Origin of the sequence: Streptomyces humicola, assembly GCF_024436035.1 — a bacterium.
Lineage (GTDB): Bacteria > Actinomycetota > Actinomycetes > Streptomycetales > Streptomycetaceae > Streptantibioticus_B > Streptantibioticus_B humicola.
Map to the genome: position 1 here is coordinate 1 of NZ_JANFNG010000018.1, position 114,430 is coordinate 114,430.

General features: G+C 70.9%; 101 protein-coding genes and 1 pseudogene (1 of these 102 cut by a window edge). 52 read left to right on the top strand and 50 right to left on the bottom strand.

Features of this window, described 5'->3' with window-relative positions; all coding sequences use genetic code 11:
* Nucleotides 1-55 precede the first annotated feature (55 nt).
* The 3 genes from NGB36_RS21190 to NGB36_RS21200 all read right to left on the bottom strand — a co-directional run bounded on the left by NGB36_RS21190 (nt 56) and on the right by NGB36_RS21200 (nt 3,707).
* The gene (locus tag NGB36_RS21190; protein ID WP_255921950.1) at nt 56-733 is read right to left on the bottom strand and encodes a potassium channel family protein; all 678 of its coding nucleotides are present in this window, start codon (nt 731-733) and stop codon (nt 56-58) included.
* On the bottom strand, nt 730-1,398 hold the full coding sequence (locus NGB36_RS21195; RefSeq protein WP_255921951.1) for a potassium channel family protein: 669 nt from the start codon (nt 1,396-1,398) through the stop codon (nt 730-732). Before NGB36_RS21195 ends, NGB36_RS21190 begins: the two co-directional genes overlap by 4 nt.
* A 434-nt stretch (nt 1,399-1,832) precedes the next feature.
* Nucleotides 1,833-3,707 carry an APC family permease gene (locus tag NGB36_RS21200; protein ID WP_269470416.1) on the bottom strand — a complete coding sequence of 625 codons (1,875 nt, stop codon included), beginning with the start codon at nt 3,705-3,707 and terminating at the stop codon, nt 1,833-1,835.
* A gap of 432 nt (nt 3,708-4,139) precedes the next feature.
* Between NGB36_RS21200 and NGB36_RS21205 the strand changes: the two genes are divergently transcribed.
* Nucleotides 4,140-5,498, top strand: coding sequence for a class I SAM-dependent RNA methyltransferase (locus NGB36_RS21205; RefSeq protein ID WP_255921953.1), 1,359 nt, complete (start codon nt 4,140-4,142; stop codon nt 5,496-5,498).
* A 340-nt stretch (nt 5,499-5,838) separates the two neighbouring features.
* Here NGB36_RS21205 and NGB36_RS33200 read toward each other — a convergent pair whose 3' ends face one another.
* Nucleotides 5,839-6,474 (bottom strand): chaplin, encoded by a 636-nt coding sequence (locus NGB36_RS33200; protein WP_269470417.1) that lies wholly within the window; start codon nt 6,472-6,474, stop codon nt 5,839-5,841.
* A gap of 174 nt (nt 6,475-6,648) precedes the next feature.
* On the opposite strand from NGB36_RS33200, the gene NGB36_RS21220 reads away from it, so the two are divergent.
* The 3 genes from NGB36_RS21220 to NGB36_RS21230 all read left to right on the top strand — a co-directional run bounded on the left by NGB36_RS21220 (nt 6,649) and on the right by NGB36_RS21230 (nt 8,967).
* Entirely contained in the window at nt 6,649-7,929 is a 1,281-nt protein-coding gene (locus NGB36_RS21220) for an AAA family ATPase (RefSeq protein ID WP_255921954.1), read from the top strand.
* 10 nt (nt 7,930-7,939) lie between these two features.
* The gene (locus NGB36_RS21225; RefSeq protein WP_255921955.1) at nt 7,940-8,284 is read left to right on the top strand and encodes a nucleotide pyrophosphohydrolase; all 345 of its coding nucleotides are present in this window, start codon (nt 7,940-7,942) and stop codon (nt 8,282-8,284) included.
* 218 nt (nt 8,285-8,502) lie between these two features.
* On the top strand, nt 8,503-8,967 hold the full coding sequence (locus NGB36_RS21230) for a DUF6099 family protein (protein ID WP_255921956.1): 465 nt from the start codon (nt 8,503-8,505) through the stop codon (nt 8,965-8,967).
* A 35-nt stretch (nt 8,968-9,002) separates the two neighbouring features.
* On the opposite strand, the gene NGB36_RS21235 is transcribed toward NGB36_RS21230, so the two are convergent.
* Nucleotides 9,003-9,200 carry a hypothetical protein gene (locus NGB36_RS21235; protein ID WP_255921957.1) on the bottom strand — a complete coding sequence of 66 codons (198 nt, stop codon included), beginning with the start codon at nt 9,198-9,200 and terminating at the stop codon, nt 9,003-9,005.
* Nucleotides 9,201-9,554: 354 nt separating this feature from the next.
* Between NGB36_RS21235 and egtA the strand changes: the two genes are divergently transcribed.
* The 10 genes from egtA (at nt 9,555) to NGB36_RS21285 (ending at nt 21,543) form a co-directional block, all read left to right on the top strand.
* Nucleotides 9,555-10,847 (top strand): ergothioneine biosynthesis glutamate--cysteine ligase EgtA, encoded by a 1,293-nt coding sequence (gene egtA, locus NGB36_RS21240; RefSeq protein WP_255921958.1) that lies wholly within the window; start codon nt 9,555-9,557, stop codon nt 10,845-10,847.
* The gene (gene egtB / locus NGB36_RS21245) at nt 10,844-12,208 is read left to right on the top strand and encodes an ergothioneine biosynthesis protein EgtB (protein ID WP_255921959.1); all 1,365 of its coding nucleotides are present in this window, start codon (nt 10,844-10,846) and stop codon (nt 12,206-12,208) included. The genes egtA and egtB overlap by 4 nt, the downstream gene beginning before the upstream one ends.
* Nucleotides 12,208-12,960 carry an ergothioneine biosynthesis protein EgtC gene (egtC, locus tag NGB36_RS21250; protein WP_255921960.1) on the top strand — a complete coding sequence of 251 codons (753 nt, stop codon included), beginning with the start codon at nt 12,208-12,210 and terminating at the stop codon, nt 12,958-12,960. The genes egtB and egtC overlap by 1 nt, the downstream gene beginning before the upstream one ends.
* Nucleotides 12,957-13,937: an L-histidine N(alpha)-methyltransferase gene (egtD, locus tag NGB36_RS21255; RefSeq protein WP_255921961.1), complete on the top strand. Its 981-nt coding sequence runs from the start codon at nt 12,957-12,959 to the stop codon at nt 13,935-13,937. Before egtC ends, egtD begins: the two co-directional genes overlap by 4 nt.
* Before the next feature lie 80 nt (nt 13,938-14,017).
* Nucleotides 14,018-14,941, top strand: a complete 924-nt coding sequence (locus NGB36_RS21260; protein ID WP_255921962.1) for an LLM class F420-dependent oxidoreductase — start codon at nt 14,018-14,020, stop codon at nt 14,939-14,941.
* A gap of 71 nt (nt 14,942-15,012) precedes the next feature.
* Nucleotides 15,013-15,930 (top strand): homocysteine S-methyltransferase, encoded by a 918-nt coding sequence (mmuM, locus tag NGB36_RS21265; RefSeq protein WP_255921963.1) that lies wholly within the window; start codon nt 15,013-15,015, stop codon nt 15,928-15,930.
* 48 nt (nt 15,931-15,978) lie between these two features.
* Nucleotides 15,979-17,202 carry an arginine deiminase gene (locus NGB36_RS21270; protein ID WP_255921964.1) on the top strand — a complete coding sequence of 408 codons (1,224 nt, stop codon included), beginning with the start codon at nt 15,979-15,981 and terminating at the stop codon, nt 17,200-17,202.
* Between the two features lie 104 nt (nt 17,203-17,306).
* A complete protein-coding gene (argF, locus tag NGB36_RS21275) occupies nt 17,307-18,308 on the top strand; it encodes an ornithine carbamoyltransferase (protein ID WP_255921965.1) in 1,002 nt (333 codons plus the stop codon).
* 110 nt (nt 18,309-18,418) lie between these two features.
* A complete protein-coding gene (locus NGB36_RS21280) occupies nt 18,419-19,246 on the top strand; it encodes an enoyl-CoA hydratase family protein (protein WP_255921966.1) in 828 nt (275 codons plus the stop codon).
* Nucleotides 19,231-21,543 (top strand): bifunctional salicylyl-CoA 5-hydroxylase/oxidoreductase, encoded by a 2,313-nt coding sequence (locus NGB36_RS21285; protein WP_255921967.1) that lies wholly within the window; start codon nt 19,231-19,233, stop codon nt 21,541-21,543. Before NGB36_RS21280 ends, NGB36_RS21285 begins: the two co-directional genes overlap by 16 nt.
* Nucleotides 21,544-21,545: 2 nt before the next feature.
* Here NGB36_RS21285 and NGB36_RS21290 read toward each other — a convergent pair whose 3' ends face one another.
* Entirely contained in the window at nt 21,546-22,364 is an 819-nt protein-coding gene (locus NGB36_RS21290; protein WP_255921968.1) for a PaaX family transcriptional regulator, read from the bottom strand.
* Nucleotides 22,365-22,373: 9 nt separating this feature from the next.
* A complete protein-coding gene (locus NGB36_RS21295) occupies nt 22,374-23,996 on the bottom strand; it encodes an AMP-binding protein (RefSeq protein WP_255921969.1) in 1,623 nt (540 codons plus the stop codon).
* Nucleotides 23,997-24,116: 120 nt separating this feature from the next.
* On the opposite strand from NGB36_RS21295, the gene NGB36_RS21300 reads away from it, so the two are divergent.
* The 3 genes from NGB36_RS21300 to NGB36_RS21310 all read left to right on the top strand — a co-directional run bounded on the left by NGB36_RS21300 (nt 24,117) and on the right by NGB36_RS21310 (nt 26,323).
* On the top strand, nt 24,117-25,232 hold the full coding sequence (locus NGB36_RS21300) for an acyl-CoA dehydrogenase family protein (RefSeq protein WP_255921970.1): 1,116 nt from the start codon (nt 24,117-24,119) through the stop codon (nt 25,230-25,232).
* Complete coding sequence (locus NGB36_RS21305; protein ID WP_255921971.1) at nt 25,229-25,627, top strand: RidA family protein; 399 nt, start codon at nt 25,229-25,231, stop codon at nt 25,625-25,627. The genes NGB36_RS21300 and NGB36_RS21305 overlap by 4 nt, the downstream gene beginning before the upstream one ends.
* 90 nt (nt 25,628-25,717) lie before the next feature.
* The gene (locus NGB36_RS21310) at nt 25,718-26,323 is read left to right on the top strand and encodes a DJ-1/PfpI family protein (protein ID WP_255921972.1); all 606 of its coding nucleotides are present in this window, start codon (nt 25,718-25,720) and stop codon (nt 26,321-26,323) included.
* Nucleotides 26,324-26,751: 428 nt separating this feature from the next.
* On the opposite strand, the gene NGB36_RS21315 is transcribed toward NGB36_RS21310, so the two are convergent.
* Entirely contained in the window at nt 26,752-28,281 is a 1,530-nt protein-coding gene (locus NGB36_RS21315) for a helix-turn-helix domain-containing protein (RefSeq protein ID WP_255921973.1), read from the bottom strand.
* Between the two features lie 163 nt (nt 28,282-28,444).
* On the opposite strand from NGB36_RS21315, the gene acnA reads away from it, so the two are divergent.
* The 11 genes from acnA (at nt 28,445) to NGB36_RS21370 (ending at nt 45,244) form a co-directional block, all read left to right on the top strand.
* Nucleotides 28,445-31,180 (top strand): aconitate hydratase AcnA, encoded by a 2,736-nt coding sequence (gene acnA / locus NGB36_RS21320; protein WP_308288899.1) that lies wholly within the window; start codon nt 28,445-28,447, stop codon nt 31,178-31,180.
* Between the two features lie 275 nt (nt 31,181-31,455).
* Nucleotides 31,456-32,862 carry an N-acetylglucosamine/diacetylchitobiose ABC transporter substrate-binding protein gene (gene ngcE / locus NGB36_RS21325; protein ID WP_255921975.1) on the top strand — a complete coding sequence of 469 codons (1,407 nt, stop codon included), beginning with the start codon at nt 31,456-31,458 and terminating at the stop codon, nt 32,860-32,862.
* A 79-nt stretch (nt 32,863-32,941) separates the two neighbouring features.
* Nucleotides 32,942-33,874, top strand: coding sequence for a carbohydrate ABC transporter permease (locus tag NGB36_RS21330; RefSeq protein ID WP_255921976.1), 933 nt, complete (start codon nt 32,942-32,944; stop codon nt 33,872-33,874).
* Between the two features lie 15 nt (nt 33,875-33,889).
* Entirely contained in the window at nt 33,890-34,837 is a 948-nt protein-coding gene (locus NGB36_RS21335) for a carbohydrate ABC transporter permease (protein ID WP_372509489.1), read from the top strand.
* 169 nt (nt 34,838-35,006) lie between these two features.
* The gene (locus NGB36_RS21340; RefSeq protein ID WP_255921977.1) at nt 35,007-36,212 is read left to right on the top strand and encodes an ROK family transcriptional regulator; all 1,206 of its coding nucleotides are present in this window, start codon (nt 35,007-35,009) and stop codon (nt 36,210-36,212) included.
* 118 nt (nt 36,213-36,330) lie between these two features.
* Entirely contained in the window at nt 36,331-37,431 is a 1,101-nt protein-coding gene (locus NGB36_RS21345; RefSeq protein ID WP_255921978.1) for a sugar ABC transporter substrate-binding protein, read from the top strand.
* Between the two features lie 139 nt (nt 37,432-37,570).
* Nucleotides 37,571-38,359 (top strand): ATP-binding cassette domain-containing protein, encoded by a 789-nt coding sequence (locus tag NGB36_RS21350; protein WP_255922059.1) that lies wholly within the window; start codon nt 37,571-37,573, stop codon nt 38,357-38,359.
* Nucleotides 38,356-39,690, top strand: a complete 1,335-nt coding sequence (locus tag NGB36_RS21355; protein WP_372509490.1) for a sugar ABC transporter permease — start codon at nt 38,356-38,358, stop codon at nt 39,688-39,690. The genes NGB36_RS21350 and NGB36_RS21355 overlap by 4 nt, the downstream gene beginning before the upstream one ends.
* A 315-nt stretch (nt 39,691-40,005) precedes the next feature.
* The gene (gene dxs, locus NGB36_RS21360; protein WP_255921979.1) at nt 40,006-41,925 is read left to right on the top strand and encodes a 1-deoxy-D-xylulose-5-phosphate synthase; all 1,920 of its coding nucleotides are present in this window, start codon (nt 40,006-40,008) and stop codon (nt 41,923-41,925) included.
* Between the two features lie 188 nt (nt 41,926-42,113).
* A complete protein-coding gene (locus NGB36_RS21365; protein WP_255921980.1) occupies nt 42,114-43,634 on the top strand; it encodes an amino acid permease in 1,521 nt (506 codons plus the stop codon).
* Between the two features lie 68 nt (nt 43,635-43,702).
* Nucleotides 43,703-45,244 (top strand): glycosyltransferase, encoded by a 1,542-nt coding sequence (locus NGB36_RS21370; protein ID WP_255921982.1) that lies wholly within the window; start codon nt 43,703-43,705, stop codon nt 45,242-45,244.
* Between the two features lie 8 nt (nt 45,245-45,252).
* Here the strand turns inward: NGB36_RS21370 and NGB36_RS21375 are convergent, their stop codons facing one another.
* Complete coding sequence (locus NGB36_RS21375) at nt 45,253-45,660, bottom strand: PIN domain-containing protein (protein ID WP_255921983.1); 408 nt, start codon at nt 45,658-45,660, stop codon at nt 45,253-45,255.
* Nucleotides 45,661-45,746: 86 nt separating this feature from the next.
* On the opposite strand from NGB36_RS21375, the gene NGB36_RS21380 reads away from it, so the two are divergent.
* Nucleotides 45,747-46,649 carry a DsbA family protein gene (locus NGB36_RS21380; RefSeq protein ID WP_255921984.1) on the top strand — a complete coding sequence of 301 codons (903 nt, stop codon included), beginning with the start codon at nt 45,747-45,749 and terminating at the stop codon, nt 46,647-46,649.
* A gap of 38 nt (nt 46,650-46,687) precedes the next feature.
* Complete coding sequence (locus tag NGB36_RS21385) at nt 46,688-47,104, top strand: pyridoxamine 5'-phosphate oxidase family protein (protein ID WP_255921985.1); 417 nt, start codon at nt 46,688-46,690, stop codon at nt 47,102-47,104.
* A 113-nt stretch (nt 47,105-47,217) separates the two neighbouring features.
* Here the strand turns inward: NGB36_RS21385 and NGB36_RS21390 are convergent, their stop codons facing one another.
* The 5 genes from NGB36_RS21390 to NGB36_RS21410 all read right to left on the bottom strand — a co-directional run bounded on the left by NGB36_RS21390 (nt 47,218) and on the right by NGB36_RS21410 (nt 53,718).
* Nucleotides 47,218-49,347 (bottom strand): 3-hydroxyacyl-CoA dehydrogenase NAD-binding domain-containing protein, encoded by a 2,130-nt coding sequence (locus tag NGB36_RS21390; RefSeq protein WP_255921986.1) that lies wholly within the window; start codon nt 49,345-49,347, stop codon nt 47,218-47,220.
* Nucleotides 49,344-50,564, bottom strand: a complete 1,221-nt coding sequence (locus NGB36_RS21395) for a thiolase family protein (RefSeq protein ID WP_255921987.1) — start codon at nt 50,562-50,564, stop codon at nt 49,344-49,346. The genes NGB36_RS21390 and NGB36_RS21395 overlap by 4 nt, the downstream gene beginning before the upstream one ends.
* 206 nt (nt 50,565-50,770) lie before the next feature.
* Nucleotides 50,771-52,015, bottom strand: a complete 1,245-nt coding sequence (locus NGB36_RS21400; RefSeq protein ID WP_255921988.1) for an HRDC domain-containing protein — start codon at nt 52,013-52,015, stop codon at nt 50,771-50,773.
* Nucleotides 52,016-52,140: 125 nt separating this feature from the next.
* Nucleotides 52,141-52,803, bottom strand: coding sequence for a LuxR C-terminal-related transcriptional regulator (locus NGB36_RS21405; protein WP_222977281.1), 663 nt, complete (start codon nt 52,801-52,803; stop codon nt 52,141-52,143).
* A 291-nt stretch (nt 52,804-53,094) separates the two neighbouring features.
* Nucleotides 53,095-53,718 (bottom strand): DUF3000 domain-containing protein, encoded by a 624-nt coding sequence (locus NGB36_RS21410; RefSeq protein WP_255921989.1) that lies wholly within the window; start codon nt 53,716-53,718, stop codon nt 53,095-53,097.
* 92 nt (nt 53,719-53,810) lie between these two features.
* Here NGB36_RS21410 and hemE point away from each other — a divergent pair, with 92 nt between their 5' ends.
* From hemE to hemQ, 3 genes are read left to right on the top strand one after another with little or no spacing between them, the layout of a single operon-like run.
* Complete coding sequence (gene hemE / locus NGB36_RS21415; protein WP_255921990.1) at nt 53,811-54,896, top strand: uroporphyrinogen decarboxylase; 1,086 nt, start codon at nt 53,811-53,813, stop codon at nt 54,894-54,896.
* A 21-nt stretch (nt 54,897-54,917) separates the two neighbouring features.
* Nucleotides 54,918-56,366 carry a protoporphyrinogen oxidase gene (gene hemG, locus NGB36_RS21420; RefSeq protein ID WP_255921992.1) on the top strand — a complete coding sequence of 483 codons (1,449 nt, stop codon included), beginning with the start codon at nt 54,918-54,920 and terminating at the stop codon, nt 56,364-56,366.
* A 5-nt stretch (nt 56,367-56,371) separates the two neighbouring features.
* Nucleotides 56,372-57,094, top strand: a complete 723-nt coding sequence (gene hemQ / locus NGB36_RS21425; protein WP_255921993.1) for a hydrogen peroxide-dependent heme synthase — start codon at nt 56,372-56,374, stop codon at nt 57,092-57,094.
* A gap of 42 nt (nt 57,095-57,136) precedes the next feature.
* Here hemQ and NGB36_RS21430 read toward each other — a convergent pair whose 3' ends face one another.
* The gene (locus tag NGB36_RS21430; RefSeq protein ID WP_255921994.1) at nt 57,137-58,717 is read right to left on the bottom strand and encodes an alpha/beta hydrolase; all 1,581 of its coding nucleotides are present in this window, start codon (nt 58,715-58,717) and stop codon (nt 57,137-57,139) included.
* 230 nt (nt 58,718-58,947) lie between these two features.
* Here NGB36_RS21430 and NGB36_RS21435 point away from each other — a divergent pair, with 230 nt between their 5' ends.
* On the top strand, nt 58,948-59,532 hold the full coding sequence (locus NGB36_RS21435; protein ID WP_255921995.1) for an ATP-binding protein: 585 nt from the start codon (nt 58,948-58,950) through the stop codon (nt 59,530-59,532).
* Here the strand turns inward: NGB36_RS21435 and NGB36_RS21440 are convergent.
* The 6 genes from NGB36_RS21440 to NGB36_RS21470 all read right to left on the bottom strand — a co-directional run bounded on the left by NGB36_RS21440 (nt 59,529) and on the right by NGB36_RS21470 (nt 64,523).
* On the bottom strand, nt 59,529-60,233 hold the full coding sequence (locus NGB36_RS21440) for a peptidyl-tRNA hydrolase (protein ID WP_255921996.1): 705 nt from the start codon (nt 60,231-60,233) through the stop codon (nt 59,529-59,531). The two genes, NGB36_RS21435 and NGB36_RS21440, sit on opposite strands and share 4 nt — an antisense overlap.
* Nucleotides 60,234-60,468: 235 nt before the next feature.
* The gene (locus tag NGB36_RS21450) at nt 60,469-60,948 is read right to left on the bottom strand and encodes a hypothetical protein (protein ID WP_255921997.1); all 480 of its coding nucleotides are present in this window, start codon (nt 60,946-60,948) and stop codon (nt 60,469-60,471) included.
* A gap of 178 nt (nt 60,949-61,126) precedes the next feature.
* Nucleotides 61,127-61,531: a peptide-methionine (R)-S-oxide reductase MsrB gene (gene msrB, locus NGB36_RS21455; protein ID WP_255921998.1), complete on the bottom strand. Its 405-nt coding sequence runs from the start codon at nt 61,529-61,531 to the stop codon at nt 61,127-61,129.
* A gap of 21 nt (nt 61,532-61,552) precedes the next feature.
* A complete protein-coding gene (gene murC / locus NGB36_RS21460; protein ID WP_255921999.1) occupies nt 61,553-62,965 on the bottom strand; it encodes a UDP-N-acetylmuramate--L-alanine ligase in 1,413 nt (470 codons plus the stop codon).
* 122 nt (nt 62,966-63,087) lie between these two features.
* Nucleotides 63,088-63,546 carry an indole-3-glycerol phosphate synthase gene (locus tag NGB36_RS21465; RefSeq protein WP_255922000.1) on the bottom strand — a complete coding sequence of 153 codons (459 nt, stop codon included), beginning with the start codon at nt 63,544-63,546 and terminating at the stop codon, nt 63,088-63,090.
* 179 nt (nt 63,547-63,725) lie between these two features.
* On the bottom strand, nt 63,726-64,523 hold the full coding sequence (locus tag NGB36_RS21470) for a pyrimidine reductase family protein (protein WP_255922001.1): 798 nt from the start codon (nt 64,521-64,523) through the stop codon (nt 63,726-63,728).
* A 211-nt stretch (nt 64,524-64,734) separates the two neighbouring features.
* Here NGB36_RS21470 and zapE point away from each other — a divergent pair, with 211 nt between their 5' ends.
* A complete protein-coding gene (gene zapE, locus NGB36_RS21475; protein WP_255922061.1) occupies nt 64,735-65,715 on the top strand; it encodes a cell division protein ZapE in 981 nt (326 codons plus the stop codon).
* On the opposite strand, the gene treZ is transcribed toward zapE, so the two are convergent.
* From treZ to glgX, 3 genes are all read right to left on the bottom strand, one after another.
* Entirely contained in the window at nt 65,716-67,464 is a 1,749-nt protein-coding gene (gene treZ, locus NGB36_RS21480) for a malto-oligosyltrehalose trehalohydrolase (protein WP_372509492.1), read from the bottom strand.
* Nucleotides 67,465-67,492: 28 nt separating this feature from the next.
* A complete protein-coding gene (treY, locus tag NGB36_RS21485; RefSeq protein WP_255922002.1) occupies nt 67,493-69,919 on the bottom strand; it encodes a malto-oligosyltrehalose synthase in 2,427 nt (808 codons plus the stop codon).
* A gap of 107 nt (nt 69,920-70,026) precedes the next feature.
* Nucleotides 70,027-72,156: a glycogen debranching protein GlgX gene (gene glgX, locus NGB36_RS21490; protein ID WP_255922003.1), complete on the bottom strand. Its 2,130-nt coding sequence runs from the start codon at nt 72,154-72,156 to the stop codon at nt 70,027-70,029.
* A gap of 321 nt (nt 72,157-72,477) precedes the next feature.
* Between glgX and NGB36_RS21495 the strand changes: the two genes are divergently transcribed.
* Both NGB36_RS21495 and NGB36_RS21500 read left to right on the top strand, forming a co-directional pair.
* A complete protein-coding gene (locus tag NGB36_RS21495; protein ID WP_255922064.1) occupies nt 72,478-73,740 on the top strand; it encodes a DUF5919 domain-containing protein in 1,263 nt (420 codons plus the stop codon).
* 87 nt (nt 73,741-73,827) lie between these two features.
* Nucleotides 73,828-74,562, top strand: coding sequence for a 3'-5' exonuclease (locus tag NGB36_RS21500; protein WP_255922004.1), 735 nt, complete (start codon nt 73,828-73,830; stop codon nt 74,560-74,562).
* Here the strand turns inward: NGB36_RS21500 and NGB36_RS21505 are convergent.
* From NGB36_RS21505 to NGB36_RS21565, 14 genes are all read right to left on the bottom strand, one after another.
* Nucleotides 74,537-75,418: a phosphotransferase enzyme family protein gene (locus NGB36_RS21505; protein WP_255922005.1), complete on the bottom strand. Its 882-nt coding sequence runs from the start codon at nt 75,416-75,418 to the stop codon at nt 74,537-74,539. The two genes, NGB36_RS21500 and NGB36_RS21505, sit on opposite strands and share 26 nt — an antisense overlap.
* 6 nt (nt 75,419-75,424) lie before the next feature.
* On the bottom strand, nt 75,425-76,183 hold the full coding sequence (locus NGB36_RS21510; RefSeq protein WP_255922006.1) for a sirohydrochlorin chelatase: 759 nt from the start codon (nt 76,181-76,183) through the stop codon (nt 75,425-75,427).
* A 1-nt stretch (nt 76,184) separates the two neighbouring features.
* On the bottom strand, nt 76,185-77,108 hold the full coding sequence (locus NGB36_RS21515; protein ID WP_255922007.1) for an ABC transporter permease: 924 nt from the start codon (nt 77,106-77,108) through the stop codon (nt 76,185-76,187).
* Nucleotides 77,095-77,889 (bottom strand): ABC transporter ATP-binding protein, encoded by a 795-nt coding sequence (locus NGB36_RS21520; protein WP_255922008.1) that lies wholly within the window; start codon nt 77,887-77,889, stop codon nt 77,095-77,097. The genes NGB36_RS21515 and NGB36_RS21520 overlap by 14 nt, the downstream gene beginning before the upstream one ends.
* A 39-nt stretch (nt 77,890-77,928) precedes the next feature.
* Nucleotides 77,929-79,077: an aliphatic sulfonate ABC transporter substrate-binding protein gene (locus NGB36_RS21525; RefSeq protein WP_372509494.1), complete on the bottom strand. Its 1,149-nt coding sequence runs from the start codon at nt 79,075-79,077 to the stop codon at nt 77,929-77,931.
* 213 nt (nt 79,078-79,290) lie between these two features.
* On the bottom strand, nt 79,291-80,649 hold the full coding sequence (locus NGB36_RS21530) for a sulfate adenylyltransferase subunit 1 (RefSeq protein WP_255922009.1): 1,359 nt from the start codon (nt 80,647-80,649) through the stop codon (nt 79,291-79,293).
* Nucleotides 80,650-81,585: a sulfate adenylyltransferase subunit CysD gene (gene cysD / locus NGB36_RS21535; protein ID WP_255922010.1), complete on the bottom strand. Its 936-nt coding sequence runs from the start codon at nt 81,583-81,585 to the stop codon at nt 80,650-80,652. It lies immediately after the preceding gene.
* 217 nt (nt 81,586-81,802) lie between these two features.
* Nucleotides 81,803-82,378, bottom strand: coding sequence for an adenylyl-sulfate kinase (cysC, locus tag NGB36_RS21540; RefSeq protein ID WP_255922011.1), 576 nt, complete (start codon nt 82,376-82,378; stop codon nt 81,803-81,805).
* Nucleotides 82,375-83,088 carry a phosphoadenylyl-sulfate reductase gene (locus NGB36_RS21545; RefSeq protein ID WP_255922012.1) on the bottom strand — a complete coding sequence of 238 codons (714 nt, stop codon included), beginning with the start codon at nt 83,086-83,088 and terminating at the stop codon, nt 82,375-82,377. Before NGB36_RS21545 ends, cysC begins: the two co-directional genes overlap by 4 nt.
* Complete coding sequence (locus tag NGB36_RS21550) at nt 83,085-83,264, bottom strand: hypothetical protein (protein WP_255922014.1); 180 nt, start codon at nt 83,262-83,264, stop codon at nt 83,085-83,087. The genes NGB36_RS21545 and NGB36_RS21550 overlap by 4 nt, the downstream gene beginning before the upstream one ends.
* Nucleotides 83,261-84,958: a nitrite/sulfite reductase gene (locus NGB36_RS21555; protein ID WP_255922015.1), complete on the bottom strand. Its 1,698-nt coding sequence runs from the start codon at nt 84,956-84,958 to the stop codon at nt 83,261-83,263. The genes NGB36_RS21550 and NGB36_RS21555 overlap by 4 nt, the downstream gene beginning before the upstream one ends.
* A 129-nt stretch (nt 84,959-85,087) precedes the next feature.
* Nucleotides 85,088-85,171 (bottom strand): putative leader peptide, encoded by an 84-nt coding sequence (locus tag NGB36_RS33850; RefSeq protein ID WP_342673503.1) that lies wholly within the window; start codon nt 85,169-85,171, stop codon nt 85,088-85,090.
* Nucleotides 85,172-85,263: 92 nt separating this feature from the next.
* Nucleotides 85,264-85,809 carry a GNAT family N-acetyltransferase gene (locus NGB36_RS21560; protein ID WP_255922016.1) on the bottom strand — a complete coding sequence of 182 codons (546 nt, stop codon included), beginning with the start codon at nt 85,807-85,809 and terminating at the stop codon, nt 85,264-85,266.
* A 35-nt stretch (nt 85,810-85,844) separates the two neighbouring features.
* Nucleotides 85,845-86,504, bottom strand: a complete 660-nt coding sequence (locus NGB36_RS21565; RefSeq protein ID WP_255922017.1) for a class F sortase — start codon at nt 86,502-86,504, stop codon at nt 85,845-85,847.
* 319 nt (nt 86,505-86,823) lie between these two features.
* Between NGB36_RS21565 and NGB36_RS21570 the strand changes: the two genes are divergently transcribed.
* Complete coding sequence (locus NGB36_RS21570; RefSeq protein ID WP_255922018.1) at nt 86,824-87,462, top strand: hypothetical protein; 639 nt, start codon at nt 86,824-86,826, stop codon at nt 87,460-87,462.
* On the opposite strand, the gene NGB36_RS21575 is transcribed toward NGB36_RS21570, so the two are convergent.
* Complete coding sequence (locus NGB36_RS21575; RefSeq protein WP_255922019.1) at nt 87,426-88,697, bottom strand: GAF domain-containing protein; 1,272 nt, start codon at nt 88,695-88,697, stop codon at nt 87,426-87,428. The genes NGB36_RS21570 and NGB36_RS21575 overlap by 37 nt on opposite strands.
* Nucleotides 88,698-88,895: 198 nt before the next feature.
* Complete coding sequence (locus NGB36_RS21580) at nt 88,896-90,536, bottom strand: acyl-CoA dehydrogenase family protein (protein WP_255922020.1); 1,641 nt, start codon at nt 90,534-90,536, stop codon at nt 88,896-88,898.
* 18 nt (nt 90,537-90,554) lie between these two features.
* On the opposite strand from NGB36_RS21580, the gene NGB36_RS21585 reads away from it, so the two are divergent.
* On the top strand, nt 90,555-91,697 hold the full coding sequence (locus NGB36_RS21585; RefSeq protein ID WP_255922021.1) for a YihY/virulence factor BrkB family protein: 1,143 nt from the start codon (nt 90,555-90,557) through the stop codon (nt 91,695-91,697).
* A gap of 202 nt (nt 91,698-91,899) precedes the next feature.
* Nucleotides 91,900-92,998 (top strand): annotated as a pseudogene (rsgA, locus tag NGB36_RS21590) (ribosome small subunit-dependent GTPase A).
* Between the two features lie 51 nt (nt 92,999-93,049).
* Here the strand turns inward: rsgA and NGB36_RS21595 are convergent.
* The gene (locus tag NGB36_RS21595) at nt 93,050-93,175 is read right to left on the bottom strand and encodes a hypothetical protein (RefSeq protein WP_255922022.1); all 126 of its coding nucleotides are present in this window, start codon (nt 93,173-93,175) and stop codon (nt 93,050-93,052) included.
* A 170-nt stretch (nt 93,176-93,345) separates the two neighbouring features.
* Between NGB36_RS21595 and NGB36_RS21600 the strand changes: the two genes are divergently transcribed.
* Nucleotides 93,346-94,899, top strand: a complete 1,554-nt coding sequence (locus NGB36_RS21600) for an AlkA N-terminal domain-containing protein (protein ID WP_255922066.1) — start codon at nt 93,346-93,348, stop codon at nt 94,897-94,899.
* A complete protein-coding gene (locus NGB36_RS21605; protein WP_255922024.1) occupies nt 94,896-95,417 on the top strand; it encodes a methylated-DNA--[protein]-cysteine S-methyltransferase in 522 nt (173 codons plus the stop codon). Before NGB36_RS21600 ends, NGB36_RS21605 begins: the two co-directional genes overlap by 4 nt.
* Here NGB36_RS21605 and NGB36_RS21610 read toward each other — a convergent pair.
* From NGB36_RS21610 to NGB36_RS21620, 3 genes are all read right to left on the bottom strand, one after another.
* A complete protein-coding gene (locus tag NGB36_RS21610; protein WP_255922025.1) occupies nt 95,398-96,240 on the bottom strand; it encodes a polysaccharide deacetylase family protein in 843 nt (280 codons plus the stop codon). The two genes, NGB36_RS21605 and NGB36_RS21610, sit on opposite strands and share 20 nt — an antisense overlap.
* A gap of 284 nt (nt 96,241-96,524) precedes the next feature.
* The gene (locus NGB36_RS21615; RefSeq protein WP_255922027.1) at nt 96,525-97,331 is read right to left on the bottom strand and encodes a phytanoyl-CoA dioxygenase family protein; all 807 of its coding nucleotides are present in this window, start codon (nt 97,329-97,331) and stop codon (nt 96,525-96,527) included.
* A 68-nt stretch (nt 97,332-97,399) separates the two neighbouring features.
* Nucleotides 97,400-97,702, bottom strand: a complete 303-nt coding sequence (locus tag NGB36_RS21620; RefSeq protein WP_255922028.1) for a hypothetical protein — start codon at nt 97,700-97,702, stop codon at nt 97,400-97,402.
* Nucleotides 97,703-97,709: 7 nt separating this feature from the next.
* Between NGB36_RS21620 and NGB36_RS21625 the strand changes: the two genes are divergently transcribed.
* Nucleotides 97,710-98,048 carry a hypothetical protein gene (locus NGB36_RS21625; protein ID WP_255922030.1) on the top strand — a complete coding sequence of 113 codons (339 nt, stop codon included), beginning with the start codon at nt 97,710-97,712 and terminating at the stop codon, nt 98,046-98,048.
* A 49-nt stretch (nt 98,049-98,097) separates the two neighbouring features.
* Here the strand turns inward: NGB36_RS21625 and NGB36_RS21630 are convergent, their stop codons facing one another.
* Nucleotides 98,098-98,580 (bottom strand): DUF456 domain-containing protein, encoded by a 483-nt coding sequence (locus NGB36_RS21630; protein WP_255922031.1) that lies wholly within the window; start codon nt 98,578-98,580, stop codon nt 98,098-98,100.
* A 112-nt stretch (nt 98,581-98,692) separates the two neighbouring features.
* On the opposite strand from NGB36_RS21630, the gene NGB36_RS21635 reads away from it, so the two are divergent.
* A complete protein-coding gene (locus NGB36_RS21635; RefSeq protein WP_255922033.1) occupies nt 98,693-100,075 on the top strand; it encodes a protein phosphatase 2C domain-containing protein in 1,383 nt (460 codons plus the stop codon).
* A gap of 82 nt (nt 100,076-100,157) precedes the next feature.
* Nucleotides 100,158-100,661, top strand: a complete 504-nt coding sequence (locus tag NGB36_RS21640) for an ATP-binding protein (protein ID WP_255922034.1) — start codon at nt 100,158-100,160, stop codon at nt 100,659-100,661.
* On the opposite strand, the gene NGB36_RS21645 is transcribed toward NGB36_RS21640, so the two are convergent.
* Complete coding sequence (locus NGB36_RS21645; RefSeq protein WP_255922035.1) at nt 100,658-101,701, bottom strand: DUF2637 domain-containing protein; 1,044 nt, start codon at nt 101,699-101,701, stop codon at nt 100,658-100,660. The genes NGB36_RS21640 and NGB36_RS21645 overlap by 4 nt on opposite strands.
* Before the next feature lie 324 nt (nt 101,702-102,025).
* Here NGB36_RS21645 and NGB36_RS21650 point away from each other — a divergent pair, with 324 nt between their 5' ends.
* The gene (locus tag NGB36_RS21650; protein WP_372509493.1) at nt 102,026-102,820 is read left to right on the top strand and encodes a GntR family transcriptional regulator; all 795 of its coding nucleotides are present in this window, start codon (nt 102,026-102,028) and stop codon (nt 102,818-102,820) included.
* A gap of 42 nt (nt 102,821-102,862) precedes the next feature.
* Here NGB36_RS21650 and NGB36_RS21655 read toward each other — a convergent pair whose 3' ends face one another.
* Complete coding sequence (locus tag NGB36_RS21655; protein WP_255922068.1) at nt 102,863-103,648, bottom strand: hypothetical protein; 786 nt, start codon at nt 103,646-103,648, stop codon at nt 102,863-102,865.
* 166 nt (nt 103,649-103,814) lie between these two features.
* Nucleotides 103,815-105,479, bottom strand: a complete 1,665-nt coding sequence (locus NGB36_RS21660) for a PucR family transcriptional regulator (protein ID WP_255922036.1) — start codon at nt 105,477-105,479, stop codon at nt 103,815-103,817.
* A 290-nt stretch (nt 105,480-105,769) separates the two neighbouring features.
* Here NGB36_RS21660 and NGB36_RS21665 point away from each other — a divergent pair, with 290 nt between their 5' ends.
* The 5 genes from NGB36_RS21665 (at nt 105,770) to NGB36_RS21685 (ending at nt 112,514) form a co-directional block, all read left to right on the top strand.
* Entirely contained in the window at nt 105,770-106,657 is an 888-nt protein-coding gene (locus NGB36_RS21665; protein WP_255922037.1) for an FAD binding domain-containing protein, read from the top strand.
* On the top strand, nt 106,648-107,256 hold the full coding sequence (locus NGB36_RS21670; RefSeq protein WP_255922039.1) for a (2Fe-2S)-binding protein: 609 nt from the start codon (nt 106,648-106,650) through the stop codon (nt 107,254-107,256). The genes NGB36_RS21665 and NGB36_RS21670 overlap by 10 nt, the downstream gene beginning before the upstream one ends.
* A gap of 5 nt (nt 107,257-107,261) precedes the next feature.
* Nucleotides 107,262-109,643 carry a xanthine dehydrogenase subunit D gene (gene pucD / locus NGB36_RS21675; protein ID WP_255922040.1) on the top strand — a complete coding sequence of 794 codons (2,382 nt, stop codon included), beginning with the start codon at nt 107,262-107,264 and terminating at the stop codon, nt 109,641-109,643.
* Nucleotides 109,644-109,804: 161 nt separating this feature from the next.
* The gene (locus NGB36_RS21680) at nt 109,805-111,301 is read left to right on the top strand and encodes an NCS2 family permease (protein WP_255922042.1); all 1,497 of its coding nucleotides are present in this window, start codon (nt 109,805-109,807) and stop codon (nt 111,299-111,301) included.
* Nucleotides 111,302-111,326: 25 nt separating this feature from the next.
* Nucleotides 111,327-112,514 carry an XdhC family protein gene (locus NGB36_RS21685; protein ID WP_255922043.1) on the top strand — a complete coding sequence of 396 codons (1,188 nt, stop codon included), beginning with the start codon at nt 111,327-111,329 and terminating at the stop codon, nt 112,512-112,514.
* A gap of 7 nt (nt 112,515-112,521) precedes the next feature.
* Here NGB36_RS21685 and NGB36_RS21690 read toward each other — a convergent pair whose 3' ends face one another.
* Nucleotides 112,522-113,661 carry an FAD-dependent monooxygenase gene (locus tag NGB36_RS21690; protein WP_255922044.1) on the bottom strand — a complete coding sequence of 380 codons (1,140 nt, stop codon included), beginning with the start codon at nt 113,659-113,661 and terminating at the stop codon, nt 112,522-112,524.
* Nucleotides 113,662-113,766: 105 nt separating this feature from the next.
* Between NGB36_RS21690 and NGB36_RS21695 the strand changes: the two genes are divergently transcribed.
* Nucleotides 113,767-114,324, top strand: coding sequence for a TetR/AcrR family transcriptional regulator (locus tag NGB36_RS21695; protein ID WP_255922045.1), 558 nt, complete (start codon nt 113,767-113,769; stop codon nt 114,322-114,324).
* Nucleotides 114,325-114,328: 4 nt separating this feature from the next.
* On the opposite strand, the gene NGB36_RS21700 is transcribed toward NGB36_RS21695, so the two are convergent.
* On the bottom strand, nt 114,329-114,430 hold the final stretch of the coding sequence (locus tag NGB36_RS21700) for a VOC family protein (RefSeq protein ID WP_255922046.1). It continues 411 nt past the right edge of the window; the window shows 102 of its 513 coding nt (coding positions 412-513); its start codon lies off the right edge, out of view — the gene reads right to left on this strand; its stop codon occupies nt 114,329-114,331.

The window sequence follows — 114,430 nt, forward strand, 5'->3', positions numbered from 1 at the left end:
CCGCCCCCCCCCCCCCCCCCACCCCTCCCACGTCACGTCGTCGCCGGTCGGCAGCTCAGCTGCCCGCGGCCTCGCGTGTCACCGACAGCAGCTCCTCGAGCTGCTCCTCGCGGTCCGGAGCCGCGACGAACAGCATCTCGTCGCCCGCCTCCAGCGCGTCGTCCTTGGACGGTGTGAGCACCCGGTGGCCCCGGATGATCGTCACCAGCGAGGTGTCAGTGGGCCAGTCGACATCACCCACCCTCGTGCCGACGAGAGCGGCATCCGGTGGCAGCGTCAGCTCGACCAGGTTGGCGTCGCCCTGGCTGAACCGCATCAGACGCACCAGGTCGCCGACACTGACCGCCTCCTCGACCAGCGCCGACATCAGCCGCGGTGTGGAGACGGCGACGTCCACGCCCCAGGCCTCGTTGAACAGCCACTCGTTCTTGGGATTGTTGACGCGGGCGACGACCCGCGGCACCCCGTACTCGGTCTTGGCGAGCAGCGAGACGACCAGGTTCACCTTGTCGTCGCCGGTCGCCGCGATGACCACGTTGCAGCGCTGCAGCGCCGCCTCGTCGAGCGAGGTGATCTCGCAGGCGTCGGCGAGCAACCACTCCGCCTGCGGAACCCGCTCCACCGAGATGGAGCCCGGGTTCTTGTCGATGAGCAGGACTTCATGCCCGTTCTCCAGGAGCTCACCCGCGATGGACCGGCCCACCGCGCCCGCTCCGGCTATCGCGACCCTCATTTTTGAGCCTCCTCGGGCCCTTCGGCGAACGCCGCCTCGACCTTCTCGACGTCATCGGTGCGCATCATCACATGCACGAGGTCACCCTCCTGCAGCACCGTGTCCGACGTTGGCAGCATCGCTTCGCCCAATCGGGTGATGAACGCCACGCGCACCCCGGTCTCGGCCTGCAGCTTGCTGATTCGCTGGCCGACCCATGCGGTGGAGGTCGCCACTTCCGCCAGCTGCACCGCGCCGCTCGGGTCGCGCCACAGCGGCTCGGCTCCCGAGGGCAGCAGACGGCGCAGCATCTGGTCGGCGGTCCACCGCACCGTTGCCACGGTGGGGATGCCGAGCCGCTGGTAGACCTCGGCGCGACGCGGGTCGTAGATACGGGCCGCCACGTTCTCCACGCCGAACATCTCCCGGGCCACCCGGGCCGCGATGATGTTGGAGTTGTCGCCGCTGCTCACGGCGGCGAACGCGCCCGCTTCCTCGATGCCGGCCTCGCGCAGGGTGTCCTGGTCGAACCCGACTCCCGTCACCCGGCGTCCGGAGAACCCGGCCCCTAGACGGCGGAACGCCGTCGGGTCCTGGTCGACCACGGCGACCGTATGACCCTGCTCTTCCAGGGAGTGCGCGAGAGTCGACCCCACTCTCCCGCAGCCCATGATTACGACGTGCACGCCTCGCCTGTCCTTCCCGCAGATAACCGCAGATCCAGCTGGTCTCAGGCCCTTCAAGAATCTCAGACCGCGGCCAAAGCTACACAGGCATCGAGTCGACCGGGAGCCCGCCCGCACATCCGTGCATGGATTCGATTCGGCTCGCGGTCCGCTCAGAGGCGGTTCACGCCCCGCCACGCCGCGGCGGTCGCGGCGACCAGGCACGCCGCGATCAGCAGCACGCCGAGGCTCAGCCGGGTGGCGTGGCGCCATGCCAAAACTGGGCGCCGTGGTTGATGTGGTTGGTGAGGAAGCCGTCATGGAACAGCCGGCTTTGCCGGCGGAGGCCAGCCCGCACGAGCGGAGCCGCCACGGGGGCGCCGGGCGCCGGGACCTCAGCCCTCCGGATACGCGCGCCAGCAGGTACTCGCGTCAGCCGGTACGCGCGTCAGCCGTCAGCGTGGGACGTCGATGCGGAAGCGCAGCCGGCAGATGACGGCGTCGGTGTAGCGGCGGATGGCCCGGTCGAGCACCGCGCCGCGCTGGTTCTGCAGCAGACGCTGCCACGGCCGCGGCAGCTGCATCTCGGGGATCAGCACCACCAGGCGGTCGTGCTCGTCCTCGGCCCCCACGGCGCGCAGATGGTCGACGATAGGCCGGGTCAGGGACCGCGTGCGGCTCGTCAGCACCGTGAGCGGGACATCCGGGTGCCAGGCGTTCCACGCATTCCGGACCCGGTCGGTGCCCGCCGCGTCCTGGTCGTCCCGGTCGTCCGGATGGACGACGGTGACGGCGCGGACCTCGTCACCGAGCGACAGCGCCGCGCTGATCGCCTCCCGGGTGAGGAGGTTGACCGCACCGACGGGGACGACGACCAGCGAGCGGCGCGGCTGCGGCGGCCCCGGGACCTCGCCCAGGTGCAGCCCGACGCCGATCCGCCGGTAGGTGCGGTGAATCCCCTCGAAGAGCGCGACCAGCACCGCAACCGCGAGGAAGACCAGCCAGCCGCCCTCGCCGAACTTCGCCACCAGCTCGATGACGAGTGCCACGGCCGTCAACGCCGCCCCGAGACCGTTGAGCGCCGCCCGCCCCTGCCAGCCGAGGCCGCGCTCGATCTGCCAGTGCCGGACCATGCCGACCTGGGAGATCGTGAAGCCGATGAAGACGCCGATGGCGAAGAACGGCACCAGCGCTTGCGTATCGCCCTGGGCGCCGATCAGCAGCACAAGCGCGGCTCCGGCGAGCACCAGCACGCCGTGCCGGTAGACCTGCCGGTCGGCGCGGAGCGCAAAGACGTGCGGCAGGTTGTTGTCGCGTGCCAGCAGAGAAGTGAGGACCGGCATGCCGCCGAACGAGGTGTTGGCGGCGAGCGCCAGCAGCACCATCGTGGCGAACTGCACGATGTAGAACCCGGCGTTGTGGCCGAACGAGGCGTCGGTGAGCTGCGCCAGCACGGTCTTGGTGCTGTTCGGCGCGACATGGAACTTGCCGATCAGCAGCGAGAGACCGATCAGCATCGCGCCGAGCAGCGCGCCCAGCGTGAGTTCGGTGCGCTGCGCCCGCTTCACCCTCGGGCTGCGGAAGGTGGGCACGGCATTGGCGATGGCTTCCACACCGGTCAGCGCCGAGCAGCCGGAGGCGAAGGCCCGCAGCAACAGCAGCACGCCGACGGTCGAGGTGGCGGAGGCCGTCGGATGCGTGGGCGCCGTCGCGGGGTGCGTCCGCAGCAGCCCGACCACGATGACGGCGAAGACCGCCACGACGAAGACCACGGTCGGCACGATCATCACCTTCGCCGACTCCGCGACCCCGTAGAGGTTGACGGCCGTGATCAACCCGAGGACCAGCACGCACAGCCACACCCGGTCGCCGTACAGGCCGGGAAAGGCGGAGGTCAAGGCGGCGACGCCGGCGGAGACGGAGACGGCGACGTTCAGCACGTAGTCGATGATCAGCGAGGCCGCCGCCACCAGGCTCACCCGCCGGCCGAGGTGGCGCCCGGCGACCGCGTAGGCGCCGCCGCCGTTGGGGAAGGCGGCGATCACCTGACGGTACGAGAACGTCAGCGCCGCCAGCAGCACTACGATCGCGCAGGTCACCGGCAGCGTGAAGCCGAGGCCGCGGCTGCCCGCCACGGCAAGCACCACCACGATCGCTTCGGGTCCGTACGCGACGGAGGCCAGCGCGTCCAACGACAGCGCGGCGAGCCCCTGCGGGACGGTCAGCCGGTCGCGTTCATGGTCGCTCGCCGGTGCATCGCCGGCCCGGCTCCCCGGCTCCTGGGCGTTCGTAGACTCCACGTCCCACCTCGTGCTCTGTGACCCCTTCATGAGCCCGCGTCACCGCGGAGATCGCCGAACGGAGCTCGGTGCCCCAGTCTGCGTCCGCAGGTCCGTTCCCGCTCGGTCTCCTGGCGCAAGAAAACCGTCAATGTTCAGCGGCCGCCGCGTCGGAACGAAGGAGTGAACGAGGGAGTGAACGAAGGAATGGAACGGCGTGATCGTGCTCCCGCAAGACCAGGCGGTGCGGGCTGCGGCCGGTGATCCCCAGGCGTACGCGGTGCGCCGCAGCGCCCACCGTGCCCGGTCAACGGCGCCGGGGCCGCGCCGCACGGGGCAACAGCGCCAGTCGCAGGCTGGCGTGGACCACGGGTTTTCGGCTGCACCGCGAAACCGTGCACTGCTTCGCCCGCGCGGATGGGGACCGCGCCGCGACGTACACTGGACGGCTGTTGTCCGACCAGTCCAGGAGTCTGTTCCGTCGTGAAGAACCGCACCCGTACGAACCGTACGAAGGACCGGACCGACTCCGCGGCCGCCTCCCTGGTCGGAGAGGCCTACGAGGTCGAGGTCGGCCCGGTGGCGCACGGCGGGCACTGCATCGCACGCCACGAGGGGCGGGTGCTCTTCGTCCGGCACGCGCTCCCCGGCGAACGGGTCGTCGCCAAGGTCACGGAGGGCGACGAGGACTCCCGCTTCCTGCGCGCCGACGCGGTCGAGGTGCTCGATGCCTCCCCGGACCGGGTCGCCGCGCCCTGCCCGTTCTCCGGGCCGGGCAAGTGCGGCGGCTGCGACTGGCAGCACGCCGCACCCGGTGCACAGCGGCGGCTCAAGGTCGCGGTGATCACCGAGCAGCTCGCCCGCCTCGCCGGGCTCACCCCGCAGGAGGCCGGGTGGGACGGCACCGTCGAGCCCGCCCCCGGCGACAAGGTGCCCAGAGGGCAGGTCCCGGCGTGGCGCACGCGGGTGCAGTACGCCGTCGACGCCGAGGGACGGGCAGGGCTGCGCCGCCATCGTTCGCACGAGGTGGAACCGATCGACCGCTGCCTGATCGCCGCCCCCGGGGTGAGCGAGCTGGGCATCGAGAAGCGCACCTGGCCATCGGTCACCGCGATCGAGGCCATCGCCGCCACCGGCTCCTCCGACCGGCAAGTGATCATCACCCCTGCCCCGGATGCCAGACTCCCGCTCGTCGAACTGGACCGTCCGGTCTCGGTGATGCGGATCGACGAGCAGGGCGGAGCACACCGGGTGCACGGCCGCGACTTCGTACGGGAGCGTGCGGCGGGCCGCACCTGGCGGGTCGGCTCGGGCGGCTTCTGGCAGGTCCACCACCAGGCCGCGGATCTACTGGTCGACGCGGTGCTCGCCGGGCTCGCGCCGCGGCCGGGGGAGACCGCGCTCGACCTGTACTGCGGCGTCGGCCTCTTCGCGGGCGCGCTCGCCGACCGGGTGGGGGAGCGCGGCGCCGTGCTGGGCATCGAGTCGGCGAAGCGCGCGGTCGCGGACGCCCGCCACAACCTCGCCGACCTCGACCGGGTCCGCGTCGAACACGGCACGGTGGAACGGGTGTTGCCGCGTACCGGTATCACCGAGACCGACCTGATCGTCCTCGACCCACCCCGCACGGGCGCGGGCAGGCCGGTCGTCGAGCATCTCGCCGCCCTCGGCGCCCGGGCCATCGCCTACGTCGCCTGTGACCCGGCGGCGCTCGCCCGCGACCTGTCCTACTTCGCCACATCGGGCTACCACCCGGTCTCGCTGCGGGCGTTCGACCTGTTCCCGATGACGCATCATGTGGAGTGTGTCGCGATCCTGGAGCCGGTGGAGGAGGCCTCCTGACCTGCGGTGTTGCCGATGCGCACTACGTGCGCTCGGCGCGTTACGCCTGAACTTCGACGCTGGAATGGCGCTCGTCCTGATGGGCCGTCATCGCGGATCTGATGCAGGTCGAGGCGTCCGCGGAGGGAGGGGTTTCTGCCGGGGCTTTAGCGAGGCCATGCCCGGGAGTGTCCGATTTTTGGCTGTGTCGCAGATTCGCCGAATCTGCGACACAGCCCATCATCTGATAGAGCACCCCGTTGGATATCGACTCGAACGAACCTGATTCAGGTGACCGCGCGGCGCCCCGCACTCCCGGGGGGAGGAGTGCGGGGCGCCCCCATTGAACCGCGCAGGTGGTTCAAGACTTCGTGGGCCGGAACCTTCGGTAGAGCAGCGTGCCGCCGAGCAGCATGCCCGCGCTCGCCGGGAGGGCGAAGCCGAGGGAGTCTGTGCCGGTGTGGGCCAGGGTGGCTGCGGACGTACCCGCGGTGAGCGGAACGGCCGCCCGCGGGGCCGGGGCCGGCGGGCAGGGTCGGCGGTGCCTGCCGTGACCGGGGGCGTTGACCGCCGTGTTGCCGACGGCCGCATTCCCGATGCCGACGACGTTGACCGAATTGCCGCTGACGTTGACCGGCAGATCGACCGGCAACTGAATGCCGTTGCCCGAGGCGACGCCGGGGGAGTCCGCCGCGTGCCCGCGAGCGGTGGCACCGCCGCGCAGCGGGTGCATGTGCCTCGGACCACCGCCGTGCGAGGCATTGACGCAGCTGTTGCCGACCGAAGGGTTGAGCACTCCGACCACGTCGACCGTGTTCCCGCACACATTGACGGGGACATCGATCGGGAGCTGCACCAGGTTGCCGGACAGCACGCCCGGTGATCCAACGGCGCTGCCCGCAGCGCCCGAGTCGGCGTGCGCATAGCCTGCGGCTGCGGCCAGCATGCCACCGGTGGCCATCGCGGTGACCAGGCCCTTTCTGGCGACCTGTCTCATAGGTTCCCTGCCTTCCGGAAATCCTCACGGGTAACACGCCCGCACCGGAGAGAACGGCCCATGGGCCAATCAGGTTATGGCTCATATGGATTTCACTTCGTCATTACCCCGTTCGGGGTACGTACGGGTGGACGGAACGGTTCGCCGTGTAAAGCCGTGGCTACGTTCGCGTTCATGAATGCGACCAGCACCCGACCGACCTTGACCGAACTGCGTCTGTCCGCCTTCAAATCGCATCGTGGCGCCGGATTTTCCCTCGGGCCGGTCACGGTGGTCTCCGGGAGGAGCGGCAGCGGAAAGTCGAGCGTGCTGGAGGCGCTGGGCGTGCTGACGCGGCTGGCCTGCGGTGACGGCCTGGGAGAGGTCTTCGCGGCGGTCCGCGGGGGTGCGGCGGCCTGCGTCCCGCAGGGCGCGCGGCCGGACGCCGAGGGGCGTCGCGGCTTGCGGATCGGGTGCACGGTGGACGGGCCGGTCGGCCCGGTGCGTCTCGATCTGGCGGTACAGGCGGAGCCGGAACTCCGCATCGTCGGGGAGCGTTTGACGGGTGCGGGGGAGGTGCTGTTGAGCACGGCGCTGCGTGATCCGGCGCGCCGCACCGTGCAGGCGGCCTGGCACACTGCGGGCCTGGCGCCGGTCACCCGGGCGCCGTTGCCCGACGACCGGCTGGCGACGGCGCTGCTGCCGCTGCGGGTCGCGGGCAAGACGCAGGGGCAGCTGCTCGTGCTCGCCGCCGTCGAGCAGGTGCTCGTTGCGCTGCGGGCGGTCTTCGCCGTCGATCCGCAGCCGCGGCGCATGAGGGGCCCCGTGGGCGTCGGGGACGGGATGCTGCGCGGCGACTGCGAGAACCTGTCGGCGGTGCTGCACCGCACGCAGGGCGAGTGCAGGACGCGGCACGCGGCACTCGTGGCGGCGGCGCGGGCGGTGTGCGACGGGCCCGTCGAGGGGCTGACCGTGATGCGGCGGGTGCTCGCACGGTCGGGCGGCGGCGCGGCGCGGGAGGCGGTGATGGCGGCGGTCGACCACGGGCCGCTGCTGGGGATCACGCCCGTCGACCGGCTCGGCGACGGCGAACTGCGCTTCCTCGCATTGGCGTTGGTGCTGTTGACGGGGCCGGGCGTACTGGAGATGGACCAGAGCGCCGAGGTACTGCCGGCGCAGCGCGCGATGACGGTGCTTGCGGATGGGCTTGATTACGGCCTTGACCTGGCACAGACACGGGAGTTGCTGTCGTTGGCCGTACGGGCGGCGGAGCGCGGGCACGTGCGGCTGGTGGGGACGGTGCACGACGCGTGTCGGGTCGCGCCGGAAGGGTTCGACGGTGTCACCGTGATCGCGCTCGGGCGCCGGAGCTTGACCGGGGCGATGCGGGAACGCGCGGCCGAACGTGATCCGGGGCGCGCGATCGAGCGCGTGCCGGAGCAGGGTGGTCGCAGGGAGCCGGCGCCGATGGGGTAGACCGGGCGTCGTGAGCGAGGATCTGAACGCGCTGCGGCGCAGGCTGGCCGATTTCGCGCGGGAGCGCCGATGGGGGCCGTACCACACACCGAAGAATCTGGCGGCGGCGTTGAGCGTCGAGGCATCGGAGCTGTTGGAGATCTTCCAGTGGCTCACGGCGGAGCAGTCGCAGGCGGTGATGGCGGACGAGGCCACCGCGCACCGAGTGGAGGACGAAGTCGCCGATGTGCTGGCGTATTTGCTCCAGTTCTGCGAGGTGCTGGCGATCGATCCGCTCGCAGCGCTCGCGAAGAAGATCGACCGGAACGAGAAGCGCTTCCCGGCGCCGGGCGAGGGGCTCGTCGACGGCGAGTGAGACGGCGGGTGATCCGTTGCGCGCTCTGCCGTCTGTCCCTTTCGGGTGAGCGAGTTGTCCACAGCGGCGCGGTTGTCCACCGTTGTCCTTCCCGCTCTTTCCTTCCCGGACACGATCCGTCACGCTGAGTAATGGAAGGGTTGGAAGGAAGGGCTGGATCCGCGGGACGCGGAGGGACGGGGGAGGGGGCACCTCCCGCCGTGGGCAGGGGGAGGACCATGGACGCGGCACGACTCATCGTGGCGACCCGGCATGCTCTGGACCGGGCGCGGGATGTGCGGGATCTCATCGCGGAGGCCTGGCAGGCGCAGGCGCTCGCCGAGGCGGTGGGCGGCCACATCGCTCTGCACGGCGATCCGGCGCTTCGTCCGGCCGCATTGTCGCTGTGCGAGGCAGGTGGCCGCGCGTGCGGCATGCTGCAGCGGACGGGTGGTGCCAGGGCTGCGCCCTTGCGCGCGGCGAGACTCAGCGGGGTGCGGGACCCGAGAGCGGTGCTGCGCGGGCTGCTGGGGATATTGGGGGAGGTGGTCGTCGCGCTGGTCGCCGCCGTCTGTGCCACCGAGGACGAAGAGCTGTACTGGCAGTGCATCGACGCGGTGGACGCTGCCGACGACTCCAAGGACCGGGTATGTGCGTTGCTCTGCGTCTGGGAAGGGCTGAGACCTGGCGGTGACAGCGGGTGAGCTGACGATGTGGCATGAGCCCGGCCCGCGAGGTGTCAGTGCGCGGCGGCGTCGTCCTCCGGGAGCGTGCGCCCGGCCGTGGCCTGCAGACGGGCGTCGAGGCCGGCGATATCCGCGTTGACGGCGGCCAGCAGGGCCTCCAACTGTTCCAGCAGCCCGCCGGGTGTTCCGGGTGACGCGTGGGCGGCGCAGTCGCCATCGGCGCCCTGGTGCGGGAAGGTCTCCTGGTCCATCGCGGCCTCCTCGGGCGGCGCGGTCCGGGCGGTCCGGATCCGCCCCGGCCAACGATCACGGCCGGTATGAGTCACTGTCCGTCGGCCCGTGCGGGAGTGAGGTTGACGGCGTCTCGGCCGCGGTGCTCCAGTTCCGGAGGCGAGCAGATCAAGCCGGAAGCGGCCGTGGGGGATTGGCTGCCTCCGCGTCGGGCAGAGGGGTGAGGGAGTTTGGGGTGTCCCACAAAAAATCGAACAAATTTTCACATGTCATGCGGTGGCGTCGTGATCGTGATGCAGTGGAATGGAGTGCGGTCCCAGAGGGTTGTCGTTGCGCGTTCGTGGTCAGCGTCCGTCGAGTGAAGGAGCCCGGCGATGCCGAGTACCCGTCCCATCAGTGAGCCCGAGGCCGAAGCACTGGCACGCGGGATCTGCTTCAAGAACGGCCCGCCGCGTCGTATCGGCGTGGAACTGGAGTGGCTTGTCCACGACGCCTTCGACTCGACACGACCCGTCGCCCCGTCCCGGCTCGCCGCGGCCGTCGCCGAGCTGCGATCGGTGCCACTGCGGTCGTCCCTCACCCAGGAACCCGGTGGCCAGATCGAGCTCAGCTCGCCTCCGGCCGCCTCACTCACCGAGTGCGTCGAGACCATGACGTGCGATCTCGCCGCCGTGAGGGAGCGCCTCGGCCACCACGGTTTGCGTCTCGCCGGGTACGGTCTCGACCCCTGGCATCCGCCCCGCCGCATCCTCGAACTGCCGCGCTACGCCGCCATGGAGGAGTTCTTCGACCGGGGCGGCCCCTTCGGCCGGTCGATGATGTGCAGCTCCGCCTCCGTCCAGGTCTGCCTCGACGCCGGCGTCGAGGGGCCCGGTCCCGGCGGCTACCTCGCACGCTGGCGCCTGGCCCATATGCTGGGCCCGGTCCTGGTGGCGGCGTTCGCCAACTCCCCCCTCAGCCAGGGCCGTCCGACCGGGTTGCGCTCCTCCCGCCAGGGGGTATGGACGGCGATGGACCCGGGCCGCACTCTCGCGCCGCATCAGACCACGGATCCCCGCGACGCCTGGGCGCGCTACGCGCTCGACGCGGACGTGCTGCTGGTGCGCCGCGACGGCGACTGCTGGCACGCGCCGCGCGGACTCACCTTCCGCCGCTGGCTGCGCACCGGTCTGCCACGGCCGGCCACCGCCGACGACCTCGCCTACCACCTGACCACCCTCTTCCCGCCGGTGCGGCCGCGCGGACACATCGAATTCCGCATGATCGACGCGCAGCCGGGCGACGACGGCTGGATCGTGCCGCTCGCCGTCACCGCTGCGCTGCTGGACGATCCAGTGGCGGCGACCGCGGCGCACCGGGCCGTACTCGCCCTCGGCGGGCCGCCGGCGCCGCCTGCGCCCCGTAATCCGCTGTGGCGTCGCGCCGCCCGCCACGGTCTTGCCGACCCGGCAATCCACCAAGCCGCCCTCGCCTGTTTCGCCGCGGCGCAGCAAGCCCTGCCCAGACTCGACGCGTCGCCGGCCATACGCACCGCAGTGGACGAGTTCTACGCCCTGCGCCTCGCCCGCGGCCGATGTCCCGCCGACGACCTACTGGACGCCGTGACCGCGGAACCCGGGGCCGGCGCCCGCAACGCCCACCTCATCGGAAAGGACGGCCGGTCATGACCACCGCACACCGCGACACGGGCCCAGGAACAGAGGCCGATGCCGACCCGGAGACCTTGCGCCGGCGTGCGCTGGACCGGCTCATCACCGCCCGCAGCCGTACCCGGACTCTCACCACCTGCGTCGACGACCACGACCTGACCGCCCAGCACTCGCCGCTGATGTCGCCCCTGGTGTGGGACCTCGCCCACATCGCCAACCAGGAAGAGCTGTGGCTGCTGCGCAACGTCGGCGGCCGGGACCCGATGCACCCCGAGATCGACCCGATCTACGACGCCTTCGAACACCCCAGGGCCGAACGGCCGACCCTGCCGCTGCTCGCCCCCGCCGAAGCACGCGGCTATGCCGCGGAGGTGCGCGGCCGGGTGCTCGACCTCCTCGACTCCACCGAGCTGCGTGGCACTCCCCTGCTCGACGCCGGCTTCGCCTTCGGCATGATCGCCCAGCATGAACAGCAGCACGACGAAACCATGCTGATCACCCATCAGCTCAGAAGGGGGCCCGCCGCACTCGACGCGCCGCCGCCCGCCCCCGCGCCCGCCGACGCACTGAGGCTGCCCGCGGAAGTGCTCGTTCCCGGCGGCCCGTTCACGATGGGCACCTCCACGGAGGCCTGGGCGCTGGACAACGAACGCCCAGCGCACACGGTGGACATCGCGCCCTTCTTCCTCGACACCACCCCCGTCACCTGCGGCGACTACCTCGCCTTCATCGAGGACGGCGGATACCACGAGCCTCGCTGGTGGGCACCCGACGGCTGGGCCATGGTGCGCGAACACACCTTGACCGCACCGCTGTTCTGGAGCCGTGAGGGCGGCCAGTGGCTGCGCCGCCGCTTCGGCCTCATCGAGCCGGTACCCCGCGAGGAGCCGGTGCTCCACGTCAGCTGGTACGAGGCCGACGCCTACGCCCGCTGGGCCGGCCGCAGGCTGCCCACCGAGGCCGAATGGGAGAAGGCCGCACGCCACGACCCGGCCACCGGCCGTTCGCGCCGCTTCCCCTGGGGCGACGCGGACCCCGGCCCGGACCACGCCAACCTCGGCCAGCGCCACCTGCGGCCCGCGGCCGCCGGGAGCTACCCGCAAGGCGCCTCACCGCTCGGCATACGCCAGCTCATCGGCGACGTCTGGGAGTGGACGGCAAGCGACTTCCTGCCCTATCCGGGCTTCCGCGCCTTCCCCTACCGCGAGTACTCGGAAGTGTTCTTCGGCAGCGCGTACAAGGTCCTGCGCGGCGGAGCGTTCGCCGTCGACCCGGTGGCCTGCCGCGGCACCTTCCGCAACTGGGACTACCCGGTCAGGCGACAGATCTTCGCCGGATTCCGCACCGCCCGCGACGCCGCGCCCTCGGAGGCCGTCTGATGTGCCGTCATATCGCCTATCTCGGCGACCGTGTGCCCATAGCCGCGGTGCTCACCGAGCCGCCGCACTCGCTGTACCGGCAGGCCTGGGAGCCACGCAGGCAGCGCTACGGCACGGTCAACGCGGACGGGTTCGGCGTCGGCTGGTACGCGGACGGCGACCCCGTGCCCGCTCGCTACCGCCGCGCCGCCCCGATCTGGGCCGACCCCTCCTTCACCGACCTCGTCCGCGTGGTCCGCACCGGCGCGCTGCTCGCCGCCGTGCGCGACACCACCGACGGCTCCGTCCCCGACGAGTCCGCCGCCGCACCCTACGGCTTCGGCCGCTGGTTGTTCAGCCACAACGGAGCCCTGCCCGGCTGGCCCGGCTCGGCCGCCGACCTCGCTGCGGAACTCGCCCCCGAGGAGTTGCTCGCCCTCGAAGCGCGCTGCGACTCCGCACTCGTCTGGGCCCTCGTCCTGCACCGCCTGCGCGCCGGCCACGCGCCCGCGCAAGCGCTCGCCGACACCGTCTCGGCCATCGCGGTAAGCCTGCCCGCGCGGCTGAACCTGCTGCTCACCGACGGCACCGCGATCGCCGCGACCACCTGGGGGGACACCCTGTGGCACCGGCTGGACCCGGGCCGGAGCGTCGTCGTCGCCTCCGAGCCGTACGACGACGACCCGGCGTGGACCGAACTGCCCGACCACACCCTGCTTCTCGCAACCCGCGAGGAGATCGACGTGACCCCTCTCAAGGAGCCACCCGCATGAGCAGGTTCACCCTCACCAGGCAGCTGCCCGAAGACGCCACCTCCGCCGCCCTGCGCGACGATGTCGTCACCGGCATGACCTCGGAACCCAAGTGGCTGCCGCCCAAGTGGTTCTACGACACCCGGGGCAGCGAGCTCTTCGAGGAGATCACCCGTCTGCCCGAGTACTATCCCACCCGCGCCGAGCGGTCGATACTCGACCGCCGCGCCGCCGACATCGCAGCGGCGACTGGCGCCCGCACCCTCGTGGAGCTCGGTTCGGGCTCGTCGGAGAAGACCCGGCTGCTGATCAACGCCTTGCGTGACCACGGCACCCTGCGCACCTACGTCCCCGTCGACGTCAGCGAGTCCGCCCTCGAACAGGCTGCGGCCGCGCTGCTCGCCGACTACCCGGGCCTCGGCGTGCACGCGCTGATCGCCGACTTCCAGGCGGGCCTGCGCCTGCCCGTGGGCGAAGCCGAGACGGACGGCCCACGGCTGATCGCGTTCCTCGGGGGCACCATCGGCAACCTGCTCCCCGCCGAACGGGCCGAGTTCCTCGCCGCTGTGCGCGCCGCCCTCGCTCCGGACGACGCGTTGCTCCTCGGCACCGATCTGGTCAAGGACGAGCGGGTGTTGGTCGCCGCATACGACGACGCGGCAGGCGTCACCGCGGCCTTCAACAAGAACGTCCTGGCCGTGCTCCGGCGCGAACTCGGCGCGGATCTCGACCCGCGCGACTTCGACCACGTCGCCGTCTGGGACCGTGAGCGCGAGTGGATCGAGATGCGGCTGAGGGCCCGCACGGCGTTCACCGCGAAGTTCCCTGCGCTGGACCTGGCCGTCGATTTCGCCGAGGGCGAGGAGCTGCGCACCGAGGTGTCGGCCAAGTTCCGCGAGGCCGGGGTGCGCAAGGAACTGGCTGCCGCCGGGATGCGGCTCGACCGGTGGTGGACCGATCCGCAGAATCGTTTCGCCCTCTCGCTGGCCAGGCCTTAGCCGTTGCGGCTCGCACCGGACCGGTCCCCCCACAGGGTGCGCTGCGCGCCGCGCAGCGCACCCCGGTGCAGGATGGGTGCATGGATCTGCGAATTTTCACCGAGCCCCAGCAAGGGGCCTCCTATGACACCCTGCTCACCGTTGCCCGGGCCACCGAGGAATGCGGCTTCGACGCCTTCTTCCGCTCCGACCACTATTTGCGGATGGGTACCGCCGACGGTCTGCCCGGTCCCACGGATGCCTGGATCACCCTCGCCGGGCTCGCCCGCGAGACCTCGCGAATCCGCCTCGGCACCCTGATGACCGCCGGGACCTTCCGGCTGCCCGGTGTGCTCGCCATCCAGGTCGCGCAGGTCGACCAGATGTCCGGCGGGCGCGTCGAGCTCGGCATCGGTGCCGGGTGGTACGAGGCGGAGCACACCGCATACGGCATCCCGTTCCCGAAGAACCGATTCGCCCGACTGGAGGAGCAACTCGCCGTCCTCACCGGCCTGTGGAGCACCCCGCTCGGCGAGACCTTCACCCACGACGGCACGTATTACCAACTCAAGGAGTGTCCCGCGCTGCCCAAGCCCGCCCAGCCTCGCGTGCCGGTCATCATCGGCGGTCACGGCGCGGAGCGCACTCCCCGGATCGCGGCCCGCTTCGCCGACGAGTTCAACATCCCCTTCGCCTCGATCGAGGACACCGAGCGCCAGTTCGGCCGGGTGCGTGCGGCCGCCGAAGACATCGGCCGCACGCCGGGCGATCTCGTCTACTCCAACGCACTCGTCGCGTGCGTGGGCGAGAACGACGCCGAGATCGCCCGCCGTGCCGCAGCCATCGGCCGTGAGGTCGACGAGCTCAAGACGAACGGCCTTGCAGGCTCGCCGGACGAGGTGGTCGAGAAGATCAAGCTGTACGAGGCCATCGGCACCTCGCGCATCTATCTGCAGATCCTCGACCTCGGCGATCTCGCCCACCTGGAGCTCATCGCCTCCCGCGTCCTGCCACAGCTCGGCTGACCGCACCGGTCCCATCCGTCCCGTCCGTCCCATCCAGTCCTATTCGCCCCGCACATCAAGGAGCAGCCGCGGTGCCCGCACCGACCGCCCCGCTCGCCGACGCCCTCGCCGCCGGGCCGGTCGTCCTCGACGGCGGCCTGTCCAACCAACTCGCGGACCAGGGTTGCGACCTGACCGACGAGCTCTGGTCGGCCAGGCTGCTCGCCGACGCCCCCGAGCAGATCGAGGCGGCGCATGCGGCTTACGTCAGGGCGGGCGCGCAGGTGTTGATCACCTCCAGCTACCAGGCCGCCTACGAGGGCTTCGCCCGGAGCGGCCTGACTCGCGGCGAGGCGGCCGGCCTGCTGCGCCGCAGCGTCGGCCTCGCCCGGCGGGCGGCGCAGAGCGGGCGGGACGAGGTGTGGGTGGCGGCGTCGGTCGGCCCGTACGGAGCGATGCTCGCCGACGGCAGCGAGTACCGGGGCCGCTACGGGCTGACCGTCGCCGAGCTGGAACGCTTCCACCGCCCCCGCATCGAGACGCTCGCCGAGGCCGCCCCCGATGTGCTGGCCCTGGAGACCGTGCCGGACACCGACGAGGCGGAAGCGCTGCTGCGCGTGGTGGCGGGAAGGGGCCTGCCGGTGTGGCTGTCGTACACCATCGACGGCGGTAGGACCCGTGCGGGACAGCCGCTGGATGAGGCCTTCGCCCTCGCCGCCGGCATTCCCGAGGTGATCGCGGTCGGCGTCAACTGCTGCACCGCGCATGACGCCGGCCCCGCCGTCGAGCTGGCACACAAGACCACCGGCAAGCCGGTGGTGGTCTACCCCAACAGCGGCGAGCGCTGGGACGCGACGGCCCGCGCCTGGCGCGGCCTCACGACCTTCGATCCTTCCGCCGTCCGCGACTGGCAGGCTGCGGGCGCCCGGCTGATCGGCGGCTGCTGCCGCGTCGGCCCCGGCCGCATCGCCGAGCTCGCCGCCCTGCTGGGCCGAAAGCGCTGTGATTGACGGTACGGACGGGTACAGCCGCCGCGCGCCGTGGGAAGGTCTTCCTTCATGGGCTTCCATGTTGATTCCGAGGCCGGGCGGCTGCACCGCGTCATCCTGCACCGCCCCGATCTGGAGCTGAAGCGGCTCACCCCTACCAACAAGGACCAGCTGCTCTTCGACGACGTGCTGTGGGTGAGGAGGGCGCGCGCGGAGCACGACGGGTTCGCCGACATACTGCGTGACCGCGGGGTCGAGGTGTACCTCTTCGGGGATCTGCTGCGCGAGACGCTCGCCGTCACCGAAGCGCGCCGCCTGATCCTGGACCGGGTATTCGACGAGAAGGAGTTCGGCCCGCTCGCCACCGATCACCTGCGCGCCGCCTGTGAGGAGCTGCCGGACGCAGAGTTGGTGGAGGCGCTGGTCGGCGGGCTCACCAAACGCGAGTTCCTCGCCCGGCACCCAGAGCCGACCTCCGTGCGCTTCCATGCCATGGATCTGGACGACTTCCTGCTCAGTCCGCTGCCGAACCACATCTTCACCCGGGACACCTCGTGCTGGGTGTACGACGGGGTGAGCATCAACGCGATGCGCTGGCCCGCACGTTGGCGCGAGACGGTGCACTTCGAGGCGATCTACCGCTACCACCCGCTCTTCCGGGGCGGCGGTTTCCACATCTGGTCCGAGGGGCAGTCGGCGTACCCCTCGACCATCGAGGGCGGGGACGTCCTGGTGATCGGCAATGGCGCGGTGCTGATCGGCATGAGCGAGCGGACGACACCGCAGGCGGTGGAGATGCTCGCGCGGGGCCTGTTCGAGGCGGGCTCGGCGAAGACGATCGTGGCCCTCGACATGCCGAAGACCCGGGCGTTCATGCACCTCGACACGGTGCTGACGATGATCGACGGCGACACCTTCACCAAGTACGCGGGCCTCGGCATGCTCCGCTCCTACACGATCGAGCCGGGAGCGGGAGATCTCGAGCTGAAGGTCACCGATCATCCGCCCGAGCACATGCACCGGGCGATCGCGGCCGCGCTCGGCCTCGACGACATCCGGGTGCTCACCGCGACGCAGGATGTGCACTCCGCCGAACGCGAGCAGTGGGACGACGGGTGCAATGTGCTCGCCGTCGAGCCGGGTGTGGTCGTGGCCTACGAGCGCAACGTGACCACCAATACGTATCTGCGCAAGCGCGGGATCGAGGTGATCACCATTCCCGGGAGCGAGCTGGGACGCGGCCGGGGCGGTCCGAGGTGCATGAGCTGCCCGATCGAAAGGGACCCTGTGTAGTCGGCCACGCGCTCGCATAAGGATGCGGTATATCGTATAGACTTCCAAGCGCCGATGCCGGAGTCGGCCGATGTCACTTGTACCGCTGCGACCGAGGAGCCTCCATGGCCATCGACCTCACGGGCCGCCACTTCCTCAAGGAGCTCGACTTCACGCCCGACGAGTTCCGCCACCTGGTGGAGCTGGCCGCGCAGCTGAAGGCGGCCAAGCGCGCCGGCGCCGAGAAGCAGTGGCTCAAGGGCCGCAACATCGCGTTGATCTTCGAGAAGACCTCGACGCGCACCCGTTGCTCCTTCGAGGTCGCGGCCGCCGACCAGGGCGCCTCGACCACCTACCTTGACTCGCGTGGCTCGCAGATCGGCCACAAGGAGTCGGTGAAGGACACCGCGCGTGTGCTCGGCCGGATGTTCGACGGCATCGAGTACCGGGGCAGCGGCCAGGATGTCGTCGAGGAGCTCGCCGCCTACGCGGGCGTGCCGGTCTGGAACGGCCTGACCGACGAGTGGCATCCGACGCAGATGCTCGCCGACGTGCTCACCATGACCGAGCACACCACCAAGCCGCTCGGCGACATCGCGTACGCCTACCTCGGCGACGCCCGCTCCAACATGGGCAACTCGCTGCTGGTCACCGGTGCCCTGCTCGGCATGGACGTACGCATCGTGGCGCCCGAGCAGCTGTGGCCTGCGCAGCCGGTGATCGCTGAGGCGCGCCGGCTCGCGGCGTCCGGCGGGGCGCGGATCACTCTCACCGAGGACGTGGCCGAGGGCGTGCGCGGTGCCGACTACGTGCACACCGATGTGTGGGTCTCGATGGGCGAGCCGAAGGAGGTGTGGGACGAGCGGATCTCTCTGCTGCACCCCTATGCGGTGACCATGGACGTGATACGGACCACCGGCAACCCCGACGTGAAGTTCATGCACTGCCTGCCCGCCTTCCACGACCTGGGCACGCAGATCGGCCGTGAGATCCACGAGCGCCACGGCCTGACCTCGCTCGAAGTGACCGACGACGTCTTCGAGTCCGAGCACGCGGTCGTCTTCGACCAGGCGGAGAACCGGATGCACACCATCAAGGCGGTCCTCGTCGCCACGCTGGGAGGGTGACGCACGCGGAACCGCCTATCTCGTACTCGTGACGGAAGTCACGAAGCAGTGATAGCTTCGCAGGGCAGGCGTTCGCCGTCCCACTCGTCCCGGCGAAGGAGAGCGTGCCCATGAGTCCGATGCTTGGCTCCGCGACCATCACCGAGGAGTGGCGGCACCTGCTCCTGGAGCGGGCAGGCGGCATCACCACCGTCACGCTCAACCGGCCCGACAAGCTCAACGCGCTCACCTTCGGCGCCTACGCCGACCTGCGGGACCTCCTCGCCGAGCTCGCCCTCGACGGGCAGACGCGCGTCCTGGTCCTCGGCGGGGCGGGCCGGGGCTTCTGCTCCGGCGGCGACGTCGACGAGATCATCGGTGCGACGCTGGCCATGGGCGCCTGCGACCTGTTGGACTTCACCCGGATGACCGGCCAGGTGGTGCGGGCGCTGCGCGAGTGCCCGTTCCCGGTGATCGCCGCCGTGCACGGGGTCGCCGCCGGTGCAGGCGCCGTCCTGGCGCTGGCGTCGGACTTCCGGGTCGTCGAGCGCTCCGCCCGCTTCGCCTTCCTCTTTACCAAGGTCGGGCTCTCCGGCGCCGACATGGGTGCCGCATATCTGCTGCCGCGCGTGGTGGGCCTCGGCCACGCCACACGGCTGCTGATGCTGGGCGACCCGGTCGACGCCGACCAGGCCGAACGTCTCGGCCTGGTGAGCGAGCCGGCCGAGGACGGCCGGGCCGACGCCGTCGCGGCAGCCCTCGCGCAGCGGCTCGCCGAAGGGCCCGCGCTGGCGTACCGGCAGACCAAGGCGCTGCTCACCGCGGAGCTCGACATGCCGCTCGGCGCATCGGTCGAGATGGACGCGGCCACCCAGGCGCTGCTGATGACCAGCGGCGACTACGCGGAATTCCATGCCGCGTTCACGGGCAAACGCCCGCCCAAGTGGGAAGGGCGCTGACCGTGCCGCCCGGACGGCCGGCGGCACGGATCGCGGTGATCGGTGCCGGGCCCGGCGGTCTGTACGCCGCGGCCCTGCTCAAACGGCTCGACCCGCAGCGCGAGATCACCGTCTGGGAGCGCAACCCTCCCGACGACACCTTCGGCTTCGGCGTCGTGCTCTCCGACGAGACGCTCGGCGGGATCGAACACGCCGACCCGGTGGTGTACCGGGCACTGCAGACCGAGTTCACCCGCTGGGACGCGATCGACGTCGCGCATCGGGGCACCGTGGTCCGCTCCGGCGGCCACGGCTTCGCCGCAGTGAGCCGGCGACGCCTCCTCGCCCTGCTGCAGGACCGCTGCCGGGACCTCGGCGTGGCCCTGCGCTTCGGCCTTCCCGCCCCCGACGCCGCCGAACTGGCGCAGCGCCACGACCTGGTGATCGCCGCCGACGGCGTGGGCAGCCCCACCCGCACCGCACACGCACACGCCCTCGCGCCACAGCTCACCACCCACCGCTGCCGCTACATCTGGCTGGCAACCGACCTCGTTCTGGACGCCTTCCGCTTCGAGATCGCCGAAACCCCGGCCGGGGTGATACAGGCGCACGGCTACCCCTACCGGCCGGACGCGAGCACCTTCATCGTCGAGATGCGCGAGGAGGTGTGGCGCCGCGCCGGCCTGGACCTGCTCGACGAGCAGGGGTCGATCGCCGCATGCGAGAAGGTCTTCGCCGAACTGCTGCGCGGCCACCGACTGCACGGCAACCGCTCCCACTGGACCGCCTTCACCACCGTGACCAATGCGATCTGGCACACCGGCCGCATCGTGCTGCTGGGCGACGCCGCCCACACCGCGCACTTCTCCATCGGATCTGGCACCAAGCTCGCCATGGAAGACGCGCTGGCGCTCGCCGCCTGCCTCGAAGAACACGACACGGTCGAGGCGGCGTTGACGGCCTACGAGGACGAGCGGCGGCCGGTGGTGGAGTCCACCCAGCGCGCCGCCGACGCCAGCCGGGAGTGGTTCGAGGAGCTGGCGCAGTACACTGACCAGCCGATGCGCCAGTTCGCCTTCAACCTTCTCACCCGCAGCCGCCGCGTCACCCACGACAACCTCCGGTTGCGCGATCCCGCCTTCACCGCCGCCGTCGAGGCCGACTTCGGCGCCGACGACGGCACGCCGCCGATGTTCACCCCTTTCACGCTGCGCGGACTGACCCTGCACAACCGGGTCGTGGTCTCGCCCATGGACATGTACTCGGCGACCGACGGCACACCCGGCGACTTCCACCTCGTCCACCTCGGGACCCGCGCGCTGGGCGGTGCCGGCCTGGTGATGACCGAGATGGTCTGCGTCAGCCCGCAGGGGCGGATCACTCCCGGCTGCGCGGGGCTGTACACCGACGAGCACGAGGCCGCCTGGCGCCGGATCGTCGACTTCGCGCACGCGCAGTCCGGCGCGGCGATCGGGCTCCAGATCGGGCACAGCGGCCGCAAGGGCTCGACGCGGCTGATGTGGGAGGGCATCGACGAGCCCCTGCCCGACGGCAACTGGCCGCTTGTCGCCGCCTCCCCGCTGCCGTACCGGTCCGGCGTCAACCAGGTGCCTCACGAGCTGGACGAGGACGGACTCGCGCGGATCCGCGAGGAGTTCACCGAGGCTGCGCGGCGCGGGGCACGCGCAGGATTCGACCTGCTCGAACTGCACTGCGCCCACGGCTACCTGCTCTCCGGCTTCCTCTCGCCGCTCACCAACCGCCGGACCGACCGCTACGGCGGCGACCTGGCCGGACGGCTCCGCTTCCCGCTCGACGTCTTCGACGCCGTACGGTCGGTGTGGCCGCAGGAACGGCCCATGACGGTGCGGATCTCCGCAACCGACTGGGTGGACGGCGGCACCACCGCCGCCGACGCGGTCGCCGTCGCCCGTGCGTTCGCCGAGCACGGCGCCGACGCCATCGACGTCTCCACCGGCCAGGTCGTCCCCGACGACCGTCCCGCCTTCGGCCGCTCGTACCAGGCCCCCTATGCCGACCGGATCCGGAACCTCACCGGCATCCCCGTGATCGCGGTGGGCGCCATCTCCTCCTGGGACGACGTCAACTCCCTGATCCTCGCCGGACGCGCCGACCTGTGTGCGCTCGCCCGCCCTCATCTGTACGACCCCAACTGGACGTTGCATGCCGCCGCCGAACAGGGCTACGCCGGTCCGGGGATCAGCTGGCCGCTCCCGTACCAGGCGGGCAGCCGCCGCCCGCCCACCGGCCGTACCGACGGCCCCAAGCCGCGCCTGACACTTGGAGAAATGACGTAACGTCAGGCTGGAGTGTGCACGAATGCGGCCCCGGCGTCCCGCAGCCGCTTGTGCAGCGCCGTGAACACCTCGGCGGCGCGCCCGCCCGGCCAGTGCGCGGGCAGCAGCTGCGCCGGCAGGCCCGGATCCGCGTACGGCAGCCGCCGCCAGGCGTCGAGCGCCCGCAGATAGTCGGGAAACGCCTCCCGCGGCGTCACCGACGACCGGCGTGACCAGCGCTCCAGCACCGGCTCATGAGCGTCGAGGAAGTCACGGTGCAGTGCGGCGATCGCCTCTAGATCCCACCACCGCCGCACTGCGCTCCGCGTCGGCTCGAAACCCAGATGCGTCCCGCGGAACAGGTCGACATATGTGTCGAGTTCCAGCCGCTCCAGCGTGTGCCGCGCCTCCTCGTACAGCCGGGCAGGGGCGAGCCACACCCCCGGCGCCGCTGTGCCGAACGCCAGCCGCGCCAGCCTGGAGCGCAGCAGATGCCGCTTGTGCCGCTCGCTCTCCGGCACCGAGAACACCGCGAGCACCCACCCCTCGTCGGGCGGTGAGGTGAGCGGCCGGTAGATGCGCCGGTCGCCGTCGGCGAGCACCTGCTCCGCATCCGCCGACAGCGCGTACCCGGCGGCTCCGCCGGCCCGCGAGGGCACCAGCAGCCCGCGCCGCTTCAGCCGCGAGACCGCCGACCGCACCGACGGCGGATCGGCCCCGGCCGCACCCATCAGCCGGATGAGTGAGGCCACGTCGATCCGGCCACCGAGCTCGGCACGTCCGTAGGCGCCGAAGAACGTCACGATCAGCGAGCCCGGCGTGCCGGCAGAGTGCCCTTCCACGCGATCACTCTAGGACTGACCGAGACGGTGCACCTCGCGCAGTCTGAAGCGCTGCAGCTTGCCGGTGGGGGTGCGGGGCAGCGCGTCGAGGAAGACGATCTCGCGTGGGCACTTGTACGGGACGATCTCCTCCTTGGTGAAGTCGCGCAGCATGCGGACCGTGCGCTCACCGCGCTCCACGCCGTCGCGCAGCACCACGAACGCCTTGGCGATCTGCCCCCGCTCCTCGTCCGTTACGCCGACGACGGCCGCCTCCCGTACGTCCGGGTGGCGCAGTAGCGCCTCCTCGACCTCCGGGGCGGCGATGTTGTACCCGGCGGAGATGATCATGTCGTCGGCGCGCGCCACGTAGTGGAAGTAGCCGTCGGCGTCCCGCACATACGTATCGCCGGTGAGATTCCAGCCGTCGCGCACGTAGTCGCGCTGGCGTTCGTCGGCGAGATAGCGGCAGCCCGTAGGCCCGCGCACGGCCAGCAGCCCCGGCTCCCCGTCGGGGACGGGACGCCCGCTCGCGTCGACGATGCGCGCCTCGTAGCCGGGCACGGGCAGGCCGGTGGAGCCGGGACGTGCGTCCTCGTCGGCGGCCGAGATGAAGATGTGCAGCATCTCCGTCGCCCCGATGCCGTTGATGAGCTTGATGCCGGTGCTCCGGTGCCAGGCGTCCCAGGTGGCGGCGGGCAGGTTCTCGCCGGCGGAGACGCAGCGCCGCAGGGACGACAGATCGCAGCCGTCCTGTTGCGCGAGCATCGCCCGGTACGCGGTCGGGGCAGTGAACAGCACGCTCACCCGGTGCCGGTCGACCGCCTCCAACAGCTGCTCGGGTCCGGCCTGTTCGAGCAGGAGCGAGGAGGCGCCGGCGCGCAAGGGGAAGATCACCAGTCCGCCGAGGCCGAAGGTGAAACCGAGCGGCGGGCTCCCGGTGAAGACGTCGGACGGCAGCGGCCGCAGCACCCGTGCCGAGAAGGTGTCGGCGATCGCCAGTACATCGCGGTGGAAGTGCATGCAACCCTTCGGCCGTCCGGTGGTGCCGGAGGTGAAGGCGATCAGCGCCACGTCGTCGGCGGAGGTGGCCACCGCCGGGAAGCGGCCGGGCCTGCCGTGCGCCAGCCGCACCAGGTCGTCCGGTCCCTCGCCGCCGTACGCGGTGATGCGCAACCCGGGTACGTCGGCCTTCACCAGGTCGTCAAGCGACCGGATGTCGCACAGCGCATGACCCACCCGCGCGATCCGGCAGATCACCGCCAGCTCACGGGAGCGCTGCGCGGCCAGCACGGTCACCGCCACCGCGCCCGCCTTCATCACCGCGAACCAGCACGCCACAAGCCACGGCGTGGTCGGCCCGCGCAACAGCACCCGGTTGCCGGGCACCACGCCGAGGTCGTCGGTGAGCACGTGGGCAATGCGGTCCGAGGCGGCACGCAGATCCTCGTACGACCAGACCTCACCGCCCGGCATCCGCAGGCATGGCCGGTGCGGGCCGAAGCGCTCCGCGCTCGCGTCCAGCACCTCGCTGCCGCAGTTGAGCCGTTCCGGCACAGCCTGCCCGAGGGGCAGCAGGTCGGGCCACTGATCCCAGGGCGGCAGGCTGTCGCGTGGGAAGGTGTCCAGATGGGCGGATGGCAGCAGGTCCATGGCGGGTGCGCCCCTTTGCGCCGGTCCCGTTGACTTATGGCCGTACGAACCGTGGAATGCCGAATCAGCGTAACGTGATGGTGACGACAGTCAACAGCTCGCGATACGAGGAGACCGTAGGTGCCCGCATTCGCGCTCGACCCGGATCAGCTCACCTGGTGTGCCCAGATCCGCACCCAGGCCGCCACCCGGCTGCGCCCGCTCGCCGAGGCGGGTGAACCCGGCCGCGTCAACCGCCCGCTCCTCGCCGCGCTCGCCGAACTCGGGCTGCTGGAACGGCTCTTCCCGTGGGGCGGGCGCCCCTCCGCCACCGATCTGTGCCTGTTGCGTGAATCGCTCGCCCGCGAGTGCGTCGAGGCCGAGACCGCCCTCGCACTGCAGGGCCTCGGCGCTCACCCGGTCCTCCGTTCGCCGAACCTCGCCGCGCGCTGGATCCCCGAGGTCGTCGCCGGACGGGCGGTGCCCGCCTTCGCCCTCACCGAACCGTCGGCAGGATCCGACGCGGCCGCCCTCGATCTCAAGGCAGCGCCGGACGGGGACGGTTGGCGGCTCAGCGGCGAGAAGTGCTGGATCTCCAATGCCCCCGAAGCCGACTTCTACACCGTCTTCGCGCGCACCACACACGGCGCGGGAGCCCGCGGGGTGACCGCCTTCCTGCTCCCCGCCGACCGGCCGGGCGTGACCGGCGAGCATCTCGACATGCTCTCGCCGCACCCGATCGGCCGGCTGCTCCTCGACGAGGTGCCCGTCGGCCCGCAGGACGTGCTCGGCGAACGGGACCGCGGGTTCCGGGTCGCCATGGAGACGCTCAATCTCTTCCGGCCGAGCGTCGGGGCTTTCGCGGTCGGCATGGCACAGGCCGCCCAGGACGCGGCGATCGCGCATGCGGGCCGGCGCACCGCGTTCGGCGGTCCGCTGAAGGAGCTGCAGTCCGTCGGCCACACCCTCGCCGAGATGGCCACCCGTACCGAGGCGGCACGGCTGCTGGTGTACGCGGCGGCCGCGGCCTACGACACCGGAGCCCCCGACATCGCCAAGCGCTCGGCCATGGCGAAGCTCTTCGCGACCGAGACCGCCCAGTACGTCATCGACTCCGCCGTACAGCTGCACGGCGCCCGCGCCCTGCAACGCGGCCATCTCCTCGAACACCTTTACCGCGAGGTCCGCGCACCCCGCATCTACGAAGGCGCGACCGAGGTCCAGCGCACCATCATCGCCAAGGAGCTGTACCGGTGACGCCCGAAAGGATCAACCCGCCCGACCTCTCCCCGCCCACCGGCTTCAGCCATGCCGTCACCGCGACCGGCGGCCGCTTGGTCTTCCTCGCGGGCCAGACCGCGCTCGACGGCGACGGCAAGGTCGTCGGCGACACCCTGCCCGAACAGTTCGCCCGGGCGCTGGCCAATCTGCTCCATGCGCTGTCGGCCGCCGGGGGCACCGCCGCCGATCTCGTGCGCGTCACCGTGTACACCACCGATGTCCCCGCCTACCGCGCCGCGGCCCGCCGGCTCGGCGCGATCTGGCGCGAGTCGGCGGGCCGTGACTATCCGGCGATGGCGGTGATCGGTGTGGTGCGGCTCTGGGACGAGCAGGCGTTGGTGGAGCTGGACGGCATCGCCGTCATCGACTGACCGTCAGCTTTCACCAGACGCCGTCGGCTGTCACTTGGATGTCGCACCCACCGGCTACCGCGACCGATTCCGATCCACCAGGGAGTACGTATGACCACCTACGGCCTGCTGACCTTCGACGGTGCCGAGGAGTTGGACTTCACCGGGCCGTGGGAGGTGTTCACCGCCTCCTCCATGCTTCGCGACCACGCCGACACCGTGCTGCTCATCGCCGAACACCCGGGCGCCGTCCGCTGCAACAAGGGCATGCGGGTCCTGCCGGACCACACCCTCAACGATCACCCTCCGCTGGACGTTCTGCTGGTCCCGGGGGGCAACGGGACCCGTCGCGAAGTGTCCAACCCCGTACTCATCGACTGGATCCGCAAGACCGCCGCCAACGCCGCCTGGACCACCAGCGTGTGCACCGGAGCCCTGCTCCTGCACGAGGCAGGCCCGGCCCGCGGCCGCAGGGTCGCAACCCACTACCTGTTCGAGGACGCCCTGCAGGCCAGGGGCGACATCACCGTGGTCCGCGATGCCCGCTACATCGTCGACGGGAACCTCGTCACCAGCCAGGGTGTCTCAGCCGGAATTGATATGGCCCTGTGGCTCATCGGCCGCCTCCATGGCCGCGACCACGCTCGCGCCGTCCGCAGGTACATCCAGTACGAGCCCGCGCCGCCCCACCTCGCCGACGAGCCGGTCGCCGGCTGAACCCTGGGATCACTCAGCTCCTCGCCGCTGGTGAGGTGAGGAAGTCATAAGTGTTGTGGTTTGAGAACTGCGTGAGCGAGGGAGCGCGGGTTAGGGCTCGTCGGCCCGCGGCCGAGGCGCCGGCGTGCCTGGTGACGGTCAACCACGGCGCGCCCACGCTCGTACGTCGTTTTTCCGCTCGCGATGGAGCGCAGCGCACGGTCGACCGACCGGGGGAACGGGTGGCCCAGATGCGCTGCGTAAGTATGCTCACTTCCTACCCCGCGAGGGTGCACGAGGCGGCGCGGCCACCGACGCCGTCTTCGGGTAGCCCGCGCCGGACCGGAGCAGCGCGGTTGTGCAAAGTCTCCGAGAAGTCCCACGGGTGCCGCCCCACCCCGTCTGACCCGCATTATTGCAGGTCAGACGGGGTGGGCGGCCTGTGTCGATCAGATGTCCCGGAAGGTCTCGATCTGCGCGCCGATCGAATTGAGCCGTTCCGCCAGCTCCTCGTACCCTCGGTTGATCACATACACGTTCCGCAGCACGGACGTGCCCTCCGCCGCCAGCATCGCCAGCAGCGTCACCACGGCGGGACGCAGCGCCGGCGGGCACATCATCTCCGCCGACCGCCACCGCGTCGGGCCCTCGACCAGCACACGGTGCGGGTCGAGGAGCTTGACGCTCGCGCCCAGCCGGGTGAGCTCGGTGAGGTAGATGGCACGGTTGTCGTAGACCCAGTCGTGGATCAGGGTCGAGCCCTGGGCGGTCGCGGCGATCGCCGCGAAGAACGGCACGTTGTCGATGTTGAGGCCGGGGAACGGCATCGGGTGGATCTTGTCGAGCGGCGCGCGCAGCTTCGACGGATGCACCGTCAGGTCGACCAGGCGGGTGCGGCCGTTGTCCGCCGCGTACTCGGCGCTGCGCTCGTGGTCCAGACCCATCTCGTCGAGCACCGCGAGCTCGATCTCGAGGAACTCGATCGGCACCCGCCGGATGGTCAGCTCCGAGGAGGTCACCACGGCGGCGGCGATCAGGCTCATTGCCTCGACCGGGTCCTCGGACGGCGCATAGTCGACGTCGCAGTCGATGTGCCCCACGCCGTGCACCGTCAGCGTCGTGGTGCCGATGCCCTCGACCTTCACACCCAGCTGCTCCAGGAAGAAACACAAGTCCTGGACCATGTAGTTGGAGCTGGCATTGCGGATCACCGTGACGCCGTCGTGGCGGGCGGCGGCGAGCAGCGCGTTCTCGGTCACCGTGTCGCCGCGTTCGGTCAGCACGATCGGGCGGGACGGCGAGGCCGAGGAGTCGACGGCGGCGTGGTACCAGCCGCCGGTGGCCGTCACGTCGAGCCCGAAGTGGCGCAGTGCCGCCATGTGAGGGTGCACCGTGCGCGTTCCGAGGTCGCAGCCGCCCGCATACGGGATCTTGAATTGTTCGGTGCGGTGCATCAGCGGGCCGAGGAACATGATGACGCTGCGGGTGCGGCGCGCCGCCTCGGTGTCCATCGCGTCCAGGTCGAGCTCGGCGGGCGGCACGATCTCCAGGTCGTTGCCGTCGTTGATCCAGCGGGTGCGCACCCCGATGGAACCGAGCACTTCGAGGATGCGGTACACCTCCTCGATCCGGGCGACCCGGCGCAGGGTCGTGCGCCCCGCGTTGAGCAGCGACGCGCACAGCAGCGCCACGCATGCGTTCTTGCTCGTCTTGACGTCGATGGCGCCGGAGAGCCGCCGTCCGCCGACGACGCGCAGGTGCATGGGACCGGCGTACCCGAGGGAGACGATCTCGCTGTCGAGCGCCTCGCCGATTCGAGCGATCATCTCAAGACTGATGTTCTGGTTGCCTCGCTCGATTCGGTTGACCGCGCTCTGGCTGGTACCGAGGGCCTCCGCCAGTTCCGACTGTGTCCAGCCCCGGTGCTGGCGCGCGTCGCGGATGAGCTTGCCGATACGTACGAGGTAGTCGTCTGCCATGAGGCGATGTTATCTCAGATATGAGATGTGGCGCGCGATGAGGGTGTGTCGCGTGTCCGAACGTGTCATGGGCCGGTGGGTCGCGGCCCGCGGCGATGTACTAGAGTTATCTCGACATCGAGATATCTGCCGGGTCATGCACACATGCACAAAGGAGACTGTCGTGTCGGCGAACAGCTTCGACGCCCGCAACACGCTGCGCGTGGGCGACGAATCGTATGAGATCTTCCGGCTGGACAAGGTCGAGGGCTCCGCCCGACTGCCGTACAGCCTGAAGGTGCTGCTGGAGAACCTTCTCCGCACCGAGGACGGCGCGAACATCACCGCCGACCACATCCGGGCGCTGGGCAACTGGGATGCGAGCGCCCAGCCCAGCCAGGAGATCCAGTTCACTCCGGCACGCGTGATCATGCAGGACTTCACGGGTGTGCCGTGCGTGGTCGACCTCGCCACCATGCGCGAGGCCGTCAAGGAGCTCGGCGGCGACCCGTCCCGGATCAACCCGCTGGCCCCCGCCGAGCTGGTCATCGACCACTCGGTCATCGCCGACCGCTTCGGCACCCCCGACTCCTTCGCGCAGAACGTGGAGCTGGAGTACGGCCGCAACAAGGAGCGCTACCAGTTCCTGCGCTGGGGCCAGACCGCGTTCGACGAGTTCAAGGTCGTCCCGCCGGGCACCGGAATCGTCCACCAGGTCAACATCGAGCACCTTGCGCGTACGGTCATGGTGCGGGGCGGCCAGGCCTACCCGGACACCCTGGTCGGCACCGACTCGCACACCACCATGGTCAACGGTCTCGGCGTGCTCGGCTGGGGCGTCGGCGGCATCGAGGCCGAGGCCGCCATGCTCGGCCAGCCGGTCTCGATGCTCATCCCGCGCGTCGTCGGCTTCAAGCTGACCGGCTCGCTGCCGACCGGCACCACCGCCACCGATCTCGTCCTCACGATCACCGAGATGCTCCGCCGGCACGGCGTCGTCGGCAAGTTCGTCGAGTTCTACGGCGAGGGCGTCTCCTCCATCCCGCTCGCCAACCGGGCCACCATCGGCAACATGTCGCCGGAGTTCGGCTCCACGGCCGCGATCTTCCCGATCGACCGGGAGACCCTGAACTACCTCAAGCTCACCGGCCGTTCGGCCCAGCAGCTCGCGCTCGTCGAGGCCTACGCCAAGGAGCAGGGCCTGTGGCTCGACCCGGCCGCCGAGCCCGACTTCTCCGAGAAGCTCGAACTGGACCTCGCCACCGTCGTCCCGTCGATCGCCGGCCCCAAGCGCCCGCAGGACCGCATCGTCCTCGCCGAAGCGGCCACCAAGTTCGCCGAGGACGTACGCAATTACGTCAGCGACGCCGAGGACGCCGACGAGGCGGGCAAGGAGTCCTTCCCCGCCTCCGACGCCCCGGCGGTCTCCAACGGCGCGCCCAGCAAGCCGACCCCCGTCACGGCCGCCGACGGCACGACGTACACGATCGACCACGGCGCCGTCGCGGTCGCCGCGATCACCTCCTGCACCAACACCTCCAACCCGTACGTCATGGTGGGCGCCGCGCTGCTTGCCAAGAAGGCGGTGGAGAAGGGCCTGACCCGCAAGCCGTGGGTGAAGACCACTCTCGCCCCCGGCTCCAAGGTCGTCATGGACTACTACGACCGCGCCGGTCTCACCCCGTACCTCGACAAGCTGGGCTTCAACCTCGTCGGCTACGGCTGCACCACCTGCATCGGCAACTCCGGCCCGCTGCCGGAGGAGGTCTCCAAGGCGGTCAACGACAATGACCTCGCCGTGGTCTCCGTCCTTTCCGGCAACCGCAACTTCGAGGGCCGGATCAACCCGGACGTCAAGATGAATTACCTGGCGTCCCCGCCGCTGGTAGTCGCGTACGCCATCGCGGGCTCCATGAAGGTGGACATCACCAAGGACCCGCTCGGCACCGACAGCGAGGGCAAGCCGGTCTTCCTGAAGGACATCTGGCCCTCCGAGCAGGAGGTCGAGCAGGTCGTCGCCTCCGCGATCGGCCAGGAGATGTTCACCAAGGACTACGCCGACGTCTTCGCAGGCGACGCGCAGTGGCAGGCGCTGCCGGTCCCGACCGGCAACACCTTCGAGTGGGACCCGCAGTCCACCTACGTCCGCAAGCCCCCGTACTTCGAGGGCATGACGATGGACCCGGCGCCGGTGGAGGACATCGCGGGTGCCCGCGTCCTCGCCAAGCTGGGTGACTCCGTCACCACCGACCACATCTCCCCGGCGGGCGCCATCAAGGCCGACACCCCTGCCGGCCAGTACCTGCTGGAGCACGGCGTCGAGCGCCGCGACTTCAACTCGTACGGCTCGCGCCGCGGCAACCACGAGGTGATGATCCGCGGCACCTTCGCCAACATCCGCCTGCGCAACCAGATCGCGCCGGGGACCGAGGGCGGCTACACCCGTGACTTCACCCAGGCGGGTGGTCCGGTCTCGTTCATCTACGACGCCTCGCAGAACTACCAGGCCGCCGGCACCCCGCTCGTCATCCTGGCGGGCAAGGAGTACGGCTCGGGCTCGTCGCGCGACTGGGCCGCGAAGGGCACCGCGCTGCTCGGCGTCAAGGCCGTCATCGCCGAGAGCTACGAGCGCATCCACCGCTCGAACCTCATCGGCATGGGCGTGCTGCCGCTGCAGTTCCCGGCCGGCGCGTCGGCCGACTCGCTCGGCCTGACCGGCGAGGAGACCTTCTCCATCACCGGCATCACCGCGCTCAACGACGGCGGCATCCCCGAGACTGTGAAGGTCATGGCGACGACTGCCGGCGGCGAAGAGGTGCAGTTCGACGCCACCGTGCGCATCGACACGCCGGGAGAGGCGGACTACTACCGCAACGGCGGCATCATGCAGTACGTTTTGCGGTCATTGATCCGCAAGTAAAGCGTCACCCTTACAGGGCCGCACACCGCTTTGGCGGTGTGCGGCCCTGTTGCTTGTTGCAGTGTTGAACAAACCGGAGCACAGGTCTCAACTCGGGAAAGGTTATGGAGCCATGGCGCTTTCGATCTTGCCCTGTGAACGGAAAGTGGACTATACCTGTCGGCGTCCAGCGGCCCAGAGCCTCGGTCGCCGACTACGACCCAGCTTCAATCGACAGCGGTAGCCGGTCGGTTCCGGTGCACCGCCTGAGTCCTGGAGAAGGCGAGGACTTGAGCATGGGATCCACCTTCGAGCCGAACCGGCTCAACCGCCGTGACCTGATCAAGCGCGCAGCCGCACTCGGCGCCGTCGCCGTTCCTGCGAGCGGGTTGCTCAGCGCGTGCGCCGCCAGCGGGGGAGGGACTGGTCAGCAGGAAACGGGGACGAAGTCCGCGAGTAATCCGCTCGGCGTGGCCGACAGCGCGTCGCTCGACGTCGTCATCTTCGACGGCGGATTCGGCGACGCCTATGCGAAGCAGTTCGAGAAGCTGTACGCGAAGGAATTCCCCAAGTCCAAGGTTTCGCATACCGCTACTCAGAACATCACCGGCCTGTTGCAGCCCCGCCTCAACGGGGGCAATCCGCCGGACATCGTGGACGACTCGGGAAACCAGCAGATCAAGCTGGACGTCCTGCAGAAGAACGGGCAGCTCACCGACCTCACGCCGCTGCTTGACGCGCCATCCATCGACGATCCGAGCAAGAAGGTCCGCGACACCCTGATGCCGGGCACCGTTGAGCTGGGCACCGTCGGCGGGAAGTTCGTCACACTGCAGTACGTCTACACCGTGTTCGGCCTGTGGTATTCGGGCAAGCTGTTCAGCCAGCACGGCTGGAGCGAGCCGAAGACCTGGGCGGATTTCATCTCGCTCGGTGCGGAGATCAAGAAGACGGGTATTGCGCCCTTCGCCCACCAAGGCAAGTACCCGTACTACATCAACGTCGCCATCGTCGACCTGGCCATCAAGAACGGTGGCACGGACTTCCTCAACCGTCTCGACCAGATGGATCCGACGATCTGGGATGAGGACCCGGCGAAGAACGCGATCGAGGCGATCTACGAGATCGTCAGCAACAACTATCTTCTGCCCGGCACCAACGGCATGACGCACATCGAGTCGCAGACCGCCTGGAACGAGTACAAGGCGGCGTTCATCCCTTGCGGTGCCTGGCTGGAGAACGAGCAACTCAAGGCGACGCCGTCCGACTTCCAGATGACGTTCATGCCGATGCCGTCGCTCTCGGGCGACAAGATGCCGTTCGAGGCGATCCGCGGTGGCGCCAACGAGCCGTACATCGTGCCGAAGGCGGCGAAGAACGCCAACGGCGGCATGGAGTTCATGCGCATCATGCTCAGCAAGGCCGCTGCCACGGCGTTCGCCCAGACCGCGAACTCGCTCACCGTGCTCAAGGACGGCATCAGCCCGGGTGTGCAGCTGCGCCCCGGGACGCAGTCCACCGTCACGGCACTCAAGGCCGCCGGAAGCAACGTCTTCAACCCGACCTATCTGACGAACTACAGCTCGCTCGATGTGGACATGGGCAACTCCAGCGCCGACCTGATGGCCAATCGCATCAAGCCTGCCCAATGGCTGAGCCAGGTCAAGGCCGCTGCGGTGAAGGCGCAAAAGGGCGGAGCCTGACGGCGCGTAGGGAAGACTCGGTGGCGGTACGCCAAATCGGCTGCCGCCACCGCCGGCAGCAGGAGCAGGGGCAGGAGCCATGCGACACCGTAAGTATCCGTTCATCATCGGATTTCTCATCGCGCCGGTCGGGCTGTACGCCCTGCTGATGCTGTGGCCGTATCTGCAGACTTTCGGTTACTCGCTCACCGACTGGAGCGGCGAGTCGTCGGTGATGCATTTCGTCGGGCTGAAGAACTACACAACGCTCTTCTCCGACTCGGTCTTCCAGCAGGCGCTGCTGCACAACCTGCTGTTGCTCCTGCTGCTGCCGGTGATCACCATCCTGCTGGCGCTGTTCTTCGCCTTCATGCTCAACGTCGGAGGGCGCGGCGGCACCGGCGGGGTGCAGGGCGTACGCGGCTCGGCGGCATACCGTGTGGTCTTCTTCTTCCCGCAGTTGCTGTCCATCGCGATTCTCACCGTCATGTTCGAGGGGGTCTTCCGCAGCGATGCCAGTGGGCTGCTCAACGGCATCCTGGTGAAACTGGGACTGGAGAACGCGCAGAACCCCATCGAGTGGCTGAACGACCCCAACACGGTGCTGTGGACGGTTCTTGCGGTCACCGTGTGGTGGTGGGTCGGCTTCTATCTCGTCTACTTCTCCGCCGCGATGCAGGCCATCCCCAAGGACATCTACGAGGCGGCGCTCCTCGACGGCGCGGGCCGGGTGCATACGTTCTTCCGGATCACCCTCCCGCTGCTGTGGGACAGCCTGCAGACCGCATGGGTCTATCTGGCCATCGTGGCCATGGACTTCTTCGCCCAGGTCTCCACGCTGACACCCGGCGTGGCGTATGGCGGTGGCCCCGACTACCACAGCGAAGTCCTGTCCACCTATCTGATGAGGAACTTCCTCTACTACGGCAAGAGCGGCTACGCCTGCGCCATGGGCGTCGTGATCCTCTTCCTCACCCTGATCGTGTCACTGGTCGCGCTGCGGTCCACCCGCCGCGGACGCATCGAGTTCTGAGCGGGGATACGCACGATGAGCGCTACACCCATTACGAAGACCTCCGACGAGCCCGAGGAGGGCCGCGGCCCGGCCACACCGCCCGCCGGCGGACGCAGGATGCCCAAGGAGCAGCGGTTCGGTGACGCCGGCGGGGTGCTCAACGTCTTCTCGCACGGGTTCCTCGTGCTGTGGACAGTAATGATCATCCTACCCCTGCTGTGGATCGTGCTCGGCTCCTTCAAGACCGACGCACAGATCGGCGGCAGCGCGTGGGCGTGGCCGGCGAACTGGTCCTTCAGCGTCTTCGGCCGCGCCTGGGACAAGGGGATCGGGGGATTCTTCCTCAACACGGTGATCGTGCTGGGCTTCTCCGTGCCGCTGACGATGCTGTTCGGCTCGATGGCCGCGTACGTGCTGGCGCGATACGAGTTCCCGGGCAACCGGTTCCTGTACTACCTGTTCGTCGCGGGTGCGATGTTCCCGCCCTACCTCGCCCTCGTGCCGCTGTTCTTCATGGTGCGCAACCTGGGGATGCTCAACACGTACCAGGGGCTGATCCTGGTCTATGTCGCGTTCTCGATGCCGTTCACCGTGTTCTTCATGCATTCGTTCTTCCGTACGCTGCCGACGGCGGTGCACGAGGCGGCCATGATCGACGGGTGCTCGCACACCCGTGCGTTCTTCCAGGTCATGCTGCCGATCGCCAAGCCCGGCCTGATCAGCGTTGGCATCTTCAACCTGCTCGGGCAGTGGAACCAGTACATCCTGCCGCTGACCTTGATGCAGAAGCAGAGCGGCACGGACCACGACCGGTCCGTGCTCACCCAGGGTCTGGTCAACCTCTCCCTCCAGCAGGGGTACTCGGGCGACTATCCGGCGCTCTTCGCGGGCATGACGCTCGCCATGCTGCCCGTGCTGGTGGTCTACCTCTCCTTCCAGCGCCAGGTGCAGTCCGGCCTGTCGGCCGGTGTGCTCAAGTAGCGGCGCCCGGGCCGGCGGCCCAGGATCCGGCGGCCCGGCGGCCTGTCCCCGCCGGGCCGTCCCCTGCTTACGATCTGTGATCATCCGGGGTTCTTAGCGTTCAACGTCTTGACGCGGCTGACCCCCTCCGGCTGTGCTTGGAGTTCAAAGGTTGGAGGAGTGGATGATCGTGGAGACTCCGGGATCGCAGTCGTCGCTGCACCGGGCCAATCTGGAGCGCGTGGTCCGGGCGGTACGCCTCGCGGGGTCGCTCACCCAGGCGGAGATCGCCCGCACGACCGGTCTGTCCGCGGCGACGGTCTCCAACATCGTCCGTGAGCTGCGGGACAACGGCACCGTGCAGGTCACGCCGACCTCGTCGGGTGGCCGCAGGGCGCGTAGCGTCTCGCTCTCCGGTGACGCGGGAATCGTTGTCGGCGTCGACTTCGGCCACTCCCACCTGCGTGTCGCCGTGGGCAATCTCGCCCATCAGGTGCTCGCCGAGCAGTCCGAGCCGATCGACGTGGACGCCTCGGCCGCCGAGGGGTTCGATCGGGCGGAGCAGCTGGTCGGGCAGCTGATCGAGGCGACCGGGATCGGACGGGACAAGGTCATCGGTGTTGGGGTCGGCGTGCCGGGCCCGATCGACATCGCCTCCGGGGTGCTCGGCTCGTCCGCGATCCTCCCCGGCTGGGGCGGGGTGAACCCGCGCGAGGAGCTGGCCGTGCGTCTCGGCATGCCGGTGCACGTCGACAACGACGCCAACCTCGGCGCCCTCGGCGAGCTGGTCTGGGGCGGCGGCCGCGGCGTGAAGGACCTCGCGTACATCAAGGTGGCCAGCGGTGTGGGCGCGGGCCTGGTGATCAACGGACGGATCTACCGCGGTCCCGGCGGCACCGCGGGGGAGATCGGGCACATCACGCTGGACGAGTCGGGGCCGGTGTGCCGCTGCGGCAACCGCGGCTGCCTGGAGACCTTTACCGCGGCCCGCTACGTCCTCGAGCTGCTGCGCGCCAGCCACGGCCCCGAGCTGACCGTGCCGAAGATGGTGCAACTCGCCCGTGAGGGCGACCCCGGCTGCCGCCGCGTGATCGCGGACGTCGGACGCCATGTCGGGATGGGCGTGGCCAATCTCTGCAACGTGCTCAACCCGAGCCGGGTGGTGCTCGGCGGCGACCTGGCGGAGGCGGGGGAGCTGGTACTCGGCCCGATCAGGGAGTCGGTGGCGCGCTATGCGATCCCAAGTGCCGCGCGACAGCTGTCCGTTGTCCCCGGCGGGCTCGGTGCCCGTGCCGAAGTGCTCGGCGCGCTCGCCCTCGTGCTGAGTGAAATGGGCGATTCACCGCTTTTGGCGGATTCGGTGGATTCGGTGCCTGCCGCGCCTGCATTCACATAGATAACGAGGCCTTTCGTTGTCATCTCGTTAATGATTTACTTCTTGACGTTAACGCGTCCTCGGAGTTGACTCCTCTCACCTCGGCCGCGACGTCGCGGCCCTGTCAGGGAGGTACTCCGTGAACACCACTCTGCGCCGTACCGCCATAGGGGTCGTGGCCGTGTCCATGGCCTTGTCAGTGGCGGCGTGTGGAAAGGCCGGCGGCTCTTCGTCGAGCGCGGCCAGCGTCAGCAGCGGCTTCAAGATAGGTCTGGCTCTCCCCGAGAACCAGACCGCGCGTTACGAGGCGTACGACCGCCCGATGATCGAGAAGAAGATCAGCGAGCTCTGTCCCAAGTGCACGGTCGAGTACGAGAACGCCACGCAGAACGCCAACACCCAGCAGCAGCAGATCGACACGCTGATCAACGACGGCGTGAAGGTCATCATTCTCGACTCCGTCGACTACAAGGCGATCCAGCCGTCGGTTCAGAAGGCGCACGACAAGGGCATCAAGGTCGTGGCATACGACCGTCTCGCCCAGGGCCCGGTCGACGCCTACACCTCCTTCGACAACTACAAGGTCGGCCAGCAGCAGGCGCAGGGCCTGCTCACGGCACTCGGTTCGAAGGCGACGCCGAACAACAAGATCATCATGGTCAACGGCGACCCGGGTGACCCCAACGCCGCCCAGTTCAAGGCCGGTGCGCTCTCCGTCCTCAAGGGCAAGATTGACATCGCCGCCAGCTACGACACCAACGGCTGGCTCGCCAACAACGCCAACCAAGAGGTCGCCGGCGCCGTCACCCGGCTCGGAAACAACGGTTTCGTCGGCGTCTACTCGGCCAACGACGGCATGGCCGCCGGTGTCATCAGCGCCCTGCAGGCCGCCCATATCAACCCGATCCCGCCGGTCACCGGCCAGGACTCGCAGCTCGACGGTGTCCAGCGGGTCGTCGCGGGCCTCCAGGCGCTGTCCATCTACAAGCCGTACCGCGACGAGGCCAACGCCGCCGCCGAGATGGCGATCGACCTGGCCACCGGAAAGTCGCTCTCCGGCGTCGCCACCGGAACCTCGAACAGCGCGACCAACAAGGGAATCCCGTCAGAGCTCATCCCGACGACGATCCTGACGCAGCAGAACATCCAGCAGACCGTCATCTCGGGCGGCCTCTACACCGTCAGCCAGATCTGCACCCCGCAGTACGCCGCGGCGTGCGCCAAGATCGGGCTGAAGTAACGCCGTAACAGCGACCAGCGGGAGATTCCCCGCAGTCGCCTGCAGAAGAAACGCTCCGGCATCCCGTTGCCCCATGAATACCCCGCTGCCGGACATCGGGGTGCCGGATTCATCCCCCGCCGGAGAGGCGGCGAAGGAGATGGTTCACGTGACCGCTACGCCCGTGCTGGCGTTGCGCGGGATTTCCAAGCGGTTCGGTGCCGTACAGGCGCTCACCGATGTCGAGTTGGAAATCCACGCCGGTGAAGTGCTCGCCCTGGTGGGCGACAACGGCGCCGGAAAATCGACGCTCGTCAAGACGATCGCAGGTGTTGAGGCGATCGACGACGGCGTCATCGAATGGGAGGGCCGGCCCGTCACCATCCACCGCCCGCACGACGCACAGGAGTTGGGGATCGCCACCGTTTACCAGGACCTCGCGCTGTGCGACAACCTGGATGTGGTGCAGAACCTCTTCCTCGGCCGCGAGATACGCAAGGTCGGTGTGCTCGACGAGGTCGAGATGGAGAAGCGCTCCCGCGAACTGCTCAACACACTCTCCATCCGCATTCCCAGCGTCCGGATCCCGATCGCCTCGCTCTCTGGCGGTCAGCGCCAGACCGTGGCGATCGCCCGCTCGCTCATCGGCGACCCCAAGGTCGTCATCCTCGACGAGCCGACGGCCGCACTCGGCGTCGAGCAGACGGCGCAGGTGCTCGACCTCGTGGAGCGGCTGCGCGAACGCGGCCTCGCCGTGATCCTCATCAGCCACAACATGGTCGACGTCAAGGCGGTCGCGGACCGCGTCGCCGTGCTCCGACTCGGCTGCAACAACGGCGTGTTCGGGGTCAAGGAGACCAGCCAGGAACAGATCATCTCCGCCATCACCGGCGCCACGGACAACGCCGTGACCCGCCGTCAGGCGCGCACCGGGGAGGCAGCCAAGTGAGCGACAACCTCACCAAGGGCCCGGCCGAGGCCGGCAGCGAAGGATCCGGCGTACAGCAGGCCGCGGGCGCGGACGGGGCGGTCGCCGCCCCCTCGGCCGCCGCGGACGCGATCGTGGCGGTCGACCCGCGACTGCTGGTGCGCGAGGAGGGCTTCGCCGGATACCTCAGGGAGTTCAAGCGCCGGATGCGCAGCGGTGACCTCGGCTCGATGCCGGTCATCGTCGCGCTGATCCTGATCTGGGGCATCTTCCAGGGCTTGAACAGCTCGTTCCTGTCGGCCAACAACCTGTCGACCGTCGCGTTCAACGTGGTGGGCATCGGCATGATCGCGGTCGGCATCGTCTTCGTCCTGCTGCTCGGCGAGATCGACCTGTCGGTCTCCTACGTCAGCGGCCTGGCCGGTGCCGTCTTCGCCGTCCTCAGCGTGTATCACGGAGTGCCGGACTATCTGGCGCTGGTGCTCGGCCTGGTCACCGGCGCCGCGATCGGCGCGCTGCAGGGCTTCTTCTTCGCCAAGGTCGGCGTGCCCGCGTTCGTCGTCACCCTGGCGGGCTTCCTCGCCTGGAACGGCGCCATGCTGTGGGTGCTCGGCAAGAACGGCACCATCAACCTGCCGACCAACGGGCTCCTCTACAACCTGTACAACTACACGTTCTCCGACGTCGCGGCGGCCTACGGCCTCGCCCTGATCGGGACCGTGGTCTACCTGGCGGCCTCGCTGTGGGAGACCAGGCGGCGCCGTTCGGCAGGCGTGCCGTTCCGTCCGCTCAGCGAGATCGTCGTCAAGACCGTGCTGCTCGCGATCGTCGCCTTCGGCGCGGCCGCGGTGCTCAACCAGGCGTCGGGCCTGCCGTTGTGTGTCTTGATCTTCCTTCTCGTCGTGGTCGGTCTCGACCTGGTGCTGCGGCGCACCGCTTACGGCCGTCAGGTGTTCGCGGTCGGCGGCGGCATCGAGGCGGCGCGACGGGCGGGCATCAACGTCGCATGGGTCCGCATCTCGGTCTTCATGATCTCCGGCACGATGGCGGCGCTCGGCGGCATGTTCCTCGCCGGACAGGTCAACTCCGCCCAGTCGACCCAGGGCGGCGGCAACACCCTGATGGAGGCGATCGCCGCGGCTGTCATCGGCGGGACGAGCCTGTTCGGCGGCCGGGGCAAGACCTGGTCCGCTCTGCTCGGTGCGCTGGTGATCGTCTCCATCCAGCAGGGCATGTACATCCTCAACCTCAACACCGCGATCCAGTACATGATCACCGGTGCGGTGCTGCTGGCCGCGGTGGTGGTGGACTCCGTCTCCCGCAGGACCCAGAAGGCCTCCGGCCGCGCGTAGCGCGCGCTCGTGCCTATACGCAGGCGACCGGCCCGGAACCCTCCGGGCCGGTCGTTGGCCTGACGACGCGCGCGAGGCAGCCGGGCCGTGGATGGGGCGGTGCCCGCGGTGTCGCCTCGCGGGCGGAGAAGTCAGGCAGGGCTGCGCTGTCTGCGTCTTCGTCTTCGTCGGTCTGCGTCCTTGCAGGTACGCCCGGGTGACGTAGCTCGCACGGGCCGACCGGCGACGCCGAGAACGCACTACTAGACTCGGCTGACCGATGTTTTCGTCAGGCCCGACGATCTCGGCCGGCCAACCGCGAACAAGGAGGCACGGGTGGCGTTGCTGACCCGCATCAAGGGACCGCGCGACCTCGACCGGCTCAATCAGGAGCAGCTGGTCGAGTTGGCGGGCGAGATCCGGAGCTTCCTGGTGGACGCGGTCTCCAAGACCGGCGGGCACCTGGGCCCGAACCTCGGTGTGGTCGAGCTCACCATCGCCCTGCACCGCGTCTTCCGTTCGCCCAGGGACAAGGTGCTCTTCGACACCGGCCACCAGTGCTACGTGCACAAGCTGCTCACCGGCCGCCAGGACTTCTCCAAATTGAAGAAGAAGGGCGGTTTGTCCGGTTACCCGTCGCGGGCCGAGTCCGAGCACGATGTGATCGAGAACTCGCATGCCTCGACCGTGCTGGGCTGGGCGGACGGCCTGGCGAAGGCCAACGAGGTGCTGGGCCGGACCGACCACGTCGTCGCCGTGATCGGTGACGGTGCGCTGACCGGGGGCATGGCCTGGGAGGCGCTCAACAACATCGCCGCGGCCAAGGACCGCCCGCTGGTCATCGTCGTCAACGACAACGAGCGCTCCTACGCACCGACCATCGGCGGCCTCGCCAACCACCTGGCGACCCTGCGCACCACCGACGGCTACGAACGCTTCCTCGCCCGCGGCAAGGAGATGCTGGAGCGCACGCCCGTCATCGGCCAGCCGCTCTACGAGACGCTGCACGGCGCCAAGAAGGGGCTGAAGGACTTCATCGCCCCGCAGGGCATGTTCGAGGACCTGGGCCTGAAGTACGTCGGCCCGATCGACGGCCACGACATCGCCGCCGTCGAGTCCGCGCTGCAGCGGGCCAAGCGCTTCGGCGGTCCGGTCATCGTGCACTGCCTCACCCAGAAGGGCCGCGGCTACCAGCCGGCCGAGCAGGACGAGGCCGACCGCTTCCACGGCATCGGCCCCATCCACCCCGACACCGGACTGCCCATCTCCTCCGGCGGCGCCGACTGGACGTCGGTCTTCGGAGAGGAGATGGTCAAGCTCGGCCACGAGCGCGAGGACATCGTCGCGATCACCGCGGCAATGCTGCAGCCCGTCGGCCTCGAAGGGTTCGCCAAGGCGTTCCCCGACCGGGTCTACGACGTCGGCATCGCCGAGCAGCACGCGGCGGTCTCCGCCGCGGGGCTCGCCACCGGCGGCCTGCACCCGGTGGTCGCCGTCTACGCCACCTTCCTCAACCGCGCCTTCGACCAGGTGCTGATGGATGTCGCCCTGCACAAGTGCGGCGTCACCTTCGTCCTCGACCGTTCGGGTGTCACCGGCAGTGACGGCGCCTCGCACAACGGCATGTGGGACATGTCGATCCTGCAGGTGGTCCCGGGCCTCAGGATCGCCGCACCCCGCGACGCCGAACAGGTCCGCCTCCAGCTGCGCGAGGCCATCGAGGTCGACGATGCGCCGACCGTGGTCCGCTACTCCAAGGGCACGGTCGGGCCGTCCGTGGAGGCCGTCGGCCGGATCGGCGGGATGGACGTGCTGCGGCACCCCACCGAGTCCACCGACCGCCCCGATGTGCTGCTGGTCTCGGTCGGCGCACTGGCGCCGATGTGCCTCGAAGCCGCCGAGCTCCTCGACGCCCAGGGCATCTCCAGCACCGTCGTCGACCCGCGCTGGGTCAAGCCCGTCGACGAGGCGCTGCCGGGCCTCGCCGCTCAGCACCGCGTCGTCGTCACCGTCGAGGACAACGGGCGCGCCGGCGGCGTCGGTTCCGCCGTATCGCAGGCGCTGCGGGACGCCGGCGTCGACGTCCCGCTGCGCGACTTCGGGATCCCGCAGCGCTTCCTCGACCACGCCTCCCGCAAGGAGGTGCTCGCCGAGATCGGCCTCACCGCCCCCGCCATCGCGCGTCAGGTGACCGGTCTGGTGGCCAGGCTCGAAGGCCGCTACGAGGACGAGCCGGCCGAGGTCTCCCGGGACTGATCCCGCGCCCCTCCGCACCCTTACGCTCCGACACGCCGATGGGCCGGGCTGACCACTCCTTCGGGTGGTCAGCCCGGCCCATCGGCGTAACCGTCCGAGCGCCCTTTCCGGTGACAGGGCGTCGAGGGTGCTGGGATGGCCGACTGCGGTCCTCACGATGTGAGCAGGCCAACTGCGGAGGTGCGTCGATGCCCACGGAAACACCCCAGCCGGCGGAGGGGAACCACGAACGGAGCGCACGGTTGCGCACATTGCTGCGGACCAAGTCCGTCGAGCAGTCGATCACCGACACCGAGGAACCCGCACACGCGCTCCGCAAGTCGCTCTCCGCCCTCGATCTGACGGTCTTCGGGGTCGGCGTGATCATCGGCACCGGCATCTTCGTCCTCACCGGTCAGGTCGCCAGGAACTACGCCGGGCCCGCCACGGCGCTCGCTTTCGTCGCCGCGGGAGTGGCCTGCGCACTTGCCGCGCTCTGCTACGCCGAGTTCGCCTCCACCCTCCCGGTCGCCGGATCCGCCTACACCTTCTCGTACGCGTCGATCGGTGAACTGCCCGCCTGGATCATCGGCTGGGACCTGGTACTGGAGTTCGCACTCGGCTGTGCCGTCGTCGCCGTCGGCTGGTCCGGCTACATCCGCTCGCTGCTCGGCACCGCGGGATACCCGATGCCCCGGGCCCTGTCCGGGAGCGAGTCGGGTGGCTTCGACCTGCTCGCCTTCGCACTCGTCCTCGTGATCACCGGGGTGCTCGTCGCCGGGATGAAGCTGTCCGCCCGCGTCACCTCCGTGATCGTGGCGATCAAGGTGACCGTCGTCCTGCTCGTGATCATTGCCGGGGCGTTCTACCTCTCGGGCGCCAACTACCGGCCGTTCCTGCCGCCCGCCCGGCCGTCCACCGGGGCCAGGGCCGGTCTGGGCGCGCCGCTGGTGCAGGTGATCTCCGGGTACAAACCGACGATGTTCGGCGTCATGGGCATCTTCACCGCCGCCGCAGTGGTGTTCTTCGCCTTCATCGGCTTCGACATCGTCGCGACCGCCGCAGAGGAGACCAACAACCCGCAACGGGACATGCCGCGCGGCATCCTCGGCTCGCTCGCCATCTGTACCACGCTCTACGTCGCCGTGTCGGTCATCGTCACCGGCATGCAGAAATACACCGCCCTCTCGGTGGACGCCCCGCTCGCCGGTGCCTTCAAGGCGGTCGGCGCACCCGTCTGGGCCGGGGTGATCAGCTTCGGCGCCGCGGTGGGACTCACCTCGGTGTGCATGATCCTCCTGCTCGGGCAGAGCCGCGTCTTCTTCGCGATGAGCCGTGACGGGCTGCTGCCGAGGTTCTTCTCCCAGGTCCACCCGCGGTTCGGCACGCCCTACCGCTCCACGGTGCTGCTCGGCGTCGTCGTCGCGGTCGTCGCCGGGTTCACCAGCATCGCCGAGCTGTCGGAGCTGGTGAATATCGGCACGCTCTTCGCGTTCGTCGTGGTCGCACTCGGCGTCATCGTCCTGCGCCGCACCCGGCCCGATCTGCCGCGCACCTTCCGTACCCCCCTGGTACCGCTCATCCCCGTGCTCTCGGTGCTCGCCTCCCTCTGGCTGATGGTGAACCTGCCGGCGGAGACGTGGGTGCGGTTCGTGATCTGGATGGCGCTCGGGTTCGTCGTGTACTTCCTGTACGGGCAGCGGCACAGCCGGGTCGGCGCGTCCGCCTGACCGGGAGACCTCCTCCGGCCGGTAAACCTCCTTTCGGGCGTTCCGGGGCGGCCGGTACGTTGGAACGCATGCCGTCCGTGCCCCATATCACCGCAGCGAAGCTGCCTTCGCAGCGGGGAGTGGTACGGAGGAGCCCGGTCTCGGTGATCCGGCGGCCGGCGGCCGGCGGCGGTCACCGCTTCTGGGTACGGCTGCTGCCCGTCCTGGCGGCGCTCGCCGTCCTCACCCACCTGCCGTCCTTCCTGCGCACCGTATGGAACCCGGACGAGGGGTTCCTCGCCACGCAGGCGCGCCTGCTGGCCCACGGCGGCGTCCTCTACGAGACGGTCGTCGACCGCAAGCCGCCGATACTGCCGTGGCTGTACGAGGCGCTGCTCGGCGCGTTCGGCTACGGCTCGCTGTGGCCGCTGCGGACGGCGGCGCTCCTCGCCCATATCGCCACGGCCGCACTGCTCGCCTCCACGGCGCGTCGCCGCTGGGGTGGGCGGGCCGGCGTGGCGGCAGGCGCCGGGTACCTGCTCGTCTCGGCGGGCCTCGCTCCGGCGGACACGCAGGCGGCCACCTTCGAGGTCTTCATGCTGCCGTGGACGGCCGCGGCCTTCTGGTGCGCGGACCGCCGCCGGTGGATGTGCGCTGGGCTAGCGGCCGCCGGGGCGGCGCTGACGAAGCAGACGGGCGGCGCGGTGCTGCTGCCGTTGGCCTGGATGGCGTGGCGGGCGGCGCGGGGGAGCGGCGAGCACGGCGAGCGGGGCGCACGCCGGGAGCGCATCCGGGCCAGGACGCGGCTCGCGCTGGGCTTCCTGGTGCCACTGATCGCGGTCGCCGCCGCGCTCGGGCCGGGACGGTTCCTGTTCTGGACGGTCACCGGATCCGGCTCGTACATCTCGGCGAGCGGTGCATGGCTCGTCGTGGCGGGGCGCGCGCTGGGCAACACGGGCATCCTGCTGGTCTCCTGCGCCGGGCTCGCCGTACCGGTGGCGTGGCTGGCCGTCCGCAGGAGCCTGCCCGGCGTCGTCGATCTGTGGATATGGCTGGCCGCCTCCGCCATGGCCGTGATCACCGGCTTCCAGTTCTACGGCCACTACTTTCTGCAGCTGCTGCCGCCGCTGGTGCTGCTCGGCGTCGCGGCCCTGCGCCGGCTGCCGCGCTGGCGCCGCCCCGCTGCGGCATGGACCGCCCTGGCCGCATGCGGCTTCCTGGCGTGGGGCCTTTCGGTGCCGCGCACGGACCTCGACCACTCCGAGGAGGTCGCGGCGGCGATCGGGCACCGCACCACACCCGGCGAGCGGGTTCTGGTGTGGGGCATGCACCCCGAGGAGTACTGGCTCGCCGACCGCATCCCCGCCAGCCGCTATCTGACGGCCGGTTTCCTCACCAACTTCAGCGGTGGCCGAGGCGACGCCAGGGTCGGCGAGCGCTTTGCGGTGCCGGGGGCATGGCAGGCGTTCCGCCGCGAGATGGCACAGCACCCCCCCGCGCTGATAGTCGACGATTCACGCGGCGCTCCGTACGGGCCGCGGCACGTGCAGGACTTCAAGAAGTTGCTGGACAGCCAATACCGTCCGGTCGGCAGCGCGGGCGGCGCGGTGCTCTACGCCCGCAGGCGGTGACGGACGGGTCAGCCGCGCACCGCCCTCGGGCCGGCGCACCGTGCGCCGAGCGCGGCAGCGCGGGCGCGCAGCTGCCGGTCGGCGGTGATCAGCAGCAGCGGCCGCCCGGGTGTCTCGCGGGCGGCGTGTGCGAGCAGCTCCACGATGAGGTCGTCTCCGCTGCCGTCCGCGGCCTCCACTCGCACCCCGTCCACCGGTTGCACGCCGCGGGCCGCGCCCTCCACCACGAGCAGGACGTCGAGCGGTGCCCCGGACGCCCACGCGGGCACGTCCTCGCGCGCGGGGAGACCGACAGCGGCCAGTGCGGCGAGGGCGTCGCGCAGCCGCTCGGTGGCGCCCCGCCGGTCGCGCCACCAGCCGTCGGGCACCGATCCGACCGTGTTCGCGGCGTCCACGACAACGAGGGGGAGCTCCATGAGGCCACCCTGCCACGCCGCCCGCATGGCCGGCGGTGGTATACAGGCGCGGTACGGCATCGGCAGGAACGGGATTGGGACGCGTGATGGCAGAGTCCAAGGGGCCGCAGGACGCCCAGGGGCAGACGGACCCGAAGGCGTCGGGCGCGGCGGGTCCCCGGCGCAGCGGGATGGCCCGCTGGCGTCCCTACACCGCCGCGATCGTCGCGGTGGGTGTGATTTTCGCCGCCTCGGCGCTGATCGGCATGCAGGTACGGTCCGGCCAGACCGGTAAGGTCACGGTGCCGACGGGCGTGCCGAGTGAGGCTCCTCTCGCCATCGGCATCAACCCGGCGGTGCCCGTCACGCTCACCGTCTACGAGGACCTGCGCAATCCGCAGTCGCGGATCTTCTACCAGCAGTACGGCTCCACCCTCGACACGATCCTCAACAGCGGTATGGCGAGGGTTGAGTACCGCTTCGTCACCTCGGTCGACAAGCAGTACGGCGGTGACGGCTCCGTGATGGCAGCCAACGCGGCCGCCTGCGCGCAGGACCAGGGCAAGGACCAGTTCGTGTCCTTCATGAAGGAGCTGTGGAGCCACCAGCCCGAGCGCCGGCACGACCGCTTCGCCAGCGAGGCGTACCTGGAGAACCTGGCCAAGAAGGTCAAGCACCTGGATGCCGCGACGTTCGCTCCGTGCGTCCACAACAAGGACCACGTGGGGTGGGTCGACGCCTCGCAGAAGGACTACCTGCGAGCCGGACTCGGTGAGGTGCCCGTCGTGCAGATCAACGGGCAGACGCTGTACCCGCTGAAGGACAAGATCTCGCCGGCCGGGCTGCAGGAGGCGGTCCGGCAGGCGGCGGTGAAGGCGCAGAACAGCCTGGCACCCTCCACGTCCCCCTCCTCCTCGCCGTCGCCGTCCGCGTCACGCCCGGCGTCCCCGTCGGCCGCACCTTCCGCGTCCGCCTCCGCCTCGTCGGCGCCCTCGGGTTCGCCGAGCTGACGGCTGCGCTGTCGGACCCCGGTGCCAGACTGAGCGTCATGGCGACCTGGCAGCAGTTCGAAGAGGAAGCACCGCGGCTTGCTGCCGCCGTGCGGGCGCGTTTCGAGGCTCATCGGCATCACGTGCTGGCCACCCTGCGCAAGGACGGATCCCCGCGGGTGAGCGGCACGGAGGCCCGCATACGGGATGGGCAGCTCACGCTCGGTTCGATGCCGGGTGCGGTCAAGGCACGGGATCTGCGGCGCGACGCGCGGTTCGCCCTCCATGCCAATCCCGGGGACGGTTCGATGGACGGCGGTGACGCCAAGGTGGCGGGCCGGGCCGTGGAGGTCGCGGATCACGCATTCCGGCTCGAGCTGACGGAGGCCGTGCTGACCTCCGTCCAGGACGGCGAACGCCTGCTCATACAGCTGTGGCGCCCGGGCAGCGCCGTCCGCGAGATACGCCGTAGCTGAAGGCACCCGGAGTCGTCCGGCGGCTTCCGGAGAGATCCGGGCCCGGGCAGGCGCAAGGGCCGCCCGGGACGGTGAAGTCCCGGGCGGCCCTCGCAACCGGCCTGCGGCCCCCGCTACGCCGGGACGCTCGCGACGCCCGGGGCGAGGAACGGCTTGCCGTTCACGCGCTGGGAGACGCCCTCGCGGTCCAGGTACGGGGTGATGCCGCCGAGGTGGAACGGCCAGCCCGCGCCGGTGATCAGGCACAGGTCGACGTCCTGCGCCTCGGCCACCACGCCCTCGTCCAGCATCAGCTGGATCTCCTGGGCGATGGCGTCGAGCGCCCGCTCGCGCACCTGCTCCTCGGTGAGCACCGTGTCACCGACCTCGAAAAGCGCGGCGACCTCCGGGTCGATCTCCGGCTTCCCCGAGTCGTAGGTGTACAGGTTGCGCTTGCCGGCCTCCACGATGCGGCCGAGGTTCTCCGAGACGCCGAAGCGGTCCGGGAAGGCGGCGTGCAGCGTGCCGGCCACGTGGTGGGCGACGGCCGGCCCGACGAGTTCGAGGAGCACGATCGGCGTCATGGGCAGGCCGAGCGGCGCCAGCGCGTTGTCGGCCACCTCGACCGGCGTGCCCTCGTCGATCGAGCGCAGCACCTCGCCGAGGAAGCGGGTGAGCACGCGGTTGACGACGAACGCCGGGGCGTCCTTGACCAGCACCGCGGTCTTCTTCAGCTTCTTGGCGACCGCAAAGGCCGTGGCCAGGGAGGCGTCGTCGGTCTTCTCGGCGCGCACGATCTCCAGCAGCGGAAGGACGGCGACGGGGTTGAAGAAGTGGAAGCCGACGACCCGCTCGGGGTGCTTCAGCTTCGAGGCCATCTCGGAGACCGACAGCGAGGAGGTGTTGGTGGCGAGGATGGCGTGCTCGGGCACGACCGCCTCGACCTCGGCGAACACCTGCTGCTTGACGCCCATCTCCTCGAAGACCGCTTCGATGACGAAGTCCGCGTCGCCGAAGGCCGAGGCCTTGTCGAGGGAGCCGGTGACGAGGGCCTTGAGGCGGTTGGCCTTGTCCTGGTTGACCCGGCCCTTGAGCAGCAGCATGTCGATCTGCTCGTGGACGTAGCCGACGCCCTTGTCGATGCGCTCCTGGTCGATGTCGGTCAGCACGACCGGCACCTCGAGGCGGCGCACGAACAGCAGCGCCAGCTGAGAGGCCATCAGACCGGCGCCGACGACGCCGACCTTGGTGACCGGGCGCGCCAGGTTCTTGTCCGGGGCGCCGGCCGGGCGCTTGCCGCGCTTCTGCACCAAATTGAAGGCGTAGATACCGCTGCGCAGTTCGCCGCCCATGATCAGGTCGGCGAGCGCCTGGTCCTCGGCGTCGAAGCCCTGCCGCAGGTCGCCGTTCTTCGCAGCGGCCATGATGTCCAGGGCCCGGTACGCGGCCGGTGCCGCGCCGTGCACCTTGGAGTCGGCGATGGCCTTGCCGCGCTGGACCGCCTGGTCCCAGCCGTCACCGCGGTCCACGGCCTGGCGAGCGACCTCGGTTTCGCCCGTGAGGACGGACGCCGTCCACGCCAGCGACTGCTCCAGGAAGTCCGCACCCTCGAAGATCGCGTCGGCGATCCCGAGCTCGTGGACCTGCTTCCCCTTGAGCTGCTTGTTCTGGTTGAGCGAGTTCTCGATGATCACCGTGACGGCACGGTCGGCACCGATCAGGTTCGGCAGCAGCGTGCAGCCGCCCCAGCCCGGCACCAGTCCCAGGAAGACCTCGGGCAGCGAGAACGCCGGGATCGCGGCCGAGACCGTGCGGTAGGTGCAGTGCAGCCCGACCTCGACACCGCCGCCCATCGCCGCGCCGTTGTAGTACGCGAAGGTGGGCACGGCCAGCGCGGCGAGCCGCTTGAAGACGTCGTGGCCGCCCTTGCCGATGGCCAGCGCGTCCTCGTGGCGCTTGAGCAGCTCCACGCCCTTCAGGTCGGCGCCGACCGCGAAGATGAACGGCTTGCCCGTGATGCCGGCGCCGACGATCTCGCCGTCCGCGGCCTCCTTCTCGACCTGGTCGATCGCGGCGTTGAGGTTCGCCAGCGACTGCGGGCCGAAGGTGGTCGGCTTGGTGTGGTCCAGGCCGTTGTCCAGCGTGATGAGCGCGAACTTCCCCGCGCCCTGCGGGAGGTCGAGATGGCGCACGTGCGCCTGCGTGACGACCTCGTCCGGGAACAGCTCCGCCGCTCCCTTCAACAGCTCAGCGGTGCTGCTCACTTGCCTGCTCCCTCGAAGTGCGGGTTCTCCCAGATGACCGTGCCGCCCATGCCGAAGCCGACGCACATGGTGGTCAGGCCGTAGCGGACGTGCGGCTGCTCCTCGAACTGGCGGGCCAGCTGCGTCATCAGCCGGACACCGGAGGAGGCGAGCGGGTGGCCGAAGGCGATGGCGCCGCCGTACTGGTTGACGCGCTCGTCGTCGTCGGCGATGCCGTAGTGCTCGAGGAAGGCGAGCACCTGCACGGCGAACGCCTCGTTGATCTCGAACAGGCCGATGTCGGAGATCGACAGGCCCGCCTTGGCCAGCGCCTTCTCGGTCGCCGGGACCGGGCCGATGCCCATCACCTCGGGCTCGACGCCCGCGAAGGCGTAGGAGACCAGGCGCATCTTCACCGGCAGGCCGAGCTCGGCGGCCACGTCCTCGGCGGCGAGCAGCGAGGCGGTCGCACCGTCGTTGAGGCCGGCCGCGTTGCCGGCGGTGACCCGGCCGTGCGGGCGGAACGGGGTCTTGAGGGAGGCCAGGCTCTCCAGCGTGGTGCCCGGTCGCATCGGCTCGTCGGCGGTGGCCAGGCCCCAGCCGGTCTCGCCGCCCTCTGGGTTGGTGCGGCGGATCGCGATCGGCACCAGGTCCTGCTGGATCTTGCCGTTGGCGTAGGCCTTGGCGGCCTTCTCCTGGCTGCGCACCGCGTACTCGTCGGCCCGCGCCTTGGAGAGCTGCGGGAAGCGGTCGTGCAGGTTCTCCGCCGTCATGCCCATGAACATGGCGGACTCGTCGACCAGCTTCTCGGAGACGAAGCGCGGGTTGGGGTCCACGCCCTCGCCCATCGGGTGGCGGCCCATGTGCTCGACGCCACCGGCGACGACGACGTCGTAGGCACCGAAGGCGATGCCGCCCGAGGTGGTGGTGACGGCGGTCATCGCACCCGCGCACATGCGGTCGATGGAGAAGCCCGGGACGGTCTTGGGCAGACCCGCCAGGATCCCGGCGGTGCGGCCCAGAGTCAGTCCCTGGTCACCGATCTGCGTGGTGGCGGCGACGGCGACCTCGTCGATCCGCTCGGCGGGCAGGTCCGGGTTGCGCCGCAGCAGCTCCCGGATGCACTTGATCACCAGGTCGTCGGCGCGGGTCTCGTGGTAGATGCCCTTGGGTCCCGCCTTGCCGAACGGGGTGCGGACGCCGTCGACGAAGACGACGTCCCTAGCGGTACGAGGCACTTTGGCTCTCCTCCAGACGCGGGGGCTCTGCAGGGCACGCCGCGGGTTCGTCCCGTGTGGTCACGGGAAGCCCACGGCGGCTCACACCGCCATGCTACTTGCGAGTAACCAAAGTGCACAGTCCCCCCGCCCGGAGCGTTGAAGGTCACATCGGTGCGAGGGGGCGGGTGGGGCTCCCGAGCCGTCGGCGAGAAGCGGGCAGAACCTCAGGAGTCGGGGGCGATGGCGCTCAGCGCCTCCGCGACCACGCCCGAGACGAGCTCCACCTGCCACGGCCGGGCCCCGCGCTCGACGAGCCGCTCGGCGACCGCCGTGACGCTTGGCTCGGCCGGCGGCTCCCAGCACAGCCGGCGCACGGCGTCCGGTGCGATCAGATTCTCCTGCGGAAGACCGAGCTCCTCCGCCAGCCGGGTGACAGCGGCGCGTGCGGCGCTGAGCCGCGCGGCGGCGGCCGGGTCCTTGTCGGCCCAGGCGCGGGGTGGGGGAGGACCGCCGAGCGGAGGTGCGGCCTGCGGCAGCTCACGCTCCGGCAGGGTACGCGCACGGTCGACGGCCCCCTGCCAGGCGTCGAGCTGGCGGCGGCTCATGCGATTGCCGAATCCGGGCAGCGCGCCGAGCCCCTGGGCGCTGGTCGGCATCGCCAGCGCGGCGGCGACGATCGCGGCGTCGGAGAGCACCCGTCCCGGCGAGACATCCCGCTCCTGGGCGATCCTGTCCCGTACCGTCCACAGCTCGCGCACGGCGGCGAGCTGGCGGCGGCGGCGCACCTTGTGCATGCCGGAGGTGCGGCGCCACGGATCGGTGCGCGGCGCGGGCGGGGGCGCGGAGACGATCGCCGCGAACTCCTGCAGCGCCCATTCGAGCTTGCCCTGCGTACGCAGCTCCTCCTCCAGCGCGTCGCGCAGGTCGACGAGGAGCTCGACGTCGAGCGCGGCGTAGCGCAGCCACGGATCGGGTAGCGGACGCGTGGACCAGTCGACGGCCGAGTGGCCCTTCTCCAGTGCGTAGCCGAGGACGTTCTCGACCATGGCGCCGAGGCCGACCCGGGCGAATCCGGCGAGGCGGCCGGCGAGCTCGGTGTCGAACAGCTGGTCGGGACGCATTCCGATCTCGGCCAAGCACGGGAGGTCCTGGGTGGCCGCGTGCAGCACCCACTCGGTCCCGGCGAGGGCATCGCCCAGCGCGGTGAGGTCGGGACATGCGACGGGGTCGATCAGCGCGGTCCCCGCTCCGGCTCGGCGTAGCTGGACCAGGTAGGCCCGCTGCCCGTACCGGTAGCCGGATGCGCGCTCGGCGTCGACGGCGACAGGACCGGTGCCCGCGGCGAAAGCCTCCACAACGGCGGCGAAGGCCTCCGGGCTGGCGGTCACCGGCGGGATGCCCTCGCGCGGGTCCAGCAGCGGGACCGGCGCCGGGGGTGCTTCGTTGGCGGTCTCTCGGGCGTCGGTCACCCGTCAAGGGTAGCCGGGCATAGGCGCGCGACCCATGCCGAAGAGCGCCGGGGGTGCGGGCACGGCGAAGGCCCGTGGCCGGAACGCTCCGTCCACGGGCCTTCCCCAGGCCGTGCGAGACCAGGTCAGTGGATGATGCCGGTACGCAGCGCGACCGCGACCATTCCGGCGCGGTCGCCGGTGCCGAGCTTGCGGGCGATACGGGCGAGGTGGCTCTTCACGGTGAGCGCGGACAGCCCCATCGAGACGCCGATGGCCTTGTTCGACTGGCCCTCCGCGACCAGCCGGAGCACCTCGACCTCACGGCCGGACAGCTCCCGGTAGCCGCCGGGGTGCCCGGGCGCGCCCGGCGGGCGGCGCTGCATGCGGGCACCCGGGGCGCCGATCGGGGCGGCGCCGGGACGCTGTGCCAGGCCGACGTTGGTGCGGGTGCCGGTGACGACGTAGCCCTTGACGCCGCCGGCGAGCGCGTTGCGCACGGCGCCGATGTCGTCGGCGGCGGACAGGGCGAGTCCGTTCGGCCAGCCTGCCGCCCTGGTCTCGGCGAGGAGCGTGAGACCGGAGCCGTCGGGGAGGTGGACGTCGGCGACACAGATGTCGCGCGGGGTGCCGACCCGGGGGCGAGCCTCCGCGATGGACGAGGCCTCGATCACGTCGCGCACGCCGAGTGCCCACAGATGTCGTGTGACGGTGCTGCGGACGCGCGGGTCGGCGACGACGACCATGGCCGTCGGCTTGATCGGACGGTAGGCGACCAGGCTTGTGGGGTGGTCGAGAAGAACCGACACCGGGCCTCCTGTGGGGTGGCGGGACGGGCCCGGCCGGAGGGGAAGGGCCGGGACATCCGCGGTGGAATGGTCACAGTCTCCTTCGGCACTATCGGAACGTGGCTTTAGGGGAAGATCACGATTTATTGAGTAACAATTCGGGCAAGTCGGGTGGGCAGGCGATCGATTACCAACGAAAGAGTTAACTGTCCGATCACTTCAGTACAGATGACGGGCCGACAAGAACACCGGGGCCCGGCGACGGCGTCGAACGCGCCCGGTGTGCTCGGTGTGCTCGGTGTGCTCGTGCGCTTAGCGCGGTCCGCGGCGGTTCGGCAGCGAGACCACGCCGGTGGCACCCGGATCGGCCGCCGCCGGCGGCAGCCCGGCGCACGTGCACAGCAGCTCGCACCAGGCCGAAAGGTGCGCCGCCGCGTCCGGCCCGCCGGCCGCCGTCTCGCCCGGCGTCCACGACGCCCTGACCTCGATCTGCGTCGAGTCGGGCCGGTCGGCGAGCCCGCCGAAGTGGTGCGAGGAACTGCGCGAGACCGTGCCGCTCACTTCCGTGTACACCGCACCGCGCGCTTCGAGCGCACCCGTCAGCCACGACCAGCACACCTCGGGCAGCAGCGGGTCCGCGGCCATCTCCGGCTCCAGCTCCGCCCGGGCCAGCGTCACCAGGCGGAACGAGCCGTGCCACCCCTCCGGTTCACCTGGGTCGTGCAGCAGCACCAGACGCCCGTCCGCGAGCTCCTCGCCCTCGACGGTGACGGCCGCCTCCAGCGCGTAGGCGTACGGAGCCAGCCGCTTCGGCGCGGGGGTCGCTTCGAGTGCCACTTCCTGCCGTACCCGCGCGGTCCGCAGCGCGCCGACCGCTCGACGGAAGGCGAGTGGTGTACCGTCCTCGCCCTCGAGGTGCTCCTGAGCCGCAGCCATGCCCGGAAGACTAGGACGCTGGCACGCTCCCATACGGGAGGAACACCGGTGTGGGCGGGTCGTTGTCACGGCCGCATGCGAAGATTCAGGACGTGAGTGCAGACGAGCAGACCGCAGACGATCCACGCCCCACCCGCGCCGCCGCCGCGACCGCGGATTCCGCGTTCATCCGCGCGTGCCGCCGCGAGCCGGTGCCGCACACACCGGTGTGGTTCATGCGCCAGGCCGGGCGCTCGCTGCCCGAGTACCGCAAGGTGCGCGAGGGCACGGGAATGCTCGAATCGTGCATGCGCCCCGACCTCGTCACCGAGATCACGCTGCAGCCGGTCCGCCGTCACAAGGTCGACGCCGCCATCTACTTCAGCGACATCGTCGTACCACTCAAGGCGATCGGCCTCGACCTGGACATCAAGCCGGGCATCGGGCCCGTGGTCGCGCAGCCGATCCGGACACGCGCCGACCTCGACCGGCTGCGGCCGCTCGACCCGGACGACGTCTCCTACGTCGCCGAGGCCGTCGGGATGCTCACCGAGGAGCTCGGCAGCACACCGCTGATCGGTTTCGCCGGCGCACCGTTCACTCTCGCGAGTTATCTGGTCGAGGGCGGCCCGTCCCGCAATCACGAACACACCAAGGCGCTCATGTACGGAGAGCCTCAGCTGTGGGCCGATCTGCTCGACCGGCTCGCCGGGATCACCGCCGCCTTCCTGACCGTGCAGATCGAGGCGGGCGCCTCGGCGGTGCAGCTCTTCGACTCCTGGGTCGGCGCCCTGGCGCCCGACGACTACCGGCGGTCGGTGATGCCCGCGTCGGCGAAGGTCTTCGACGCCGTGGCCCGCTACGGCGTGCCCCGCATCCACTTCGGCGTCGGCACGGGCGAACTGCTCGGCCTGATGGGGCAGGCCGGTGCCGACGTCGTCGGCGTCGACTGGCGCGTCCCGCTCGACGAGGCGGCGAGCAGGGTCGGGCGCCACAAGGCGCTGCAGGGCAACCTCGATCCTGCGGTGCTCTTCGCACCGCGTCAGGTCGTCGAGACCAAGGCGCGCGAGGTGCTGCACGCTGCGCAGGCCGGGCCCGGCCACATCTTCAACCTCGGCCACGGTGTGCTGCCGAGCACCGATCCGGACGCGCTCACCCGGCTCGTCGAGTTCGTGCACACCACCACCGAGGCGCGCTGACGACACTGGGAGACTGGTGTCATGAGCGAATCGAAGCCCCGCGTCCTCGTCGTCGGCGGCGGCATCTCCGGTCTCGTCGCCGCGTACGACCTGTCGCGCAGCGGTGCGCAGGTCGTCGTCGCCGAGTCGTCCGAGCGGCTCGGCGGCAAGCTGTACGCCGACGAGATCGCGGGCGTGCCGGTGGACCTGGGCGCCGAGTCGATGCTCGCGCGGCGGCCCGAGGCCGTACAGCTGGCGCGGGAGGTCGGGCTCGCCGAGGAGCTCCAGCCGCCTGCCATCGCACAGGCCGCGCTGTGGACCCGGGGCAGGCTCCGCCCGATGCCGCGCGGCCACATCATGGGCGTCCCCGGCGACCTCGGGCCGCTGTCGGCCTCCGGGGTGATCTCCGCGGCCGGGCTCGCCCGGCTCCCGCTCGACCATGTGCTGCCGCGCACGCCCGTCGGCGACGACGTCGCGATCGGCGAGTACGTGGCAGCGCGGCTCGGACACGAGGTCGTCGACCGCCTCGTGGAGCCCCTGCTCGGCGGCGTCTACGCGGGCAACGCCTACCGGATCTCCATGCGCGCCGCGGTGCCGCAGCTGTTCGAGGCCGTGGCGCAGGGCGGACGGTCACTGATCGAGGGCGTACGCCAGGCCCAGCGCAGGGCCGCCGCGGCCGCGCCGCAGGACGGTCCCGTCTTCATGGGGATCCGCGGCGGCGTGGGACGCCTGCCGCTGGCGGTCGCCGACGCATGCCGCGCCGCGGGCACCCGGATTCTCGACCGGACGGCGATGCGCGAGCTGAAGCGCACACCGCGCGGCTGGCAGGCCGTCGTGGACGGGCCCGACGGCCGGACACTGCTCGACGTGGATGCGGTCGTGCTCGCCGCTCCCGCGCCCGTCGCCTCACGGCTGCTGAGCGCCGAATCCCCCGCGGCCGCCGCCGAGTTGGCGTCCGTGGAGTACGCGAGCGTGGCGCTGGTCACCATGGCCTTCCGCCGCCGCGATCTGCTGAATCTGCCGAACAGCAGCGGTTTCCTGGTTCCGCCGGTCGAGGGACGCACCGTCAAGGCGTCGACGTTCGCCAGTCGCAAGTGGGGCTGGATCCGCGATGCGAGTCCCGACACCGTCGTCCTGCGCACCTCGGTCGGCCGCCACGGTGAGGAGCACCACCTCGAACGGGAGGACACCGACCTCGTGCGGCTCTCCCGCGAGGATCTCTCAGCCGCGATCGGGCTCACCGCCGCGCCCGTGGCGGCGCGTGTGACGCGGTGGGACAGCGGCCTCCCGCAGTACCCGGTGGGACATCTGCAGCGGGTCGCCCGGATCCGTGAGCACGTCGCGAAGCTGCCCGGACTCGTCGTGTGCGGCGCCGCGTACGACGGTGTGGGCATCCCGGCGTGCATCGCCGGTGCGCGGGAGGCGGCGCGTTACCTGTCCCAGCAACCGGGGACCCTGGAGCGGCCGGCCTCCGGCGGCGCGCGAGAATAGGTGACATGACCGACAACGCTGAACCCGCCAAGGCCCCGAACGCGGGCAAGAAGGCCCGCGAGCTCAACGACGTGATCCGCTACACGCTGTGGTCGGTGTTCCGGCTCCGTGACGTGCTGCCCGAGGACCGCAGCGGATACGCCGCCGAGGTCGAGGAGCTCTTCGAGCAGCTCGCGGCCAAGGACGTCGTCGTCCGCGGCACCTACGACGTCTCCGGGCTGCGCGCCGACGCCGACCTCATGATCTGGTGGCACGCCGAAACGGCCGACGCCCTCCAGGACGCGTACAACCGCTTCCGCCGCACCAAGCTCGGCCGCGGCCTCGAACCGGTCTGGTCGAACATGGCGCTGCACCGCCCGGCCGAGTTCAACAGGTCGCACGTCCCGGCCTTCCTCGCCGAGGAGACCCCGCGCAGCTACGTCAGCGTCTACCCGTTTGTTCGCTCCTACGACTGGTACCTGCTGCCCGACGAGGAGCGCCGCCAGATGCTCGCCGACCACGGCAAGATGGCGCGTGGCTTCCCGGACGTGCGTGCCAACACCGTCGCCTCCTTCTCGCTCGGCGACTACGAGTGGATCCTCGCCTTCGAGGCCGACGAGCTGCACCGCATCGTCGACCTCATGCGCCACCTGCGAGGCTCCGAGGCGCGCAGGCACGTCCGCGAAGAGGTGCCGTTCTTCACCGGCCGGCGCAAGCCCGTCGCGGAGCTGGTGGCGGGACTGGCCTGATCCCGTCCGCGGGCCGTCCACGGGCGGCCCTTCCGGGGCACGTCATGGCTGCGGCTGCGGATGCGGGTCGCAGGTGACGTCCCCGTCGAAGGTGTCGCCGTGCAGCAGATACGCGTCGACGTGTGCATTGACGCAACGGTTCGGGCCGCCGGAGATGCCGTGCGAGCCCGAGCCCTTCTCCGTCACCAGGACGGAGTCCGGCAGCCGCCGGTGCGCGTCGAGCGCGCCCGCGTAGGGGGTCGCCGCGTCGCGTTCTGCGGCGAGCATCAGCACGGGGGGCAGTTCACCGGGGGCGAGGGAGACGTCGACGGGTGTGCCGCTCGGTGCCCGCCAGTACGCGCACGGCAGGTTCATCCACGCATTGCCCCAGGTCTCGAAGGGCGCACGGCGGGCGAGGCTGCTGTTGTCCCGGTCCCAGGTGGCGAAGGAACGCGGCCACGGGCCGTCGGCGCATTCGACGGCGGTGTAGACGGCGTTCTCGTTCTCCGCGGCGGCGGCGGCATGCGCCTGGTTGGGGGCGGCCTGCGCCACCAGCTCCTCGGGCCTGCCGTGCACGTACGCCGAGAGGGCCTTGGCGAGCTTGGGCCATGTCTGGTCGTAGTAGCCCGCATTGAGATAGGCCGCCTGCAGCTCTCCGCCGCCGATCACCCCGCCCGCCGGGTGCTTGTCCACCGCGGTGCGCACCCGGTCGTAGGCCCGCTGTACCGCCTGCGGTGTGGTGCCGAGGTGGTAGATCGCGTCGTGCCGGGCGACCCAGGAGCACCAGTCGAGCCACCGGCGTTGGAACGCGAGGTCCTGGTCGAGGTTGGCCCGGTACCAGATGCGGTCGGGGGCGGGGTCGACGACGCTGTCGAGCACCATGCGGCGAACATGGCCGGGGAAGAGCGCGGCGTACACCTCGCCGAGATACGTGCCGTAGGAGGCGCCCAGGAAGTTCAGCTGCGGCTCGCCGAGCGCCGCCCGGATGACGTCGAGGTCGCGTGCGTTGTTCGCCGTGGTCAGATACGGCAGCATCCGGCCCGACCGGCGCTCGCACCCGTCCGCATAGGCCTTGGCGGCGGCGATCCTGCGCTCCTTGTCGGCCTGCGTGACGGGATCGGGGTCCGGGGTGGGGGCCTTGGTGAACTGCGCGGGCGACTCGCACGAGATGGCCTCGGAGCGACCCACACCCCGTGGATCGAAGCCCACGAAGTCGTAGGCGCGGGCGAGGTGCGCCCAGCCGCGAAGGTGGCGCAGCGCGTACATGGGGAAGTAGAGCCCGGAGGCCCCCGGGCCGCCCGGGTTGTAGACGAGCGCGCCCTGACGCCGGACCGCGGGGCCGGTGGCGGCCAGCCGGCTGACGGTCAGGGCGATCCGGGTGCCCTCGGGGTGCGCGTAGTCCAGGGGGACGGAGACCGTGCCGCAGCGGATCGGGCGCGGCAGGCCGGTGGCGGGCGCGCACGGCCCGAACTTCACCCCGGTGGCCTGCGCCTGCGCCGCGGCCACCGCCACACCGCGCTCATCGGCGACCGTCGCCGGGTCGGACGAGGCCGGGGCGGCCGGTGCGGCAGGGGCCGTGGACAGGGCGGCGAATCCCGCGAGGGCCACGGCGGCCACGCCACCGTACAGCGCTGCTGCTCTCATGCGCGGTCCCTTTCCGCGTACGGTTCCGTACGCTGCGTGACGTGATCGCTACGACGGATGCTCGGCGCGTGCGCGGGTGATGTAAAGCACCCGGAGGCTCATGTCGCACTTCCGGAAAGTCCGATGAACGCTGCGCCGAACGCCGTCGAACGCCGTCGCGTCCGGGCACTGGGTGCTATTTGAGCCAGGGGTATGGCGGGACGCCCGGCCGCGGACCACACTGGCGCGCCATGGCGGGCGAAAATCACGGGGAGCGCGACGGCCGGGACGAGGCCGTCGCGGGCACGGTGGACGTCCTGGTGATCTGCGGGGCCGCTGGCGTCGGCAAGAGCGAGACCGCGCGCGAGATCTCGCACCGGCTCAGCGAAGCCGGTACCGCGCATGCGGTGGTGGACTGCGACGAGCTGGACCGGGTGCACCCCTGGCCCGTGCCGGGCCTGCCGCCGTGGGAGCCGGCACGCCGCAACCTTGCGGCGGTGTGGGCCAATTACGCCCGTCTCGGCCATACCCGGCTGATGCTCTGCGGGGTCCTCGCCGATCTCCGCCAGGAGCTGCCGTGGATCGCGCAGGCGGTACCCGATGCCGCCTTCACCGTCGTCCGGCTCACCGCCGGCATCGACGAGCTCCACGAGCGGGTGCGCCGCCGCGGCCCGGGCACCGGCAGGCGGGAGCAACTGTGCCGTACCGCACGCCAGGTGGAGCAGATCGCGGCCACCGATCCGCCGGCCACTCTCGTCGTCGACACGACGGGCCTCGACGTCCCCGCCGTCGCCGCGCGCGTCATCGCGCTGTGGCCGGCTGTCGCCCCGGCCTAGGCCCTTAGCGCGGGGTGGTCGGCGACGGCCGTGCACGAACCCGGGGCGATCTCCGTGAAGCCGGCGTCACGGACCAACGGCAGGCCGCTCGTGGTCAGTTCGGACCAGCGGCCGGCGTCGGCGGTGCGCGCTGCGAGCGCGAACCCGGCCTCGCGCCACTCGGCCCGCGCCGCGGACGGCAGCGCCCACCAGGCCAGTTGTGCGGCATGGCCGACCTGGGCCATGGCCTTCCCCGCCGACATGCCGAGATCCGGGTTGAGCCACAGCACGGGCACGTCAGGGTCCACCGGTCCCGGCGCCCGTGGCTCCTCCAGCTCGGTACCGGAGACCTGCAGCCGTGCGAGCTCTTTCGGCCAGCCGTCCAGCGGCACCGGCGGAAACACTCGCACCTGTGCCGTTCCGCCCTCGACCGTGATGCCCGGCACCGCCTCCGCGCGCCGCCACTCGGCGCCGCGCGCACGGCGCACCACCTTGCGGATGCGGCCGTCCTCCCAGCCGTGCCGTGCCTGCGCCCACGGTCCCTCACCCGCCGCACGCTCGTCGGCGAGGAAGGCCAGGACGGCACGCGCCGCCGTCTCGAGCGCATCGGTGCGGGCCGGCGGAGCGTCCCGTTCGATGCGGACCACGAGCGGCAGCACGAACTGCGGTGCTGCGTCACGGTCCGCGGCGGCCGGCGCGGTGAAGGGATCGGTGCTGGTCACCGGACCAGCATGGCACGAGGCCCTCAGCTGACGGCCATGAGGCTGGAGGGGGTCGGACGCCGCTACCGCAGGCGCGGGCCGTGGGTGCGGCGCGGTATCGGCCTCGACGTGCCCCGTGAGGCGCTGCTGCGCGCCCCTCGTCCCACTCGCCGTCGCGGCCGTCGCCGCGCTCGCTGCGACGGCGGTCAGCTGCCGCCTCGCAGCGCGCCGTTGACCGCAGGGGAGGACGCGCCGGCTACTCGACCGCCGGCCGGGGGCTCGGCAACGGCGGCCGGCGGCACGCCCCCTTCGCGCGCTGCCGCCGGGCGGACCTGCACACCACGATCAGCGCATCCTCGATCAGCTTGACCTGGTCGCGCATGGCGCAGGCCCAGGCCTGCTCACGGGCGTAGACGGCCGCGGTGTCGGGGTGGGCACCGTGACCGCCGAGGGTCGCTTTGTGCGGCATCAGGGAGTCACGCAGCGAGCGCAGCCCCGTCTGCATCGCGGCGATGTCGGCCTCCAGCTGCAGCCTGACCATGTGCGCGAGCTCGACGGGGTTCTTGTGCAGTACGTCCTCGTACCGCCAGCGAGCCGGCGCCAGGTCGAACAGCCATGCCTTGGCCGACTGCTCGAAGCCGGGTGAGTCCGGCGGCCTGACGGCACCCGGCCACCGCGCCGACGGGGTGGAGCCGTGGCCTTTGACCGGGTCTGGTTCGGGTGTCGTTGGTGCCATGTGAGTTCCCTAACCCTGGTTCCCGCCTGTCCGGGGCTCCTCGGCCGATGGGACCGCACCTGGGGCGTAAGGGCGGCATCGGTGGAGGAGTGGGCAAACAGTACCTACACCGCGGTATGCGTACAAGAGTTTGCTCGGTGACGCTGGGTGACCGGGTGCCGACGGGGCACTCGACGGGTCACTCCGTGGGCGTCAATCGCAGCGAGATGCTGTTGATGCAGTACCGCTGGTCGGTCGGGGTCGGGTAGCCCTCGCCCTCGAAGACATGGCCCAGGTGCGAACCGCAGCGGGCGCAGCGCACCTCCGTGCGCACCATCCCGTGTGAACGGTCCTCCAGCAGCTCGACGGCCTTGCTGTCGGCCGGGTCGTAGAAGCTCGGCCAGCCGCAGTGCGAGGCGAACTTGGTGTCGGAGCGGAAGAGTTCGGCGCCGCAGGCGCGGCAGGAGTAGACCCCTTCGGTCTTGGTGTCGGTGTACTCGCCGGTGAAGGCGGGCTCGGTGCCGGCCTGGCGCAGCACGGCGTACTCCGCGGGCGTCAGCTCCTCGCGCCACTGCTCTTCGGACTTCTCGACCTCGTAGGACATGGCCGGTTCCTCGGCTTCCTCTCAGGCGAAGCTTTCCAGGCGGGACAGGATCCGCGGGCCGAGCTCGGTGACGTCGCCCGCGCCCATGGTGAGAACGAGATCGCCGGGCTTCGCCATTCCGGCGATCACCTCCGGGACGGCGTCCTTGTCGTGCTCGGCGGTCACGTCGGCGCCCTTCGCCGCCGCCGCGTCGACGATCAGAGCGCTGGTGACGCCGGGGATCGGGTCCTCCCGGGCCGGGTAGATGTCGAGCACCACACAGGCGTCGGCGAGCGTGAGCGCCTCGCCCATCTCGGTGGCGAGCCGCTGGGTGCGGCTGAACAGATGCGGCTGGAAGACGACGAGCACGCGCCCGTCGCCCGCGCCGCCGCGGATCGCTTCGAGGTCGGCGGCGATCTCGGTCGGGTGGTGGGCGTAGCTGTCGATCACCTGGACGCCCGCCGCCGTGCCCTTCAGCTGCAGACGGCGCTTGACGCCGGTGTACGAGCCGAGGGCGGCGGCGAGGTCGTGGGCCGGGACGCCTGCGGCGACACCGGCGGCGAGCGCGGCGACCGCGTTGTGCGCGTAGTGGCTGCCGGGCACGGAGACGGTGAACGTCAGCTCCTCACCCGCGAGGGCGACCGTCACCTCACTGGTCAGGCCGTGCGGGACGATCTCGAGGATGCGCACGTCGGCGTCGGCGGCCTCGCCGTAGGTGACCACCCGCGGCCGGCCGTCGCCGGCAGCCGTGACGCGCGCGGTCAGCTCACGGGCGCCGGCGTGGTCGGCGGAGACGACGAGCGTGCCGCCGGGCACGATGCGTGCGGCGAAGGTCTCGAAGGACTCGTAGATTTCGTCCATCGAGGCGTAGTTGGCGTGGTGGTCGAGCTCCACGTTGAGCACGATCGCCACCTCGGGCGCGTACTTGTGGAAGCTGCGGTCGCTCTCGTCCGCCTCTGCCACGAAGATCTCCCCGGCGCCCTGGTGCGCGTTGGAGCCGGGCGCGTCCAGGTCACCGCCGATCGCGTACGACGGGGCGAGACCGAGCGTGGTCAGCGCGACCGCCAGCATCGACGTCGTCGTGGTCTTGCCGTGCGTGCCGGCCACCGCGATCGGGCGCGCCCCCTCCATCAGCGCCGCGAGCGCGTCGGAGCGGTGCACGACGGGGATGCCGCGCTCATGGGCGGCGGTCAGCTCCGCGTTGTCCTGGCGGATGGCGCTGGAGACGACGACGCAGGTCGCGTCCGGCGCCAGGTGTTCGGCGGCGTGGCCGATGTGCACGGTGACGCCGAGCTCCCGCAGCGCCGCGACCGTGCCCGATGCGCGCGCGTCACTGCCCCCGACCCGTGCCCCGCGCTGCGCGAGGATCTTCGCGATGCCCGACATCCCGGCGCCGCCGATGCCGATGAAGTGCGGTCGGTCCATGGCGGGCGGAGTGGGAACGGCGGATGCCATGCGCGGGTCTCCCTCGTGGTGCGGATCGTGCCTGCCGTCGGCAGCCGGTCGGCCTTGATTGTCGCACCCGCGGCACTCGCACCCGTCAAGGCCGACCGGCCGCATGCGTCACGCTTCGCGTGTCATTCGTTGTGGGCGTAGAGCTTGAGGACGGGGACGCCGACCTTGTGGCGCGCCTGGGAGGCCCAGTCGCGGTGGAAGAACTCCTCGACCAGGTGCGGGGCGGTCAGCACGATCACCTCGTCGGCCTTGGTCTTCTCCACGACCGAGCGCAGCATGTCCAGCGGGTGCTCCTGGACGATCTCACCCACCGCCTCGTTGCCGGCCTTCCGCAGTGCGGCCAGGCTGTGGTGGAGGGCGTTGACGGCGGCTTGGTCGCCCTTGATCTCTTCCTCCTCGTGGGCGACCTTGTCCAGCTCGCCGAGGGCGACGTCGTCGAGGGCCCGGAGCAGCCGCTCCTGGTCGCCGCGCGGCTGCATCAGGACGACGAAGGACACGGGCTCGTCGCCGTGCAGGGTAGTGACGAGATCCACGTCGACGGGGGCGAGCGGCTTCTCGATCATGAGTACGGTCGTGATCACGGACTCGTCCTTCTTTCTTACGGGCCAGCGGCCCCCACAGGAACCATCCTGCCCCGTCCACGGCCGGGGCACGTGAGCAAACCCTTACCCCCCGCGACAGCAAACGGAACGAGGGATTCCGGGCGGTTGAACGGCATTGGTTGAACTGCACTGGTCGAACGGCACGCCGGCAGGCGGGTTCAGCTGTCGCGCTCGCGGGCGTGGCGTTCGCGGACGTAGCGGCCGAAGAGGAAGCCGTCCTCCTCCAGCAGCCCCGCGAGGCGGAAGCGCTCGGGCACGGCGATGCCCGGGCCGTTCATGATCCGCGGCGCATCGCCCGCGGTGACCAGCGGCGCGATCGACAGGCACAGCTCGTCCAGCACGTCGGCGGCGGCGAACTGCGCCAGCAGCCTCGGTCCGCCCTCAGCCAGCAGCCGCGTCAGGCCGCGGTCGGCCAGCTCGCGCAGCGCCTGCGCCGGGTCGATCCCGGAGCCCTTGCCCGCGACGACCACCTCGGCGCCCGCAGCCTCGGCTTCCCGCACCCGTGCGGGATCCGCCTGGGCGCCGGTGAGCACCAGCGTCGGCACCACGGGCCCGGCGAAGAGCGGGAGCGAGAAGTCCAGATCCAGGCTCGCGCTCACCACGGCGATCACCGGTGCGGGCGACTGGCCGAGCGCTGCCCGTCGCTCCGCGAAGGCGGGTCGTGCCTTCGCCGGGCGGTAGCCCTCCTGGCGGACCGTTTCCGCCCCGACGACCACTGCGTCCGACAGCGCCCGCAGCACGCCGAAGATGCGCATGTCAGCCGCCGAGGACAGCTGCTCCGAGCGCCCCTCGTGCCGGGCCGCCCCGTCGAGCGAGGCGACCATGTTCGCCCGCAGCCACGGTTCACCCTCGGGACGCGGAGCCGGATAGGCGTAGGCGTCGGCGAGGGCGTCGAGCGTGTCGAACGTCTCATCGGGCACGTCGCCGGCGCGGGGCACAGGGAACAAACGGTGCATGGCGAGCAGTCTGGCACGGCGTGCCTGCCGAGGCGGGCGGCTTGGCCCAGTCCATTGCCGGGAGCGCATCGCGGAGGCAATACGCTTGGGAGCTGTGTCGTCCCCTCTGAGCCCCGGCCCCGTGAGTCACAGCGCCGCCCCGGACACCGCCCAGCCCGCGTCCCTGTGCGGGCGCGAGCCGCACGTGCCCGCGGAACGGCTGGTCGCGGAGATGGTGCCCCCTCCGCGCTTCGACGCCGTACGGTTCGACACCTACCTGCCCGATCCGGGACAGCCCAGCCAGGCGGAAGCCGTGCGGCTGCTCAGCGGCTTCGCCGCAGGCCTCGGCGGCGCAACCGCCGTGAGCGGTGGGAAGAAGCGCTGGTTCCGGCGGGAGGCCGCCGCGCCCGCCGGCCCGAGCGGCGTCTACCTCGACGGCGGGTACGGCGTCGGCAAGACCCACCTGCTCGCCTCGCTGTGGCACGCGGCGCCCGCGCCGCGCGAGCAGAAGGCGTTCGGCACCTTCGTCGAGCTGACCAACCTCGTGGGCGCGCTCGGCTTCCAGCAGGCCGTCACCGCGCTCAGCGGGCACCGGCTGCTGTGCATCGACGAGTTCGAGCTCGACGACCCCGGCGACACCGTCCTGGTGTCCACCCTGCTCGGCAAGCTCGCCGACGCGGGCGTCAGGCTCGCCGCCACCTCCAACACCCTCCCCGGCAAGCTGGGCGAGGGCCGCTTCGCCGCCTCCGACTTCATGCGGGAAATCCAGGGCCTGTCCGCCCGCTTCCGCGCACTGCGCATCGACGGTGAGGACTACCGCCACCGCGGCCTCCCGCAGGCCCCGCCGCCGTATGCGGACGATGAGGTGACCGAGGCCGCGCACGCCACGCCGGGCGCGTCGCTGGACGACTTCGGCGCCCTGCTCGGCCATCTCGCGCGCGTCCACCCCAGCCGCTACGGGGCGCTGTGCGACGGTATCGACGCCGTTTTCCTCCGCCGCGTCGAGCCGGTCACCGACCAGGCGACCGCGCTGCGGCTCGTGGTCCTCGCAGACCGGCTCTACGACCGCGAGGTGCCGGTGATGGCCTCCGGCACACCGTTCGACCGGATCTTCAGCGAGGAGATGCTGGCCGGCGGCTACCGGAAGAAGTACTTCCGCGCGATCTCCCGGCTCACCGCCCTCGCCCGCGAGGCCAAGCCAGCCGCCGGCTGATCAACGGGTGCGGCTTCCGCGGCCCCCGCGCACCACAGCCGCCGATTCCGGCGGCAGCACCAACCGCTCGTCGCCCTCGGGGAGTTCCACTGACGCGGCGAGGACCTTGAAGCCGGACAGCGGCAGCGTGCGCGGCTCGGGCGCGAGATTGACGGCGGTGTGCAGCCCGCCGCGGCGCACCAGGATCCAGCGCGCCTCCTCGTCGCAGCGGACCTCGGTGGACGGCAAGTAGGGGTCGGCGAGCTCCGGCTCGGCGGCGCGCAGCGCGATCAGCGCGCGGTACCAGCGCAGCAGTGCGGCGTGCGGTTCGCGCTCGGGTTCGGACCAGTCCAGACAGGAGCGCAGCCGGGTCGCCGGGTCCTGCGGATCGGGGATCTGCGAGGCCTGCCAGCCGTGCTCGGCGAACTCCCGGCGGCGCCCGGTCCGTACCGCCTCGGCGAGCGCTGGATCGGTGTGGTCGGTGAAGAACTGCCAGGGAGTGGACGCCCCCCACTCCTCGCCCATGAAGAGCATCGGCGTGAAAGGTGAGGTGAGGACGAGAGCGGCGCCCAGGGTGAGGTGAGCGGCCGTCAGCCGGTCGCCCAGAGCACGGTTCCCGATCTGGTCGTGGCTCTGGGCGTAGCCGAGGAAACGGTGGCCGGGTGTACGCCGGTCGAGCGGGCGCCCATGGACGCGGCCGCGGAACGAGGAGAAGGTGCCGTCGTGGAACCACACACCCGTCAGGGTCTTGGCGAGCGCGGCGAGCGGAGCGCGGGCGAAGTCCGCATAGTAGCCCTGGGCCTCACCCGTCAACGCGGCGTGCAAGGCGTGGTGGAAGTCGTCGCTCCACTGCGCGTGCAGGCCCAGCCCGCCCGTGTCGCGCGGAGCCGTGGTGCGCGGATCGTTGAGGTCGGACTCGGCGACGAGGAAGAGCGGACGGCCCACGTCGGCGGCCAACGCATCAACAGCGGTGGACAGTTGCTCAAGGAAGTGCAGTGCGCGGGTGTCGGCGAGCGCGTGCACGGCGTCGAGCCGCAGCCCGTCGAGCCGGTAGTCGCGCAGCCAGGCGAGCGCACTGCCGATCAGATAGGCGCGGACCTCGTCCGAGCCGGGGGCGTCGAGGTTGACTGCGGCGCCCCAGGGTGTCTGGTGACGGTCGGTGAAGTACGGGCCGAACTGCGGAAGATGGTTGCCGGACGGGCCCAGGTGGTTGTGGACGACGTCGAGGATCACGCCCAGGCCGTGCGCGTGCGCCGCGTCGACGAAGCGCTTCAGACCGTCCGGCCCGCCGTAGGGTTCATGGACCGCCCAGAGCGAAACGCCTTCGTATCCCCAGCCATGGGTGCCGGGAAACGGGCAGACCGGCATCAGTTCGACATGGGTGACGCCGAGCCGCGCCACATGCTCCAGCCGTTCGGCGGCGGAGTCGAAAGTGCCCTCGTACGTGAACGTGCCGATGTGCAGCTCGTAGACGACCGCGCCGGGAAGCGGACGGCCCGGCCACGGCGTGCGCCACGCGAACCGCGAGTGGTCGACGATGGCACTGGGTCCGTCGGGGCCTTCCGGCTGGTGACGCGACCGGGGATCGGGCACTGGCGCGCCGCCGTCGAGCACGACGGCGTACCGGGTGCCGTGCTCCTTGGGCAGCCCTGACGCGTACCACCAGCCGGCTCGCGCCGGATCCGGGCGCATCGGGTGGAGCGCCCCCCCGATCCACACTTCGGCCTGCCGGGCGTGCGGCGCCCACACCTCGTAACCCTCGTACCCCACAGGGTGACGGTACGCCATGCCCGGCCTCTCACGCGCGACGCAGCAGTGCCACCGGATGGCGGGTGAACAGCGCTGTCGCGGGGACGTTGCCGTCGACGACCTCACCCGTCAGCAGCTCCCGCCAGCGGCCGCCGGGCAGGGGCAGCACGGTGTCGCGCCAGCCGCCCGCGTCCTCCAGACGCCGGCTCAGCCGGGTGACCGCCGTGATCACCTCGCCCGCGCGGCAGAAGGCCAGCAGGTGCTCGCGGGCCGGGCCCTGCGCGGGCAGCGGGGCGTAAGAGGACCGCGCCCCGAACCACTGGGGGCGCTCCCGGCGCAACCGCAGTGCTGCAGCGGTCACCAGCCGCTTCTCCTCGTCGAGGCGGCCGCGCGGTGGACATCCCGCGTCCAGCTCCGCGAGCAGCCGCGGCCGGAAGCACACCGGCCGCCGGTTGTCGGGGTCGACCAGGGCCTCGTAGGCGCCTTCCGTGCCCTGGTAGAGATCCGGGACCCCGGGCATCGTCAGATGGACCAGCGCGGCGCCCAGGCTGTTGGCGCGCGCGTGGGCATCGATACGACGGCCGAACGCGGCGAGCGTCTCCTGCGCGGGACCGCACACCCCGGCGGCGACGAACCCCCCGACCAGCTGCTCGTACTCCTCGTCCGGCTCCGTCCAGCCCGTGCGCAGCGCCGCCTCGCGCACCGACTTCATCACCGCGGCCGACAGGCGCTCCGGATGCGGGGAGGCGAAGCCGACCGCGGTCTGCCACGCCACGTACTCCACGTGCCGGTCGGGTGCGGTCGCCGACTGCGCCGCCTGCCGCGAGAGCTCCTCCAGCAACGTCGCCCATTCGTCGGGGAGTTCGGTGAGGACGGCCATACGTGACCGGACCTCGGCACTGCGCTTGGTGTCGTGCGTGGACAGCACGGTCCCGGTGTCGGGCCAGTCGCGTTGCAGACGTTCGCAGAAGGCGTGGAAGGAACCGGGCGAGGTGCCAGGGCGGCCCGGATCGCCGCCGACCTCGGCCGACGACAGCAGCGGCACATAGCGGTAGAAGGCGGTGTCCTCGACGGACTTGGCATGCAGCGCCGAGGCGAGCTGCGCGAAACGGATGGCGAAGTCGTGGTGGTCGATGCCCGGGCCGAGCCGTCCCAGCGCCAGGTCCGTGACGACGTCGACCGCGTGGGCCTCCTCGGGCACGGCGAACGCGTACCGGGCGTCGTCGGCCGCCTCGCCCAGGATCTCCGCCGCGGTCTCGCGCTCGGCAGGGGTCGACGTGTACGGACGGTAGACGGGCAGACGGACCAGCAACTCGCGTATGGCCGTGCGCAGCGCCCATGGCGCATGGTCGGCGAGGCCCCGGTCCGCCGCGCATATCCGGTCGGCGGTGCGGACGAGGCGTTCGACCTCGGCGGCGAGGTCGTGGCGGATCACCCGGTGGGCGGCGGCGCGCGCGGTGGGGGCCCACTCGCCGCCGCGGTCGGCGGCGGGGGACGCGAAGTCCCGGTAGACGACGGCGAGGCGGGCGGCGCCGACGGGGTCGACGAACAGCCCGTCGATGCGGGTGAGGGCGTCGTAGCCGGTGGTACCCGCGCATTCCCAGCTGCGGGGCAGCCGCTCCTCGCCGCACAGTATCTTCTCCACGACGGTCCAGCGACCGCCGCTCGCCTCCCTCAAACGGTGCAGGTAGGCGTGCGGATCGGCGAGACCGTCGGGATGATCGATGCGCAGTCCGTCGACGACGCCGTCGCGCAGCAGGCGCAGCACGGTCCCATGGGTGGCGTCGAAGACGTCGGGGTCTTCGACGCGTACCCCGATCAACTCGGAAATGGTGAAGAAGCGACGGTAGTTGAGCTCGGTGCGGGCCAGCCGCCACCAGGCGAGACGGTAGTGCTGGGCGTGGAGCAACTCGGGCAGCGCCAGGTGCTCGGTGCCGGGGCGGACCGGGAACAGGTGGTCGTGGTAACGCACGACGGGCTCGCGGCCGGTTGCCGCGCCGCTCTCGGACTTCTCCAGGCGCAGCACACCGGCCGCGAGGGATTCGCCCAGACGCTCGCCGAGCACCGGCAGCAGCATCTTGCCGCCGTGCGCGGCCCAGTCGATGTCGAACCACCGGGCGCAGGGCGACGACGGACCGTCGCGCAGCACGCTCCACAGCGCCGTGTTGAGCTTCTCGGGAGCGGGCACGGCCATGTGGTTCGGCACGATGTCGAGCACGAGCCCGAGCCCGTGCGCGTGAGCGGTGCGGGCCAGCGCCCGCAATCCCTCTTCGCCCCCCAGCTCCGCCCGAACGCGCGTGTGGTCCACGACGTCGTAGCCATGGGTCGAGCCCGGCACGGACTCGAGCACGGGGGAGAGGTGCAGATGGGACACGCCGAGCGCGGCGACGTAGGGGACGGCGTCCGCGGCCGCGGCGAAGGGGAAGTCCGGCTGCAGTTGGAGGCGGTACGTCGCGGTGGGCGGCGTGATGGTCATACGACCATCTCTACATGCTTATGGGCTGTACCGCAGGGGGGCGGGCTCGCTCGGGCGGTATGCCACTGCGCGGGAAGCGCGCCCCCGCACACCCGGATGGGTGAACGTCACGCCGGGCGTTGAAGAACGACGAGGCTGCGGTCGGCGAGCAGGAGCCGATCCCCCGCCCGCACCTTGCGGCCGCTGCCCGGCGCCACTCCGTCCGCGACCGCGGTGTCGACCACCACTTGCCACTCCTTTCCGTGGTTGACGGGGACGACGAACTCCATCGGCTCATGGTGTGCGTTGAACATCAGCAGGAAGGAATCGTCGGTGATCTTCTCCCCGCGCGCACCGGGCTCGGAGATCGCGTGGCCGTTGAGGAAGACCACCAGCGACTTGGCCTGGGCCGCCTCCCAGTCCCGCTGCGTCATCTCCTCACCCTCGGGGGTGAACCAGGCGATGTCCGAGAGCTCGTCGTGGGTGCCCTCCACCGGTCTACCGTGGAAGAAGCGGCGCCGCCGGAAGACCGGGTGGTCGCGGCGCAGCCACACCATCGTGCGGGTGAAGTCGAGCAGCGCCAGCGCGTCCGCGTCCTCCTCACTGCCGCCCTTCGGCCACGGGACCCACGTCACCTCGTTGTCCTGGCAGTACGCGTTGTTGTTGCCGCCCTGCGTGCGCCCGAACTCGTCGCCGTGGCTGAGCATGGGCACGCCCTGCGAGAGCATCAGCGTGGCGATGAAGTTGCGCATCTGGCGGCCGCGCAGGGCGTTGATCCCGGGGTCGTCCGTCTCGCCCTCGACGCCGCAGTTCCACGACCTGTTGTGGCTCTCGCCGTCCCGGTCGCCCTCGCCGTTGGCCGCGTTGTGCTTCTCGTTGTAGCTGACGAGGTCGCGGAGGGTGAAGCCGTCGTGGCAGGTCACGAAGTTGATGGAGGCGAGCGGCCGGCGGCCGTCGTCCTGGTAGAGGTCGGACGAGCCCGTCAGCCGCGAGCCGAACTCGGCGAGCGTGGCGGGCTGTCCCCGCCACAGGTCGCGCACCGTGTCGCGATAGGCGCCGTTCCACTCCGTCCACATCGGCGGGAAGTTGCCCACCTGGTAGCCGCCCTCGCCGACGTCCCACGGCTCGGCGATCAGCTTCACCTGGCTGACCACCGGATCCTGCTGCACCAGGTCGAAGAAGGACGACAGGCGGTCCACCTCGTGGAACTGGCGCGCCAGGGTGGCGGCGAGGTCGAAGCGGAATCCGTCGACGTGCATCTCGGTGACCCAGTAGCGCAGCGAATCCATGATCATCTGGAGTGCGTGCGGGCTCCGCATCAGCAGCGAGTTGCCGGTTCCCGTGGTGTCCGTGTAGTAGCGGCGGTCCTTGCTCAGCCGGTAGTACGAGGCGTTGTCGAGGCCGCGGAAGGAGAGCGTCGGGCCCAGGTGGTTGCCCTCGGCGGTGTGGTTGTAGACGACGTCGAGGATCACCTCGATCCCGGCCATGTGCAGGGCGCGCACCGCCGTCTTGAACTCCAGTACCTGCTGGCCGCGGTCGCCCATGGACGAGTACGCGTTGTGCGGGGCGAAGAAGCCGATCGTGTTGTAGCCCCAGTAGTTGGTCAGGCCCGCGTCGACCAACCGGTGGTCGGTGACGAACTGATGCACCGGCATCAGCTCCAGCGCCGTCACCCCGAGCTCCACCAGGTGCTCGATGACAGCCGGATGGGCGAGCGCCGCGTAAGTGCCGCGGATCTCCTGGGGGAGCCCCGGGTGCAGCATCGTCAGGCCCTTCACGTTGGCCTCGTAGAGCACCGTGCGGTGGTAGTCGATGCGCGGTGAGCGGTCGTCGGACCAGTCGAAGAACGGGTTGACGACGACGGAGGTCATCGTGTGCGGCGCCGAGTCGAGGTCGTTGCGCACCTCGGGGTGCTCGAAACGGTAGCCGTAGACGGCCTCGTTCCAATCGACGGTGCCGCTCATCGCCTTGGCGTACGGATCGAGCAGAAGTTTGGCCGAATTGCATCGGTGGCCGAGCGAAGGTTCGTACGGGCCGTGCACCCGGAACCCGTACCGCTGGCCGGGCATCACACCGGGAACATAGGCATGACGTACGAACGCATCCGTCTCGCGCAGCTCTATGGCCGTTTCCGAGCCGTCGTCGTGCAACAGGCACAGCTCGATGCGCTCGGCCACCTCGGAGAAAACCGCGAAGTTGGTACCGGCGCCGTCGTACGTCGCGCCAAGGGGATACGCCTGCCCGGGCCAGACCTGCATCTCTCGACTCTTCCGCTTGTGCCACTCTTCCGCTTGTGCCACGCGGGCGCCAGGCCGCCCTGGTGCATCTTCGCGCACCAAACGGCGCTTGTGTCCGTTTTCGCAAGATCTTCCCCTGAACGGGTGCCCGATCCGGGCCGTCTGGCCGCGGCGGCCGGCGGCGCGCAGGGGCGGTACGCTGCAACAGCCGCCGCCCACAGGCCTGATGGGCAGTGGCGGAGACGTGAAAGTAGTGAAGTAGGACCCATAGAGCTGCGCCCTGTCCTGCCCCCGCAGTAACCTTCCTTGATCGTAGGCGGGGGCGGGAGAGGCGGTGCGGTGGTGACGTCGGGAGGTCTGGTGCTGCCGGGCGGCGGTGACCAGGAGAACCAAGGCGACGCCATCGACGGGACGGCGGCCACTGTCTCCCTGGCTCAGCCCAAGGAGCCCAAAGAGATCGGAACGGAATTGGAGTGGGGCGCCGAGGCCTGGGCCGAGGTGCGCACCCGCGCCCGGCGCGCCGGACGGGCGTACGTGTGGCTCAATCTCGTCGAACAGCGGCTGCGGGCCGTCGTCGGCTCTGTGCTGCGGCCCATCTACGAACCGGTGCACGGCGAGGAATGGGTGGTGGCGGCCGCCGGCCCCGCCGGCCACGAATGGGTGCAGCGGGCCGCCGCCGTACGCGAGGTCAGCCGCCGCAAGGGATACCTGCTCGACCCGGCCGACGACAACATCCTCAGCTTTCTGACGCTGCCGCAGCTGCGTGAACTCGTCATCCAGCACTGGCCGTGCTTCGAACCGTATCTCGACGAGCGGCGCGAGCTCGAGCTGGTCCTCGACGAACTAGAAGTCGCCCGGCACGTCGTCAACCGCAACCGGGCGCTGTCCGAGACGGTGCTCGCGCAGGCGGAGCGGGCAGCAGCGCGTCTGCTCGACATGCTCGGCAGCGGCCCGGAGGCGCGCTCCGGCGACCGGTTGCCGGTCGATGCCGTCGAACAGATCGTGGGCGACCGGTACTCGGACGTGATCGGCGTCCACCCCGACCGGGTGCGGCTGCTGCGACGGCTGCCCGCCGAGGATCTGTTCGGCGGCGCGAGACGCCTCGACGCGATAGGCATAGGGCTCAACCTGCTGGTGCAGAACTACTCGGGGCGCCGGCTTGTACGCCTCGCCGAGTCCGGCTGCCGGGTACGGCTGCTCTTCCTCAACCCGGCCAGCAGCGCGGTGCGCCGCCGGGAGCGCGAACTTGGCCTCGGGCGCGGTGAGATGAGCCGTTCGGTCGAGATGAACATCATGCACATGCGCAGGGTGCGGGCGCGGCTGCGCGACCCGGACGCCTTCGAGATCCGTGTCTTCGACGAGACGCCGCGCTTCACCGCGTACTTGGTGGACGGGGACGGGGCGGACGGGATCGCGGTGGTGCAGTCGTATCTGCGCAAGGCGCGGGGCATGGAGGCGCCGGTCATCGTGTTGCGCGGCGGCAGCCGACGGCTCGTCCAGCGGCAGGGCGAAGCACCCGCCGACCGGAACGGTGAGCACGGCCTGTTCGAGATCTACCGCGAGGAGTTCGAGGGGGTCTGGGCCGATTCCCGGCCCGTGTCGTGATCGCCCGCCCCAGCCCGCCCCGGGCTCGTTGTCAGTGGTGCACGAGATGATGGGGAGTGTCAGGGGGAGATGAGGAGGGGGTCCGCCATGGGATGGCACCACGAGCTGCTCGTCGGCTTCGACTTGGAGACGACGGGCACGGATCCGACGCAGGCACGCATCGTCAGCGGTGCGATCACCGAGGTCAGCGACGGCGAGCCGACAAGGGTCCGGGCATGGCTGGTCGATCCTGCCGTGCCGATTCCGGCCCAGGCCACGGCCGTTCACGGCATCACCACCGCCAGGGCGCGCGCCGAGGGCCGCCCCGCGCACGAGGCGGTGGCGGAGATGGCCGAGGCGCTCGGTGCGTACTGGGCGTCCGGCGTGCCGGTGGTCGTCTACAACGCGCCGTTCGACCTGAGCCTGCTCGCCGCCGAGCTGGCCCGGCACGGGCTCCCGTCGCTCGACGGCTCAGTGGGCCCGGTCGTCGACCCGCTCACGGTCGACCGGGCCGTCGACCGCTACCGCAAGGGCAGGCGCACGCTGGAAGCCGTGTGCGGTGTCTACGAGGTGGCGCTGGACGGGGCGCACGAAGCCGGCGCCGACGCGCTCGCCGCCGTCCGGGTCGCGCGTGCGATAGCCGAGCGGTATCCGCAGATAGCCGCCGCCGAGCCCTGGGAGCTGCACCGCTCCCAGACGGCTTGGTACAGCCAATGGGCGGAAGGCTATGAGCGGTGGCTGCGACGCGGGCAGGACAAGGAGGCGGTGGTGGACCGCAGATGGCCGGTGAGGCCGGCGCAGCCCGACGCCGTCACGATCAGAACGGGTACCAGCGCACCGTAGGGTCACCGTCCCGCAAGGACGCCACACGGCGCTTGAACTCCGCGAGCGCTGAAGGGCTGCCGGGCGCGTGCTGGGCCACCCAGGCACAGCTCGCGGTCTCACGCGCCCCGCGCAGGACGGCGCAGCCCTCCCATTCGCGGACGTCCCAGCCGTACGCGGTGGTGAACGCGTCGTACTCGGCGGCGTCGAGACCGTAGCGGTCCAGGCTCAGCGCCATCACCACCAGATCGTGCTCACGCAGATCGGAGGAGAAGGTTTCGAGATCCATCAGCACGGGTCCGTCCGGGCCCACCAGAACATTGCGCGGCAACGCGTCCCCGTGCACCGGACCGGGTGGCAGATGCGGGATCAGGGCGGCAGCCCGTGCGGCGAATCCGTCCCTGCGCTCGCGCAGATACGCCGCGTCCGCCGGGTCGACGGCCTCGCCCGCCAGCCGCAGCCAGCGCTCGACCCCGCCGAGCAGATCGCGCGGCGGAAGCACGAAGGCGGGCTGGGCAAGGGCGTGGACGCGGCGCAGCAGCACCGCCAGATCCGCAGCCCCGGCCGGCCGTACGGCATCCGGCAGCCGCCACCAGTACGTGACGGGGTGCCCGTCGACGAGCTCCGCATCCGGCTCGGCGGCGCGTACCGCGGGCACACCCTGCTCGGCGAGCCAGCCCGCGATCCGCAGCTCGCGCTCGGCGCGCTCCAGCAGCCCGGCGTCGCGACCGACCTTCACGACGATGTCTCCGGTCGCGAAGACGGCGTTCTCGCCGAGCCCCAGCAGCTGTGCCTCGGCCGCGTGCGCCGTGTCGACCTTTGCCGCGGCGGCCAGCACCTCTCGCGCTCGCCGCTCCGTGAATGCCACGCCGCGCATTCTCCCCTACGCGCTCAGCGCCACCCGGTAGGAGGCGCCGCTGGCACGGGCCTCGTCGTAGCGGTGGAGCAGCAGGCGGGCCAGTTCGGGGGCGGCGCCGAGGACGGGTGCCAGGGCATCGGCGTGGGCGGCGCCGGCGACGATCCGGTCCGGAAGGAAACCGGGGGCGATCACGTAGGGGGAGACCGCTACCCGTTGGACGCCCTCGGCGCGCAGCTCCCGCACCGCGTCCTCGGTGCGGGGAAGGGATGCGGAGGCGAACGCAGGCCGCACGGCGCACCAACCGGTACGCCGCCACTCCCGCGCGATTTCAGCGATCACTGCGATCGCCTCCGGGTCTGTGGAGCCCGCCGAGGCCAGCACGATGCCCGTCGAGCCGCGGTCACCGTCCGGCATCCCCGCCTCGCGGAGCCTGCGCTCCAACGCGCTGATCAGCAGCGGGGACGGGCCGAGCACGTCGGCCTGGTGGATCGTCAGCCGGGGGTGCCTGCCTTCCGCCTCCCGCAGCACCGCGGGGATGTCGGACTTGGCATGGAACGCGCGCGTCAGCAGCAGCGGGAGCGCGATCACCTCGCGGACGCCCTCGGCGGCGAGCCGGTCGACCACCTGCGGCACGCCGGGCGCGCAGTGGTCGAGGAAGCCGGTCTCCACGCGCAGCCGCGGCCGCAGCGACCGCACGCGCTCGCACAGGGCGTGCACGGTCGCGGCATGCCGCGGATCGCGGCTGCCGTGCGCGGCGACGAGGAGAACCGGCTTGGTCGTCATGTCAGCGCGCCTCTGTGAGGAGTCCGCGGCTGCGCAGGACGCGTCGTTCGGCGGGTTTGAAGATGAGCAGTTCGATGCCGATGCCGACGATGAGGATGAGGATGATGGCGGCGAGGACTCCGGGCATGTCGGCGTTGGTGCGGGCGTTTTCCAGGAGTTGTCCGAGGCCGGTGCCGAGCGCGGGTGAGGTGGCGATGATCTCGGCGGCCATCAGGGAGCGCCAGGAGAAGGCCCAGCCCTGCTTGAGGCCTGCCAGGTAGCCGGGGAGGGCTGCGGGCAGCAGTATGTGCCGTACGCCGTTGATCCCGGTGGCGCCGATGGTGCGGCCGGCGCGCAGGAAGAGCGGGGGGACCTGGTCGATGCCGGCGACCAGGCCGTTGGCGATGGAGGGGACGGCGCCGAGGAGGACGACGGCGTAGATGGTGGAGTCGTTGAGGCCGAACCAGATGATGGCGGCGGGGACCCAGGCGACCGAGGGCATGGACTGCAGCCCGGACAGGATCGGGCCGATCGCTGCGCGGACGGCGGGGATGCGGGCGACGAGCAGGCCGAGGGGTGTGCCGATGGCGACGGAGGCGAGGAAGCCGAGCGCGCCGCGGGAGACGCTGGTCCAGATGTAGCCGAACAGGGTGCCCTGCAGCCAGTCCTGGTGGAGCGAGCCGATGACGTCGCCGGGGCTGGGCAGCAGGTAGTGCGGCTTGAGCTGGAAGTGGTAGGCCAACTGCCAGGCGGCGAGCACGAGAACGATCGCCAGGAGGGGCGGCAGCGCCTTGGTGCGCAGGATCTGCCCGATGGGCGCCTTGGCGGCGGTGCGGGTCTCCAGCGCGTCCAGGCCGGCTTCGAGGCCTGCCAGATCCGGCTTGTCGGCGGCAGGCTTTCCATTCGTCGGCTTCTCTGCTGTCGGTTTGATGTCAGTGCTGGCCATGGCGGCGGATCTCCCCCCGGAGCTGTTCGGTGATCTGGACGGACAACTCGGCGACGTCGGCGTCCTCGATGCGGCGCGGGTGCGGGATGTCGACCTGCCATTCGCGGGCGATGCGGCCGGGCCGGGAGGAGAGCAGGACGACACGCTGTGCGAGGCGCACGGCTTCGCGCACATTGTGGGTGACGAACAGCACCGAGACGCCCGTGGACTCCCAGATGTGGGTGAGTTCTTCGTGGAGGACGTCGCGGGTGATGGCGTCGAGCGCGGCGAACGGCTCGTCCATCAGCAGCAGGTTGCTGTCCTGGGCGAGTGCGCGGGCCATCGCCACGCGTTGCCGCATGCCCCCGGACAGCTCGTGCACCCGCTTGCCGTAGGCGCCCTTGAGCCGGACCAGTTCGAGCAGTTGCTCGGCGCGTTCGCGGCGCTCGCCGCGGGCCACGCCACGCATCCGCAGGGCGAGTTCGATGTTGCGGCCCGCGGTCAGCCACGGGAACAGGGCATGCTCCTGGAACATCAGGGCCGGCCGGCCGCCGGGCGTCTCGATCGTCCCGGCGGAGGACCGGTCGAGCCCGGCGACGAGGTTGAGCAGCGTCGACTTGCCGCATCCCGAGGCCCCCAGGAGGCAGACGAACTCACCGGGCGCCACATCGATGCTGATGTCGTCAAGCACCTGCTGGGCCGCCCCTGGCCGGCCGAAGGCCTTCGAGACGTGGTCGAGCCGGGCGGCATACGGGACGTCCGTCCCGGGGCGGGTAGGCGTCTCGCTGATCGCCGTGGTCATGGGGTCACCTCCTGGGGGTGGTGGTGCGGGCTGGTGGCCTCAGCTGCCGAGGCCTGCGTCGGAGACCTGCGGCTTTCCTTCGGACTTCAGTACGGCATTGAGCGGGGTGAGGTCGTAGATGCCCTTCAGATCGGGCTGCTTGAGCAGCCCTGCGGCCACCCCGTGAGTGGCTTCCTGCTGCAGGGTGGAGGCGAGCGGGTCGTCGGTGACCTCGATGTTGCCGAACGCGGAGTCCAGGACCTTGCCCGGCAGCGGCTTGCCGTTCAGCGCCTGCAGCTGTGCGTTGATGGCGCTCTTCGCGGCCTCAGGGTTGGCCTTGATCCAGGCGTTGGCCTGCACCGAGCCGCGCAGCACTGCCTGCACGACATCCGGGTGCGCGGCGAGGAAGGACTGGGAGACGACGACGTTGGTGGTGACGAACTGCCCGCCCGGCCACAGCGACTTCTCGTCGATGAGGGTCCTGGCGCCGGCGGCAACGAGCTGGGAGGCGGTTGGTTCCGGTACCCAGGCACCGTCGATCTGGCCCTGCTGGAAGGCGGTCACGGTGGTCTTGTTGTCGATCCGGGTGACGGTGACATCGCCCTTGCCGGTGGTCGGGTCCTCCTTGTAGCCCTTGCCCGCGAGGTAGTTGAGCAGCGCCACGTCCTGGGTGTTGCCCAGCTGCGGGGTGGCGATCGTCTTGCCCTTCAGATCACTCTCGCTCTTGATCTTGTTGGGGTTGACGACGAGGGACGCCCCGCCCGAGGTCGCGCCCGAGATGATCTTCAGGGACTTGCCCTTGGACTTGATGTAGCCGTTGATGGCGGGGGAGGGGCCGATCCAGCCGATGTCGATGGCGCCGGAGTTGAGCGCTTCGACCTCCGACGGGCCCGCGTTGAAAACTTGCGTCTTCAGCTGTGTGCCGCCCAGCTGCTTCTGGAACAGACCCTGCTGGACGCCGACGAGAGCGGTGGCGTGCGTGACGTTGGCGAAGTAGCCGATCGTGACGGAGTTGGCGGAGAGCTTCTTGCCGGAGGCGGCCACCGGTCCTGAGGCGTTGTCCTTCGTGGCCTGGGAGCCGTAACCGCAGGCGGCGAGCGAGGTGAGCAGCAGAGGGAGGGCGGCGGCCGCGATCAGGCGGGCCGCTCTGCGGGCGGGGCGTGCTGGTCCTACGAGGGTGCGATCGGCCCGACGACGGAGTCGGCTAATGTCACTCACGGGAGGGTTCCTTTGCGGAGGCCCGGGATCTCGCGCTATGGCGCGGCCGGGTCATGGGAAGGGCATTGGTGGTACGGCTTTGCATGCAGGTGCGGGGCGGCCGTCAGTGCACACATCGCGCCACTCCGCCCTGCCCGCTGCCGCGGGTGCCGCTGCCGACGCGGCCGCCCTCCTTCGCGAACCCGGAGAAGGCTTCCCCGGTCATCAGAAGTCCCATCCGTCGTCGGCCGTGCTGTCGGCCTCGGCCGCTGTTGTGCTGGTGGTGGGGAAGGCTTCGCCTGCCATGCCGGCGGTGAGGGTCTGTCCGTCGGCGGGGTCGATGAGGATGAACGCCCCGGTGCGGCGGGAGTCGGTGTATGCGTCGACGGCCAGCGGCTGGGCGGTGCGCAGCACGACGGAGCCGATGTCGTTGACGGCCAGCTCGCCCGGGGCGTTGGTGCGGGCGAGGCCGGCATCCCGGTCGAAGGAGGTGACGTCCAGGCGGCCCGTGATGTCCTTCACGATCGCCTTGACGGTGCGGGTGCCGTGCTTGAGCAGCACGCGTTCGCCGATGCGCAGCGGGCGTTCGTGCAGGTGGCAGACGGTCGCGGTGATGTCCTGCGTCGGCGTGGGCGCTCCGGTGGCGGGGGCGATCACATCGCCGCGGGAGATGTCCAGGTCGTCGGCGAGGGTGATCGTCACCGACTGCGGGGCCCAGGCGACGTCGACGGCCTGGCCGAGGGCGTCGATGCCGGTGATGGCGGAGGTCTGCCCGGAGGGCAGGACGACCACCTGTTGGCCCACCCGCAGCAGGCCGGAGGCGATCTGCCCGGCGTAGCCGCGGAAGTCGTGGTGCTCCGGGGTCTGCGGGCGGATGACGTACTGGACGGGGAAGCGGGCCGGGGCGTCGGTCTGGTCGGTGCCGACCGGCACGGTCTCCAGGTGTTCCAGCAGGGTGGGGCCGCCGTACCAGTCCATGTGCGCCGAGGCGGTCACCACGTTGTCGCCGGCGAGTGCGGAGATGGGGATCGAGGTGATCTCCGGCACCCCGAGCGCGGTCGCGTAGTGGGTGAACTCCTCGGCGATCGCGGCGAAGACCGGCTCGGCGTAGTCGACCAGGTCCATCTTGTTCACCGCGAGGACGACGTGGGGGACGCGCAGCAGGGCGGCGACCGCGGCGTGGCGGCGGGTCTGCTCGACCACGCCGTTGCGGGCGTCGACCAGCACCACGGCCAGCTCCGCGGTGGAGGCGCCGGTGACCATGTTGCGGGTGTACTGCACATGGCCGGGGGTGTCGGCGAGGATGAACCTGCGCCTGGGGGTGGCGAAGTAGCGGTAGGCGACGTCGATAGTGATGCCCTGCTCCCGCTCCGCGCGCAGCCCGTCGGTGAGCAGAGCCAGGTCGGGGGCGTCCTGGCCGCGGCGGCGTGAGGCGTGCTCGACCGCCTCCAGCTGGTCGGCGAGCACCGACTTCGAGTCGTGCAGCAGCCGGCCGACCAGGGTGGACTTGCCGTCGTCCACGCTGCCGGCGGTGGCGAAGCGCAGCAGCGAGGTCGCCGAGGTATCAACGGTGGTGGCGGACATTTAGAAGTACCCCTCGCGCTTGCGGTCTTCCATCGCGGCCTCGGACAGCTTGTCGTCGGCGCGGGTCGCTCCCCGCTCGGTGAGCCGGGAGGCGGCGATCTCGGCGATCACCTGGTCGATGGTGGCGGCGTCGGAATCCACCGCACCGGTGCAGGACATGTCACCGACGGTGCGGTACCGCACCATGCGCGACTGGACGGTCTCGCCGTCCTTCGGGCCGCCCCACTCACCCGCCGTCAGCCACATCCCGTCTCGGGAGAACACCTGGCGGGTGTGCGCGTAGTAGATTTCCGGAAGCTCGATCTTCTCCCGCTCGATGTACTGCCACACATCCAGCTCGGTCCAGTTCGACAACGGGAAGACCCGCACATGTTCACCCGGCGCGTGCCGGCCGTTGTACAGCTGCCACAACTCCGGCCGCTGACGGCGCGGATCCCACGCGCCGAACTCGTCGCGCAGCGAGAACACCCGCTCCTTCGCCCGCGCCTTCTCCTCATCCCGCCGTCCGCCGCCGAACACCGCGTCGTAGCGGCCCTCGTTGATGGCATCGAGCAACGGCACGGTCTGCAACGGGTTGCGGGTGCCGTCCAGGCGCTCGCGCAGCCTGCCGTCGTCGATGTAGTCCTGCACGGACGCCACATGCAGCCGCAGCCCGTACTTGGCCACCGTGCGATCCCGGTAGGCCAGAACCTCGGGGAAGTTGTGCCCGGTGTCCACATGCAAAAGCCCGAACGGCACCGCAGCCGGCGCGAACGCCTTCAGCGCCAGATGCAGCATCACGATCGAGTCCTTGCCACCGGAGAACAAGATCACCGGCCGCTCGAACTCACCCGCCACCTCACGGAAGATGTGCACACCCTCGGACTCCAACGCGTCCAAGTGCGAAAGCGCATACGGATTGTCGGTATCGGCACCGACAACGGGAGCCGTCGTCACGCTGCACCCCTTCCGCTCGCACCGCCGCGCCGGCGGCTACTGGCCCCATCAGGGGGCATCTCCCGCCGCAGGCAGGGGGAGGCTCCGCCACGGGCACTGTCGCCCGCGGGGCGCACAGGCGCGGCCTCCCCCAGACTCCGTCCGGGGGTACCTCCTGTCCTCATCTGCGGCCCGGCGGCCGCCCCGCCGCGGTAGCAGCTGATGTCGCGGTCGTTGCTCACAGCAGTCCCCTCTCGCTCAGCAGCGCAGCCAGCGCCGCGGCGGACTCGTCCACGCTCTGCGTGTGCGCCTCGATCCGCAGGTCCGGTGCGGCCGGGGCCTCGTACGGGTCGTCCACACCCGTCAGGCCCGAGATCTCACCCGCCGCCTGCTTGGCGTACAGGCCCTTCACGTCCCGCACCGAACACACCTCGACCGGAGTGGCCACATGCACCTCGAGGTACGTGGTGCCCGCCGCCTCGTGCCGCTTGCGCACCGCCTCACGGCTGCGCCCGTACGGAGCGATCACCGGCACCAGCGCCTTCACGCCGTTCGACGCCAGCAACTCGGCCACGAAACCGATCCGCTGCACATTGGTGTGCCGGTCTTCCGCGGTGAAACCGAGCCCCGCGGAGAGGAACTCGCGGATCTCGTCCCCGTCGAGCACCTCCACCCGGTGCCCGTCGCCCCGCAGCCGCTCCGCCAGCGCGTAGGCGATGGTCGTCTTCCCCGCGCTCGGCAGACCGGTGAGCCACACGGTGGCTCCCTGGCCTGTCACGCCCATTGATCGCTCCTGCTGTGTCACGTTCGTCATCCGTGCAGCCCGCACTCGGTCTTGGCCCGGCCCGCCCAGCGGCCGGCCCGCGCGTCCTCACCTTCGAGCACGCGGCGGGTGCACGGTGCGCAGCCGACGGAGGCGTAGCCGTCCATCAGCAGTGGGTTGGTCAGTACGCCGTGTTCGGCGACGTAGGCGTCCACATCGGCCTGCGTCCAGCGGGCGATGGGGGAGACCTTGACCTTGCGGCGCTTGGCGTCCCAGCCGACGACCGGCGTGTTCGCGCGGGTCGGGGACTCGTCGCGGCGCAGGCCCGTCGCCCATGCGTCGTAGTTGCGCAACCCCTCTTCCAGGGGCTTGACCTTGCGCAGCGCGCAGCACAGGTCGGGGTCGCGGTCGTGCAGCTTATCGCCGTACTCGGCGTCCTGCTCGGCCACCGTCTGGCGCGGGGTCAGCGTGATGACGTTGACGTCCATCACCGCGGCCACGGCGTCGCGGGTGCCGATCGTCTCGGGGAAGTGGTAGCCGGTGTCGAGGAAGACCACGTCGACGCCGGGGAACGCGCGCGAGGCGAGGTGCGCCACGACCGCGTCCTCCATCGAGGAGGTGACGCAGAAGCGCGGCCCGAACGTTTCGGCGGCCCACCGCAGCACGTCGAGCGCGTCGGCGTCCTCCAGGTCACGGCCCGCCTGCTCGGCCAGTTCCCGCAGTTCGTCCTCGGTACGGCCGGTGGTCGCTGCGGTGGTCATCGTGTGCCCCCTTCGTCAGTGCCGTGCCGCAGGCCCTTGGCCAGCAGCCCGATGAACGAGAGCCGGAACGCGCGATTGCACGATCCGCATTCCCACACTCCGTGGCCTTCCTCGGAGGGCCGCAGGTCCTCGTCGCCGCAGTACGGGCAGTAGAACGGCGCAGCACGCTCACTCACGACAACGCCTCCTCCGACGCACGCGATGCCCAGGCAGCGAACCGCTCGCCGTCCTCGCGTTCGGCCTGGAAGCGGCGGAGCACCCGCTCGATGTAGTCGGGGAGTTCGGCAGCGGTGACCTTCAGGCCGCGCACCTTGCGGCCGAATGCGGGGTCGAGGCCGAGGGTCCCGCCGAGGTGCACCTGGAAGCCCTCGACCTGCTCGCCGTCGTCGTTCATCACCAACTGGCCCTTGAGGCCGATGTCCGCGGTCTGGATGCGGGCGCAGGCGTTGGGGCAGCCGTTGACGTTGATGGTGATCGGCTCGTCGAACTCCGGCAGGCGCCGCTCCAGCTCCTCGATGAGCGCCGCGCCGCGCGCCTTGGTCTCCACGATGGCGAGCTTGCAGAACTCGATGCCGGTGCAGGCCATCGTGCCGCGCCGGAACGGCGAGGGGGTCACCTGGAAGCCGAGCGATTCGAGTCCGCTGACGAGGGAGTCAACGCGGTCCTGCTCGACGTCGAGGATGATCATCTTCTGTTCGACCGTGGTGCGGAGCCGGTCCGAGCCGTGGTCCGCGGCAAGCTCAGCGATCTTGGCGAGCGTGGGGCCGTCGACCCGCCCGACGCGCGGTGCGAACCCCACGTAGAACCGGCCGTCGCGCTGCGGGTGGACGCCGACGTGGTCGCGCCAGCGCGAGCGCGGCTCCTCGGGCGCGGGCCCGTCGGTCAGCTTGCGCTTCAGGTACTCGTCCTCCAGTACCTGGCGGAACTTCTCCGCACCCCAGTCGGCCAGCAGGAACTTCAGCCGGGCGCGGGTACGCAGCCGCCGGTAGCCGTAGTCGCGGAAGATGCCGACCACGCCGGCCCACACGTCGGCCACCTCGTCGAGCGGCACCCAGGCGCCCAGCCGTTCCGCGAAGCGCGGGTTGGTGGACAGGCCGCCGCCGACCCACAGGTCGAAACCGGGCCCGTGCTCGGGGTGGACGACTCCGACGAAGGCGACGTCGTTGATCTCGTGGACGACGTCCTGGATCGGCGAGCCGGAGATCGCGGTCTTGAACTTGCGCGGCAGGTTCGAGAACTGCTTGCTGCCGATGAAGCGCTCGTGGATCTCCTCGATCGCGGGTGTGCCGTCGATGATCTCGTCCGCGGCGATCCCGGCGACCGGCGAGCCGATCACCACGCGCGGGCAGTCGCCGCACGCCTCGGTGGTGGACAGGCCGACGGCCTCCAGCTTCTCCCAGATCGCGGGCACGTCCTCGATCCGCACCCAGTGCAACTGGATGTTCTGGCGGTCGGTGATGTCGGCGGTGCCGCGCGCGTAGCTCTCCGAGACCTCGCCGATGGCGCGCAGCTGGGCGACGGTGAGGCGGCCGCCGTCGATGCGCACCCGCATCATGAAGTACTTGTCGTCGAGCTCCTCCGGCTCGAGGACGGCGGTCTTGCCGCCGTCGATGCCGGGCTTGCGCTGGGTGTACAGGCCCCACCAGCGCATACGACCGCGCAGGTCGGCGGGGTCGATCGCGTCGAAGCCGCGGTGGGCGTAGATCGTCTCAATGCGTGTCCGCACATTGAGACCGTCGTCGTCCTTCTTGGACTGTTCGTTGCCGTTGAGCGGCGTGAAATGGCCGACGGCCCACTGGCCCTCGCCGCGGTGGCGGTGGGCCTTGCGGCGCTGGGGCGCAGCTTTGGAGGTCTCGGGCGTGGTGGCCATGGCGTTGCGGTCCAATCAAGCAGACTCAGGGCGGTGCGTGGCGCGGCGTCCCTGGCCTGCGGAGGCTGGGCAGCGGAGACCGCGCGTCCGCGACGACGGGAAGTGCGTGAGGGGTACGGCGCTGGACGGTCAGCTCGCCGGACAGATGGCGCTGGACATGCGGCCGAGGTCGACGTGCAGTCGACCTACCAAGGCGATTCCAGCGCGAGACATGACGGCAGCGTGGCACGGCCGTCTTGTGCGAGTCCACTATTATCCACTATGTGGACGCGATCATTTCGCTTCATGAGACGCTGTGTCGCGCGTCACCATGCGGGCGGCGTCGGCTTCTCCTCCTGCTCGGTGCGGGTCTCGAAGAGCCGGAACCCGCGCCGCTGGTAGTTGCCGAGCGCGTGCGGCCCGTCGAGGTCGCAGGTGTGCACCCACACCCGCTTCGTCGGCGGGCGGTGCGGCCACCGCTGGGCCAGGTCCCACGCCCGTGCCGTGCCGTACGACAGAAGATGGCCCCCGATGCGGCGACCTCGGAAGGCCGGCAGGAGCCCGAAGTACGCGATCTCGACCTGGGTGTCCTGCTGGGCCTCCAGCTCGATGTACCCGGCGGGCGTCCCCCGCTCGTACGCCACCCACGTCTCGACGCCCGGCTGGTGCAGGTACTCCTGCCACCGGGTGCGCGGCCACGCCAGCCGGTCGGTCCACGAGACGTCGGCGCCGACCGATGCGTACAGGTAGCGGCTGAACTCCGGGCTCGGCACCTCGGCCCGCACGATCGTGATCCCGTGCGCCTCGCCCGCAGGAGTGAGGTCGGCCGGCGAGGTCTGCTCCAGGCACCAGGTGGTGACGGTGACGCTCATGCCGGACAGCCAACCATGCGCGGGCCGCGGTGCGGCTAACGGGTGCGGGTGAGGCGGGCGAAAACGACCACGTTGCCCTGGTAGCCGGTGCGCCGGGTGAAGACGCCGCCGCAGGTGATCACGCGCAGCTCCGCGCGGCCGGTCCCGCCATACACCCGCCGTGCGGGGAAGTCGTCCTGGGGGAAGACGTTGATGCCGTAGACGGTGAAGACGGCGGTACGGCCGTCGGCGCGGGTGACGTCGATGCGGTCACCCTTGTGGAGGGCGCCCAGCTCGTAGAAGACGGACGGGCCGCGCATGGTGTCGACGTGCCCGTCGATGACGGCCGTGCCGGTCTCCCCCGGCGCCGCGCTGCCGGAGTACCAGCCGGTGAGGCCGGTGTCGTCGGGCGGGGGCACGCCGACCCAGCCACCCTCGGCGAGACCGACCTTCATGATCCGTGCATACACCCCGATCGCCGGGATCCTGATCCGTACCGGTGTGGAGAACGGCAGGGACGCCGCGGCCGGCGCATGCGCTCCCGGCGCGGCGGCGGTGTCGGCCGGGTTCACTGCGGCGGCCCCGGCGGGCTGGGGCGGGCCGGAGGTCTCCATGCCGTCGTGGATCAGGAATATCCCGGCGGCCGCGGCCGCGGCTATCGCACCCGGCACGGCGAACTGCCCGTACCACGAGCGCTTCGGCCGAAGCATGTCCATGGGCGGCCTCCTGGAGTCCTCCTGGAGTACGGCGCCGACGCTAGCCCGGACGGGGGTGCCCGGCGACTCCGGACGGGCGAATGAGTGGCGGCCTCCGGCCACCGCACACCGCCGAGGGGATGGCCGCCGGCCGGGGGATCGTCACGGACCCGCACGGCACCGTCGACATGGCCCTACGCCATACGAAGCGTGCCGTGCCAGGCCGTCCGCGCGCCGCCACCGGATGCGGGCCCGCAAGGGCAGGGTGAGTCTCGGTCCAGGACGCGCACTCCACCCGATGCCGGGGCACCGCCCCGAGGCGCGTCCGAGGAGGTTCAGCATGCACGTCACCCGCGCCCTCGCGGCGGCTGCACTCGCGGGCACCGCCCTCGGTGTCGCCGCGCCGCTCGCCCTCGCGGACGACTCGGGCGGCTCCGGCAACACCGGCAACACCGGCAACAACACGAGCAACGCCAGCGAACCCAGCAGCGCCAGTAACATCGGCCCGAGCAACATCATCGTCATGCCGGCGACGGTGAAGCAGGGCGCGACCTTCACCGTCACCGTCGATGGCGCCTCCTGCCGCGGCACCGGCAGGACCTACGACGCGGTCGTGGAGTCCGCCGCCTTCCCGCGCACCCCGCTCAAGGGCATGGCCACCCAGGGCTCCTCCTACGCGACCCCGCAGATCTTCGCCGCGACCCGGCCAGGCGCGTACGACATCACGGCGACCTGCGGCGGGAAGACCGTCACCGGCGGCGGGTTCACCGTCGTCGCGGCAGGCGCCTCCGCGTCCTCCGCGTCCTCTGCGGCCCCCGCACGGCCGTCCATGCCCACCAAGGGCGCCAAGGCGGGCCTCGGTGCCGCCACACGCTCCATGGACTCCACTGAGACCGCGCTCGGCGCCACCGCTCTCGCCGCCGCGGTCGCGGCCACCGGCGTCTACCTGATCCGCCGCCGCGCCTCCGGCAGCCGCTGATCGCGGGCGGCGACGACGGCCGGCGCGGTGGAGAACGGCAGCAGGTCCAGCGGGTCGGCCGGGCGCAGCAGCCGCACCTCCGCCTCGTCGGTGAACCGGTACGGGCGGTGGGCGAGCACCCCCGCCATGTGGCGGCGCAGCCGGGAGAGCTCGGCCCGTACGGTCACCGCACGCGCCGGGTCGCCGAACAGATCGGCGGCGAGCTCCGCGGCGGTGCGGCCCTCGCGGTGCACGGCGAGCACGAACAGCAGCTCCGCGTGGCGGGGGGAGAGGCTGTGCGCCCAGCTGCCCGCCGCCCCGTCCACCGAAACCGGCCACGCCCGCGGCCGCGTCAGGTCGAGGACGACCCGGCTCGGGGATCGCGGCGCCTCCTGCGGGTGGACGCGCACCAGCCAGCCGCCCGGCAGCGGTTCCAGCGAGCACGGCCCCAGCGAGGGCAGCCATGCCTGACCGGTCTGCGGTGAGTCGGGCAGCGCCACCCGGGCCGTGGGGGCCACCCCGGTGACCCCTGCCGTCCAGCCGTAGCGGTCGACGGCGATCGCCTTTCCGCCGATCCTCGCCAGCAGGGGTGCGGCCGCCGAGCGCAGCCGCTCGACCGACTCCAGGTGACGGGAGCGCAGCTCGCCCTCCGCGACCCGGGCGACCGCGGACACCAGCGCCAGCGTCGCCGGATGGACCTGCTCGGCCGGGCCGGTGAGGTCCACCGCGCCGAGCAGCCGCCCGTCCCGCGGATCGTGCACCGGGGCCGAGACGCAGAACCAGGAGTGGAAGACCCGTGAATAGTGCTCGGCCGAGGTCACCTGCACCGGGCGGCGAGCGACGAGCGAGGTGCCGACAGCGTTGGTGCCGGCCACGTCCTCGGTGAGGCAGGAGCCCTCTTCGAGACCGAACCGGTCCGCGGTCCGCACCCCGGCGCGGCTGCCCGACCGCCACAGCACCTGGCCGTCGGCGTCGGTGACCACCATCAGGTGCCAGTCGTCCTCGGCGACCGCCGCGAGGCCTTCCCGCACCACGGGCAGCAGCTCGCCGAGCCCCGAGCTCTCGCGGCGTTTGTCGACCTCCTCGCGAGGAAGCAGCCCGGAGTGGCGGTTGCGGTCGGGATTCATCCCCTTGGCCACCATCCGCTTCCACGATTCGAGGATCAACGGATCGGGCACGGTGGGCAGTTGGCGGCCGGTCACGGCTGCCTCGTGCATCCGGGCCAGTGCCGCCCGGTTGAACGGTTGGTGGCTCACGGATGGATGGTCCCCGAGTTCGCAACCCTGTGCAACGTTTGCTGGGTGAACTAATTTTGACGCAGTGTGACGGCGTGTCACACCAGTACCTGGTGTGCGGCCAGGGTGGTGCCGAGTCGGCGCGGCACCACCCGTTCACCTGCGCGCAGTGCCTTCCGGGCCCGAGGACCACCCGATCCGGCTACCGCTCATGGCCACTTATCCCTCGTCCACCGGACGTGCCCGATCCACGACCGCGGCCAGATCCAGTGTGTGCGGAAGCGTGCCGAACGCCGTACCCCAGTCGCCGCCGAGCCGCGAGGCGCAGAAGGCGTCGGCGACCTGAGGCGGCGCGAACCGCACCAGCAGCGAACCCTGCAGCACCAGCGCCATCCGCTCGACGACGCGCCGCGCCCGCGCCTCGATCCCCTCCAGATCAGCCAGTTCGGTCAGCAGATCCTTGATCGCGCCGTCCAGCCGGTGGTCGGCGCCGCGCGCCAGGCCGAGCTCGCCGAGGAAGGCGTTGAGCGCATGCGGCTCGCGTTGCAACGCCCGCAGCACGTCCAGCGCCTGCACGTTGCCCGAACCCTCCCAGATCGAGTTGAGCGGCGACTCGCGGAACAGCCGAGGCATGCCCGACTCCTCCACATAGCCGTTGCCGCCGAGGCATTCGAGCGCCTCCACGGCCACCGCGGGACAGCGCTTGGTCACCCAGTACTTGGCGACCGGCACCGCGATGCGCCGCAGATAACGCTCCTGCTCGGTGTCCTTGTCGTACGCCGCCGCAAGACGCAGCGCGGTGGTCGTCGCCGCCTCGGACTCCAGCGCCAGGTCGGCGAGCACATTGAGCATCAGCGGCTTGTCGATCAGCAGGCCACCGAACGCGCTGCGGTGCGCGGTGTGGTGAATCGCCTGGGCTACAGCCTGGCGCATGATCGCCGCCGAGCCCGAGACGCAGTCGAGCCGGGTCGCCGCCACCATCTCGATGATGGTGGCCACCCCGCGCCCCTCCTCGCCCACGCGCCGCGCCCACGTCCCGTCGAACTCCACCTCCGACGACGCGTTCGAGCGGTTGCCGAGCTTGTCCTTCAGCCGCTGGATCGCGAACACGTTACGAGTGCCGTCCGGCAGCACACGCGGCAGCAGGAAACACGTCAGTCCTCCCGGAGCCTGCGCCAGTACCAGGAACCCGTCCGACATCGGGGCCGAGCAGAACCACTTGTGCCCGGTGAGGGCGTACGTGCCCTCCTCCGCGAGCGGCTCGGCGCGGGTGGTGTTGGCCCGGACGTCGGAGCCTCCCTGCTTCTCCGTCATGCCCATTCCGAACAGGGCGCCCGGCTTCCGGTCGGCGGGCAGCAGCTCGGGATCGTAGACGCGTGCGCCGAGCCGCGGCTCCCACTCGGCGGCGAGCTCCGGCTCGGTGCGCAGCGCCGGTACCGCCGCGTGCGTCATCGACAACGGGCAGCCGTGTCCGGCCTCGACCTGTGTCCAGGTGATGAAGGCGGCGGTGCGCCGCACATGCCCGTCGGGCCGCGACCAGGCGTCGGTGAGGCCGGCCGACACGGCGTGACCGAGCAGCCGGTGCCAGCTGGGGTGGAACTCCACCTCGTCGATGCGGTTGCCGTAGCGGTCGTGAGTGCGCAGAACGGGGGCGTAACGGTTCGCCTCCTCGCCCCAGCGCTGGGCCTGGGCCGAGCCGGCCGCGCGGCCCAGCTCGCTCAGCTCATCCCGTACTTCGTCGAGACGCTCGGGGGCCACATGCCGTTCGACGCCCTCGGTGAGGGCTGGATCGGCGGCGAAGACGTCGTAGGCGACCAGGGGCGGAGCCTGGTTCGTCACCGTGTGTGTAGGGGGTGCCATGGCAGCTACGGTAGGCAGGTGCAAGGAGCAGAGGGAACACCACCGCCGACACGGGGGCGGTGGCACAGAGCACGCGCTCTGTACCGCAATGTCTCAAAGCGCAAGGTGACGTGGGTGCTCCTGAAGGACACCTTCCACTCCTGCATGGAGTACCGGGTCACCGGGCTGGCCGCAGAGGCCGCGTTCTTCGTGCTCTTCTCGCTGCCGCCGCTGCTCCTCGGCCTGGTGGGCGCGCTCGGCTACCTCGACAGCGTCATCGGTGCCGACACCATCGGCCACATCCGGCAGAACATCCTCACCGCCTCCGGGACGGTCCTGTCCAGCAAGGGCGTCAACCAGCTGGTGCGCCCGCTGGTCAACGACGTCTTCCGCGGCGGGCGCCCGGACGTGATCTCGTTCGGCTTCGTGATCGCCCTGTGGTCGGGCTCGCGCGCAGTGAACGTCTTCGTCGACACCATCACGATCATGTACGGACTCGAAGGCCACCGCGGCATCGTGCGAACCCGCCTGCTCTCCTTCGGCCTGTACCTCGTCGCGCTGGTCGTCGGAGCGATCGTGCTGCCGCTGATGGCGGCCGGGCCCGAGGCGGTGATAAGCCTGCTGCCGCAGATCGCGGGGATGGTGCGGATCCTGTACTGGCCCGTCGTCATCGTGCTGTCGGTCGTCTTCCTCACCACGCTGTACCACGTGTCGGTGCCGGTGCGCTCCCCGTGGTACGAGGACGTGCCCGGCGCGCTGGTGGCGCTGCTGATCTGGGTGCTCGGCAGCGTCATTCTGCGGATCTACCTGGTGCACGCCGTCGAGGGTCCGACGATCTACGGGTCGCTCGCGGCGCCCGTCGCCGTGCTGCTGTGGCTCGGCGTCTCCGCGTTCGCGGTGCTCGTCGGCGCGGCGGTCAACGCGGCGATCGACCGCGTCTGGCCCTCCCTGGAGATCTCGGCGGCGCGCGAGCTGAAGGCCAAGGCCTCCGCGCAGGCGGCGGCCGAGGCCGTCGCCCGCGCCGAGGCGCGCCGCACGGCCAAGGAGGGCGAGGAGGGCGAGGCGCGCCGCACGGGCAAGGAGGGCGAGGAGGGCGAGGAGGGCAAAGAGAGCGAGGAGGGCAAAGAAGACAAGGGTGACGGGGAGCAGGAGCACAAGGAGCCGGACGGCAAGGGCGAATAAATGGGTGGACGCGCAGGTGCGCGCGTCCGTACGCTGCCTGGCGGCATGAAGCCGCACCCATGATGAACGACGCGTGAGAGCGGGAGGTGAGGACCGATGGTTGCCACTGCGCTGGGCGCTGCCCGCATCCCGACATCAGTCCTCCCCACCCCCGCGGCCATCGGCTGAACCCAACCGTCAACCACGCAGCCGGGCCGCCCCGTTGAAGGGCCACCGCGTGAACTCCTCGCTCTCCGGCTACGGCTGGAACAGCACTGTCGAATCCGCCTTCACCCCGCACAGTGCCCAGGGCCTCGTCCCCGCCCGCATCGTGCGCGTCCACGGCCGGGTCTGCGACGCCGTCACGGCAGCCGGTCCCGTACGCGCCGACATCTCACCTGTCTCCTCGCCCGATCCACTGCAATGGGTCTGCACGGGCGACTGGGCCGCCCTCGACCTCACCGGCGACCCCGTGCTCGTACGGGCGTTGCTGCCGCGCCGTACCGCGACCGTCCGCAACACCTCCTCGCGGCGCTCCGAGGGGCAGGTGCTGGCGGCCAACGTCGACCATGCGGTCCTGGTCGTCTCGGCCGCCGCCGAGCTCGATCTCGGCCGGATCGAACGGTATTTGTCGCTGGTCTGGGAGAGCGGCGCCCAGCCGGTCGTCGCGCTCACCAAGTGCGACCTCGTGCCCGACCCGGCGTTCCTCGTCACTGACACCGAGGCGGCCGCGCCCGGTGTCCAGGTGATCGCGGTCAGCGCGGTGACCGGCGATGGCGTGGACGTGCTCGCCGCTGGTCGGCGGGGGCACCTGCGTGCTCCTCGGCTCGTCGGGCGCCGGAAAGTCCACTCTCGCCAATGCGCTGCTCGGCGAGGAGACGCAGGCCGTCCAGGCGGTCCGCGACGCCGACGGCAAGGGGCGGCACACCACGACCACGCGCGATCTGCTGCCGCTTCCCGGTGGCGGGGTCCTCATCGACACACCCGGACTGCGGGGCGTGGGCATGTGGGATGCCGAATCCGGTGTGGCGCAGGTGTTCGGGGAGATCGAGGAGCTGGCGCGGGAGTGCCGGTTCCACGACTGCGCGCACGCCACAGAGCCCGGCTGCGCCGTACGCGCCGCGATCGAGGACGGCATGCTGCCGCAACGACGCCTCGACAGCTACCGCAAGCTGCTCAGGGAGAATGCCCGGATCGCCGCCCGCACGGATGCCCGGCTCCGCGCCGAGCAGCTACGCGTCTGGAAGCGGCGCCCGGCGCAGGGCCGGGCGGCGATGGAGGCGAAACGCGGCGGCGACGTCGGACGTGGCCGCCGTCGATAGGCACCTGGGCGCCAGTCGCCGTCGCCGAGCACCGTCACTACGCGCCGGTCGCTAGTTGGCACCGTTGTGGCGTCGGCGACGGCCCTGGAGCGGGCTGCCCTCGTGCCAGAAGGTATAGACCACACTGCCTATGCCCAATGCAATGATCACGGCGCCTATCACGATCGTGTAAATCATGGGCTCCTCCTGGCAGTTGGGCAGGGCTTCACCAAGACTTCACAGTTGGTGCGTGCTCGTGGGATTCCCGTGTGCCCGCCTTCCCACACCAGATTCCGGCCGGTAACACGTCACGTTTGGCAGGGCCCGCAAGGCGGTATTCACGCGCGCTTCACCGCTCACCCATGGTGATGTCCGATTTCCGCCAGTCACGGCCGTCGGTACAGCGCAGACTGGAAGACGTGATCGACGAAGAGACCGGATACCAGGCCGTGCGCAGCCGCGACGCACGCTTCGACGGCGTCTTCTTCACGGCGGTGAAGACCACCAGGATCTACTGCCGCCCGAGCTGCCCGGCCGTGACCCCCAAGCGACAGAACGTCACCTTCTACCCGACGGCCGCCGCCGCGCAGGGTGCCGGCTACCGCGCCTGCCGTCGCTGCCGCCCCGACGCCGTGCCCGGCTCCCCCGAGTGGGACGCCCGCGCCGATCTCGTCGGCCGCGCGATGCGGCTGATCCGCGACGGCGTCGTCGACCGCGACGGCGTCGCCGGGCTCGCCAAGCGCCTCGGCTACAGCGAACGGCAGGTCAACCGCCAGCTCACCGCCGAGGTCGGCGCCGGACCCGTCGCGCTCGCCCGAGCCCAACGGGCCCAGGCCGCACGCGTTCTGCTGCAGACCACGCAACTCCCGGTCACCCAGGTCGCGTTCGCCGCCGGCTTCGCCAGCGTACGCCAGTTCAACGACTCGATCCGTGAGATCTACGGCCGCACCCCGACCGAGCTGCGCCAGGACGCCCATTCCCGCAGGGCCGCCGCCCCAGCAAGCCACGCCACCGCAGTGCCGCTGCGCCTCGCCTACCGCGGCGCCTACGAGGCGGGCGGGGTCTTCGACTTCCTCGCCCGACGCGTGATCCCCGGCATCGAGGAGATCACCGGCACACCCGGCGCCCGGACGTACCGCCGGACGCTGCGGCTGCCGTACGGCGCGGGAACGGCGGAGATCGACGAGGCGCCGGGCCGCGGCTGGCTCGACTGCCGGCTACGCCTGAGCGACCTGCGCGACCTGACCACCGCCGTCCAGCGCATCCGCCACTTGTTCGACCTGGACGCGGACCCCGATGCGGTCGGCCAACTGCTCGGCACCGACCCGGTGCTCGCCCCCGCCGTCGCCGCACGCCCCGGTGTGCGCTCACCGGGCGCCGCCGACCCGTTCGAGCTGGGCATCCGTGCAGTCATCGGCCAGCAGATCACCGTGGCGGGCGCGCGCACCATGCTGGGGACGCTGGTGGCCGCCTACGGCGACCGGCTCCCCGGCGGAGCGGACAGCGGGCTCACCCACCTCTTTCCGGCGGCCGACAGGCTCGCCGCCGCGGGCTTCACCGAGCTCGGCATGCCCGACTCCAGACGACGCACCCTGCGCGCGCTCGCCGAGGCAGTGGCGAGCGGTGCACTGCGCCTCGACCCGGGCGCCGACCGCGACGAGACCACCACACGCCTGCTTGACCTGCCGGGCATCGGGCCCTGGACGACCGGATACATCCGGATGCGCGCGCTCGGCGACCCCGACGTCTTCCTGCCGACGGACGTCGGCGTGCGGCGGGGGCTGGCCGTCCTCGGCGTCGACGGCGCACCGAGGACCGCGTCCGCGGTGGCCGAGGCCTGGCGCCCCTGGCGTTCCTACGCCCTCCACCACCTGTGGGCCGCGGACCACGAGACCGGCAAACCCAACGGGAGCACACCATGAGCACGACTCTCTACACCACCCTCGACAGCCCTCTCGGCACCCTCACCCTGACCGGTGAGGAGAGGGCGGACGGCTGTGTCGCACTGACCAGCGCGACCGTCCCCGACCAGCGCGGCGCCGTGACCGTACGGCAGGAATGGCGGCGTGACCCGACCGCGTTCGCCGAGGCGGAACGCCAGCTCAAGGCCTACTTCGCGGGCGAGCTGCGCGAGTTCGACCTGCCGCTCGCCCCGCACGGCACCGATTTCAGGCGACGCGTGTGGGCAGCGCTCGACACCATCCCTTACGGCTCCACGGTCACCTACCGCGAACTGTCCGACGCAGCAGGGTCGCCGGGCGCGGTGCGTGCCGTCGGCGGCGCGGTCGGGGCCAATCCGCTGCTGGTGATCTGCCCCTGCCATCGCGTGATCGGTTCCGACGGCTCACTCACCGGCTACGCGGCCGGACTTGACCGCAAGCGTGCGTTGCTCGCCCTGGAGGGCACCGCAGCCGCCGAGGTCAACGGAGGGGAAAGCTGAAGCCGTAGCCCTGTTCCTTCAGCCACGGAAGGATCTGCTTCAGCGCCTCCACCGTCTGGGAACGGTCACCACCACCGTCGTGGAAGAGGATGGTGGGGCCGTTCTTCAGCTCCTCCTTGACCGTGTCGGCGATCGCGTCGACACCGAGGCGCTCGTAGTCCTTGGTGTCGACGTTCCAGCCGAGCGGCCGCATCCCGTTCGCGGCCGCAATCTGCCGGCTGTACGGGGTGAACGCCCCGCCGGGCGCCCGGTAGTACATCGGCGCGACGCCGCCCGACGCCTGCTCGATCTCGTTCGCGGCGTCGAGTATCTGCTGCTTCTGGTAGGCATCGGGACGGTGATCCATCGACGTGTTGTGCGAAACCGTGTGATCGCACAGCCGGTTGCCGTCCGCGACGACCTGCTTGACGATCGCCGGATTCGCCGCCGCCTCCGGCCCGATCATGCAGAACGTCGCCTTGACGCCGTTCTCCTTCAGCACCTGGAGGACCTGCGGCGTCCACACCGGGCTGGGGCCGTCGTCAATGGTGATGGCGACGGTCCTGCCGCCGGCCTCGGTGGCGTGGGCGATGTCCATGCTCACCTCGGGGGCGGGGAGACCTGGATCGGGCGTCGAGGTCTGCCCGGGCACGGGCGTGGGGGCCGGCGACCGCGTCGAGCCCCCCGCCACGGGGGACGTCTGCGCGGCCGGGGTGCCCTTGCCGGCATCGCCCGCGTACGCGCTCCACACCCCGGCGAGAACACCGGCCCCCGCCACCGCGGCGATCGCGGCCCCGACCACTCGCCGGTTTGCCGCCCCCGCCCGTATGCCGCTCCACCCCATGATCGCTTTTCCTCCCGCGTGTGCTGTCCGTCAGTCCTGTTGGAAGACGGTCAACACGGGGGATATGGATCCCGCTGTGACAGTTTCCTCATAATTTGCTGTGAGAAGCCGGGCGCCTCGTGTGTCCGGCGTTATGCGGCGTGCGCCAAGAGCCCCTCGCCTCTTCTCCGACGACGAGTGCGCCACACCGCTGAACGACGCCTTCACCCAGGGACGTTCCCCCAGGGACGTTCACCCGGCGCCGGCGGACGACCTCCCCGCGTGCGCACTGCTGCACGGCCTCGCTACGACCGTTCGGGGTATGACCGGCCGAGACCGAGCAGCACCGCGCGTTCGACGGGGGAGTACGCGCCGTCGCGGCGGTCGAGGTCGAGCAGACCGGTCGGGATCAGGGGAGGCTGGGCGATGATCCTCGGGACGGTGCCGCGGTGCGGCTGGGCCGCGTGGATCAGAAACGGGTGACACAGATATACATCGCCGGCCCGGCCGGTGGCGAGCGCCAGCGGACGATCCGGCGCGTCGAGTCTGCCTGCGGCGTCCATCGCCTTGCACAGGGTGAACATCCCCATGCCGCGGTCGCCGGCAGGTTCCAGAAAGGGCGGCACATCCAGATGGGAGCCGGCCTTGATACGAGTCGGTGCGTTGTCGGCGTCGACATCGGAGAACAGGAACAGCATCAGCAGCGCCCGGCCACGGGACCGCAGATTGAGCCAGTACTCGTGTTCGCCCTCCGGGACGTAGCTGGCGTCCATGTGCCAACCGGCGTCGCCGGGATCGTCGGGGTGCGGAAACCGGATGGGAAAGGTACCCAGGCCGTCGCACGGCACCCACCGGCCCGCGCCGACGAGTTGGTCGAAGGCACCGTGCAGGCGCGGTGTGTTGGCGGCGCGCCGGAACGGCTCGTTCCCATAACCGCCGAGGCGGACGACGGGCCGGGTCCACGTCGCGGGGTCGTCGGGGTCCAGCCCTGTGTCCCGCCACAGGATCGCCCGGCACTCCTCCGCCACCGACCGCGGAAACGCCTCGGGCACGCGGACGAAACCGTCCGTGACGAACCGCTCTACTTGATCCGCCGTCAGGATATCCCCCATACCCGCGATTCTTGGCCTGCGCCGCGAGCCCGGCAACCGGTTTTCCCGGCACCAGTTCCTCATCTTGCTCATCGGACCGTCTGGTCGACGCCGGAGGCGTCCAGACGTTCGCGCGCCTTCTGCCGGAGCACCGTCTGGGAGCGCAGCTGGAACAGGACACCGGTGCCGGCCAGGGCAAGGCCGCCGAGACCGGCCGTGGCGAAACCCCACCCGGGGGAGGAGTGGTCGATCGCGAAGCCGACCGCCGGGCTGCCCAGCGCCATGCCCAGCCGGCTCGCGGAGTCCTGCAGCCCCATCGCCTCACCCCGCACCTGCGGCGGAGCCAGATTGCTGACCGTCTCGGCGCTCGCGGCCAGGGTCGGTGTGCACATCAGGTTCATGGGGGCCAGGGCGAGCGACAACGCCCATCAGCTCACCCTCGCCCCCGAGGACGACTTCTGCCGGGACGAGCAAGGGCTCATCGGCTTGCTGGACGCCGCCGGCCTGCAGTCCGCCGCGTGCGAGACGCTCCGATGGGACCATCGGGCCAGTGCCGCGGAGTGGTGGGGCGGCCCCGATGCCGGGGCCGCGACGATCGGGCAGATCGTGGTCAGCCAGACGCCCGAAATCCGAGCCGGAATCAAACGCCACTTCGACCTGCTCAGCGGGGAGTTCACCGGGCCGGACGGCCCGCTGGTGCTGCCGCACGCGGCGCTGCCGGCGAGTGCCTGCGCTTGAACGGCCGTGCCGTCATGGAGGCGGTCGTGCGGACGTGAGGAGCGGGCGTTCACCCAAAAGCTGTCACGCCGAGCCAAGTGCCCGCCACCAGCAGGCAGGCGAAGAGCTCCACCAGCAAGGACGCGCCGATGGCGCGCATGGCGACGCGGGTGGACATCCGGGCCGCGCGGTGCGTCCCCAGGCGGGAACGTTCCTGCATGTAGATTCCGCCGACGAAGCCGAGCAAGCCGCCGAGGACGGGAACGACGAAGAAGCCGAGGATGCCGGAGATCCCGCCCAGGAAGAGCGTGCGCCGGGAGATTCCCGAGTCCCGCAGGCGGCGGGCGGGCATCAGTACGACGACCACCTGCGCGAGCACCAGGACGGCTGCGGTGGCGAAGAGCACGTACCACGCGAACGCGGTGTGCAGGGTCGACGCCCACCACAGCACGGCCGCCCAGCACACCAGCGGACCGGGCAGCCCCGGCATCAGAACGCCCAGCAGGCCGGCCGCCATCACCAGGCCGACGATAAGCAGCTGCGCGGCCGTCATGTCGTCAGACTGCCCGAATCGGGGGCGCGTTGACCCACGGCATGCGCGGGTCCGTTCGGGTAGATCTCCCAAGAACCGTTTCCCTGGGCGTGTCGCGGTGGACAATAAGGGCATGAGTCACAAGGGGGAGGCGCAGCCGACGACCCAGGACACACCAGCGGACGCCTGGTGGGGCCGGCTCTACGACGACGGCGGCACGCCGGACGTGGGCGACGACGCGCCGGAGCCGGAACGGGCATGGTACGGCGACTCGCTCGACGAGCACTACGCCTCAGCCATCGCCGCGGTGACGGACGCCGTGCCTGTGCCCCCGCCCCGTGACGCGGCCGGCGAGGCGCCGGACGCCGACGTGTTGAATGCCGACGCGCCGGATGCCGACGACCGCGCCGAGGACACCTTGCGGTTGCGGCAGCTGTACCATACGCCAACGCGGTCAACTCCAGCCCCGAGCAAGCGACTTCCGCCGAGCTGGGCGGCGCGCGAGCCGGGGCCGGGGCTTCCTGCGCCGGGGAGTTGGGAGGCCGCCGCGGTGGCGCCGGGGCCGGCGGAACCGTGGGGCGACCAGACCCCTGAGCAACTCCCCGGGCGGTCCGCCGAACCCGAGCCGCCTGCCGGCCCCGGGGACCCCGACGTGCCTGTCGTCGCGTATGTCGGCGACCGGCCGCCGACGTACGAAGGCGAGCCGACCGCCTGGCCGGTGGCGGATGCGGAGCGGCTGGACGAGCTCGTCCCGGACACCGTGCTCGACGGCGCCCACTACGGGCGGCTGACTGTGCGCGCCGCTTCCACCCGCGGCGATTCCGCACGGTATCGGGGTCGCCCGCGCGGTGACGCCCTGCTGACGGCACGCTTCGGGGTGGGCGACGACGCGCTGTTGCTCGCCGCGGTCGCCAGCAGCGGGCGGGCCGTCGAGGACGGTCACCGGCTGGCGTGGGAGGCGTGCCGGGCGATCGCCGCGGCCGTCGGGCGCAGCCACGCCCGGCTCGTGGAGGACGTCCGCGCATCACGCCGCGGTTCGCTCAAGTCGGGGCTGCAGCGCCTCACCGAGCGTGCGGACGCGCACACTCAGACCTCCCTGCACTGTCTGCTGCTTCCCGTGGACCCGGACTGCCCCAACCGCCTCTTCTTCGGCATCGGTTCAGGCGGCCTGTTCCGGCTCCGCGACGGCGAATGGCAGGATCTCGGTCCCGGCGCCGATCCGCCGGAGCCGCACGATCCGCCCGAGCCGTCCGCCGACGACACCCGCGCCGACGATGTCGGCTCTGCGCGCTTCCGGTTCCGGGCCTCCGTCGCGCGGCCCGGCGACACCCTGCTGCTGTGCAGCGTGGGTCTGGCGGAACCGCTGTGTGACCAGCCCGAGTTGGCTCGCAGGCTCGCACGGCGCTGGGGTCCGTCGCAGCCTCCGCCCGGCATCGCCGCGTTCCTCGCGGACGCCCAGACACGCGTCAAGGGATACGCGGACGACCGCACGGTCGTGGCCGTCTGGGAGCGGTGAACGATTCAGCTGCTCGTGGGTGGGCATGCATTGCGCGAAGCTGTTCGAAGGGGGATATGTGGCGGGGGCCGGAGCGGAGTCGATGGATCGACGGCCGGAAGCAAGGACCGAGCGGGCCGAACGGGGCGGTGGCATACCCGTCCCGGATCGTGGCCCGCATACGACAACGACGGAGGCGACGGCGGGTCCGTCCGGAAGAGAGCTGCGGCACCGGCTGAGGCGCGCGGACCTGCCGGCGGTCGCGGAGGTGCGGCGGCTGCTCCGCGACCAGCTCCACTCCTGGGGCGCGTCCGGCCTTGCGGACACCGCGGAGCTGCTGACCAGTGAACTTGTCACCAATGCGCTGGTGCACACCGACCGGGGCGCGGAGCTCACCGCGACGCTGAGCGGCGGCCCCGTGCACCGGCTGCGCGTCGAGGTGTACGACTTCGTCACCCGTCACCCGAAGATGCGCAAGGCATCCGACCAAGCGGCCTCCGGGCGCGGGCTGTTGCTGGTGCAGGCACTCGCCGACGCCTGGGGGGTCAGGCCGCATGGGGTGGGGAAGATCGTGTGGTTCGAGCTGGTCGCCACCGGCGGCTCCTAGCCGAACTGCCGCTCCAGGTCCTTGAGTTTGGCCTCGAGAGAGTCCAGCCGCGGCAGCGTCATCGTATCGTCCTCCGCGGTCAGGTCGATGGTCACGCTCTCGCCGGGGATCGACTGCAGCGCGGGCCTGGCCCGCACCGGCAGCTCGGCCGCTTCCGCGGTCTGCGCGGACGCGGGCGCCGGCGCGGGCTCCGCCGCCGGCGTACCGGCGGTGAGCTCCACCTGGCGGCCGCCACGGGTGCGGCCCCAGCCCCGGTGCTGGCGTGCGATCGCCTTGATACGGGCCCGCTGCAGGCGGTCGCGGTCGCGGCGGCGCGTCCGCTCCTGCTCGCGCTCGCGCCGGTCGTCGCGCACCTCCTCGACCGCCTCATCGAGCGTGCGGACGTTCTCCAGCAGCATCAGCGACCAGGCGCGGTACGTCTCGATCGGGGCGCGCACCCAGCGCATCACGCGGATCTGCGGCAGCGGGCGCGGTACGAGGCCCTGCTCCCGCAGTGCGGCGCGGCGGGTCTGCTTCAGCGCGCGGTCGAAGAGCACCGCGGCCGACAGCGACATCCCGGCGAAGAACTCCGGGGCGCCCGCGTGGCCGTAACCGCGCGGTGCGTGTACCCAGTTGAACCATGCCGACGCCGCCGCGAACGTCCACACCAGCAGCCGCGAGCCGAGCGCCGCGTCGCCGTGGCTCGCCTCCCGCACCGCGAGTACCGAGCAGAACATCGCGGCGCCGTCCAGGCCGAAGGGCACCAGGTACTCCCAGCCGCCGCTGAGGCCGAGGTTCTGCTCACCGAAGCCGACCAGGCCGTGGAACGACAGCGCCGCGGCGACCGCAGCGCAGCAGAAGAGCAGGATGTATGAGGCGCTGCCGTACACCGCTTCCTTCTTGCGACGGCGGTCCTCGCTTCGTTCCCATGAGTCGAGCTGCTCGGCCTGCGCGGCGCGGGTCTTGCGGCTGCGCAGGAACATCGTGGCCGCCGTGCCGGCGACCACCAGGCCCACGACTGCCGACAGCATCCAGTCTGGCGATATGTCCGACATTCTCATCTGGTGGTCCCTTGTTTCGCTTGTCTTCGCGCTGCGCGCCATCCTGGCGAATGACCCGCGTCAACGGGACGGTTTCGGGACAAGAGAACGCCAATGAGCGGTCCACGCGGGACGAAGGGGGGTGAAGTCTCGAACTATCGGGCGAGTATAGGGGAGTTGATCCCGCGCCTATCACTCGATCGGATGTTGCTCGGGGAATTTGTGTGATCGCTAGGGCTGACGCACCGTGACTGGTGTATGACGCTCGGCCGAGCCCCGCGAGGCGACTGCGGACCGTGAAGTAGGGTGCGATGAGCCGTTCGGGGGAGGAACGAGGAGACGTCGGTGGAGCAGGGCACGCAGTCGCGCGCATGGGACGCCGGGGACCGGGCTCCCGCGTCGTCGCAGCGGGTGCCGGGCCAGGCGGCGGCGTCGCCGTTCGAGACGGTGCCGTCGGCGCGCGGCGAGCACGTGCACCCCGATCCGGCGCAGGCGGTGGGTGCACGGCGGCTGCCGGAACGGTACTCCCTGCGCGACCAGGTGCTGCGCGAGCTGCGCAGTGCGCTGGTCACCGGGGACCTGCGGCCGGGCGCGGTCTACTCGGCCCCGGCGCTGGCGGAACGCTTCGGCGTCTCGGCGACTCCGGTACGCGAGGCGATGCACCAGCTGGTGCGCGAAGGCTCCGTCGAGGTCGTGCACAACCGCGGCTTCCGGGTCACCGAGCGCACCGCGCGCGATCTGGCGGAGCTCGCCGAGGTGCGGGCGCTGGTGGAGCTTCCCGTGCTGCAGCGCCTTGCGCACACGGTGCCGGCCGAACAGTGGGAGGAACTGCGCCCGCTCGCCGCTGCGACGGTCGACGCGGCGGCCGAGGGTGACCGCGCGGCATACGCGGAGGCGGACCGGGCATTCCACGGCGCGCTGCTCGCGCTCTCCGGCAACGCGCAGCTGGTCGTCGTGGCCGAGGAGCTGCACCGCCGCGCCCAGTGCCCGGTGGCGCAGGGCACGGGACCCGGCGCCGAGGCGGGCATGCTCGGGGATGCGACGGAGCACGTCGCTCTGCTGGACGCGCTGGCGGCGGGTGATGTCGAGGAGGCCGAAGGCCTCTTGCGGGAGCACTTCGGCGGGTCCTCCTGGGCGTAGGGGCCGTTCCCCGCCGTCGTGGCCGAGCATGAGGAGCGTGCTTCAGTCCTCGTCGCCGAGGACGTCCGCGAGCCAGACGGGGATGCCGCCCAGCAGCCGGAACAGCCGGTGGGCCTCGCCGCGCAGGCGGGCGGCCGTCTCGGTCTCCGGTTCGACCTCGGCGAGCGAGACCAGCGCCGGCGTGGTGCCGATCAGATACCCGAGCTCCTCGCGGATGCGCAGCGACTTAGCGAAGCCGTGCCGCGCCTCGGCCAGATCGCCCTCGCGCAGCGCCAGACCGGCCAGATGGCGCCAGGTGAACGAGAAGAGCAACCGGTCGCCGTGCGCCGCGGCGGCCGCATGGGCACGACGGTAGGCGAGCTTGGCGCCGGCCGGGTTGCCCGCCAGGTTCTCCGCGACCAGGCCGCGCCGGAAGTCGAGCAGCGCCCGGTCCCGTACGCCAGGCGGCAGCAGCGCCGCGCCGCGGCCGAGCGCCGCCCGCGCCTCGTCGGCACGGTCACGCACATGGAGCACGGTGGCGGCGTACGCGAGGTGCCCGCGCTCGCAGGCGGCGCGGCCGCGTTCGGCGTCGGTGCGGGCCAGTGCCTCCGCGGTGCGCAGCGCGTCTTCCGCCTCGGCCCAGCCGGACGCCGTGAACAGGCAGCGTTCCGTCAGCAGGGCCGCGCGGCGCAGGGCGGCGTCCGGGTCCGAGGCGCTGCCGGCGGCCAGCAGTTCCGCCGCCTCCGTCCAGCAGCCGCGTGACCGCAGCCGCCACAGACCCGGTGGATCCTCGTACACGTGCCTGCCGGCCGTCCGGTCGGCCGTCCCCTGCGTGTCAGATTCCGCCATGGAGGCGTCGGCCACAGTTCCCCTCCCCGAGCGCACCGTCGAGCCCAGCCGTCGATCTGCGGTAGGGCGAAGTTCAACACGGCGGGCAGCGCCCAGCCAAGGGGTAGGTGAACAGATTCACAAAGTCGCAGACGGGGGCGGTCTTGACAGCACCGCCGCGTGTCGTTCAGCTCATGCGCAGCGCCAGGAAGAAGTCGACCTTGTCCTCCAGCCGGGACAGATCCCGGCCCGTCAGCTGCTCGATGCGGCCGATGCGGTAGCGCAGCGTATTGACGTGCAGGTGCAGCCGGGCGGCGCAGCGTGTCCACGATCCGTCGCAGTCCAGGAATGCCTCCAGCGTCGGGATCAGCTCGGCGCGGTGCCGTCGGTCGTAGGCCCGCAGCGGGTCGAGCAGCCGCGCGGTGAACGCGCGCCGCACGTCGTCCGGCACGAACGGCAGCAGCAGCACGTGCGAGGCGAGTTCCTCGTGGCCCGCCACGCACACCCTCCCGGAGCGCGCCGCTGCCACGCGGCGTGCGTGCCGCGCCTCCTCCAGCGCGCCGCGCAACCCCTCCGCGGAGTGCACGGACGCGCTCACCCCGATCGTCAGCCGCCCGTCCCCGTCGAGGCCGCGGGCGAGCGGGCCGGCGACCGAGCGCAGCAGCTTGTCCGCGTGCAGGCCCTCCGTGACCTCCTCGCCCGCCTCCTCGCCCGCCGCCTCGCCCGGCGCGGCAGGCAGCGGCAGCAGCGCCATCGCCTCGTCCGCTGTGTGCGCGACGGCGATCCGCTCGGCGGGGTCGGCCCCCACCGCCGCCGGGTCGATCAGGATCTCCTCCAGCAGTGACTGGGCGACCGGCCCGCCGGGGATGTCGCCGCGCGCCCAGTCCACCGTGGCGACGACGACCTGCCAGTGCGGCGCCGTGCCCGTGCCGGGCAGCAGCACCGGCGCGGCCACCCGTAGCCGCGCGGCGACCTCGGCGGGCGGCGCGCCCGTCTGCACCAGCTCCAGCACCTCCTGGGCGAGCCTGCGCCGTACCGAACCGGCCGCGTCCTGGCGGTCGCGTTCGACGGCGATCAGCTGGGTGACGCCGCGCAGCAGGTCGAGCCGCTGGCGCGGCCAGTCGCCGGTGTCGGCCTCGACCGCGAGCAGCCAGTCCGACAGCACGCTGGTGCGCGAGTCGGCCTCGGTGCGGCGGATCGGGAAGAGCGAGAAGGCCCGTCCTGCGGCGATCGCCCGGTACGGCGCGGGGCGCGCCGTGCGGCACGCGGCGAGGTGCTCGCCCGCGAGCTCGGCACGGACCGCGGCGGGCAGCGCGTCCTCGCCGCCGGCGATCTGCCGTCCGGTGGAGGAGAGCACCCAGGCCCGCAGGTCGAGGTCGGTGACGAGCAGATCGAGCACGGCGTCGGGGCCGCCGCCCGCGGGTCCGGAGGAGACCAGCCTTCGGTGTCTTTCCACAACGGCGGCCAGGTCGCCTGCGCGCTCGGTGGAGACCTGTCGCACCACGTACTCGGTGATTGTCGCAAAAGCGACGTCCTCGTTGACGGCGAAGAGCGGCAGCCGGTGCCGTGCGCACGCCCGGACCAGGTCGTCGGGAACGGACCCGAGCTCGGCTTCGCCCGCGGCGAGCGCCGCGACGCCGGCGGCCGCGAGCAGCCGTACGAACGGCTCGGCGTCCTCCGGGCCGCGCCGCCACGCCAGACCGGTGAGGACCAGTTCACCACCGGAGAGATAGCGGCTGGGGTCGCGCAGGTCCGTGGTCATCACACCACGCACCGTGCGGTCCAGTTCTTCCTCGCCGCTGAGCAGCCGAAGGCCCAGGGCTTCGGTATGGAGCAGGGTGCGCAGCCGCATCGTCGTCGCCTCGTCGGTGGTACGGATCGGTGGTACGGGGTCGGTTCCGGGAGCTGGCGCAAGAGCGGAACCTTGCCTTTCAGAGGAATCTACAAGCTATGGGTTCCAGCCAGCCAAACGCTTCATGTTTTCAGTGACTGCACTCAAGTGGCTGCTCGTCTGTGTACTGAGCCTCATCAAGCGTTAACACGAGATGAACGTCCGACGAGTGAGACAGCGGTCCCGCTCGGCACCCCTCCGGACCGCACACACGCGCCACTCAGCAACTCGACACTCGAGAAGAGACACCCATGGACTTCCTGCGCCCCGCCAGCTGGGAGGAGGCGCTCGCCGCTAAGGCCGAGCACCCCACCGCTGTGCCGATCGCGGGCGGCACCGATGTGATGGTCGAGATCAACTTCGACCACCGCAGGCCCGACGTGCTGCTGGACCTGAACCGCATTGCCGAGCTGCAGGAGTGGGAGGTGGGCGAGGACACCGTCCGGCTGGGTGCCTCGGTCTCGTACACCAGCATCATCGAGAATCTGCGCTCGGAACTTCCCGGCCTGGCACTCGCCAGCCACACCGTCGCCTCTCCGCAGATCCGCAACCGCGGCGGCGTCGGCGGCAACCTGGGCACCGCCTCCCCGGCCGGTGACGCCCACCCGGCGCTTCTCGCTTCCGGCGGCGAGGTCGAGGCCGTCTCCGTGCGTGGCACCCGGATGATCCCGATCGACGAGTTCTACGTGGGCGTCAAGCGCAACGCGCTCGAACCCGACGAGCTCATCCGCGCCGTCCACCTGCCCAAGGCCGACGGGCCGCAGCAGTTCTCCAAGGTCGGCACCCGTAACGCCATGGTGATCGCGGTGTGCGCCTTCGGACTTGCGCTGCACCCGAAGACCCGCACGATCCGCACCGGCATCGGCTCGGCCGCCCCGACGCCGATTCGCGCCAAGGAGGCCGAGACCTTCCTCGCCGCCGCGCTGGAAGAGGGCGGCTTCTGGGAGAACGGCAAGATCATTCCGCCTGCCGTCGCCCGCCAGTTCGCGGAGCTCGTCTCCGGCGCCGCCAACCCCATTGACGACGTGCGCGGATCCGCGTCCTACCGCCGCCATGCGCTGGGCATCATGGCCCGCCGCACCCTCGGCTGGACGTGGGACGAGTACCGCGGGAACGAGAGGAGCGCACAATGCGCCTGACCTTTAATGTCAACGGCCGGCAGCAAGAGGCCGACGACGTCTGGGAGGGCGAGAGCCTTCTGTACGTGCTGCGTGAGCGGCTCGGCCTGCCCGGCTCGAAGAACGCCTGCGAGCAGGGCGAGTGCGGCTCCTGCACCGTCCGCCTCGACGGTGTTCCGGTCTGTTCGTGTCTGGTCGCCGCGGGCCAGGCCCAGGACCGCGACATCGTCACCGTTGAGGGCCTCGCCGACCAGGCGAAGAAGCGCGCCGCTGCCGGCTGCGCCGGCGGCGCCTGCGGCACCACGCTCGACGAGGCGAAGCAGTGGGAGTCCAAGCCGGCCGACGGCCAGTCCGGAGAGGCGAGCACCTCCCCGCTGACGCTCTCGCCGATCCAGCAGGCGTTCATCGACGCCGGCGCCGTCCAGTGCGGTTTTTGCACCCCGGGGCTGCTCGTCGCCGCCGATGAACTGCTGGAGCGCAACGACTCCCCGTCGGACGCCGACATCCGCGAGGCGCTCTCCGGCAACCTGTGCCGCTGCACCGGCTACGAGAAGATCCTCGACGCGGTCCGCCTCGCGGCCGCCCGCGCCGGGGCCGAGACCGCAGGAACGGGGGCCTGATCGCCATGGGCGTCACTCGCACTCCCACCAACATCACCCAGGGATCGCAGACCAAGGGCGGCATCGGCGAGTCCACGCTGCGCCCCGACGGCACCCTGAAGGTGACCGGCGAGTTCGCGTACTCGTCCGACCTGTGGCACGAGGACATGCTGTGGGGCTTCACGCTGCGCAGCCCGCACCCGCATGCGCGCATCAAGTCGATCGACACCTCCGAGGCCCTGGCGCAGGCCGGCGTCTACGCCGTGCTCACCCACGACGACCTGCCGACCGAGCACACCAAGTACGGCCTGGAGTACACCGATACCCCGGTCCTCGCAGACGGCGTCGTGCGCCACCACGGTGAGCCGGTGGCCCTCGTCGCCGCCGACCACCCGGAGACGGCGCGCCGCGCCGCCGCGAAGATCAAGGTCGACTACGAGCCGCTGCCCGTCGTCCACGACGAGGCGTCCGCGCTCGCCGACGACGCGCCGATCCTTCACCCGGGCCGCGACGACCACCACGCCGGCCAGGTCCCGCACCCGAACATTGTCCACCGCCAGCCGATCATCCGTGGCAATGCCGAGGAGGCCGCACAGCGCGCCGACGTGATCGTCAGCGGCGAGTACGAGGTCGGCATGCAGGACCAGGCCTTCCTCGGCCCGGAGTCCGGTCTCGCGGTTCCCGGCGAGGACGGCGGCGTCGACCTGTACGTCGCTACCCAGTGGCTGCACTCGGACCTCCGCCAGATCGCCCCCGTGCTCGGCCTGCCCGAGGAGAAGGTCCGCATGACGCTCTCCGGCGTCGGCGGCGCCTTCGGCGGCCGCGAGGACCTGTCGATGCAGATCCACGCGTGCCTGCTCGCGCTGCGCACCGGTAAGCCGGTCAAGATCGTCTACAACCGGTTCGAGTCCTTCTTCGGCCACGTCCACCGCCACCCGGCGAAGCTGTGGTACGAGCACGGCGCCACCAAGGACGGCAAGATCACGCACATGAAGTGCCGGATCGTGCTGGACGGCGGTGCCTACGCCTCGGCCTCCCCGGCGGTCGTCGGCAACGCCTCCTCGCTCTCGGTCGGCCCGTACGTCATCGACGACGTCGAGATCGAGGCCGTCGCGCTCTACACCAACAACCCGCCCTGCGGCGCGATGCGCGGCTTCGGCGCGGTCCAGGCGTGCTTCGCCTACGAGTCGCAGATGGACAAGCTCGCCGAGAAGCTCGGCATGGACCCGGTCGAGTTCCGGCAGAAGAACGCCATGTCGCAGGGGACGATCATGCCCACCGGGCAGGTCGTCGACTCCCCGGCGCCCGTCGCCGAACTGCTGCGCCGCGTCAAGGCGATGCCGCTGCCGCCGGAGAAGCAGTGGGAGGCCGCGGGCGATGCCGCCGACGTGCGTGCCCTGCCCGGTGGTCTGTCCAACACCACGCACGGCGAGGGCGTCGTCCGCGGTATCGGCTACGCGGTCGGCATCAAGAACGTCGGCTTCTCCGAGGGCTTCGACGACTACTCGACCGCCCGTGTGCAGCTGCAGGTCATCAACGGTGAGCCGGTTGCCACGGTGCACACCGCGATGGCCGAGGTCGGCCAGGGCGGCGTCACCGTCCACGCGCAGATCGCCCGCACCGAGCTCGGCGTCACCCAGGTGGTCATCCACCCGGCCGACACCCAGGTCGGCTCGGCCGGTTCGACCTCCGCGTCCCGCCAGACCTACATGACGGGCGGCGCGGTGAAGAACACCTGCGAGGCCGTCCGCGAGAAGGTCCTGGAGATCGGCCGCCGCAAGTTCGGCACGTACCACCCGGCGTGGGCCACCGCCGAACTGCTGCTGGAGAGCGGCAAGGTCGTCACCGACGGCGGCGAGCCGCTGGCCGATCTCGTCGACGTCCTCGAGGGCGAGACGGTCGACATCGAGCTCGAATGGCGTCACCGCCCGACCGAGGCGTTCGACCTGGTGACCGGGCAGGGCTTCGGCCACGTCCAGTACTCCTTCGCTGCGCACCGCGCGGTGGTCGAGGTCGACACCGAGCTGGGCCTGGTGAAGGTGATCGAGCTCGCGTGCGCCCAGGACGTCGGCAAGGCACTCAACCCGCTGTCGGTCAAGGGCCAGATCCAGGGCGGCACCACACAGGGCCTCGGCCTGGCCGTGATGGAAGAGATCATCGTGTCGAAGGACTCGAAGGTCCGTAACCCCTCCTTCACGGACTACCTGATCCCCACCATCCTCGACACGCCGACCATCCCGGTCGACGTGCTCGAACTCGCCGACGAGCACGCCCCCTACGGGCTTCGCGGCATCGGAGAGGCCCCCACCCTCTCCTCCACCCCGGCCGTCGTGTCCGCCATCCGTGCGGCCACCGGTCTGGCGCTCAACCGCGTGCCGGTTCGTCCCGAACACATCACCGGCACCTGACGAACCCTCCGGGGGTGGTGGGTCGTCCGTCCACCGCCCCCGGACCCTCATGGACCGCAAGCAGACGTCTCCGGGCCGTCCCCCGGGTCGTGATGCCGCTGCAGCATCCCAAATCCCGTACGCCGTACGGGTGCCCCTGTGAACCTTGGGAGTGGCACCGCATGACCCAGAACATCGAGACCACGAAAGAGGCGTCCCATGATGCTGGTCCAGGGCAAGTCGACGATGCGCGTCGTACGCCTGATGGTTCCGGCCCCACCGCTCGCGGGCCTGTCGACCGTTACTTCCTGATCAGCAAGCGCGGGTCCACGGTCGCCCGCGAGGTCCGCGGAGGTCTGACGACCTTCATGGCGATGGCCTACATCCTGCTGCTCAATCCGCTGCTGCTGTCGGGCGCGGATGTCAACGGGCACCACTTGCCGCACGCCGCCCTGATCACCTCGACCGCACTGGCCGCAGCAGTGGTGACCTTGGCGATGGGCTTCATCGGCAAGGTGCCGCTCGCGCTCGCCGCGGGCCTGAGCGTCGCGGGCGTGGTCTCCACCCAGGTGGCGCCGCACATGACCTGGCCGCAGGCGATGGGCATGTGCGTGATCTACGGTGCGGTCATCGTGCTGTTGGTCGTCTCCGGTCTGCGGGAGGCGGTGATGAACGCGATACCGCTGCCGCTCAAGCACGGCATCACCGTCGGCATCGGCCTGTTCATCGCGCTGATCGGTCTGGTCAACGCCGGCTTCGTGGGCGTCGGCAGCGCGAGCTCCCCGGTTCAGCTCGGCGCCGGGCCCACCCAGCACCTGACGGGCTGGCCGGTGCTGATCTTTTGCGTCACCCTGCTCACGATCTTCATGCTGCAGGCGCGCAAGTTCCCAGGCGCGATCCTGATCGGCATCGTCTTCGGCACGGTTCTGGCCATGATCGTGCAGGGCGTGCTCCACCTGAAGCCCGACGCGTGGGGCACCAACGTGCCCCAGCTGCCCAAGAGCCCCGTCTCCATGCCTGACTTCTCGCTCATCGGCCACGTCTCGTTCGGGGGCTGGGGCAACATCGGCGTCATGACGGTCGGCGTGATCGTCTTCACCCTCGTGCTCGCCGGGTTCTTCGACGCGATGGCCACCATCATCGGTGTCGGTTCCGAGGCCGGACTCGCCGACAGCCAGGGCCGGATGCCCGGCCTGAGCAAGGCGCTGTTCATCGACGGTGCGGGCGGCATGATCGGCGGCTCCGTCGGCGGCTCCGGCCAGACGGTCTTCATCGAGTCGGCGACCGGCGTCGGTGAGGGCGCCCGTACCGGTCTGGCGAGCGTCATCACCGGTTTGCTCTTCGCCAGCGCCCTGTTCATCACCCCGATCGCCTCGATCGTGCCCGCGCAGGCCGCCTCCGCGGCGCTGGTCGTGATCGGCTCGATGATGATCACCAACGTCCGTCACATCGACTGGACCGACCGTGCGGTCGCGATCCCGGTGTTCCTCACCATCGTGCTGATGCCGTTCACCTACGGCATCACCCCGGGCGTCGGTGCCGGCGTCATCGCGTACTGCGCCATCAAGGGCGCGCAGGGCAAGTGGCGGGACCCGAGTGTCCTGATGTGGATCCTCGCCGTGGTTTTCGTGGCCTACTTCGCCATGAACCCCATCCAGAGCTGGTTGGGCGCCAAATAGCAAAGTCGAGTAGGGAGTCACCACCATGCTGGACATCGCTGACGAGTTGCACCGTTGGTGCGAGCAGGGGCGGGTCTTCGCCGTCGCGACCGTGGTCGCGACCGGCGGCAGCGCGCCCAGGCAGCCAGGTGCGGCGCTCGCCGTCGACTGCGACGGCACCGCCATCGGCAGCGTGTCCGGCGGGTGCGTCGAAGGAGCCGTGTACGAGCTCTGCCAGGAGGCGCTGGAGTCCGGTGACTCCATGCTCCAGCGCTTCGGCTACTCGGACGAGGACGCCTTCGCCGTGGGGCTCACCTGCGGCGGGGTGATTGACATCTTCGTCCAGCCCGTGGACCCGGACAGGCGGCCGGAGCTGGCGGGCGCCCTGGGCGCTGTCGCCGCGGGAGATGCGGCGGCGGTGGCGAGGATCGTCTCCGGGCCCGCCGAACTCCTCGGCGAGGCGTTGGTCGTGGCGGCCGACGGGTCGTACGACGGCGGCTTCGGCGACCCGGAGCTCGACGCGACGGTGCGCGCCGAGACCGCCGCGTTCCTGGAGGTCGGACGCACCGGCACCGTAGAGATCGGGAATCGTCTCGCATCCGCAGATCAAGAACAGAGCGAAGGCGGAGCGCAGCGGAGCGGAAGCTTCTGCGGCGAGGCGTTGAAGTTGATCATCGAGTCCAGCGTTCCGCCGCCGCGGATGCTGGTGTTCGGCGCCATCGACTTCGCCGCCGCGCTGGTCCGTGCGGGGAAGTTCCTCGGTTACCACGTGACCGTCTGCGACGCGCGCCCGGTCTTCGCGACGAAGGCACGCTTCCCTGAGGCGGACGAGGTCGTCGTCGACTGGCCGCACCGATACCTGGACTCGCAGGTCCTCGACGGCCGCGCCGCGTTGTGCGTGCTCACCCACGACGCGAAGTTCGACATCCCGCTGCTGCAGCGGGCGTTGAAGCTTCCGGTGGGTTACGTCGGCGCGATGGGGTCGCGCCGCACCCATCTGCAGCGCCTCGACAGGCTGCGGGAAGTCGGCGTCACCGAGCTGGAACTGGCCCGGCTGCACTCGCCGATCGGCCTGGACCTCGGCGCCCGCACGCCCGAGGAGACGGCCCTGTCGATCGCCGCTGAGATCGTCGCGCACCGGCGCGGCGGCAGCGGCCAGTCGCTGACCCGCAGTGGCGGGCCCATCCACCACGACACCGCTCCGGCCGCCGGCCGGGTCACGTCGGTGGCCTGACCACCGTTCACCGGTAGGTGAGTTCGGCGAGTTCGCTCGCGACCCGGGTGCGGAAGGCGGGGACGCGGCCGAGCAGCGGGAGCACCGTGGTGCGTGCCGTCCGCGCCGCGACAGCGTCGGAGGTGGCGAGCCTCGTCAGCCGGTCGGTAAAGGAGACGACGCGGCGTGCGACCGGGCGCCGCAGCGCCTCGTACGTCTCCGGCCGTCCCTCGGCAAGCGCCCGGCCCAGCACATAGCCGTCCTGGATCCCGGTGTTCATGCCCTGGCCTCCGGCCGGGCTGTGCACATGCGCGGCGTCCCCGGCGAGCAGCAGCCGCCCCGCGCGGAAGCGGTCGGCGAGCCGGTGGTGCACCCGGAACCGGGACGACCAGGTGATCCCGGTGACCCGCCCCTGGCCGGGCGCGCACGCGTCCAGCAGCCCCTGCATATAGGCGATGTCCGGCTCGGCCGGCGCCTCGTCCACGGTGGCGACCACGCGGAAACGGTCGCGGGGCAGCGGTACCACGACCATCAGACCCGCCTCGCTGAACAGCAGCGACCCTTCGTCGCGGCCCGGTGCCCACTCCATCGTCAGGTCGGCGAGGGCGAACGACTCGTCGTAGGAACCGCCGGTGAAGCCGATGCCGGAGGCGGTGCGCACGGCGCTGTGCATTCCATCCGCGCCGACGGCCCAGGCGGCGCGCAGCGTCTCGCCGGTGGTCATGGTGAGGGTGACGCCCTGGTCGTCCTGCGTCACCGAGGCCACCTCGTACGGGCGGTGGACGTCGCCGCCGAGTTCGCGCAGCCGTTCCAGAAGCACCGCTTCGGTCTCGTACTGCGGGATCATCAGCGCGAACGGGTACGGGGTGGGCAGTCCTGCGAAGGAGATGCCGAGCAGCTGCCGCGCGCCGTCGCGGACCGTGAACCGCTCGATGCGCAGGCCGCGTTCGATCAACGGCTTGGCGGCGCCGATCCCGTCGAGAACCTCCAGCGTACGGGCGTGCACGACCGCGGCGCGCGAGGTGTTGGCGCCCTCGGGGAGCTTGTCGAGGAGGACGAAGTCCACCCCCGCGGAGGCGAGGGTCGCGGCGAGCGCGAGGCCGGTGGGTCCTGCGCCGACGATGGCGACCTCGGTGCGGTCGGGGAGTGCGGTGGTGTGGGTGTTCATGGTGGTGACCCCCTTCGGCATGCCAACAGCTGTTGGCCAACGTCTGTTGACAGAATGCGCCGCAGGGCATGGAAAGTCAACACATGGTGGCCTACATTTGGTGGCATGCCCCCGAGATCCGACCGCACCAAGGCCGCCATCCTGCGCGCCGCCCGTGAGCGCTTCGCTGCGAACGGTTACGAACGCACCACGATCCGCGCCGTCGCCGCCGACGCGAACATCGACCCGTCCATGGTCATCCGCTATTTCGCCACCAAGGAAGGGCTCTTCGACGCCGCCCTCACCATCGACCTGCGCCTGCCCGACCTGACGGCCGTGCCCGTCGTCGAGCTGCCCGGCACGCTCGTGCGGCTCTTCCTCGAACGCTGGGAGAGCGATCCCTCCGGCGACACGCTGCTCGTCCTGCTGCGCTCGGCTGTCACCAACGACCGCGCCGCGGAGCGAGTACGGGCGATCTTCACCCGTCAGGTCGCCCCCACCCTGGTCGCGGCCCTCGGCCCGCAGGTCGTCCCCCGCGCCGCGCTGGTCGCCTCCCAGCTCCTCGGCCTCGCCCTCACCCGCTACCTGCTCCGCCTTCCGCCGGTGACCCAGATGACCGCGGACGAGATCGCCGAGACGCTCGCCCCGGCGCTGGCCGCGACGTTGGGCCTGGCGGAGGCTTGAGACCTCAGTCGCTCGCGGTGTCGTCGATGTACTCGATGTACTCGATGTACTCGAAGACCGCGCCGTCCGGGTGCCGGGCGATGAGGCGGGCGCCGTTCGGCGCGGG

Excerpts from the sequence above, each read along its gene's own strand:
- egtB (WP_255921959.1), top strand. The coding sequence starts at position 10,844 with ATGACCACCGCACACCGCGACACGGGCCCAGGAACAGAGGCCGATGCC.
- argF (WP_255921965.1), top strand. The coding sequence starts at position 17,307 with ATGGCCATCGACCTCACGGGCCGCCACTTCCTCAAGGAGCTCGACTTC.
- NGB36_RS21565 (WP_255922017.1), bottom strand. The coding sequence starts at position 86,504 with ATGGACATGCTTCGGCCGAAGCGCTCGTGGTACGGGCAGTTCGCCGTG.
- NGB36_RS21385 (WP_255921985.1), top strand. The coding sequence starts at position 46,688 with ATGGCGACCTGGCAGCAGTTCGAAGAGGAAGCACCGCGGCTTGCTGCC.
- NGB36_RS21190 (WP_255921950.1), bottom strand. The coding sequence starts at position 733 with ATGAGGGTCGCGATAGCCGGAGCGGGCGCGGTGGGCCGGTCCATCGCG.
- NGB36_RS21500 (WP_255922004.1), top strand. The coding sequence starts at position 73,828 with ATGGGATGGCACCACGAGCTGCTCGTCGGCTTCGACTTGGAGACGACG.
- NGB36_RS21430 (WP_255921994.1), bottom strand. The coding sequence starts at position 58,717 with ATGAGAGCAGCAGCGCTGTACGGTGGCGTGGCCGCCGTGGCCCTCGCG.
- NGB36_RS21295 (WP_255921969.1), bottom strand. The coding sequence starts at position 23,996 with ATGGACCTGCTGCCATCCGCCCATCTGGACACCTTCCCACGCGACAGC.
- NGB36_RS21665 (WP_255922037.1), top strand. The coding sequence starts at position 105,770 with ATGGACTTCCTGCGCCCCGCCAGCTGGGAGGAGGCGCTCGCCGCTAAG.
- NGB36_RS21560 (WP_255922016.1), bottom strand. The coding sequence starts at position 85,809 with ATGAGCGTCACCGTCACCACCTGGTGCCTGGAGCAGACCTCGCCGGCC.
- NGB36_RS21570 (WP_255922018.1), top strand. The coding sequence starts at position 86,824 with ATGCACGTCACCCGCGCCCTCGCGGCGGCTGCACTCGCGGGCACCGCC.
- NGB36_RS21280 (WP_255921966.1), top strand. The coding sequence starts at position 18,419 with ATGAGTCCGATGCTTGGCTCCGCGACCATCACCGAGGAGTGGCGGCAC.
- NGB36_RS21645 (WP_255922035.1), bottom strand. The coding sequence starts at position 101,701 with ATGAGAATGTCGGACATATCGCCAGACTGGATGCTGTCGGCAGTCGTG.
- NGB36_RS21520 (WP_255922008.1), bottom strand. The coding sequence starts at position 77,889 with ATGACCACGGCGATCAGCGAGACGCCTACCCGCCCCGGGACGGACGTC.
- NGB36_RS21450 (WP_255921997.1), bottom strand. The coding sequence starts at position 60,948 with ATGGCACCAACGACACCCGAACCAGACCCGGTCAAAGGCCACGGCTCC.
- NGB36_RS21630 (WP_255922031.1), bottom strand. The coding sequence starts at position 98,580 with ATGACGGCCGCGCAGCTGCTTATCGTCGGCCTGGTGATGGCGGCCGGC.
- NGB36_RS21310 (WP_255921972.1), top strand. The coding sequence starts at position 25,718 with ATGACCACCTACGGCCTGCTGACCTTCGACGGTGCCGAGGAGTTGGAC.
- NGB36_RS21680 (WP_255922042.1), top strand. The coding sequence starts at position 109,805 with ATGACCCAGAACATCGAGACCACGAAAGAGGCGTCCCATGATGCTGGT.
- NGB36_RS21235 (WP_255921957.1), bottom strand. The coding sequence starts at position 9,200 with ATGGACCAGGAGACCTTCCCGCACCAGGGCGCCGATGGCGACTGCGCC.
- NGB36_RS21695 (WP_255922045.1), top strand. The coding sequence starts at position 113,767 with ATGCCCCCGAGATCCGACCGCACCAAGGCCGCCATCCTGCGCGCCGCC.
- NGB36_RS21510 (WP_255922006.1), bottom strand. The coding sequence starts at position 76,183 with ATGACGACCAAGCCGGTTCTCCTCGTCGCCGCGCACGGCAGCCGCGAT.
- NGB36_RS21610 (WP_255922025.1), bottom strand. The coding sequence starts at position 96,240 with ATGGGGTGGAGCGGCATACGGGCGGGGGCGGCAAACCGGCGAGTGGTC.
- NGB36_RS21220 (WP_255921954.1), top strand. The coding sequence starts at position 6,649 with ATGAATGCGACCAGCACCCGACCGACCTTGACCGAACTGCGTCTGTCC.
- NGB36_RS21655 (WP_255922068.1), bottom strand. The coding sequence starts at position 103,648 with ATGGCGGAATCTGACACGCAGGGGACGGCCGACCGGACGGCCGGCAGG.
- NGB36_RS21200 (WP_269470416.1), bottom strand. The coding sequence starts at position 3,707 with ATGAAGGGGTCACAGAGCACGAGGTGGGACGTGGAGTCTACGAACGCC.
- NGB36_RS21330 (WP_255921976.1), top strand. The coding sequence starts at position 32,942 with ATGCGACACCGTAAGTATCCGTTCATCATCGGATTTCTCATCGCGCCG.
- NGB36_RS21315 (WP_255921973.1), bottom strand. The coding sequence starts at position 28,281 with ATGGCAGACGACTACCTCGTACGTATCGGCAAGCTCATCCGCGACGCG.
- egtD (WP_255921961.1), top strand. The coding sequence starts at position 12,957 with ATGAGCAGGTTCACCCTCACCAGGCAGCTGCCCGAAGACGCCACCTCC.
- NGB36_RS21370 (WP_255921982.1), top strand. The coding sequence starts at position 43,703 with ATGCCGTCCGTGCCCCATATCACCGCAGCGAAGCTGCCTTCGCAGCGG.
- NGB36_RS21530 (WP_255922009.1), bottom strand. The coding sequence starts at position 80,649 with ATGTCCGCCACCACCGTTGATACCTCGGCGACCTCGCTGCTGCGCTTC.
- ngcE (WP_255921975.1), top strand. The coding sequence starts at position 31,456 with ATGGGATCCACCTTCGAGCCGAACCGGCTCAACCGCCGTGACCTGATC.
- treY (WP_255922002.1), bottom strand. The coding sequence starts at position 69,919 with ATGACCATCACGCCGCCCACCGCGACGTACCGCCTCCAACTGCAGCCG.
- glgX (WP_255922003.1), bottom strand. The coding sequence starts at position 72,156 with ATGCAGGTCTGGCCCGGGCAGGCGTATCCCCTTGGCGCGACGTACGAC.
- egtC (WP_255921960.1), top strand. The coding sequence starts at position 12,208 with ATGTGCCGTCATATCGCCTATCTCGGCGACCGTGTGCCCATAGCCGCG.
- NGB36_RS21595 (WP_255922022.1), bottom strand. The coding sequence starts at position 93,175 with ATGATTTACACGATCGTGATAGGCGCCGTGATCATTGCATTGGGCATA.
- hemQ (WP_255921993.1), top strand. The coding sequence starts at position 56,372 with ATGACCGACAACGCTGAACCCGCCAAGGCCCCGAACGCGGGCAAGAAG.
- NGB36_RS21435 (WP_255921995.1), top strand. The coding sequence starts at position 58,948 with ATGGCGGGCGAAAATCACGGGGAGCGCGACGGCCGGGACGAGGCCGTC.
- murC (WP_255921999.1), bottom strand. The coding sequence starts at position 62,965 with ATGGCATCCGCCGTTCCCACTCCGCCCGCCATGGACCGACCGCACTTC.
- cysC (WP_255922011.1), bottom strand. The coding sequence starts at position 82,378 with ATGACGAACGTGACACAGCAGGAGCGATCAATGGGCGTGACAGGCCAG.
- NGB36_RS21365 (WP_255921980.1), top strand. The coding sequence starts at position 42,114 with ATGCCCACGGAAACACCCCAGCCGGCGGAGGGGAACCACGAACGGAGC.
- hemG (WP_255921992.1), top strand. The coding sequence starts at position 54,918 with ATGAGCGAATCGAAGCCCCGCGTCCTCGTCGTCGGCGGCGGCATCTCC.
- NGB36_RS21410 (WP_255921989.1), bottom strand. The coding sequence starts at position 53,718 with ATGGCTGCGGCTCAGGAGCACCTCGAGGGCGAGGACGGTACACCACTC.
- NGB36_RS33200 (WP_269470417.1), bottom strand. The coding sequence starts at position 6,474 with ATGAGACAGGTCGCCAGAAAGGGCCTGGTCACCGCGATGGCCACCGGT.
- NGB36_RS21230 (WP_255921956.1), top strand. The coding sequence starts at position 8,503 with ATGGACGCGGCACGACTCATCGTGGCGACCCGGCATGCTCTGGACCGG.
- zapE (WP_255922061.1), top strand. The coding sequence starts at position 64,735 with ATGGTGCCCCCTCCGCGCTTCGACGCCGTACGGTTCGACACCTACCTG.
- NGB36_RS21270 (WP_255921964.1), top strand. The coding sequence starts at position 15,979 with ATGGGCTTCCATGTTGATTCCGAGGCCGGGCGGCTGCACCGCGTCATC.
- NGB36_RS21555 (WP_255922015.1), bottom strand. The coding sequence starts at position 84,958 with ATGGCCACCACGCCCGAGACCTCCAAAGCTGCGCCCCAGCGCCGCAAG.
- NGB36_RS21515 (WP_255922007.1), bottom strand. The coding sequence starts at position 77,108 with ATGGCCAGCACTGACATCAAACCGACAGCAGAGAAGCCGACGAATGGA.
- NGB36_RS21625 (WP_255922030.1), top strand. The coding sequence starts at position 97,710 with ATGGGGGCCAGGGCGAGCGACAACGCCCATCAGCTCACCCTCGCCCCC.
- egtA (WP_255921958.1), top strand. The coding sequence starts at position 9,555 with ATGCCGAGTACCCGTCCCATCAGTGAGCCCGAGGCCGAAGCACTGGCA.
- NGB36_RS21670 (WP_255922039.1), top strand. The coding sequence starts at position 106,648 with ATGCGCCTGACCTTTAATGTCAACGGCCGGCAGCAAGAGGCCGACGAC.
- NGB36_RS21350 (WP_255922059.1), top strand. The coding sequence starts at position 37,571 with ATGGTTCACGTGACCGCTACGCCCGTGCTGGCGTTGCGCGGGATTTCC.
- pucD (WP_255922040.1), top strand. The coding sequence starts at position 107,262 with ATGGGCGTCACTCGCACTCCCACCAACATCACCCAGGGATCGCAGACC.
- NGB36_RS21375 (WP_255921983.1), bottom strand. The coding sequence starts at position 45,660 with ATGGAGCTCCCCCTCGTTGTCGTGGACGCCGCGAACACGGTCGGATCG.
- NGB36_RS33850 (WP_342673503.1), bottom strand. The coding sequence starts at position 85,171 with ATGTCTCGCGCTGGAATCGCCTTGGTAGGTCGACTGCACGTCGACCTC.
- NGB36_RS21620 (WP_255922028.1), bottom strand. The coding sequence starts at position 97,702 with ATGTGCACACCGACCCTGGCCGCGAGCGCCGAGACGGTCAGCAATCTG.
- NGB36_RS21605 (WP_255922024.1), top strand. The coding sequence starts at position 94,896 with ATGAGCACGACTCTCTACACCACCCTCGACAGCCCTCTCGGCACCCTC.
- NGB36_RS21640 (WP_255922034.1), top strand. The coding sequence starts at position 100,158 with ATGGATCGACGGCCGGAAGCAAGGACCGAGCGGGCCGAACGGGGCGGT.
- NGB36_RS21690 (WP_255922044.1), bottom strand. The coding sequence starts at position 113,661 with ATGAACACCCACACCACCGCACTCCCCGACCGCACCGAGGTCGCCATC.
- NGB36_RS21660 (WP_255922036.1), bottom strand. The coding sequence starts at position 105,479 with ATGCGGCTGCGCACCCTGCTCCATACCGAAGCCCTGGGCCTTCGGCTG.
- NGB36_RS21335 (WP_372509489.1), top strand. The coding sequence starts at position 33,890 with ATGAGCGCTACACCCATTACGAAGACCTCCGACGAGCCCGAGGAGGGC.
- NGB36_RS21380 (WP_255921984.1), top strand. The coding sequence starts at position 45,747 with ATGGCAGAGTCCAAGGGGCCGCAGGACGCCCAGGGGCAGACGGACCCG.
- NGB36_RS21505 (WP_255922005.1), bottom strand. The coding sequence starts at position 75,418 with ATGCGCGGCGTGGCATTCACGGAGCGGCGAGCGCGAGAGGTGCTGGCC.
- NGB36_RS21635 (WP_255922033.1), top strand. The coding sequence starts at position 98,693 with ATGAGTCACAAGGGGGAGGCGCAGCCGACGACCCAGGACACACCAGCG.
- NGB36_RS21260 (WP_255921962.1), top strand. The coding sequence starts at position 14,018 with ATGGATCTGCGAATTTTCACCGAGCCCCAGCAAGGGGCCTCCTATGAC.
- NGB36_RS21600 (WP_255922066.1), top strand. The coding sequence starts at position 93,346 with ATGTCCGATTTCCGCCAGTCACGGCCGTCGGTACAGCGCAGACTGGAA.
- NGB36_RS21470 (WP_255922001.1), bottom strand. The coding sequence starts at position 64,523 with ATGCACCGTTTGTTCCCTGTGCCCCGCGCCGGCGACGTGCCCGATGAG.
- NGB36_RS21685 (WP_255922043.1), top strand. The coding sequence starts at position 111,327 with ATGCTGGACATCGCTGACGAGTTGCACCGTTGGTGCGAGCAGGGGCGG.
- NGB36_RS21545 (WP_255922012.1), bottom strand. The coding sequence starts at position 83,088 with ATGACCACCGCAGCGACCACCGGCCGTACCGAGGACGAACTGCGGGAA.
- NGB36_RS21580 (WP_255922020.1), bottom strand. The coding sequence starts at position 90,536 with ATGGCACCCCCTACACACACGGTGACGAACCAGGCTCCGCCCCTGGTC.
- msrB (WP_255921998.1), bottom strand. The coding sequence starts at position 61,531 with ATGTCCTACGAGGTCGAGAAGTCCGAAGAGCAGTGGCGCGAGGAGCTG.
- NGB36_RS21615 (WP_255922027.1), bottom strand. The coding sequence starts at position 97,331 with ATGGGGGATATCCTGACGGCGGATCAAGTAGAGCGGTTCGTCACGGAC.